Raw genomic sequence first — 115343 nt, 5'->3', positions numbered from 1 at the left:
GTACTAAAGGTATCTCTGAAGCGATTGCGGCTTCTGAAGGTTTCTCTGTTGCAGGTGGTGGTGACACGCTGGCAGCTATCGACCAGTTCGGTATCAAAGCTGACGTTTCTTACATCTCTACCGGTGGCGGCGCATTCCTTGAGTTCGTTGAAGGTAAAGTACTACCTGCAGTAGAAATGCTGGAAACTCGCGCGAAAGCGTAATGATTAACGGGGGTTACTGCCCCCGTTTTTTATGCATCTTTGATAATTTTGTAATCATTTGAATGTATATCTAAACGCAAAAAATAATGTGTTTAGAATCACGTTTGGGTACAATGCGCAGCACTGTTCGCAAACGTTTGCCGAATTGAAACAAGTCGGTAGGAAACATCGGCTTGGATAGGATTTCACTCAAGACAACAGAGTAAATAGGACTATTGTTATGTCTAAAGTTTTTGATTTCGTAAAACCTGGCGTTATCTCTGGTGACGACGTTCAGAAAGTGTTTGAAATTGCTAAAGAGCACAAGTTTGCTCTTCCAGCGGTAAACGTAGTAAACACTGACTCTATCAACTCAGTACTGGAAGCTGCTGCAAAAGTTAAAGCACCGGTTGTTGTTCAGTTCTCTAACGGCGGCGCTGCGTTCTTCGCAGGTAAAGGCCTGAAGCTGGAAGGTCAGGAATCACAAATCAAAGGCGCAGTAGCGGGTGCTAAATACGTTCATGCTATTGCTGAATCTTACGGTGTGCCAGTTATCCTGCACACTGACCACGCAGCTAAGAAATTGCTGCCATGGATTGACGGTCTGCTGGCTGCAGGTGAAGAGCACTTCGCGGCAACTGGTAAGCCACTGTTCTCTTCTCACATGATTGACCTGTCAGAAGAATCTCTGGAAGAAAACATCGAAATCTGTGCGGAGTACCTGGCTCGCATGGAAAAGATGAACATGACTCTGGAAATCGAACTGGGTTGTACTGGTGGTGAAGAAGACGGCGTAGACAACTCTCACATGGACGCGTCTGAGCTGTACACTTCTCCAGAAGACGTTGCATACGCATACGAGAAACTGAACGCTATCAGCCACCGTTTCACTATCGCTGCGTCTTTCGGTAACGTACACGGCGTTTACAAGCCAGGTAACGTTGTTCTGACTCCAACCATCCTGCGCGATTCTCAAGCATACTGTGCAGAGAAATTCGGTATTGCACCTAACGCGCTGAACTTCGTATTCCATGGTGGTTCTGGTTCTTCTCAAGCAGAAATCGAAGAGTCTATCTCTTACGGCGTTATCAAAATGAACATCGACACTGATACTCAGTGGGCGACTTGGGATGGTATCCGTCAGTACGAAGCGAAAAACCACGATTACCTGCAAGGTCAAATCGGTAACCCAACTGGCGAAGACGCACCTAACAAGAAATACTACGACCCACGCGTATGGCTGCGTGCTGGTCAAGAAGGTATGGTTGCGCGTCTTGAGCAAGCGTTCAAAGATCTTAACGCGATCGACGTACTGTAATTTAAGTTTTATTTAAAAAATTTAATTACAAATCGTAATGAAACCCGCTAAATTTAGCGGGTTTTTTTATGGCTGTTATTCAACCCGATTGATATTGGCCATCTTCCCTAGCCACCTCAAGAGATAGAAAGCCGAAGATTGGCTTTTAACGTATTGAGGTGGTTTGGTTTTTTTATGCCAATCACAGTAGGTAGGTGATCAGAAATAGCGCAGGAAAAATGCTCGAGAACAAGGCGGAAAATTTCGATAAGTATTTATTCTACAATCAAATTTTTCAACGCAGTTATCGAGTGTTTTAACAAGCTAGGATGAGCAGATATTTACTACGATTGGTATTAGCCTTTGTGAGAGATACAAATGACTGAGCAAAACGCTGTCGAGTCTGTTGAACAAACAGCAACTGAAGCGATGAACTGGCTGGTTTCCAACCAGGAGTTGATGATCCAATACGCAATGAACGTAGTGACTGCACTGCTTATCCTGTTCGTCGGTAACTGGGTCGTGAAGAAAGTGGCAGGTTCTGTCGCTACAGTATTGAAAAAGCGCGAGCTTGACCAAACGGTTGTCGATTTTATCGAGAACATGGTTCGCTATGTGATGTTCGCGATTGTGCTGATTGCAGCATTGGGTCGTGTAGGTGTTGAAACCGCCTCTATTGTAGCGGTAATTGGTGCGGCGGGTCTGGCCATCGGCCTGGCACTGCAAGGTTCATTGTCAAACTTTGCTGCCGGGGTGCTGATCGTGACTTTCCGTCCGTTCAAATCTGGTGACTATGTAGAAGTGGGTGGTGTAGCTGGCTCTGTTGCGTCTATCCAGATCTTCTCTACAGTACTGACGACCCCAGACAACAAAATGGTAGTGGTTCCTAACGGCACTGTTATTTCTAGCCCAATCACCAACTACTCACGCCATGCGACCCGTCGTATCGATTTCATTATTGGTGTGTCTTACAAGGCTGATCTGCAGAAGACTAAAGAAGTACTGACCCGCATCGTGAAAGCGGACGAGCGCGTACTGCAAGATCCTGAACCAACTATCGGTGTTCATGCGCTGATGGACTCTTCAGTTAACTTCGTTGTGCGCCCGTGGGTAAAAACAGAAGATTACTGGTCAACCTACTTTGACCTGATGCAGGCCATCAAAGAAGGTCTGGACGCAGAAGGTATTGAAATTCCATTTCCGCAAATGGATGTTCATTACCACGCAGCAATGGCAAAAGCCGCTGCTCCAGAAGAAGAGAAGCAAGTGGCTTAAGCGCCTGGCGGCTCAAACTTAATGCTGAAACCCCGTCTGACGACGGGTTTTTTATGCATATGGTCTCATTAATACACCAAAAAAACAGTGTTTTCGTTTTAAATTTGAGACACTTTCTGTTGCTGCTTAAACTGTAAACTCTGCTCTGATTTTATCCGAGCAGTTTCGTCAGGAATTTGTTGTACCGTCCTGTGGAACCCTAGGAAAAAGCTAAACACGGCATAAGAATACCAAGGAAAACGCAATGGAAAATGCTACTAACGAAGCGATGAGCTGGTTCAATGGCAACCAGGATCTACTGCTTCAATACGGTGTGAACATCATCTCCGCTCTCCTCATCCTCATTATCGGTAATTGGGTTGTCAAAGCCATTGCCAATGGTGTTGCCAAAGTTATGCGCAAGAAAGAACTCGACGATACGGTTGTCGGTTTTGTGCATACTTTTGTCCGTTACCTGCTGTTTGTTATCGTACTTATCGCAGCCTTGGGTCGCCTTGGCGTGCAAACCGCTTCTGTGGTTGCGGTTATCGGTGCAGCCGGTCTGGCAGTTGGTCTAGCACTGCAAGGTTCACTTTCTAACTTCGCCGCTGGTGTACTGATTGTTGCATTCCGCCCATTCAAGTCCGGCGATTATGTAGAAGTCGCTAGCGTTTCCGGCTCTGTAGATTCCATCCAGATTTTTTCTACCGTTCTGAAAACACCGGACAACAAAATGGTTGTCGTACCAAACGGCGCAATCATTTCTAGCCCCATCACTAACTATTCTAAACATGACACTCGTCGTATCGATCTCGTTATAGGTGTGTCATACAGTGCTAATTTGCAAAAAACCAAGCAGGTGTTGGCAGATGTACTGGCGAGAGAAACCCGTTTGTTGACCACCCCCGAACCAACAATCGGAGTGGTTGAACTGGCAGACTCTTCTGTGAACCTGGTGGTTCGTCCTTGGGTTCGTACAGCAGATTACTGGGCAGTTTACTTTGACCTCTTACAAGCGATAAAAGAAGCGCTGGATGCAGAAGGCATCGAAATTCCATTCCCACAAATGGATGTGCACCTGAACAAAGTCGATGGCTAGCGCCTGACAAATCCTTCAGAAAAACGCCAATGGCTGAAAGGTCGTTGGCGTTTTTTTGTTATAAGGTTGTTTTGGGGACTAAGGCAATCCATCAGCGTTGCATTGAGCAAGGCTTGATCGAGTTAAAACTATTGCTTTTAGTGTGGTGATTTTTCTTGCGAAGTGTTCAAGGCTTTCCTAATTTGCGTATCTAACACCATGTGCTATCCCTATTTGTTGATCAACAAATATACGTATTGAGAAGGAATCTGATTTATGAGCAATATCCCATCTGAGCTGAAATTCACGACTTCCCACGAGTGGGTGAGACCAGAAGGTGACGATGTGTATACCGTAGGTATTTCCGACCATGCACAGGCTTTGCTGGGTGATATGGTGTTTGTTGATTTACCCGATGTGGGTGATACAGTCGATGCAGGTGACGATTGTGCAGTAGCAGAATCCGTGAAAGCTGCGTCAGATATCTACACACCGTTGACTGGCGAAATTGTTGCTGTTAACGAAGATTTGGAAGGTTCGCCAGAGTTGGTTAACAGCGATCCTTACGGTGATGGCTGGTTGTTCCAAATCCGTATCAGTGATTCTGCGGAAATTGACGAGCTGTTGGATGCCGAAGCATATCAGGACTCTATCGAGGAAGATGAATAACCCTCCCTTGCTCTGAAGATAAGAAAACACCGCGATAAACGCGGTGTTTTTCAAGCGAAGTGCTAGATCAAACGATCTTTAGCCATCAGTACATTTCTTTCAGTTTACGGATATCTGTATTGATCTCCTTCACTGTCCGAAAGTGTTCAAAGTCTCCATCTGACTGCGCCTGCACCATTCCTTGATGAAAGTCGAAATCACCCCGCCCATCGATGTGAATACGTCCACTGAATAGCCGGTAAACGTGTTTTGCAATGAGAGTCGGGATATAACGATTAAACATCCGCATTCGCAATTCCTTTTTTGTTTTTATTCCTGCCAACTTCCTAAACCGAGAAGAGCCGTTGAATGAAAAGACAGTCACGTTTCACTCGGTTTTGGCGGGCGGAATTATAGCGATACGCGTATGACTGCTGTGTGACAGATATGACACTTAACCGAAAATTAAGGGATGCAATCGCGTGACTTTGGGGTAGGTCACAGTATGGAAATTGAGGCAGCAAGCCTATCTATCTGGCAAGTAAATCTCGCACCTGATTACATACGGTTTTATCAATGGTTTGGCGTATCCAGAGGTTTTTAGTGCTGCTGGCGTTCTTTTTGTGCCAGATTTGACGGATAACGAAATTGCTCACATCGATAGGTGTTGCGCTGATGGCTAGTTTGTCGTTGAACATGTCGAGTTTCGCCATCAACTCGGCCACGGTGCAGATAAGATTGCGCCCGGAAAGGAGATGGCGAATGGTGAGAAAGCGTTGTGAGCCCATCACTACCTGACGATCTCGACCAAGAGATTTAAGGGTGTTGTCCACGGGGCTGTTTAACTGGACGACTACACCAAGGCGTGGGGCGTCTTGGTGTAGTCGTCCAATGAAAGAGGGGCACTCAGCCCAGTGGAATGTGGGTCAAACAAACAGACATGTCGCTCGGTATAGAGATTTTCCATCAATAACACCGGATCTTCGGTTTGTACTGCACCCAATACCACATCAACCTGATCGTTTTTCAATGCCTCGCGGTAATTAACCCGATCAACTGGATGGCAACTTAGCTGACAGTGCGGCGCTTGCTCTCGAAAAACATCAAACAGTGCAGGGGCAAAAACCAATTCAGCATAGTCGGTTAAACCGATGCGAATGGGCCCTGAATATTGCTTTGGTTCGAAAGATACGGGTGTCAGGACATCGGTGGCAATCGTGTCAAGAAGTGGGGTGATGACGGGCTCTAGCTCGAAGGCACGTGCCGTCTGTTGCATTTCATTGCCTTGACGGTGGAAAAGCGGATCATCAAGCAGCGTGCGCAGCCGAGAGAGATTATGACTCATTGCTGATTGGCCAATTGATAGCTTCTCGGCGGCGCGGGTGACACTGCGGGTTTCCATCAGTGCAGCAAAAGCGACCAGAAAGTTGAGATCGACGCTGCGCCAGTTAACTGGCTTCATAGTCCGTCTCAGTGTCACGGCTTATATCAGCGATGGTAGGCCCACAAAAATCGACCAGATCCTGAAAACGAAGTTCTACACCTGCCATCGGTGAACCGCTGCTGATGTTGATGTGCTCAAAGTCAGCAAGGCTTGGGTCGAAGAATATTGGCAGCATGCCAAATACAGATATTGGGGTCACCATGCCAGGTGAGTAACCGGTAATACTTTGTACATGCTTGCTGTCGACCATGGTCATGCGTCGACACCCGAGAAGGTCTCTAACTTTCTTAGGATCGACAGACGCTGTACCTGGTACACACGCCAAGGCCATCTGTCCGCCCATATCACGCAGCAACATGGATTTGACTAATTGATCTGGCTCAACACCGCGCTGCTTGGCCGCATCGAGTATAGTCGTTGCTTCACTCGCATGAGGCAGCAAACGGTGCGAGATGCCTGCATCGCGCAAAATTGAAAGGATAGGAGTATCAATCGAGGACATAATTAGGCCTCGTCTTCCAGGCTGTAAGGCAGGTCTACTTTCTGCCAAAGTACGTCGGTATCTGCAAGACGGAACTGGCTGTCGTCATCGAGATTATTTGGCAGCACGACCAGTGCCAGGGCCTGACCATCTTCAAAACGATAACCAGAAATCACCGTACCACCGGTACGCCAGTTTTCACCCACACTGCGGTCAAATTTATCACCGGCTTTCGGTGTCTCTTCTGCTTCACCTTCAAGCAGGTAAGCAGCGCGTTTATTGATGCCACGGTATTTTGCGCGAGCCACGGTCTCCTGACCGGTATAGCAGCCTTTCTTGAAGCTGATAGCGTCCAGCGCCTGCAGGTTAATGGATTGTGGGATGAACTCGCTGATGTTGGCTTTTTCAATTGAAGGGATCGCCGAGCGAAGTTCCAGTAACGTCCACAATGAACTGTCACTTAGTGTTGCTCGTTCACCCAGAGCTGCAATTAGCGCGTCAGCTTCTTCTGCATTCACAGCAAGCAACCAGTGGTTGTTATCGATACGAACGGCTGTGCCTGTTTGGGTTGCGCGAACATCACCTCCACCGGTGAAGCGCGATGCGACTGCGCTGTCAGCTTTCTCACCAGCTACACCAATCAACACTTGCTCAGACATCGAAAACTCGGCCTTGGAGAATACAGCATACTTTTTAATTTCTGTCAGTTGCTTTTCTGCCACAGAAGCAGGCTGTACATAGGCAATGCCGTCGTTATGGTGGAACAGGCGAATAGCAGACCAAACTTTGCCTTTAGCATCACAGTGGGCGGCAAGGGTTGAGCGGGTTTTCTCAAGCGATACCAAATCGCAGGTCAGTTGGCCTTGTAGATAAGGGATGGTGTCCTGACCGACAGCAGTGATCAAAGAAAGGTTATCCAACGCAATAACTGACAGGGCTGGCAACGCGCTGTCTGAAGAAAGAGGAAGGCGGTTGAAAGCGTGTGTCTGGTACCAGTTTGTCATGGTGCTTCTCGCTTAAAAATAATTGGGATTATGGTAATCCGAGTCGAGGACAAAGTCAGCAATATGCCTTTGATATGGGGTCAGATCACAGGGTTACAAGATTCAATCCGTGAGTCATAGCAAGGCTATCTGCGCACTGATAATATCTGGGCCAGTTATTTTTGACCTATTTTTCGAGGTACTCATGCTGGGTGCAGAAGACAAAGCGCGTATCAAATGGGCATGCCGTCGCGGCATGTTGGAGCTTGATGTCATTATCATGCCATTTTTTGAAGAGTGTTTTGATACGTTAACAGAAGAAGAAAAACATCACTTTGTTGCTTTGCTGGAATGTGATGACCCGGATCTGTTTACTTGGTTGATGGGACATGGCCGCAGCGATAAACCCGAGCTGGTGGCGATAACAAACAAAATTGTTGAGCACAACCGTAGCAAACTCCGTTAATGCAGATATCCAGCCCTCTCGCTTGCTGAAAGTGAGTGTTGGCGGTATCTATGTGCTGGCAGCGATGATTCTATTTGCTGCCAGTGCCTTGCCTCTTGAAGCTAAAGTGCTGCTGCTTTGCTTTATTATCCGCGAATCACACAGACAGTCTTCCTTTTTCACTCATTTCAACGGAAAGCTTTTCCTAAATATTGACGGTGTGTGTCGTTTTAATGGGGATACATTCCATGTTGAACGAGTCAGTTTTTTCAGTCGTCACCTTATCGTTCTGGATTTATCCTCACCCTTCGAACAGCGACGATTAGTACTGGCTTTTGATGCTTTTCAGGAGGAAACATTTCGTCATATCAGCCGTGTATGCTTAGCGTTGAAAGCGTGACCTAAATCTCTCCTCTCTGTTTTTAGCGTACGCCATTCCTAAACGATTCATTGAAAATGCCGATAAGGATCGAAATAGGCATTGACTTTGCCGCCAGCGCAAGAAGTAAAGATGGAAGAGGTGACATGAAAATAAGAACAAAACTGTACGGTCTGACGGCATTCTCGGCATTGTCGTTAATATTATTTGCATTCATTGGTTGGCAAGCTTCAGAGCGAATGGTCGACTTGAAAACCAAACTATCTCTGGTCGCAGAGCTTGAAGTGAGATTGCTCAACCTGCGCCGTAATGAAAAAGATTTCTTGGCGCGGCTCGACACCAAATACGTGGATAGATTCTCGGGTAACGTCGCCAAGTTTGAACGAGATCTGAATACCTTGTCTCAGGATGCAAAGCGTCTGGACATTTCTCTGCCTCAAATCACTGCCGTGTCGCAGGCCATAAAGATATATCACAGTGGCTTTATTTCATTATCGAAAGGTTACGAGAAGTTGGGGTTGAACCGCTCCTCTGGTATTCATGGTGAGTTAGGCAGTACCAATGAAAAACTTTTGAAAGACAATCCTTCCATTAATGATATTGCGTATCTCGTGACATTGAGCCGCCTGTTGATGGCGGATGTCACTGAAGCACGCTTTGATGAGTTTAGCCGTGTGTGGCAGAGTGTAAAAAACGAAACCGGTTTGGCTTCGCTGGATGCCCAGAAAGCATTGGTCGAGCGATATATGCGAGTCAGCCGTGAAGTGGGTCTTAACCATAAATCAGGTCTTTTGGGTAATATCCGTGGTCAGACCCACCAGGTCGAAGCAGATTTCGACGATATGCGACTGCAACTAGCCAGTGAGCTGAAGACAGCTGAGGGGACGCTGACGATCTCCTCGTTGGTTGTGCTGTTTGTGATTTCTGCTCTATTGATTACGGCGAGTATTCTACTCAATCGATATATTCAGCGTCGTTTAAAAACGCTGACTGAAACCATGGAAAAAGTGGCAGAGCAACGTGATCTGACTCTTCGCGCAGAGGCACAGGGCAAGGATGAGATAGCTCTGGTTGCTTCCGACTTCAACTTGGTGTTGGAACACTGCCAGTCATTGATTGCTGGGGTAAAAATCTCCATTACCACCCTCAACTCGACGGCTTCGGATGTGCAGTTACGCAGCAACGAAGCGGAAGTTTCATTTGAAAAGCAGCAATCAGAGGCTGAACTGGCAGCGACCGCCGTTAACGAGATGGAAGCGACCATTCGTGAGATTGCAAGCAACACTGAAACGGCTGCAGCAAATGCCAACCAAAGCCTGATCCGGGCGCAGAAAGGCCATCAAACTGTTCAGGCAACCCGTGATGCCATCATAACGCTGTCAGACGGCTTGGGTATTGCCAACAGCGATATACATAGTCTGGTGTCGCTGTCTCAGCAGATTGGCACTGTGGTTGATGTGATCAAAGACATTTCAGAGCAAACTAACCTTCTCGCATTGAATGCGGCGATTGAAGCTGCGCGTGCCGGTGAGCAGGGTCGTGGTTTCGCGGTGGTCGCGGATGAAGTGCGTTCACTTGCGACTCGTACTAACAAATCTACTGACGAAATCGCGACCATGATTGCCTCACTACAGGAGCAAACCAACAGTGTGGTTGAGCGTATCAACACCTGTCAGCGAGATAGCCAGCAGTCAGTAAGCTATGTTGAGGAGGCTTCCATTGAGCTTGATAACATCATCGTTGATATGCAGCAAATCATGGATATGAGCACCCAGATAGCCGCTGCTGTTGAAGAGCAGAGCATGGTGGCAAAAGAGGTGAATATGAATGTTCACTCGATTCAGCAGATCACTTCTTCGAACACATCGTCTACTAGCGAGAATGCACAAGCTGCAGCCCGTGTGGCTGAGCAGAGTCGCGAACTTGAGGCTGCTATCTCCGCCTTCCGTTCTTGAGCACTCTAATGCACTAAAAACCAAAAAAAGCCCTGTTTAGAGGGCTTTTACTTCTTTTCTAAAGTAATTATCAACACGGAAAATCTGGTACCAGAATAGTTGGGCCTGAATCTTCCGCTTTGTCCAGGTAATCAATAGTGTAGTGAAGACCGCGGCTTTCTTTACGCGCCATCGCACAGCGTACCATCAGCTCAGCAACCTGAAGCAGGTTACGCAACTCCAGAAGGTTGTTTGAAACGCGGAAGTTGCTGTAGTACTCGTTCGTTTCCTGCTTCAGTAATTCAATACGACGAAGCGCACGTTCAAGCCGTTTGGTGGAACGCACAATCCCAACGTAGTCCCACATAAATAGGCGCAGCTCGTGCCAGTTATGCTGGATAACGACTTCTTCGTCTGAGCAACACACCTGACTGTCATCCCAGTATGGCAGCGTTGGTGGAATTTCTGCTGTGGCCGCATTCTCTCCAATGTGCATGGCGGCAGCCCAAGCGTAAACCACACATTCGAGCAAAGAGTTTGATGCCATGCGGTTAGCACCATGGAGGCCTGTGTAGCTGACTTCACCAATGGCATACAAACCTTCCAGATCTGTCTGGCCATTCTGGTTCACCATGACGCCACCACAGGTGTAGTGCGCGGCAGGAACGATGGGAATGGGTTCTTTGGTCAGGTCAAAGCCAAAGGTTTTCAGTTTTTCGTCAATGGTCGGGAAATGCTTGGTAATGAACTCTGGATCTTTGTGGCTGATGTCGAGATACATGCAGTCAGCACCAAGGCGCTTCATCTCATAATCAATCGCGCGGGCAACCACATCACGGGGAGCAAGCTCAGCGCGATCATCAAAGTCCGGCATAAAACGGGAGCCATCAGGGCGGCGTAGGTAGGCTCCTTCACCACGAAGGGCTTCGGTCAGCAAAAAGTTGCGCGCTTCAGGGTGGAAAAGGCATGTCGGGTGAAACTGGTTAAATTCAAGGTTGGCGACTCGACAACCTGCACGCCATGCCATTGCAATGCCATCACCGGAAGAAACATCCGGGTTTGAGGTATATTGATAAACCTTGGATGCACCGCCAGTTGCCAGTACCACAAACTTAGCGCGCACGGTTTCGACGGCTTCACGGTCACGGTTCCAGATATAGGCACCCAAGACGCGGTTAGCACCACTGATCCCAATTTTCTTGCGGGTGATAAGATCCAGCGCGTTATGGCGCTCCATCACCTTGATGTTGGGGTGCCGCATCACATTCTCTTGCAGCGAGTTTTGCACCGCTGCGCCCGTTGCATCAGCGGCATGCAGAATGCGTCTGTGACTGTGGCCACCTTCACGGGTGAGGTGGAATTTGGGCTCATCGTCGTCGCTGTCTTCTTCACGGTCGAACGGAACACCACCATCAATCAGCCACTGAACACACTCTTTGGCGTTCTCAGCGATAAAGCTCACCACGTCCTGCTCACAAATACCGTCACCGGCAATGAGCGTATCTTCAACGTGGGATTCGACGGAGTCACTTTCGTCAAAGACTGCAGCAATACCGCCTTGTGCGTAGTAGGTCGCCCCTTCGCTACGTGGTCCTTTGCTCAGTACTATCACTTTCTGGGTTGGGGCTAAATGGAGTGCCAGAGATAAACCGGCAGCACCGCTGCCAATTACCAGCACATCACACACGTGTTCTTGGTTGCTCATTGATTACGTATTCCTTTCTCCTAAGCGGCGGCCTGAGCCGATTGCCGGAAACAACGAGTTCGAGTCATTTCAGTGAGTTTACACTAATGTGGCAACACGTAGAACGTTGCCAGTTGCTTCATTATGCGACAGAGTGGGGATGGCGGAATGAGACTTGGTTATGGTGTGACCAAACATTCTGATAGACTTTACGATTCGGATCTAATCGTTTGACGAGATGGGTCGGACTAGGGAACTTTCTTTTAATGTTTCACTCATAAACTTTGCTCACTCAACAAAAATCGTGCGGCAGAAAAATACGCCGGGCACCATAGTGGCAAAGAGCGAGAAGAAATACCGGTAGCTGACAGAGTTCTGACCTTGACGGTGGACTCTGCCACAGAGAAAGCAGACTACTGGTATCAATAATAAGGAGAAGGCGCTCGAATGAGCGAGCAGTTAACCGATCAAGCCTTAATTGAGCGCGTTCAGAATGGTGATAAGCAGGCGTTTAACCTGCTGGTCGTAAAATATCAAAACAAGGTATGCAATCTGATCTCTCGTTATGTCAGCAACAGCGGTGATGTGCCTGATGTTGCGCAGGAGGCCTTTATCAAAGCGTATCGCGCCTTGCCGGGATTTCGTGGTGAGAGTGCGTTTTATACCTGGCTTTACCGTATTGCGGTAAACACAGCGAAGAATTATCTGGTTGCCCAGGGCAGACGCCCACCATCAAGCGATATTGACGCGGAAGAAGCGGAAAATTATGAAAATGGTGGCGCATTGAAAGAAATTTCGAACCCTGAGAACCTTATGTTGTCAGAACAGTTGAAGCAGGTCGTTTTCAGCACGATTGAGTCTTTACCGGACGATCTGAAAACGGCGATCACCCTGCGTGAAATTGATGGCTTAAGCTATGAAGAGATTGCAGAAGTGATGGGCTGCCCGGTTGGGACGGTACGTTCGCGTATTTTCCGTGCCAGGGAAGCGGTAGACAAACGTGTTCGTCCTCTGATGAACCACTAACAGTGTTACCTGTTGATAACGGTGAAATAAATGGCTGAAAAAGAAAACCTTTCCGCATTATTTGATGGTGATGAGATTGATCAGGCGCTGATTGATGCGCTGGAAAACGATCAATCGGCTCAGCAAACATGGAAAAGCTTTGCTGTCACCCGTGATGTAATGCGTGGAGAAACGCCTAATCCGAGTTGGGACATCGCATCAAATGTTGCGATGGCACTGGAGGCTGAGCCTGCGCATGGAGCGCATTCTGCACCCAATGTTGTTCCGATTCAGGAAGCACAACCTACGCCAGCAGCTGCCAAAAAAGGCATGCCATCTTGGTTGCAGCAACTCACCCAGGTGGGTATGGCTGCCGCGGTGTCACTGGCTGTCATTGTTGGCGTTCAACAATACAATGGTGGTGAGCAGTTGGATCCGGTTCTTGCTGCATCACAGCCCCCAGTTTTACAGACCATTCCTTTGGCTGGCTCAGCTGAGCCTGTGAGCCTTAGCCGTGAAACCTTGCAGGGTAATCCGACCGAAGCACAACTGATGGAGCAGCGTCGCCGTGTCAACGCCATGTTCCAAGACTATGAGTTGCAGCTTCGCCTCAATGCTGATGAAATGATTGCACAAGACGAGAAGCTAACACCAGAAGTGAGTAACTAGATTGATGAAACAACTCCTGATCGGTGCTTTTGCACTGGTCAGTCTGGTCGCGAATGCCTCGGCGGAAGAAAATCCCGCCGAGGCATTGTTGCATCAGATGGGCCAGGCAACCGAACAATTGGACTATGAACTTTCCTATATTTTGGTCCGCAAAAACAGTATTGAGCCCCTGCGTTATCGCCACGCTTTAGTCGATGGTGAGTCATTTGGTCACATTGCTTATCTGGCTGGTCCCCCACGTGAAGCCATTCGTCGTGGTGACGAAGTGAGTTACTTCGAACCTGGTATTGACCCGTTTACTATTGCGAGTAACCAGATGGTGGCGCCCTTGCCCGCGATCATGCATTCCGATATTGACCACCTGTCGACCATGTACGATTTCGTGCCGTTGGGAAGAGCCCGTGAAGCAGGTTTGGCATGTGATGTTGTTCGTGTGTCTCCCAAAGACGGCGCGCGTTATTCCTACGTACTTTGGATTGACCAAAACTCCAAGTTGCTGACCCGTGCAGACCTATTGGATCGCGACGGTGATCCCATTGAGCAATACCGTGCTATGTCGCTGGTGGTCTCCCCGCAGATTGGTAATGTGATGAAGCAGATGTCAGGTATTGAACTGCCACCAGTGGTTCAGGTGCCAAAACAACGCGACTCTGGCCTTAGCTGGCAAGTCACTTCTTTGCCTGATGGCTTTTCGCCGATTTATAGCAATCGTCACCGTTTGATGATCACTGAACGTCCGGTAGAAAGCCAGATGTTCAGTGATGGCCTGTTTAGTTTCTCTGTTTATATGTCAGAAGCAGATGATCTTTCCGTGCGTGAGCAGTTGGTGAGAAAAGGCCGTCGCACATTACACAGTCATGTATCCGGCAATGCAGAAATCACCGTGGTGGGAGATATTCCACCAGCGACCGCGAAAAAAGTGGCTGAGTCTGTCCGTATGGCAGCGCCACAAAGACATGAAGGAACGTCAACGCCATGATCACGGCGTTGGCGGAAGTCACTGGCAGTGGCGAGGGTTACCTGACTGTCCGCTGCCAGCAGAAAACCAGTTGTGGCAGTTGTGCTTCCAAGAGCAATTGCGGTACAGGCATTGTGAGTAATGCGCTGCCGGGCAAAGTATTGGATATCCGTGTACCGTCAGAAAAACTAGTCAATGTGGGAACCTTGGTTGAAATCGGCTTAGAGGAGCAGACGGTACTGCGATCGGCGTTGGTGGTTTATATTCTGCCTTTGCTATTCGCGATTACGGGCGCTGTTTTCGGGCAGTTTCTCGCAGATTTGATAGCAGCAGGAGAGGGCGTGATTATTCTGTCTTCGGTGCTTGCGGGTGGACTGGGATTCCTTGTAGCACGCCATTTTTCGCGGAAGCTGCAGCAGGATACAGGCGCAACACCTAAACTGTTGCGCATCCTTGGCAATACCGTAGACTCGGCGGCGGTGATAAATGCCGCAACAGAAGATAGCGACTAGCCATTAATTTCGGTAGAATCCCGCCACTTGATCGTAAGATCCTCTTATTTTAACTAACGAGTTAGTCACACCATTTATGAAGCACATTCGTAACTTTTCGATTATTGCCCACATTGACCACGGTAAGTCGACCTTATCAGACCGTCTTATTCAGGTTTGTGGCGGTCTAACTGACCGTGAAATGGCAGCACAGGTTCTGGATTCCATGGATCTGGAACGCGAACGTGGTATCACCATCAAAGCACAGAGTGTGACGCTGAATTACACAGCGCAGGATGGGGAAACCTATCAGTTGAACTTCATCGACACCCCAGGACACGTTGACTTCTCTTACGAAGTTTCTCGTTCTCTGGCGGCGTGTGAGGGTGCTTTGCTGGTGGTCGACGCGGGTCAGGGCGTAGAAGCTCAGACTTTGGCGAATTGCTACACCGCGATTGAAATGGATCTGGAAGTGGTTCCAATCCTGAATAAAATTGACCTGCCAGCCGCCGATCCTGACCGCGTAGCAGAAGAGATCGAAGACATTGTTGGTATCGATGCAACCGAAGCGACCCGCTGTTCGGCGAAAACGGGTCTGGGTGTAGATCTGGTTCTGGAAGATATCGTTAAGAATGTTCCGGCACCTGAAGGTGACCCAGAAGCGCCACTGCAAGCGCTGATCATCGACTCATGGTTCGATAACTATCTGGGCGTTGTGTCGCTGGTTCGTATTAAGAATGGCGAGTTGAAGAAAGGTGACAAGATCAAAGTCATGAGCACCGGTCAGGTGTGGGGCGTTGATCGCATCGGCATCTTCACACCAAAACAAACTGACACCCAAGGTCTGCGTACCGGCGAGGTGGGCTGGGTTGTTTGTGGTATTAAAGACATTCTGGGCGCGCCAGTGGGTGATACCCTGACCCACGCAAAACACGGTGCAGAAACACCGCTACCAGGCTTTAAGAAAGTGAAGCCTCAAGTTTATGCGGGTCTGTTCCCTGTTTCGTCTGACGACTACGAAAACTTCCGTGATGCACTGGGCAAACTGAGCCTGAACGATGCGTCACTGTTCTACGAGCCAGAAAACTCAGCAGCACTGGGCTTTGGTTTTCGCTGTGGTTTCCTTGGCATGCTGCACATGGAAATCATCCAGGAGCGTCTGGAGCGTGAATACAATCTGGATCTGATCACCACGGCACCAACCGTAGTGTACGAGGTGAAGAAGACCAACGGTGACACCCTGTATGTTGATAGCCCTGCGAAATTGCCAGCGGTTAACGATATCGAAGTGATGGGTGAGCCAATTGCACGCTGTAACATCCTGGTGCCTTCAGAGTACCTGGGTAACGTTATCACCTTGTGCGTCGAGAAGCGTGGCGTTCAAGTTGACATGGTTTACCACGGTAACCAAGTCGCCCTCACTTACGATATTCCAATGGCAGAAGTGGTTCTGGACTTCTTCGACCGTCTGAAATCGACGTCTCGCGGTTATGCTTCTCTGGATTACAACTTCCAGCGCTATGAAGCATCGAACATGGTACGTGTTGACGTATTGCTGAATGGCGACAACGTGGATGCATTGGCTATCATCACTCACAAAGATCAGGCGCAATCCCGTGGCCGTGATCTGGTTGAGAAGATGAAAGAATTCATCCCTCGTCAGCAGTTCGACATCGCGATTCAGGCAGCAATCGGTAACCACATCATTGCGCGCTCGACCGTGAAACAGCTTCGTAAAAACGTCACCGCGAAGTGTTACGGTGGTGACGTAAGCCGTAAGAAGAAACTGCTGCAGAAGCAAAAAGAAGGTAAGAAACGTATGAAGCAGATCGGTAACGTCGAACTGCCTCAAGAAGCGTTCCTGGCGATTCTGCACGTAGGCAAAGATAAGTAATAAAAAGGGATTAAAGGTTTAGGGGAACACGATGGCTAATACTTTCTCGCTGATTCTGGTGCTTGTCACCCTGTTTACTGGGATTATCTGGGCACTGGATAAGTTCAAATGGGCGCCGCGACGCCAGCAAAAAGCGGCTGAAGCGCTCAATGTGGACGGTGGTGAGTTAAGTGAAGAGCAGGTTGCACAAGTTGCACCTCAGCCAAGCTGGGTAGAAACCTCAGCTTCCGTGTTCCCTGTCATTGGCCTTGTTCTGGTGCTTCGCTCGTTTATCTACGAACCGTTCCAGATCCCATCTGGTTCTATGATGCCGACACTGTTGGTAGGCGACTTTATCCTGGTGGAGAAGTTTGCTTACGGTCTAAAAGACCCGGTATTCCGCCACCAATTGGTGGAAACCGGGAAACCAGAGCGCGGTGATGTCGTAGTGTTCAAATACCCGCCGCAGCCAAGCATCGACTTTATCAAGCGCGTGATTGGTATGCCGGGTGATACAGTTCGTTACAGCGAAGACAAACGTCTGTGCATCCAGAAAAAAGGTGAGTCGACCTGTGAATTGGTGCCCGTGGACGATGTTCACAAGAGTGAATTCGTTCAGCGCGGCGCGAACCTGATTCAGGCGCAGGAAGAGTTAGGGGTTGAGCCACATCAGATTCTGGTGAATCCATACATGCCAAACCAAACCGGTCAATATTATCCAACGCCAGGTCTGGGAGAGTGGGTAGTGCAGGAAGGTCAGTACTTCGTGATGGGCGACAACCGCGACAACAGTAAAGACAGCCGCTTCTGGGGCTTTGTACCCGAAGCTAATCTGGTAGGTAAAGCAGTCGGTATCTGGATCAGTTTTGAATTTGATGAACAAGGCGATAGCTTCCTACCGTCTTGGGTACCTGTCGGGGTGCGTTTCAATCGCATCGGCGGCATTGATTAACTTGGAACGACATGACAACACCTATAAATAAATTACAGCGTCGCATCGGCTATGAATTTAGTGATGCGGCGCTTCTCAGTCTCGCCCTGACACACCGAAGCGCCAGTGGAAATCACAATGAGCGTTTGGAGTTTCTGGGCGATTCTATTTTGAGTTTCGTTGTTGCTGACGACCTCTACCATCGTTTCCCGAACGTTGATGAAGGTGATATGAGCCGCATGCGTGCAACCTTGGTTCGTGGTAACACGTTGGCTGAATTGGGCCGCGAGTTCGAGCTGGGTGATGTATTGCAATTGGGACCGGGTGAGCTGAAAAGTGGCGGTTTCCGCCGCGACTCTATCCTGGCAGACGCCGTTGAGGCGATCATCGGCGCTATCTACCTCGACACCGATCTGGAAACGGTACGTGGAATTGTATTGAGCTGGTACAAACAACGTCTGGAAACTATCCAGCCAGGCGCGAACCAGAAAGATCCGAAAACACGTTTGCAGGAATTCCTGCAAGGGCGTCGTAAGCCGCTGCCTGCCTATAATGTGACTAAGGTACAAGGCGAAGCGCATAACCAGCAATTTACGGTGGAATGTGAAGTAGCAGGTCTGGATCGACCTGTCGTAGGTAAAGGCAGCAGTCGTCGCAAGGCTGAGCAAGCGGCTGCAGAACTGGCATTGCAAAAGCTGGACTCATGACAGACACGCACGAAACGCACCACTGTGGCTTTATTGCCATCGTAGGCCGCCCAAATGTGGGCAAATCGACACTTCTCAATCGTCTGGTTGGGCAGAAGCTGTCTATTACCTCGCGTAAACCGCAAACCACGCGCCACCGTATCATGGGGGTTGATACCCGTGATGGTTATCAGGCGGTATATGTGGATACACCGGGACTGCACATTGAAGAAAAACGCACCATCAACCGTTTGATGAACCGTGCGGCTTCAAGCTCCCTGACTGACGTTGAGCTGGTGCTGTTTCTGGTCGACGGCACGCAGTGGACGCAAGATGATGAGATGGTACTGAACAAGCTCAAGAAAGCTGAGCTGCCAACCGTACTGCTGATCAACAAAGTCGATAACGTGAAGGAAAAGGGCGAGTTGTTCCCGCACCTTCAGGAAGTCAGCGAAAAAATGGACTTCATCGACGTGGTTCCTGTTTCAGCGAAACACGGCACCAACATTGATGTGGTCGAGAAACTGGTTCGTAACCACCTGCCGGAAGGCGAGTGGTACTTCCCGGAAGAGTACGTCACAGACCGTTCTCAGCGCTTTATGGCGTCTGAAATCATCCGCGAAAAGTTGATGCGTTTCACTGGCGATGAACTGCCATACTCAGTCACCGTTGAAATCGAGCGTTTTGATTACAACCCAGACGCGGATGGCTTTGAAATCAATGGCCTGATCCTGGTTGAGCGTAACGGCCAGAAGCGTATGGTGATCGGCAAGGGTGGCGACAAAATCAAAACCATTGGCCGTGAAGCCCGTCTCGATATGGAAGATCTTTTCGAGCGCAAGGTCTACCTTGAGCTTTGGGTAAAAGTGAAATCCGGTTGGGCTGATGACGAGCGCGCACTGCGCAGCCTCGGTTACATCGACGACCTTTAACAGCGTTATTGGCTGAGACATTCAGGAGCAATATGGAAGGCTTGCAGCGCTGCTTTGTTCTGCACTCACGACCCTACAGTGAGACCAGCCTGATTCTGGATGTTTTCAGCGAAAATCACGGGCGCGTCAGTTTGATGGCAAAAGGCGCCCGTGGTAAACGCTCTCCCTTAAAAGGGGCGCTACAGCCTTTTACTCCTCTCTTGATGAAATGGTCCGGCCGCGGCGAAATGCATACCTTGCGTCATGCTGAGGCCATGGGGCTTGCGATCCCGCTTTCAGGCAATGCACTGTTTTCAGGCTTTTATCTCAATGAGATCTTAAGCCGGGTTGTGGAGCCTGAAACCTCGTACCATCAACTCTTCTTTGATTACGTCAATGCGCTGACTGACCTTGCTCAGCACAGTAATCCTGAGCCAGCGTTACGACGCTTCGAACTCGCCTTGTTGGACTCGCTGGGATACGGGGTCGATTTCCTGCATTGCGCGGGTAGCGGTGAGCCGGTCGATGCATCGATGACGTATATCTTCCGGGAGCAGCAAGGTTTTGTCGCCTCGCTGATGAAAAGCAATAATCTCACTTTTACGGGCAGCGACTTAGAAGCGCTGGCAACAAGACAATTCTCAACGGCAGAACAGCTAAAAGCGGCGAAGCGCTTTACACGCTTAGCCCTCAAGCCTTATCTTGGCTCCAAACCGCTCAAAAGCCGTGAGCTTTTTATGTTAAGAACAAGGAAATTAACGCAATGAATACCATTTATCTGGGCGTCAATATTGACCACGTCGCGACCGTTCGTAATGCGCGTGGCACCCAATACCCTGATCCTGTCCACGCTGCAGATATTGCAGAACGTGCGGGCGCGGATGGTATTACCGTTCACTTGCGTGAAGACCGTCGCCACATTAAAGACCGCGACGTTCATATTCTGAAAGACACCATCCAGACCCGCATGAACCTGGAAATGGCAGTGACTGATGAGATGGTCAATATCGCGTTGGAAGTGAAACCGGCTTACGTGTGCCTGGTCCCTGAAAAACGCGAAGAACTGACTACCGAAGGCGGTTTAGACGTGGCTGGCCAGCTTGATAAAGTGAAAGCTGCAACGGAAACGCTGACTGCAGCGGGCATTAAAGTGTCGCTATTCATTGATGCAGACCGTGCACAAATCGACGCTGCAAAAGCCTGTGGTGCTCCTTTTATTGAGCTGCACACGGGCCATTATGCAGAAGCGACGACCGAAGAAGACATGCAGGCAGAGCTGAAGAAAATCGCAGCGGGAGCAAGCTATGCAGACGATCTGGGTATCAAGGTGAACGCTGGTCACGGCCTGACGTACCACAACGTGAAGCCTATTGCCGCAATTCCAGAGATTTACGAGCTGAACATCGGTCATGCGATTGTGGGCCGCGCAGTCTTTGAAGGCCTGCCAAAAGCAGTTGCAGACATGAAAGCTCTTATGCTGGAAGCGCGCCGCTAATGGCTGTGGTTGGCCTTGGCACTGACATCGCAGAAATTGAGCGCCTTGAGAAAATCATCGAGCGCACCGGAGATGCGTTTGCTAAACGTGTGCTGACAGAAAACGAGTTGGAAACCTATGCCAACTCCAACTTCCCAGCCCGCTTTCTTGCCAAGCGCTTCGCAGTGAAAGAAGCGGCTTCAAAAGCGCTGGGGACGGGCATCGCTTGTGGTGTGACCTTCCATGACTTTGAGGTCACTAACGATGAGCTTGGAAAGCCTGTGGTGGATTTCTCCGGTGTAGCGCGAAAGCTTGCCGATGAGCGTGGGGTGAAGAATATTTTCCTCACCATCGCTGATGAGAAACGCTATGCCGTGGCGACGGTGCTGTTAGAGACCAACTAGCTTCTTTCTCCAATGTCAGCCACACAAACAAAAACGCCCGCAGATGCGGGCGTTTTGCTATCGGCTGGCAATCATCAGTGACGCTTAAAAATAATCGATGTATTGATACCACCAAAAGCAAAGTTATTGCTCATGATGTATTCACAGTCGATGTGGCGTCCTTCACCGCGGATGTAGTCCAGTTCACCACAAGCGGGGTCGATATTGTCCAGATTGAGGGTGGGACTGAACCAGCCGCTGTACATCATCTCAAGGCTCAGCCATGCTTCAATGGCACCACAAGCACCAAGCGTGTGGCCAAAATAGCTTTTCAGTGAGCTGATAGGCGTCTGGTTGCCAAAGATATTCGCGGTGGCGTTGCTCTCTGCAATATCCCCTTTTTCCGTGGCTGTACCGTGCGCGGAAACATAGCCGATTTTTTCCGGTGCCAGATTGGCATCACGCAGCGCCATCTCCATACAAATCTGCATGGTTTCCTTGGTAGGCTGGGTGACGTGTGCAGCATCGCAATTGCTGGCAAAGCCAACAATCTCGGCAATGATGTTTGCGCCACGGTTAACAGCATGCTCGTATTCTTCCAGCACCAGTGTGCCTGCGCCTTCACCAATCACCAGACCATCTCGCTCTGTGTCATACGGGCGCGGTGTTTTTTCCGGTTCGTTGTTTTTCAGGCTGGTGGCAAACAGGGTGTCGAAAACGGCAGATTCAGTAGGGCAAAGCTCTTCCGCACCGCCAGCCACCATCACGGTCTGGTAGCCGTGCTTAATGGCTTCATAGGCGTAACCAATCGCCTGACTGCCAGAAGTACACGCGCTGCTGGTCGGGATAACTCGGCCTTTCAGGCCAAAGAACAAACCCACATTCACTGCGGTCGTATGCGGCATCATTTGCACGTAGGTTGTCGCGGTAATGGCGCGGGTGCTCTTGTCGTTCAACATTACACCAAACGCACCAATCGCAGGTGTACTGCCTGTGGAGGAGCCATAGGCAATACCCGTCTGTCCGTTGGTCAGCACCTCATTGCCAATCAGGCCACTTTGCTCGAGGGCATTTTCTGTTGCCACTGTGGAGAGCTGGGATACGCGCCCCATGCCACGCACTTTCTTACGTGGATAGTGTTTTGGCACACTGAACCCTTCTACTGGCGCTGCCAGTTTGGTGTTCAGGCCATTATATTGCTCGTAGTCAGGCATGTAGCGAACGGCATTTTGCATCGCCGCAAGCTTTGGCTGAACACTTTGCCAGTCATTACCGAATGCAGTAACACCGGACATGCCAGTGATAACAACTCTGCGATTCATATCAGTCCTCCATTGACTGAGATTACCTGTCGGGTGACGTAGCTGGCGGAATCTGACATCAGATAGCTGACCAGACCTGCCACTTCTTCCGGTTTGCCCATTCGGCGCAGTGGCACCTGAGGAAGGGCATGTTCTTTCACGTGTTCGTCCACCATGCCGGTGTCGATAAGGCCTGGTGCCACGCAGTTGACGGTGATCTTGCGCTTTGCAAGTTCCAGAGCTAATGCTTTGGTAGCACCAATAATACCCGCTTTGGCGGCACTGTAATTGGTTTGTCCGCGGTTACCCATCAGACCGGAAACCGATGCCATGGTCACGATGCGTCCGCCGCGGCGACACTGAATCATTGGCATCACGCAAGGGTGCAGCACGTTGTAGAAACCATCAAGGTTGGTATGGACCACGCCATCCCATTCACCTTCTGTCATGGCTGGAAAGGCGGTGTCTGCTGTCACACCTGCATTGTTCACAACGCCATAGTATCCGCCATGGGTTGCCATATCCGCCTCAAGTTCAAGACGACATTGTTCGCGGTTGGCAATGTCAAAAGAGATCAGGCGACCAGAACCACCTTGCTCTGTGATGTCTGCCAGCGTCGCTTCAGCGCCCGCTTTGTCGCGACCATAGTGGATCACAATATTGAAACCGTCTTTGGCAAGTTGAATGGCGATAGCGCGGCCAATGCCTTTGCTTGCGCCAGTAACCAATACATCACGATTCATTGGACGTTCCTTTTAACATTTGCTGTAACTTTTCTTCCGAAGGCACATAGGCATTAAGCTGGGCCGATGCGATTTCCTCACCTTCATGTTCAATGGTGCAGGCAAATACGGCCATACCATTGCTTTCCATCACATGCTGAGCGTGAACATCTAAAAGCGTACCGACGGGAAAGCTGTGGGTATCGCATTTATAGCGGCGGCTGCCTAGCAAAAATCCGATAGGTGGCGATTTATTTTCTTTGCTCGCCTGATAACCCGACCAGGCGGCAACAGACTGGGCCATTAGCTCAATGCCCACCCAGCCCGGAATACCGTTGATGTTTTTATCGAAAAACAAACTGCTCTCGTTTGATGTGAGTTGACAATGCACATGCAAATCACCGATATCAATCAGCGTATCGAGAAGGATCATGGGTGCCTCGTGAGGCAGTAGCTCGTGAAGTTGTGGTTGCGAACTCATAGTTTTCCAAAAATTAACGATACGTTGTTTCCGCCAAAGGCAAACGAGTTGGTCAAAATAGCGTGTTTTTCCAGTCTGTCGCCTGCTGTTACCAAGCGAATTGGTGCGATCTCTGGGTCGCGACCTGCTTGTGTATCAGGGATGGGTAACGTGAGATCGTGGCGAAGAATTTGCCAGCAAATGGCAGCTTCTATGGCACTGGCAGCGCCCAATGTGTGGCCTGTCAGGGGTTTGGTCGAGCTAACCGGAACATTATTACCCAATACACGGCTGATGGCTTTGGACTCCATTGCATCGTTGAGAGGCGTGGCGGTGCCGTGTGCATTGACGTAACCAATATTGTCTGGCGACAGTCCGGCATCTGCCAACGCTTTGACCATGGCCTCTTCTGCGCCGCGGCCTTCCGGCTCTGGAGCGGAGATATGGTGGGCATCAGAACTATCACCTGCGCCAAGCAGGGCAATCGGTTCGGCTTCTTCCGGGCGTTCGAGAGAAAGTAGCATAAACGCGGCGGCTTCACCGATATTGATGCCATCGCGCCCTTCGCCAAACGGGCGGCACAGGCCGGAGGAGACAGATTCCAAACCATGAAAACCATTCAGGGTTAAACGACAGAGGGTGTCTGCGCCACCTACAATCACGGCGTCAGCCATACCTGATTGCAGCAGTCTCTTAGCAGAAAGGAATACTTTTCCGCTCGATGAGCAGGCGGTGGACACCACATAGCTTGGACCCGAGAGGCCAAAGTAGTCACTGATAAAGTCGGAGAGATTACTCAGCTCTTGCTGGTAGTAGTGGTAATTCTCTGGCAGCTCACCAGTCTGCATTTGCTTGCTAAGGGCAATTTCACCGTTGGAAATGCCTGAGGTGCTGGAGCCAACAATAACGGCGACGCGATCTTCACCGTATTTATCAATAGCGTTTTTAACGGCGTCCTGAATTTGCAGCAGGGCAGATAGGGCCAGACGGTTGTTTCGTGTCTGTTGATGTTGAAATTGCGCGGTGATCTCAGGAAGGCCTTCCAATACGCGTCCAACGATCACTTCTTTGCCATCATTGAGGGCGAAGCGTTCAGCTTCGATGCCGTCACTCTTGCCGCTTTGCAGACTTCGATGGATATCTTCAGAGCGCACACCCAGGGCGGAGTGCGAGCCGCAAGCATGGATATAAACCGGAGTTGGTTGTGTGGTTATGTCGGTCATTGCGTTCTGTTAGTCCGTTATTCTAGGGTTTGAATCTGGATTTGGTAGTGCTGACGCACTTGCTCAAACTGGATATCGGCAGGAATTCCTCCTGCAACCTTAGGCTCATCATACTGTATTTTCGCCACAGTTTCGCCGTTCTCATCGAGCAGGATCCGGCTTGTAGCATTATCAACCAGTTGCCATCCGATCGTTGAAAGATGTGGTTGCCACGAAGTGGCCGGCCATAAGGTCAACATCAGGTTCATGAGCACCTGTTTTCCATCAGGCAACACGGCACCCAGACCTTTGAGGTTGTCGGTTTCCAGAATCTGTCCATTGTAATTGAGCGTCAGTAATCGGGTTCCCCAACTGGAGAACCCCACTAAAACGACGTCTGATTCGTTGATCTCAAGATGGACAGGAAGCACCTGAGTACTGTCACTCCACTTCGCGGTAATAAGCTGATTAACACTGATTGTGCCTTCAAACTCTGAAGGGGCCGGTAAGCTGACAAATTTATCGGGTGCAATTTCAACTTGATTGCTATCAGGCACTGTCGCGCAAGCAGAAAGCAGCAGAGAAAAAGCCAAACAGAGTACAACACGAATCATTGGGGAAGCTCCTTTTCTGGCTGTTGAATGGCCAATGGCGAGAGCAGCCAAGCGACAACAATACCTACCAATACAGTAATACCGAAACTGTGAATCGCTTCGGTTTGGCTGAGAGACAGCAAGCCGAAAGAGAGTATGGTTGTCAGGGCGGCAAGGGTATTGGCGACCAAGGCGCGATAACTGTCGTTGTGCTCGGCGAAAAACAGGGTGTAGTCGATACCAATTCCCAGCACGAGAAACAGTGCCAGCAGGTTGAATAAATTCATAGGAACTGGGCTTATAGCGCCTGCGGTCAATGCTACTCCGGCTGCGAGCAAGGGCGGGGTAAGAATGCGAACCGCACAGCGAGGGCCGAACCGCACGCAGAGCACGGCCAAAATCGCCAGGCAGGCGATGCCCATCAACATGGAAATACGCAGTCGGTACTGGCCAAACAAGCTGGAAACTTCTTCAGCTTTGTTCAGCACACTCACCTCAGGAAAAGGTGCTATCGCTTGTTTGATGGCATTCATGTCAGTTGCGTTTTGCAGCATCACAATGGCGGCATATTGCCCTTCAGCGGGCTGCAGCCACAGCGATGAGAACAGCTCACTGCTAGGAGCTTTAAGCATCTTCGCGGGGGTCAGAATATCAATGTCGCTCGGGAGTTGTGGCGGCGTCGCCAAGCCAATTTGCGCAGCGAGGTTTTCACCTTCTGACTGATAAAGAGATTGAACAAGAGCAAAGTTCTCTCGCTGCACCGATGCTGGTGGCACCAAATCGGCGGGGTTTTGATAACCGGAAAGGGCGTTTTCACGTCGAAGTTTTTCAAGTGCCGGCGCGAGAGCGTAAGCATTCTCCAGCACTTGCTGCTCGCTGCTTCCTTTGACCAGCAGCATCGGCTGGGAACTGCTGAGACCAGTCACTGACTTGATGACCGATTCCTGTTCCTGCAAGGCCGGTGGCAGAGATTGCAGTTGGCGGATGTTGTCATCGTAGTCTGCGTTAAAAAAGCCAATCAGAGCGATCAGTAAGGCAGCAACTGGCATTGCCACTCGCACCAGCGGCCGTTGCCATAACCTCAGGTAGCCCTTGCTTGAATTTGCGAGAGGCAGTGTTTGATATCTGGCTGGACGTTTTGCCAACAGCGGATACCAAAAAATCACACTCAGGTAAGCGCCAATCAGGCCTGCGGCTGAAAACAGTGCAAGTTGCTGCAACCCCGGGAAAGGGGCAACTAACATACTGAGATAAGCAATCAGCGTGGAAATCAGGCCAAAGGTGATGGGAACGAAAACGCGTTTTAATCCCTCTTCTGAATGCCAAGAAGCGCCGGACGCCAAGCGGTCTGTCAGGTAGTGGAAGGCATAATCTATCGACACGCCAATCAGGCTTGCGCCAATGACAAGGCTGAACAGGTGAATTTGTCCAAACACCAGAAGACATACGGAAAAAGCCGTCACGACGCCAGTACCAATCGACAGTAAGGTCAGGCTGACAGGTAAAAGGCTACGGTAGACCCAAAGCACTAAAAGCAAGATGCCGAGCAGTGAGCCAACGCCAATGGTGCTGATTTCAGACTTGGCACTGTCAGTCCCAAAGGCCGCATAGAACACCACGCCGGTATGAAAGATTTGAGCATCAAACTGCGCGGTAGTGGCTTTCTCTAATTGGGCGAGCTCTGCGAGCTGTTGTTGGGTTTGCATGGCATAAGCTGAGCCGGAAAGCGTGCCGCGGAGCAGAACATAAAATGTGCCTCCCTGCTCTGTGGTCAGATAACCCTCTGTGATGGAAAAACGCTGGTTTTGCTTGTTCATCGTTTGCAGGTAATCACGGAACAGCAAAAAGGGGTCACCAGAAAGTTCAGCGCCAGTCACCCCTGAAAAAGGGTTGTAAACCTGTTGGATGACCTTGGCGGTCTGGGAGGCAGGCGAGTGCTTGAGCATCTCGCGTTGTTCCTGTGTCAGCAGTTGGTATCGGTAAGGCGCATAGGTGCTGACCCAGGCTGATTGCTCTTCATCAGATAATTTGCCATTTATTTTGCTGAAAAGTGGCAGCGCTTGAAGTTCTGCTTCAAAAGCGCGGGCGGCTTTTAGGGTCTGTTGTTGAGTGTCGGCGGAGACAAGGAACAGTAACTGATCTTCCATGCTGCCAGCCACCTCATCAAAGGCTTTTTGAGCCAGAGGATCTTGCTGGTTTTCAGGGAGCAGGTTAAGGATGTTGGTGTCGAGCATCGCTGCGCCGCTTGGGTGGCGCAGTATTGCAGTGGCTGCGAGAAGAGACAGGGCAATCAGCCATAGTATGGCTTTAGTCGTTGAACGCACGGCGCTCCTCGTCAGTCAGCGCTGATGCATGTTGGATATTGCTGAAAGTCACTGTGGTTTTGTCACCACGGAGCTCCTCCATCGTCAGGGCGTCAATGTTGTGACTGCCTGATAAAGTAATTTGACTGAAGACCTTTGTCAGTGGCGCCTCGGTTGGGGTCAGAACAAGTGTCCACGCTTCAGGGCTGCCATCCAGCTCATAGCTAAATTGTTGGGTCAGCACATCTGCGTCAGCATGAAACAGACCAAGGAAAAGGTCGCTGAAGTAAAACGCCATCGGGTTATCTTTGGCATGGATGACCTGTTCTGCTTGACCCGGCATTTTCTGGCGAAGTGTTTGATCGGACAGAATCAGGGTGACGGGAAACGGCGTAGTCTGAAGCCAAAGCAGACCCTGTTTGTCACTCAAGACAAAATTGCCGTTTGATACCAAAGGCTTGCTCAACATCGCAATCTCTTTGGTTTGCTCGAAGTCACCGCTGATCACGGCCGATTTTTCCAGCGTGTTTTGCAGATCAGAAAGTCCGAACGCCCAAGTCAGGGGGCTCGATATCATCAGGCTGACGGTCAAAAGCGCAGTGACAAGCTTACGCAGCATTGAAGTATGCTTCCAGTCGGTCTGTCAGGGCTTTAGGTGAGACAAAACACATCTCCTGTTCTGCAGCAGACACTGCCACTTGAGTGGTATGCCCTTTGGTCAGGCGTTTGCCACTTTCTACGTCGTAAATGACGTAGTCAGTGCGGAGACGGTTTTCGTACTCGGTCAATGTCGCGGTGACACGGATTTCCTGATTGAACTGGATAGGTTTTACATAGCGCACAGCAGTGTCGATGATCGGCCACATGTAGCCCGAGGCACTCATGGCAAGGTAGCCGTAATCAATCTTTTCCATCATCACGCGGCGGGCTTCTTCAAAGTAGCGGAAGTAATTGCCGTGATAGATAACGCCCATCGGGTCGGCATCCTGAAAGGATGTCATGAGAACCACTTCGGCGTTAAGTGTGCGCTCAGTCATTAGTAAAGCTCCCAAGCCTGCCGCTGAATGTTATCAACGAAACGGCGAAGATCTTGCTCAAGTGGACGGTCTTCAATCACCATCTCAAACTCATCCAAGACGTGTTTTGTCATGGTGCGAAGCGCCGGACTGAAATGATTCAAATCCAGTTCGCCATGCTTACGGCGAATTTCCAGTGCTTGCGTGGCTGCCAACAGGCTGGCTGCGGTAACCTGTTCAGTCAGCTGCAACACCCGCAAACAATCACGGGATGCGATGGTACCCATACTGACCTTGTCCTGATTATGACATTCGGTCGAGCGTGAAAAGACACTCGCAGGCATGGTGTGTTTCAATGCTTCTGCCGTCCAAGCAGAGATACCGATTTGTACTGCTTTGAAGCCGTGGTTAATGGGCTTGCGAGCGCCTTCAGCACCTGTGAGGTTAAACGGCAGGCCGTTGTTGAACTTATAGTCCATCAGCTGTGCCATCTGGCGGTCAAGCAGGTCAGCAATGTTGGCAATCGCCGTTTTCAGCGAGTCCATCACCATAGCAATATGGCCGCCGTAGAAGTGACCGCCATGCAACACGCGCTCGTTGTCACCATCGATGATTGGGTTGTCGTTGGCGCTGTTGAGTTCGTTTTCGATCATCTGGCGAGCCCAAGGCAGGGTGTCCTGCAGCACGCCAATTACGTGAGGCGCGCAGCGCAGCGAGTAGCGATCTTGCAGTCGGTCGCTGTTGCGAGGTGGTTTGTCGGCCTGCAAATCGTCACGCAGCCATTTGGCAATTTGCTGCTGACCAGGGTGAGGTTTGACGGCAAACAAGGCTTCATCAAAATGGAAGTCGTTGCCATGCATCGCCAGCGAGACCATGGCGGTAATTCGGGTAGAAAGTTGCGCCAGATATTCTGCACGTTTGTAAGCGAGACAGGCCAGTGCTGTCATCACGGATGTGCCGTTCATCAGTGCCAAACCTTCTTTGGGTTTTAGCGTGATAGGTTCGATACCTAGCTCGGCAAAGACTTCTGCGGTTGGCCGAAGTTCGCCTTTGTAAATCACTTCACGCTCACCAATAAGGGCGGCAGCAACATAGGACAATGGCGTCAAATCACCGCTGGCACCGACGGAGCCTTCCTGCGGAATGCGCGGGGAGATGTCGTGATTGATTAGGGTGACCAACTGACTCAGCAGCTCCATGGTCACGCCGGATACGCCCTGTGTCAGTGAGTTGAGGCGGGTTGCCAAAACCGCACGGCTTTGCACGTGATCGAGGTTTTCGCCCAAACCACATCCATGGAAACGGGTCAGGTGCAGCGGCAGTTCATTAACGAGTGCTGGCGGGATGGCTACGGTACAAGAGTCGCCATAGCCTGTAGTCACGCCATAAATCACGCCTTCTTCTTTCAGCAGGCGTTCAAGGAATCTTGAGCCGCGGTCAATTCGCGCTGTAAATTCCTCGGAAGGGTTCAATTCGGCGCGGTTGCCATTGGCAATCGCGACAACAGATTCAATGGTGAGGGGCGCTTCCCCGAAAATGATGGTGTTATCCGTGTGACTTGTCATTGTTGCTGCTCGTTAGCTGCCAGAATTTAAAAAAGTTATACCACTGCAAAGGGGCTTTTAGGGTGTAGTGTTCTAGGCGTTTTGCGTATTGATCGACTATTTTTTTTAGCGCTTCTTCACGCATTCCGCGGGGCAGTCGAATTGGGTCGTAAAACGGTTCAAAGAGCACATTGAAGTGCGGTGTTTGGCTTTGCTCATCACGAAGGCCAAATAACAGAAGAACAGGGGCTTTCAGCACCGAAGCCAGCACGAAAGGCCCTTGCGGAAAAGGTGCCGGTTCGCCGAGAAAATCTGCCATGACCACGCGCCCTTCGCGGGTCACAGACGTCCTGTCGCCGACAATGACCACCCATTCGCCATCATCAATTTTTTGCTGAAGCAAGATGGCAGTTTCAGGGCCAAGGTTCGATACCGAAATCAGGTTAACCGAAGCATCAGCGTTCACTTCATCCATCACCGAATTGAAATGCTCTGCATGCTCGGTGAACACTAGGGCATTTATTTTTACATTAGCGTGGCGGCGGCTGAGAGCGCGACAAAGCTCGATATTTCCAAGGTGGGAGCCTATTAACACAGCGCCGCGTTTTTCCTCCATCAGATGGCGAAAGTGTTCGCCACCAGTAATGGTGAGGTTAGAAACGTCAAAGTTTCCTTTCCATGCTGCCAGTTTATCCAGCATGGTTTCGCCGAAAGAGAGAAGGTGATGGTAGCTGCTTAATGGTTTGTTACCGGTATAGCTGGCGACTCTTTGCAGGTAATCCTCGGAAGCTTCCCGTGCGGCTTTTCCTGTTAACCAGTAGTAATACATCACAGGTTTCAGCATCAGGCTGAAGGTTTTTCTACCCAACAGACTGTAAGTGGCCAGAAGCAGCTTGATGCCCAGGATGGTGCCGCGCTCTTTTCTGGTGGACCAGTGTTGGCTGTTTGTCCGTTTCATTGCCAGTAATCTGGGGATTTTGGGCAACATGGAAAAGAACAGCAGGCTGTGCATTTTGCTGATGCGAACATTGTCTTTAAACGCATCAAAGTGCGACAAACCGTCTTCGGGATAAATCACCTTGGTGTCGATATGCCGAATATCGCAGCCATCCCAGTAGAGGCGCACCATGATTTCGATATCAAAGTCCATTCGTTTGCCAGGTGAAGACGCTTCAATCACTTTGAGTGTCTGGGCAAGCGGGTAGGCTCTGAATCCACACATGGAATCTTTGATGGTGGTTGACAGCGTTTCAAGCGTCACCCAGAAGTGGGTGATATAACGTCCGTACAAACGGGACTTGGGTACGGTTTCATCGTAGATAGGCTTACCGGAAATCAGGGATGCTGGGTGTGTCCGAGATTCTTCGATTAACGCAGGTACCGCGGTGAGATCATGTTGTCCGTCAGCATCAATTTGAAGTGCATGGGTGAAGCCCAGTATTTGCGCCTGCTTCAAGCCTGCCATTACTGCGCCGCCTTTGCCCTGGTTTTCCTCAAGGCGATGAAGTGCCATATCATCCTGCTGTGAGAGCGTATCCAGCACCGTTTTGGTGGGCTCATCACTGCCGTCATCCACAATAACAATTGGCAGCTCAAATGCTTTTAGCGCATCGACCACAGCACCAATGGCGGCACCGTGGTTGTAGCAGGGGATGAGAAAGCAAGGTGAGTAGTGGCTCATTTCGCCTCGCTGAACAAAACGCGGCCGGAGGAGTGGGCTCTGTCGTTGGATTGGTAGCTGAAGTAGAGCTTTCGTTTCTCCGGATCCCACGTCAGCGTCAGGGTTACGATGGCTTCCGGCAGGATAGGGTCCTGAAACTTAATCACTTCCATGCCACCAAACTGACCAGTAAGCGGCAGATACTCTTTGGCGTAGCGCATGGCTAAATCGATCTGGGTGACGCCGGGCAGAATCGGAAACGTTGGGAAGTGGCCTTTAAAATCTTCCAGGCCGCTATCAACCCTCAGAGTGAGGATCACCCTGTTGGTTTCTGTTTCTGCGTTGAGTAATGTGGGTTTGCGTTGCATGTTTTTCCTGTAAGCGTTTGGGATGCGCTTGTTATTGGGTCCGGTTAAACAAGGTTTCAATGGCCTGTTGTTGGCGTTTGCCTTGGCTGTTTTGGGGAATGGCATCGACAAAGCGCCATTGGCGCGGGATTGCAATCGGTTCTAGCCACTCTCTGAGGCTTTTTCTAAGCATCAGTTTAAATTTTCCAGCCCCAATTTTAGCCAGCATCTTTTCACCTTCTGCAGACAATACTACTGCTGCGGCAATGATTTGTCTTTCATCCTGCTGGTGCAGAAGGCTGGCAGCATCCGTTATCCAGTCGCTTTGGCAAAGTCGCTGTTCAATTTCAGGCAGGGATACCCGCTTTTCTTCAATTTTTACTACCCGATCAGCACGCCCCTTCAGCAGGAAGGTGTGGTTGTCATAAAGCTCGCACAAATCTGCAGTCTGATACCAATGGTCAGGATCGATGTATGGGGACAGCAGTTGCAAGCAGCCCACATCATCCAATCGAGCGCGGATGCCACTGAACAGTTTCCAGGATGTGGTCTCAGTGGATTGCTGTCGAAAGCCAATTCCACCAGTTTCGGTGCTGCCATACACTTCGATGGGTAAGGCGCCGAGGCACCCAAGGCTACTTTGTGCCGCAGAGATGGGAAGAGGTCCACCGGAAGAAAATATCGCGCGATATTGGCCGGATGCCGGTTCACTCATGCGCTTCAAGAGCGCAGGACTGCTGATCAGTGCCGTGTTCTCTTCTGCTTTGGCGACGACTTGTTCAGGGTAAACCAAATCGTGGCACTGGAACGGACGTCCAGCTGAAAGCGGCCATAGCAGGCGAAACAACAAACCATAAATATGCTGGTGCGATACGGTACTTTGAATGAGGGTGCCTTCTAGCTCTGCTCCCCATTGTGTTTCAAGTTGGTTGAGCTCTTCCTGGATTTGGAACAGCGACTTTTCAATGGCTTTCGGCTCGCCACTTGAGCCTGACGTGTAGAGCGTGAGAGTCAGACTATCAAAGACTGCAAGTTTTAAATCAGATGTACTTTGCCTGTCTGATAGAGGCAGTGATACTGAGGCAATGCCGACAGGAGCTGCTACACGGCAGTCGTGCAATATGGCGTCAAAATGGATTGAAAGCTCAGTCAAAGCGCCCGTCTGTAAGTTCCCCGGCAGAATCAGAGATTTTCCTGCATGGGCACAGGCAAAAAAAGCGGTGGCAAAGAGGTAGCTATCTTCAAAGGCCAGTGCCCATTTTTGAGCTGGTGAAGTTTTCAAGACTGAGGCGAGCAGCGTCACATCATCAGTAAATGTTCCCCAGTTTTTTGTACCACCGTCACCCAGCGCGACGGACAAGTCCGTGTCGCGTTCAGACAGACAGAGAGATGATAAGGGCGTAAAACGATTCACGAAGATCGCACCTTGTTCCTGATAATAAATTCGATGCCAAAGAGAGCGCCGGCAGCGAGATAACTGAGTAAGCCGTTATATAGCGTCCAAATCTCCAGCGACATCAGGCAGGTCCACCAGGCGATTGCGCCGTTCACCAGAAAAAACAGACACCAGACTTTGGTGACGTTACGGGTGTATTTCACGCCAGAAGCCGGCAAATCAGGCTCCTGAAGACGGGCAACCTGTTCGATGATGCTCATCGGCTGAAGGAGGCTGGTGGCGAAAACGACAAACATGGTGGTGTTGACTGCGACAGGGTAATACAGAAACCAGTCGTGTTGCTTGAAGACGTAGCTGAGCGTAACCAGCAGAAATCCAATGATTCCAGTTGTTGTCGCGACATGTTTCAGCGGGCTGTTTCCCAGCACCTTGCTGGAAGTCATCCGAAGCAAGAACAGCACGCCAAGCAACAACGTAACAGGGCCAACTCCTCCGTGCGAAATCCCAGCGTAAACCGCCAAGGGATAAGCGAGCAGGAGAAGGCCTGCCAGTGCGCTGAACTTTCGCATTTTAAGCGGCTAGCAAGTCTGCAACGGCATCTACAACGTCTTGTACAGAGCGTACAGACTTAAACTCTTCCGGTTTAATTTTCTTGCCGGTGGTATTTTGCAGATGAACAACCAGATCCACAGCATCAATACTGTCGAGATCAAGCTCTTCATATAGTTTCGCTTCAGGAATAATGTCGGAAGGATCCAGCTCAAATAATTCCACCAGAGCGTCACGAACCTGTTCGAATATTTCCGCTTTATTTACTTCTGTCATTTTCTATTACGCTTTGTTAGCCGAGATAAACTGCGCTAGATTTGCCACTGAAGCAAAGTGCTCGCGAGTATTACTATCATCGGCGTCAATGACGACGTTGTAAGCTTTCTTAATGGCCAGTCCAAGCTCAAGTGCGTCAATGGAATCTAAACCTAACCCTTCCCCAAAAAGTGGTGCATCGGTATCAATATCTTCAACCGTGAGATCTTCGAGATTAAGTGCCTCAATGATCAATTGCTTAATATCATTTTGTAATTTGTCCACTGTAGCCTTCTATGTTTGTTTGCTGTTCAATTTTATTATTGTGTGGGAAAAGTTCCCTATTGAGTCGTCTATTCAGGCGACGGGCTGCCGTCGCCTCTGCAATATCTGAATCGGTAAACTCACTCGCCGCTATCTTACCCTTCACCTCAACATGAAAAAAGGGGCGAACGTCCGGAACTTGATACCACTTTTTCTCCTTAGTGAGAAAGCTTGGTGTAACAGTAATATGCACCAGCCGTATATCCGTTTGGGTGCGAACGGCAATTTGCGATGCACCACGTTGTAACGAGGATTCAACGCCTGGTGTAGTTCGGGTACCTTCCGGGAAAATGAGCAAGACATTGCCTTCACCTAAACGTTGGGCGCAGCGCTCAAGCAAGTCATCTGGACTGTTATTTGGGATGTATCCCGCCGCTTTGACGGTGCCTTTCATAAACGGGTTATGCCAGATTGAGGATTTGACCAGACAATCGCATTGAGGGAGCTGGGAGGTGATCAGCACGTAGTCGATCAAACTTGGATGGTTGGCGAGGATAATACAGTTACTGTCTTTGCGAAGAATGTCACCACCGGTGATTTTGTAGTTAATTGCACCCGTGTATTTCATGGTTAAACAAAAGATGGTGAAGGTCTTCTGAATGATACCTTGGACGCGAAGTTCTCTCTCTTTGGTGTCTCTGGCGCTGAACGTCATCATAGGGAAAATGATAAAGGTCAGAAACAGGCCACCAAGACCAAACAGGCTAAAACAAAATCCAGTTGCTGCTATCCGCCACCCTTTGCTGATTAGTCCGAACATTCGAAATCTCCTATCTGCCAGGACCATAATTGGCGACCGCTTTGTAGGGAAAATTGAGTGTTCAGGCGCAGCCACTGACAATAAAAATCCAGTGCCTGCGGAAGAGCGGGGTTATCAAAGTCAGATTGAGTTGCAGACCGTTTAACTTTTATCTTATCGCCAGCCTCTAACACCAACCCTAAAGCATAAGGCGCTGTAGTGTGGGCATCAAACTTGGCATATATTTCCGGTAATGGGGCATCGAAATCAACGACCAGTACTTTTTTATCTGGGTGTTGGCTGAGGAAAATGAAGGCTTCTAATAAGGCATAATGAAACCCGTCCTTACCACCAGCCAAAGAGGTCGCTGGGATAGGCTTTTTCGTTGCGATGGTAAACAAGCCTGCGGCCGTGTTATGCACAGACTGTGAAAACGCAGTCGGAGAAGCGGATTCCCCTGACAGTATATCCAGAAGGAGCTGAATGGTTCTTTGCAGCTCGCCATGACGGCTGGAGAAAACGGCGTAAGCAATTTCTTCCTGGTCAGTCAATTCTGCGGCAACCTGCACCACCAACTTGCTTAGCGGACTCATGCGGCGTCGCATCATAGCGGGTATGGCGTTGGCAGAAGGTGTAGCTGCATCATCTGGCCACTGGCATTGGTTTTTCTGCCAAACTGTCCAGTTATCAGTATTTTCTAATCCTGGTGACAAAGCATAAAGTCTCTGGATATTAAATTGAATACTGCTCATCGGTGGTGCTATAACGTCCTTGATTATGTGGCTGATCAAGGTATTGATTGCTTGATCAGTGTTAAATACTTCACTTGGCGGGAAGTCAGAAGACGATCATATCGTAATGGCTACATCACGCAACCAAGGAATTAAAAACGAATAGGGAGTCAGTCGTGAAATTTAAAAAATATCTAGTTTTGTTGGCAATGGGTTTTGCTTTGGTGGGTTGTAATCGTGTTCAGCCGATTAAAGAAGTGGTAAATGCTCCAGTTGCTTTTAATATTCCTTCGGCATCTGTCAAACAGGCAATTCTTGAATCAGGTATTGATCGTGGTTGGATCATGACTGAAACCATCCCAGGTCTCATTCGTGGTGAACTATTTGTACGTTCGCATCGCGCTATTGTTGATATTTCTTATAGCGACAAGAGCTACTCCATTAACTATGTTGACTCCGAGAATTTAATGGAAAGTGACGGCAAAATTCACCGTAACTACAACCGCTGGATCAATAATCTTGATGTTGATATCCGTAAGAAACTAGCGATATTGGCAGCAGCTTCCCAGTGAGAAACTTTAAGCAGTAAGGTTATTAAGTGAATTCATTTCAAGCGGATCCTTATAACGCTTTGAATGCAAAAACTGAGGCGCAAAAGTTAGCTTTTGCGCCTATTGTTTTTCATGCAGCGCGAACATTGCGGGATCTCGGTGTTTTAACAGCATTGGACGATGCTGGTTCCCAAGGTTTGGATGCGGCAGCGATTGCAGGAAAAACAGGTGTATCAGAGTATGGCGTGAAGGTGCTGCTTGATATGGCCGTCAGTGCGCATATCGTGACATGGCACTCGCCAAACTATGTGCTGGCGAATGTCGGACACTTTCTGCTTTACGATGGAATGACCCGGGCAAACATGGATTTTACGGCGGACGTTTGTTACGCCGCTATAGCACATCTGACGGAGTCAATTGAGACGGGCAGCCCTGCTGGGCTTAAAGAGTTGGGGCAGTGGAGCTCTATCTATGAAGGCCTTTCGACTTTGCCAGAAAAAGCCAAAGAAAGCTGGTTCCAGTTTGATCACTTCTATTCTGATCGTTCCTTTCCGTTGCTTTTAGAGAAAGTCTTTGCTTCCAAGCCGAAAAAGCTATTCGATATCGGTGGCAATATCGGTAAATGGGCTACACAATGCTGCAATTATGACGCAGATGTGGAAGTCACCATTATCGATCTGCCCCAGCAAATTGAAATGGCGCTGGAACAGGCCAAAGTGAATGGTCTGGAAGGACGAATTAAAGGCCATCCACTCAACGCGTTGGATAACTCTCTTTCCCTGCCAGAAGGCGCTGACGTTTGGTGGATGAGTCAGTTCCTTGATTGTTTTTCCCCGATGGAAATCTTGAGTATTTTGCGCCGCGTCCGCAGGGCAATGTCGCCTGATGCAACGGTTTATATTCTGGAGCTTTTCTGGGATGCACAGAAATATGAAGCCGCTTCATACAGCTTGAATGCCACCTCGCTGTACTTTACGTGTTTGGCGAACGGAAATAGTCGCTTCTATCGTTGTGAAGAATTTTTGCAAATTGTTGAAGAGGCAGGATTTGATGTTGCTGAGCGTAGTGACAATATCGGCTTGGGGCATACCCTGTTAACATTGAAAGCCTGTCCTTAACGGCGAATGTCGTTATCGTTTTGAAAAGTTGAAAGGAGTCCATTTCTTGGAGTTGGAAACCACTCAGGTTGCAATTATCGGTGCAGGTCCTTCCGGGGCGATTGCCGCGGCGCTGCTGAATCAGAAAGGCATTGATGTACTGGTGCTTGAGAAAGCAATATTCCCACGATTTTCGATTGGCGAAAGTCTGCTGCCTGCGTGTATGGAGTCCATTCGCGCCGCTGGCATGCTGGACGCGGTCAATAATGCGGGGTTTCAGTTTAAGAATGGTGCCGCATTTAACCGCGAAGGCTGCTATATCAGTTTCGATTTTACAGATAAGTTTTCGCCGGGCATGGGAACAACCTTTCAGGTTCAGCGTGCTGCTTTCGACAAAGTACTCGCTGATGATGCAGAAAGGCAGGGCGTGACAATACGTTATCAGCACGAGATTGAAGCGGTGGATGTGAACGCTGACAAACCCTTGCTTTTTGTAAAAAACGAGCAAGGTGAACCTTATCAGCTTCAGGCCGATTTTATTCTTGATGCCAGCGGCTTCGGTCGTGTATTGCCAAGGTTACTTGAATTGGAAAGCCCATCTTGTTTGCCGCCGCGTCAGGCAATCTTTACCCATATCGTCGACAAGATTGATGATGCTGCATACGACAGGGACAAAATTCTGATCTCTGTGCATCCAGAGAACCATGATGTCTGGTACTGGCTGATCCCTTTCAGCAACGGTACCTGCTCATTCGGTATTGTCGGTGAGCCTGATTTCTTCGCCCGTTACCCCGGCGATCACATTGCGGCCATCAAGCAACTGGCAAATGAAGAGCCTTGGCTGGAGAAACTGCTGGCGAATGCGGAATATCCCAATCAGCCGGGCATGATTGGTGGGTATTCTGCGAATGTCAGCACGCTGGCTACCGACAAGTTTGCGCTGCTCGGTAATGCGGGTGAGTTTCTTGACCCGGTATTTTCTTCCGGTGTGACCATTGCGATGAAATCAGCCGAACTTGCCGTCAATTCTCTGAGTCGCCAACTATCCGGTGAAAAAGTGGATTGGCTGAACGAGTACGAGAAGCCACTTTTGCGCGGTGTCGATACTTTCCGCTGCTACGTAGAAGGTTGGTATAAGGGCACATTGCAGGATGTGATTTTCTATCCAAACCCAGACCCGAAAATCAAAGGCATGGTGTGTTCAATTCTGGCGGGTTATGCGTGGGATACAGACAACCCTTATGTGGATGAGCCAGTGAGAAGACTCGATACCTTAGCGAAAATCTGTGCCGAAACATAAGGCACTTGATAAATGGGTCAATAAGTACAGAAAAGGCGGCTCGTACCGTCTTTTTCGTCTCTGTCAGACAGTCGCATCGAGATAATGGGGAGACTGCTCCCTGATATTCTGAATCTCATCCAAGAGCTCAAATAACTCTGGTTCGATATCTTCGACTTTCGCACCTTTCTTAAGTTGGGTTTCCAATTCATGGCAAAGATTTTTGAGCCTTGGCACACCGCTATAGGCGCAGCTACCGTGTAGCTTATGGATGACAGCACTTAAATCCACTTTGCTGTTTTTTAGTGCTAGGTGTACTTTCTCTTCGACTTCATCAAAAGAGCGAACCAGCATCTGCAGCATATCTCTTGCTAAATCCTTTTTGCCTGCGGCTTGCTTCATTGCCAATGACCAGTCAATGCTGAGCTCTTCTCCCAGCTTGTTTGGTGTGATAAGTGGCGAGTTTGGCTGGGTCTCGCCACTATGAGGATGGGTCCAGTGGTGCAGCACTTGCTCGAGAATATGCTCCTCAATCGGTTTAGTCAGATAGTCATCCATCCCTTCATTAAGCAAGCGCTCACGCTCGCCCGTCATGGCATGGGCAGTCACGGCAACGACTGGCGTATTCTGGTTCAGCGGCGTTTTTCGGATTTCCTGACAAGCCGTTACACCGTCCATTTCCGGCATTTGGATATCCATCAGGATAAGGTCGAAATGTTGCTTCTGTGCGCAGTCGAGAGCGGCTTTACCATCTGAAGCGGTAAACACATTAGTCACGCGCTCTTTTAAAAGCGCAGTAATCAGTTTGAGGTTGGCCGGGTTGTCATCCACCGCCATGACCGTTAGCGGCGCTTTATCGGTATGAACTTCAACCGCTGGTGGCAGCAAAGTAAGGGATTGCTGCTCACCCTGCAATTGTTCAATAAGTTTTCTCACCGACAATGGCTTAGCTAGGCAGGCTGCCACACCGGAGGCCAGCAGCGCTTCTGACAGAGCAAGTTCTGTGGTTGGCAGACAGAAAATAACTCTGTCGCTGAACGCCTTTGCGCGTTTTGCCAGTGCTATTAACTCGTCGCTTTCAGGCACGTCGATGGCATCAACACAAATCAGCGCGGAGGAAACCCGCTCAGTGGTTTCCGGCAACTGGGCATAATCGCTCAATGTAATGTCGAAATGTTCCAAACGTTCCCTAATAAGTAGGCGGCTTTCTCGGTCAGGCTCAATCACCATCATAGTCTGACCTTGCAGTGCTTCAGTATCGATAGGATGAACCAGTGGCAGGTCTGTTTTAATTAGCGACATGGTGAACCAGAACGTTGAGCCTTGATGGAGGCGGCTGGAGAAGCCAATATCGCCGCCCATCTGCTGCACCAGTTTCTGGGTGATCACCAAGCCTAGGCCCGTACCGCCATATCGACGGCTGATACTGGCATCTGCCTGACGAAATGCCTGGAATAGTTGTGACTGCTGGCGCTCAGAAATACCGATACCGGTATCTCGGATAATAAACTGAAGCTCCAGACGTTCATCGCGTTGTTGTTTGAGTTCTACGCTGACGCTGATGTGTCCACGCTCGGTAAACTTGGTAGCATTACCAATCAGATTTGTGAGCACTTGCTGGATGCGTAGAGGGTCACCAATCACACCTGCCGGAATGCGGGGGTCAATACGAAGGTTGAGCTCAAGGCCTTTCTCATGTGCCATTGGGGCAAGCAGGCGCATGACTTCTTCCAGCGAGTCTTCAAAATCAAACGGAATATTTTCCAGAAGCAGTTTGCCTGCTTCCAGTTTAGAGAAATCCAGAATGTCGTTGATGATGGTCAGCAGGTTGTTGGCTGATTTTTCGATCGTCTGCAGATAATCCTGTTGGCTGCTGGAAAGCTGGGTTTTCAGCATCTGTCGGGTAAAGCCAATCACGCCATTCAACGGTGTTCTGAGCTCGTGCGACATGTTAGCAAGGAACTCAGATTTCACTCTCGCAGCTTCCTGTGCATTTTTCTTGGCGATGTCGAGTTCAACGTTCTGTATTTCGAGCTGTTCTAAGGTCTCACGCAAATCTGAGGTCGCCTGGTCGATACTTTGTTGCATCTCAAGGTGATATTCCGACAGCGAAATGGCCATCGCGTTGATACCATTTTTCAGGGTATCTAACTCCCCCAATAATTTGCCCTCAATCCGAACATCGAGATGCCCACGACGGATTCTGTCGATCATGCTTATCATCTGGTTGATGGGCATTTCGACATCTTGCAAAAGCCGATAGGCGAAGAAGCAAGAAAGGATCAGACCAAGAATCAACACTACACCGGCATAGATGAACTCCTGATATTGCTTGAGTTTCACTGTAGAAAGATCCATCTCCATGGTGATGTAGCCGATTGGCTGCTCTTGTACCAGTGGGTTGTTAAAACTGGCAATCGCACGGATTGGTGCACGGAGTAAGAGTGCATCTTTGAGGTGGATGACTTCCAGACGCTCAGGCAAGGGTTGCCCACGAGGTACTGCCAATAAATCAAGATTGCGATGATAATTAGAGGTCACAAATAGATCATTTTGGCTGGAAAATACCGCAATACTTCGGATGTATTCGCTGTGCTGGCGGTGCGTGTATCCAATCAGGCGCCGCACATTTTCCCGGCTTTCATTGGCAAGGCCAATTTCACTGGCAATGGCCAAGGGCTCGATAATCGCCTGTCCAGCTACCGCAAGCTGTTGCTCCAGCTCCTGATAGCGGTTTTTAATGAAATAGGCGCTCAGTAATATGCCGATGATTAGCGTCGGGGCAAGGGTTAGGGTGATTACTCTGGCGCGAAGTCCGTATTTGGTCATGCTGTCTATTCTGTGGGAGAATTGCCGTCATTTTTCAGACATACCGTGAATTATAACCTCACGCAGTAAGTCTACACCAAAGCTGATGGCGAGAATTCAGCAGGTTATCACAACTGTCTGACCGCCAATATTCGAATCTATGCGCAGACTGCCACTGCGGTTTGCTGCGAAAGCTGGAACATAAGTCATGGCGCGTTTTTTTAAGCCACAGAAGAAAAAGACCCTTGATACCAAACACAAGGCAATGACTATCGCTCGTCTCGACCACCAAGGGGATGGTGTGGCGTTTGATGGCAAAAAGCCGGTGTTTGTTGCTGGCGCATTGCCTGGCGAGGAAGTGCTGCTGCAACTGACAGAAGATAAGCGTCAATTTGCCCGTGCCCGTCTTATCAAAGTCACTAAGCCAAGCACTGAGCGCATCAAGCCATTTTGCCAGCATTACGGTACTTGCGGTGGCTGTAACCTCCAGCACCTGGGTCATCAAGCCCAAATTGATGCCAAGCAGGAAACGCTGTCCCAGTTGATGAAGAAATTTGCGTCAGCGGAGCTTGAGCAAGATGCACCGGTGATGTCTAAAGAAAAGGGTTACCGCCGCCGCGCACGTCTGAGTGTCAAAGTGAGCAAAAGTGGCGGACTTGAAATGGGATTCCGTCAACGCAGCGCCAATGACATTGTGATCGTCACAGACTGTCCGGTGCTTGATGCGAAGTTGAATGCGCTATTGCCGGATGTTTATACCTTGCTGGATGGTCTTCGTGGCCGTCGTATCATTGGTCATATTGAACTGGTGGCCTCCAATCAAGGTCGAGTGCTTCTGGTTCGAGCCATTAAGCCGTTGCACGACGATGATCAGGCAACGCTGAAAGGCTTTGCAGAACAACACGGCTTGATTTACTACCTTCAACAAGCCGATGAGGCAGTACAGCGTGTCCTCGGTGAGCAGCCCAATTACACACTTGGCGAGCTGACGCTGGCCTTTGAGCCGCAGGACTTTATTCAGGTCAATGCGGATATCAATGAAAAGATGATTGCGCAGGCGCTGGATTGGCTGTCATTAACAGAAGACGATGCGGTGCTCGATCTTTTCTGTGGCCTGGGCAACTTCAGTTTACCGCTGGCTGCGAAGGTAAAAACCGTCGTCGGTATCGAAGGTGTGGAAGAGATGGTGCAGCGCGCATCAGACAATGCGATGCGTAATCAGCAAGGCAATGCGAGTTTCTATCATGCGAATCTGGAACTGGATGCAGCTGAAACTGTCTGGGGACGTGAAAGCTACAACAAAATTTTGCTCGATCCAGCACGTGCTGGTGCTTTAGGGGTTATGCCTTATGTGGCACAATCTAGAGCTGAGCGGGTAGTGTATGTTTCCTGCAACCCGGCGACCTTGGCACGTGACAGTCAGGTGCTTTTGGAAAGCGGGTATCAATTGGTTAGGTTGGGCATGTTGGACATGTTCCCACATACAGGGCACTTGGAGTCGATGGCGCTGTTTGTCAAAGATTGAGTCGCCCACCGGGCAAGCATGATGGTTGCCCGTTTAAGGATAAGAAAAACAGGATAGTGAAATGGTCGCAATTCGTGGCGCGCACCTAAACGACAATAAAGAATTTGTGCTTGAACGCTGGGTGGAAGGTCTTGCCCAGGAGGCTGCCGTATCTCAGGCTTTAACCAAAGCCTATCACCATTGCCAGACGCTGGGCGATGAGCAAAAGCTCGCGCAGCCTCTCTGGTGTGGTCGGGAGATGATTGAAATCCTTGTCACCTTGAGTATGGACAAGGAGACTTTGTTGGCCGCGTTGCTGTTCCCCATGGTGGAATATGACGTGCTCAGCAATGAATTGCTCAAAGAGCATTACGGAAACAATATCGCCAAGCTGGTGGAAGGGGTTCAGGAAATGGCGGCGATTCGCCATCTGAACGCCAACAATGAAGAAGCGACGGCTGCGCAGGTGGATAATGTGCGCCGTATGTTGCTCTCCATGGTGGATGACTTCCGTTGTGTGGTCATCAAACTGGCAGAGCGTATTACCTACCTGCGTGAAGTGAAAAACGAGTCAGATGAAGTGCGTCAGGCTGTTGCGAAAGAGTGTGCAAACATCTACGCACCGCTTGCTAACCGCTTAGGTATCGGTCAGCTCAAGTGGGAAATTGAAGATTACGCGTTCCGCTACCAGCACTCGCTGACCTACAAACAAATTGCCAAACAGCTGGCAGAACGCCGAATTGACCGTGAGCAGTACATCGACACCTTTGTGTCTGATCTGCAAAGCGCAATGGAAAACTCCAACATCAACGCGCAGGTCTATGGCCGCCCGAAACACATCTACAGCATCTGGCGTAAGATGCAGAAAAAAGGCTTGGAATTTGATGAGCTGTTTGATGTGCGTGCTGTGCGCATCATCGCTGATCAGCTTCAGGACTGTTATGCCGCGCTGGGTGCCGTTCACACCAAGTACCGCCATCTGCCGAAAGAGTTCGATGACTACGTGGCGAACCCTAAACCAAATGGTTACCAATCGATTCACACTGTCGTATTGGGACCTGAAGGCAAAACGGTAGAAATCCAAATCCGTACCAAGCAGATGCACGATGATGCTGAGCTTGGCGTTGCGGCGCACTGGAAATACAAAGAAGGGTCTTCCGCTGGCCGGAGCGGTTACGATGAGAAGATTACCTGGCTGCGTAAACTTCTGGCTTGGCAAGAAGAGATGTCCGATTCCGGCGAAATGCTGGATGAACTTCGTAGCCAGGTATTTGATGATCGCGTCTACGCCTTTACACCGAAAGGTGATGTGGTTGACCTGCCCATCGGCGCGACACCTTTGGATTTTGCTTACCACATCCACTCTGAAGTGGGTCACCGTTGTATTGGGGCCAAAGTGGAAGGGCGTATCGTGCCGTTTACCTATCACCTTAACATGGGCGATCAGGTCGAAATCATTACCCAGAAAGAGCCTAACCCTTCCCGTGATTGGCTGAACCCAAGCCTTGGCTTTGTGACGTCAGGCCGTGCACGCGCCAAGATTAATGCTTGGTTCCGTAAACAAGCACGAGAGAAGAACGTCGAGGCAGGTAAAGAAATTCTCGATGCTGAACTCGCGAAGATTGGTGCCGCGAGCAAAGATGCCACTCTCGCCATGAAGCGATTCAATGTTAACAGCCTTGATGAAGTTTACGCGGGCGTTGGTAGCGGTGATTTGCGCATCAACCAGGTGGTGAATTACATCAACTCTGTGGTCAACAAACTGACCAAAGAACAGGAAGATGAGCAGCTTCGCGCCAAGCTGGAGCAGGCTGAAACGCAGGCCACAACCAAACGACCACGCCGAGATGCCGTTGTTGTTGAAGGTGTGGACAACCTGATGACCCACCTTGCGCGATGTTGTCAGCCAATTCCGGGTGACGAAATCGAAGGCTACGTAACGCAAGGTCGCGGTATTTCAGTGCACCGCGCAGACTGTGAGCAATTAGCTGAACTTCGCCATCATGCACCGGAGCGCCTTATCGAGACGGTGTGGGGCGGCGGTTATATCGGCAACTATCAAATCACAGTGCGCGTTTCTGCATCCGAGCGAAGTGGTTTGATTAAAGATCTCACCAATGTCTTGCTGAATGAAAAAGCGAAGGTTTCTGGCATGCAAAGCCGGGTCGACTATAAGCAGCAAATGTCCATCATGGACTTTGATTTAGAGCTAAGTGATCTTGAAGTGCTGAGTCGGGTGATCTCCCGCTTGGAGCAAGTCAAAGACGTGCATGAAGCCAAACGGCTTCGCTAACAATATTCAATTTCTATAAAAGGGAAAGCGCTGCTTTCCCTTTTCTTTTGGGCAGGTAACAGATGAAAAAAATGTCGCGAATGCAAGAATTGCTGGAAATTATGGCTACCCTCAGGGACCCGCAAAACGGCTGTGATTGGGACAAGAAGCAAACCTTCGATTCCATAATTCCTTACACCATCGAAGAAACTTTTGAAGCAGTGGATGCGATTGAACGCCAGGAATGGGCAGATGTTCGCGATGAACTGGGCGATCTGCTGTTTCAGATTGTGTTCTATAGTCAACTCGGAAAAGAGCAGGGCCTGTTTGAATTTGAAGACATTGCCGGTGCCATGTGCGACAAGCTGTTGCGTCGCCATCCTCATGTTTTTGGTGAAAAGGATGCCGATGGTAACCCGCTGGAGAAAGCGGACTGGGAAGGTATAAAAGCGCAGGAACGTGCCGCCAAAGCCAAACCAGATGCAGAGCTCAGTATTTTGGATGATGTACCAACCTCACTTCCAGCATTGGGCCGTGCAGCGAAACTGCAAAAGCGTTGCGCGCGTTTCGGCTTTGATTGGGACTCGGTAGGCCCTGTTGCCGAAAAAGTGCAGGAAGAGCTTGATGAGGTGATGGAAGAAGCCTTGATGGTAGATGTCGACCAAGAACGTGTCGATGAAGAAGTCGGCGATTTACTTTTTGCCGCGGTCAATCTTGCCCGCCACCTTGGCACTAATCCGGAAATGGCGCTTCGAAAAGCGAATATGAAATTCGAAAGTCGCTTTCGTAAAATTGAAATGAAATTACGCGATAATGGTAAAAAATTGCAGGAAAGTGAGCCAGATGAGCTCGAAAATCTCTGGCAAGAAGTAAAGCGTGACGAGGGCAACAAATTGACGTAAGTCACTCAATTGATTTGCGACAAAAAAAAACGGCATTCTGTGTGATAGTTTTCACGTTGTGGGAAGTTTCTGGCTCTGGTAATATGTCGTCCCGTCCAGATTTCCAATAATTTCCCCTAAATCCAACTCTCAGGTTTAGCATGACAACGAATTACATTTTTGTTACGGGCGGGGTGGTTTCCTCCCTAGGTAAGGGTATTGCAGCAGCGTCATTGGCGGCAATTCTAGAAGCACGTGGTCTTAAAGTGACCATGATGAAGCTTGACCCTTACATCAACGTGGACCCGGGCACCATGAGCCCAACCCAGCACGGTGAAGTATTCGTTACGGAAGACGGTGCCGAGACTGACCTGGATTTGGGTCACTATGAGCGTTTCATCCGTACCAAGATGACCAAACGCAACAACTTTACGTCGGGCCGTGTATACGCCGACGTACTGCGCAAAGAGCGCCGCGGCGACTACTTGGGTGCGACCATTCAGGTTATTCCACACATCACCAACTCTATTAAAGAACGCGTGCTTGCTGGTGGCGAAGGCCACGACGTTGCTATCGTTGAAGTCGGTGGCACCGTAGGTGATATCGAATCACTGCCGTTCCTTGAAGCTATCCGTCAATTGGCGGTAGAACTGGGTCGCGAGCGTGCGATGTTCATGCACCTGACGCTGGTTCCTTATCTGGCCGCAGCCGGTGAAGTGAAAACCAAACCAACCCAACACTCAGTCAAAGAACTGCTGTCTATCGGTATTCAGCCAGACATCCTGGTTTGCCGTAGTGATCGTGTGATTCCTGCGAACGAGCGCTCTAAGATTGCGCTGTTCTGTAACGTTCAGGAAAAAGCAGTGATTTCGATGAAGGACGTAGATTCCATCTACAAGATCCCTTCACTGATCCGTTCTCAAGGTCTTGATGACCTGATTTGTACTCGTTTCGGCATCACAGCGCCAGACGCTGATCTGTCTGAATGGGAACAAGTTATTTTTGAAGAAGCGAACCCAACCGGTGAAGTGACTATCGGTATGGTTGGCAAATACATCGAACTCCCAGACGCATACAAGTCTGTAAACGAAGCACTGAAACACGGTGGCCTGAAAAACCGTCTGACGGTGAACATCAAGTATGTTGACTCTCAAGACGTAGAAACAAAAGGCGACGAAGCACTGCAAGGTCTGGACGCGATTCTTGTTCCGGGTGGCTTCGGTGACCGTGGTGTGGAAGGCAAGATTCTGGCAGCAAAATACGCTCGCGAAAACAAAGTGCCATACCTTGGCATCTGTCTGGGCATGCAGGTTGCGCTGATTGAATACGCGCGCAACGTTGCAGGCATGGAAGGCGCTAACTCTACCGAATTCGACAAGGGCAGTAAGTTCCCTGTTGTTGGCCTGATCACCGAGTGGGTGGATGGCGAAGGTAAAGTTGAAGAGCGTACTGAAAAATCAGATTTGGGCGGCACCATGCGTCTTGGTGCGCAGCTGTGTCACCTAAAAGAAGGTACTAAAGCACGTGATCTGTACGGCAACGCGACGATTCACGAGCGTCACCGTCACCGTTATGAAGTGAACAACGTGCTGCGTCCGCAGATTGAAGAAGCGGGTCTGGTTGTATCTGGCCTGTCTGCGGATAAAAAGCTGGTTGAAATCATCGAAAACCCTGCGCACCCATGGTTTGTGGCGTGCCAGTTCCACCCTGAATTTACCTCTACTCCACGCGATGGCCACCCTCTGTTTGAAGGCTTCGTGGCAGCGGCAGGTAAAAATCAGCGTGGTGAGCTGTAACTGAAAAAAGGAAGCGGTCGCGAAGGTTGTGCGGCCGCTTTTCGCATTCTTAAGCTATTGACATACGAGAGGAAACACAATGTCTAAGATCGTTAAAGTTCTGGGCCGTGAAATCATTGACTCACGCGGTAACCCAACTGTAGAAGCAGAAGTTCACCTGGAAGGTGGTTTCGTAGGTATGGCAGCTGCTCCATCTGGCGCATCTACCGGTTCTCGCGAAGCACTGGAACTGCGTGACGGCGACAAAGCACGTTTCCTGGGTAAAGGCGTTCTGAAAGCAGTTGATGCAGTAAACGGCGCAATTGCTAACGCTCTTGAAGGTAAAGACGCGAAAAACCAAGCAGAAATCGACCAGATCATGATCGATCTGGACGGTACTGAGAACAAATCTAAGTTCGGTGCAAACGCAATCCTGGCTGTTTCTCTGGCGAACGCAAAAGCAGCAGCTGCTGCGAAAGGCATGCCACTGTACGAGCACATTGCTGAGCTGAACGGCACTGCTGGCGTATTCTCTATGCCTCTGCCAATGATGAACATCATCAACGGTGGTGAGCACGCAGACAACAACGTTGATATCCAAGAGTTCATGATTCAGCCAGTTGGCGCTGCAACTCTGAAAGAAGCAGTTCGCATGGGCGCGGAAGTATTCCACAACCTGGCGAAAGTACTGAAGTCTAAAGGCTACAACACTGCAGTTGGTGACGAAGGTGGTTTCGCGCCTAACCTGAAATCTAACGCAGAAGCACTGGAAGTTATCGCAGAAGCAGTTGCAGCAGCTGGCTACGAGCTGGGCAAAGACATCACTCTGGCGATGGACTGTGCAGCATCTGAGTTCTTCGACAAAGAAGCTGGCATCTACAACATGAAAGGCGAAGGCAAAACCTTCACTTCAGAAGAGTTCAACCACTACCTGGCTGGCCTGGTAGATCAGTTCCCAATCGTTTCTATCGAAGACGGTCTGGACGAGTCTGATTGGGATGGCTTCAAGCACCAAACAGAACTGCTGGGCGGCAAAATCCAGCTGGTTGGTGACGACCTGTTCGTAACTAACACTAAGATCCTGGCTCAAGGTATCGAGAAAGGCGTAGCTAACTCTATCCTGATCAAGTTCAACCAGATCGGTTCTCTGACTGAAACTCTGGCTGCAATCAAGATGGCTAAAGACGCAGGCTACACTGCTGTTATCTCTCACCGTTCAGGTGAAACTGAAGACGCAACTATCGCTGACCTGGCGGTAGGTACTGCGGCTGGCCAAATCAAGACTGGTTCTATGAGCCGTTCTGACCGTGTTGCTAAGTACAACCAACTGATTCGTATCGAAGAAGCACTGGCTGGCAAAGCACCTTACAACGGTCTGAAAGAAGTTAAAGGCCAAGCGTAATCGCCTATCCTTAACGGATTTAGATTGAAGACGGCGCCGAAAGGCGCCGTTTTTTTATGAGGTTAGGACAGAAGGTCCTAGGAGAAGAGCAGGGCCTTGTGCCTAGGAAGAGCAGGATCGGGGAAATGAAAATGCTCAGTGCCGTTTTGTCGTTTCACAATGGTATGAATTCTATTTCAAGGACCTAGGACCTAGGGGCTGTTGATCTTTGGTGGTTAAATTTTGAGCAGCACGCTAAGGGGTTATAATCTCTTTCGCCAAAAACAAACAACAACCCCAAAGCATGCCAAGAACAATCTTAACTGACTCAAGATGGGAACTGCTACTGAAAGCAATGAAAAGTACAGGGCGCATCTATGATAAGTCTGAGCACAGAATGACCTTTGAAGGAATACTTTATCGTATGAGGACCGGTATTCCTTGGCGAGATTTACCGTCCGAGTTTGGGGAATGGAGCACCGTCTACAGGCGCTTCAATCTTTGGTCAAAGAAAGGGATATTAAATCATCTTTTCAGTCAGTTATCGCAGATGGCTGACTTTGAATGGGTCTTTCTTGATGGCTCAATAGTCAGAGCGCATCAGCACAGTACCGGAGCGGCGAGCAGCGCGACCGAGCAAATCGGTAAGAGTCGAGGCGGTAATACAACCAAGATTCATCTGGCTGTAGACAGTGGAGGTTTACCCATCTGCTTTGACTTATCCGAAGGGCAACGAAATGACATTGTTCATGCGGAAAGCCTTGTTGAACAGCTTGAAGAAATAAACACCGTCATCTGCGATAAAGGTTATGACAGTAAAGCTTTTCGAGACTTTGTGCGACGCAAAGGAGGGAAAACTGTCATCGCCAAGCGTAATTGCGGGCAAGACATCAGCAAAGATACGATGGATTGGTGCTTATATAAGTATCGGCATTTAGTCGAGAATGCCTTTGCCAGAATCAAGCATTATCGTGCTATTTCAAGTAGATATGACAAATTAGAAAGGAATTATGCCAGCATGGTATCGCTGGCATTCATGCTTATGTGGTTACCAATGTATTGCTGATTAAAAAATGAACACCAAAGATCAACAGCCCCTAGGACCTTGAATAAACCTACTTCTTCGCCAGTTTTGGCAAATCACCTGTCAGCCCAAGCGCCCGCTTAATAAACTGGGTTTTGATACCCGGGAGTGTGGCGGCTGCCATCAGGCCAATACCACGAATGAGTTTCTTCGCCGGGTTTTCACCCGCAAACAAATCGCGGAACCCTTGCATTGCCGCAATCATTTGCGCAGCTTCAGCTTTACGCCAGCGTTCGAAAGCACGGAGGTTGGTTTTTTCACCAATGTCTTTGCCTTCGTCACTTAAGCGGATCAGCTCTTGTGCCAGCGTCGCGGCATCCAAGAGGCCCAGGTTTACGCCTTGACCTGCCAGCGGATGAATGGTGTGCGCGGCATCGCCAATTAGGGCAACGCGCTCGACCACGAAATCTCTCGCGTAGCGCATTTTCAGTGGAAAGGCCGCACGTTCACCTTCAACCGAGCAAAGGCCAAGACGAAGATCGAAAGCAGCGCTTAGTGCTTTGTTGAACTCACCTTCAGGCATGGAGCAACGTGCATCGGCATTTTCCGGTGATTGCGACCAAACGATCGAACTTAGGTTCGGATCAGACAGTGGCAGGAAAGCCAGCGGACCATCCGGGGTGAAAATCTGGCGTGCGACACCATCATGTGGCTCTTCGGTCCGGATATTGGCGACCAGTGCACTATGTCCATAATCCCAATGGGTTAATGGGATCGATAGCTGGTTGCGTACCCAGGAGTTCGCGCCGTCAGCGCCGACCACGAGTTTCGCGGTAATGGCGCTGCCCGATTCGAGGGTTAGCCAGGCTTCTGTCTCACCAAACATCATGTTGGCGCAGCGGTCTGGGCAGAATAGGGTGACGTTCTGTTGCTGCTTTACGCGCTCAAACAGTGCCAGCTGAATAACGCGGTTTTCAACGATATAACCGAGGTTGGGTTGACCCAAGTCCATCGCATCAAAATCAATCGCGGCGAAGCTGTCTTGTTCCCATACCGACATTTTTTGATATGGACTTGAGCGTCGGGATTGAATGCCTTCCCACGCGCCGACGTTTTTCAGAATACGCTCACTGGCGCGGCTCAACGCAGACACACGAAGGTCGGGCAAGGGAGCGAGTTCTGGCTCCGGCATTTTGCCTTCGATGATCGCGATGCGAAGATCGCTGTCTGCCAGTGCAGCAGCGAGTGTCAGGCCAACCATGCCACCGCCGATAATGGCGATGTCTACATTTGTCATTTTCATTATCGTTCTACCAAGCCCATTGCACGTTGCAGCAATGGTGCTTTCAATTCGCTAAAGACCGACATCGCTGCCAGCCCCAGGTTTCGTCCCAGAATCAGTGGTGCTGTGGTGTTGGAGAAGCCGTGAACCAAACCTGATGTCATGGCAACTGTCGTATCGCGGTCTGGTTCGCGTCGTGCGAGGTATGATTGAAGCACAGGTATTTGACCACAATCTTTGCCATCAACGTGCGCTTTGGCGATTTCTTCAGCCAGCGATACCACATCGCGAAGGCCAAGGTTAAAGCCTTGTCCGGCAATGGGGTGAAGCGTTTGTGCCGCATTCCCGACTGCGGCAAAGCGGTGACTGATAAGACGGGTTGCCTGACGCAGAATCAACGGATAGCTGCCACGCTGACCAACATGCAGTAGTCTTCCCAAGCGCCATCCGAAAGCCTGTTGCAGTGCTTGTGCGAACTCGTCGTCAGACATCGACAGCATAGCCGGCGCTTCGTGAGGTTTGACGCACCATACCAGCGAGCTTCTGCCTTCAGACATAGGCAATAAGGCGACAGGGCCGGTCTCGGTAAAACGTTCGAAGGCACGGCCTTGATGCGCAAGTTCTGTGGTGACATTCGCTATCAGCGCAATCTGTTCAAAGTCATGCTCATGGCGTTCAATCCCCACCAAATCGCAGCAAGATGATAGCGCGCCGTCTGCGGCAACAACCAGCTTGGCTGTCAGCGCTTTTCCATGATTGAGCGTCAAAGTGACGCTGTCGACTTCACGTTTGATATCAGTGACAAAAGCCGGGCAAAACAAGGTGATGTTTTTGGCTTTACCCAATGCTTGGTGAAAAATGCGCCCAGCGTCGGCAAGCTCAATCACATTGCCGAGGTAATCCAGACCTTCTTCATGGGCATTCATCTCGGTCAGGCCAAAGTGGCCGCGGTCGGAGACATGGATTTTGCTGATTGGGGTGGCAAATGGCGATAAGGTTTTCCACACGCCGATGTTATCGAGCAACTGGCAACTGCCATAGGAAAGGGCAATGCTTCGGGCATCATAACCTGGGTGGCTGTTGTCCGGAATGGCGGCTTCCACGACCGCTACGGACAAGCCTGCCTGTGTTAGTTGCTCAATGGCCAATGCCAAAGTGGCACCTGCCATTGCGCCACCGGCAATGACGACATCAAAATTTTGTGTTGATGGCTCAGCATCCATTCTGCGTCAGTCTCCGACAGTGATCTGTTAGTGGAGGGTTGGTTTTTCTTCAGTCTGTGGCTTGATGCCAAGCTCGGCATGAAGCGTCATTGCGCAGACGCGGACGTGCTCGATGACTTGTTCGAAAAGCAATGCCTGCTCTTCCATATCGTCGTCCTCATCAATGCCAAGCTGTGCAATTTCCGTCAGGTCTGCCAGTACCTCTTTCGAGTCATCAGACAGTTTGCCTGCAGTGATACCGACTAAACCAATACCTGCGATAAAAGCACTTACCCACTCAGACAGCGCATCACCGCGATCAAGCAAGGATTCATTTTCATCCGGCAACAGCACTTCGAAATCCATCTGACCACCAGTGAGTTGCTGGCTCGCCAGACTAACGCTGGTTGCCGCCAGTGTTTTCGACTCATGTGGCCAGCCTGCACCATCATTGGTGTAGTCATAAAGCATCGGCATCCAGTTACCCAGCTCAGGGTCTAGTCCACCGCACAACATTCCCGCCAGAAGGCCATGCATTTCTGCTGGCGTTACGGCCAGAGAGTCAGCACGAAGCGTGGAAACCATGTTGCTGTATTCAGGTAAAGTTACTTGGGTCACGGGGTCACCTTGGGTACCGAAATTGTCTTGTCCGTATACTACCAGTTAGTCCTAAGTCACTGAACCTCTCTTCACGATAGAAGAAAGCAAAAGCGAGAATCAGGTTCACGATAGCTCTGATTTTCATCACATTGACGACTTTTCGTCTGCTTAGTCCGTCGAGAGACAATACACGATAGGATAGACTTGAAGTTTAATCTGCCATTTTCTATAGTTTGCGCCCGTGACGTCAGGGTGCGACACCGCGCTTTGAAGGGAGCTCAGAAAAGAATATGACTACGCAAGCTGTTGAAATTCAGATCCTTGGCAAAATAATGCGTGTTAACTGTCCGGCAGGTCAGGAACAAGCGCTGAAAGAAGCGGCAGACGACTTTGATCAACGGTTGCACGAATTGTCTGAGCGCACTAAAGTAACGAATACAGAGCAACTGCTCACTATCGCGGCCCTGAATATCTGCTACGAATTGCGTGCAGAAAGACAGCAAAACACCGACGATAAGAATGATATGGAACAGCGCATTGTGCTGTTGCAGCAAACGATTGAAGAGGCGTTGTTAAAATACAGCGCGTCGAAGGAAGCGTAAGCCTTCCGAACCAGTTTGACCCTGGAGTGTGCGTCAGCGGATCCGCGTCCCTGAGCCGATAAGCACATCTAAGGGTGGGATGTTACATGCTTTTGAGCAGGCTCGGCTTGTACCGAGAAGCCTACGGTATGTTCTTCTCATCCGCCTTGAACCGCAGGGTTCAAGGGCAAAAGATCCCAACGGCACTCCGGGGCCAATCCCCATTAGCTTTGCGGCAAGGACAGCCGATGCAAGCGAACACTTCTTCTCTTCGCAATGAACTGCGAAAAGCGACCCGAGCCAAAAGGCAATCCCTGACCGATGACGAGCAGCGTCATGCGGCGACAAACCTTTCTTCCCATTTTCAGCAAGCTGACAGCATCCTCAACGCTCAGCGAATTGCGCTTTATTTGTCAGTAGATGGTGAGCTGGATACCCAGCCTCTGATTGAGCATTGCTGGCGAGAGGGGAAAGATGTTTATTTGCCGGTGATTCATCCTTTCAGCAAAGGGCATTTGCTGTTCCTGCACTATCATCCTAAGTCCACCTTGGTACCAAACCGCTACGGTATTCTAGAGCCGAAGCTTAGCGTGCTTGATGTATTGCCTGCACAGCAACTTGATGCGATTTGTACACCGCTTGTGGCGTTCGATAAAAGCGGGCAGCGCCTGGGTATGGGCGGCGGGTATTACGATCGCACACTGGCACCTTGGTATGAATCAGGACGGGGAGCAAAACCCGTTGGTATCGCTCATGATTGCCAGCAGGTTGATGACCTTCCTGTTGAAGCGTGGGATGTGCCTTTACCAGAGATTTTGACGCCATCTAGGCATTGGAAGTGGGCGATCTAACCTGATCTGTATCGATCCCGAATAACGGGATCTGCGTTTATAAAAATCTGCCCGCTCCAAAATCAGATCTGTATAATCGGCGTCGCGAATTACCCCTATTTACCCAGGAGATCCTCATGACTCAGGATGAAATGAAAAAAGCGGCTGGTTGGGCTGCGTTGGAATACGTGACCAAAGGCAGCATCGTTGGTGTTGGCACTGGATCCACCGTTAATCACTTCATCGATGCCCTCGAAACCATGAAAGAGCAAATCAAAGGTGCAGTGTCGAGTTCAGTTGCATCTACCGAGCGTCTGGAGAAGATTGGCATTCCGGTCTTTGATGCAAACGAAGTGGCGAGTCTGGACATTTATGTTGATGGTGCGGATGAGATAAATCCAAACAACGAAATGATCAAAGGCGGTGGTGCTGCACTGACGCGAGAAAAAATCGTGGCGGCGATCTCCGAGAAATTTATCTGTATCATCGACGACAGCAAGAAAGTGGATGTGATGGGTCAATTCCCTCTGCCAGTGGAAGTGATCCCAATGGCGCGTTCTTACGTGGCGCGTGAACTGGTTAAACTGGGCGGCGATCCTTGCTACCGCGAAGGTTGTATCACCGATAATGGCAACGTGATTCTGGACGTGCACAACCTGCAAATCACCAATGCCAAAGAACTGGAAGACAAGATCAACGCGATTGCGGGCGTAGTGACTGTTGGCCTGTTTGCAAACCGTGGCGCAGATGTAGTGCTGGAAGGTACTGCAAACGGTGTAGTAAAAAGCTAAAAACAGTTAAGCGTTAATGGGTTAACACTTCAGTTTTTTTGAAGCAAAAGCCAAACGTTTGCGTATAAGTAACTCAATAAGTTAGCGGTGCCTTCATGGCGCCGTTTTTTTTCGCACTTATTACGTAATATTCTTACCCATGCAAATAAATTTTTGTTACCTTAGTCACTAATTGTACAAGGCCGACATAATCCTATCAAAAAGCGGCCTTTGACGTCTGGAAGACGGAAACCGAATTTAACGACAGGTTTTTTTTTAAGGATGAGAACTGCAATGGCTAAAGTGTCGCTTGAAAAAGACAAAATAAAGATCCTTCTCCTTGAAGGTGTTCACCCAACTGCACTGGAAGTTCTTCAGGGTGCAGGGTACAGCAATATTGAATATCACAAAGGCTCTCTAGCCGGTGAAGAGCTTGAAGCGGCAATTGCTGACGCGCATTTCGTGGGCATTCGTTCCCGCACCCAACTGACTGAGAAAGTGTTTGCGAAAGCGCAAAAACTGGTAGCAGTGGGTTGTTTCTGTATTGGCACCAACCAGGTTGACCTGACTGCGGCAGCGAAGCGCGGTATCCCAGTATTTAACGCACCTTTCTCAAACACCCGTAGTGTTGCCGAACTGGTTCTTGGCGAGATTCTTCTTCTGCTTCGTGGCATTCCAGCGAAGAACGCTATGGCTCACCGCGGTGAGTGGATGAAGTCAGCGGACCGTTCGTTCGAAGCACGTGGCAAAAACCTGGGTATCATTGGTTACGGTCACATCGGTACCCAACTGGGTATTCTGGCGGAAAACCTGGGTATGCGTGTTTTCTTCTACGACATTGAAAACAAGCTTTCACTGGGTAATGCGACGCAAGTGGCGTCAATGTCAGAGCTTCTGAACAAGAGTGACGTGATCACCCTTCACGTGCCGGAAACCGACTCAACCCAAGACATGATGGGTAGCGAAGAGTTTGCGCGCATGAAGCCGGGCGCGATCTTCATCAACGCCGCGCGCGGTACAGTGGTTGATATCGATGCGCTGTGTGGCGCATTGGAAAGCGGTCACATTGGCGGTGCGGCAGTAGACGTATTCCCAACAGAGCCGAAAACCAACAGCGACCCATTTACTTCTCCGCTGCAAGCGTTTGATAACGTGATCCTGACACCACACATCGGTGGTTCAACTCAGGAAGCACAGGAAAATATCGGCATCGAAGTGGCTGGTAAGATGGTGAAGTACTCAGACAATGGTTCAACCCTGTCTTCTGTGAACTTCCCAGAAGTATCGTTGCCTGAGCACACTGGCACGTCGCGCCTGCTGCACATTCACCAGAACAAGCCAGGTATCCTGACCAAAATCAATACCATCTTCGCAGAAGAAAGTATCAACATTGCTGGTCAGTACCTGCAAACCAATTCCGAGTACGGTTACGTTGTGATCGACGTCGAAACCGAGCACTCTGAAAAAGCATTGGAGAAACTCAAAGCGATCGAAGGTACCCTTCGCGCTCGTATACTCCATTGATTGACGATTTGTTCCCCCTAACAAATGTCTATCCCAGAAAGGAAAATGGCCGCAATAGCGGCCATTTTTCTATTTATGGTTTGCTAACGACAGGCATTTATTCCCCTAACGCATAAACCACTTCCACCTGATCACGGATAGTGATTTCTGCGTCATCGTAGCTTGATGCAACACTGGACGCCTCTGCCATTCGCATCATGGTTGGGCGAACCGGCGTCGATGTCATGTAGCGGATTTCCCAAACGCCTGCGAGTGTTTCACCAAAGCCTTTTGCCAATGACTCTGCTTTAGCTTTTGCATCGGCAATGGCTGCCATGCGCGCTTTTTCTTTGAGCTCAGCTTCTTTACTCGAAGAAAAGCTGATGCCATTCACGCGATTGAGGCCATCGGCCAATGCGCCATCCAGCACACGGTTAAGCCGGGACAGATCACTCACGGTCACCGTCACGTTTCGTGTGGCGCGGTAGCCGTTCAATTTTGGCTCGCTGTTTTTCGGATAACTGTACTGAGGCTGAAGGTTAAGATTGGCGCTTTCGATATCTTTACGCGCAATCCCCATTTTCTCCAATCGTTCCAAAAGCGTAGCCACCGCATCATCAGATGCCTTTTTGGCAGCTTGGGCAGACGTGCGGGTAAGTGAGACGGCAACGTCCACGGTGGCGGTGTCCGGCTGGGCGACAACTTCACCAACTCCCATGGTTTCCAGATGCGGGAAATCCGGTGTAGCGGCTGAAACAAACGGTGAAGACAGCGCAATGGCTGCACCAACTAACGAAGCAATAAGGTGTTTTTTCATGGTCTGGGTTCCATGTTGTTTTTTGAAGTTATATGGCTATGACTCCGGCAAGGCGGAAATAATTCACACTGTGCGGGATATTTTTCCTTCGCCGAAAGTCTTTCGCGCATAATTTAAGCAGGCTGATGACATCTCCGCCAATACGCCACTTTCCGTCGCGAAATGGTGCCAGTATAGGTGGCGGATCACACCATCGCCTGGACAAAGATCGATAAGCTCACCGGATGTCAGTTCTGGCTCAATTTGCAGACGGGGTATCAGGCAATACGCCACACCTAGTTTGGCCATTTTGACGAAAGCCTCAGACGAGCGAACCATATGGCTACGCCAGCCGGGAGTGGGCAGTTGAAAACGTTCAGACACAAACTGAGTGTGCATATCATCGAAACGGTCAAACACCACAGCAGGAGCGCGACTCACCGCTTCTGCGTTCAAGCCATCTGGAAAGTAGGTGGCTTTGAAGGCTGGGGTGCAAACGCAAAGGTACTCCATCACCCCCAAAGATTCCGCCACACAGCCTTTCAGTGGTGTGGCTTCATTGCTAACCGCAACAACGGCTTCGCCTGATCGAAGGCGATTCAGCGTGCGGCTCTCATCATCGACGATCAGGTTGATTTCGAGTGTCTGCGCTTTCATTAACGGGGAAAGAGCTGGCAGCAGCCAGGTCGCCAGGCTGTCTGCATTGGTGGCGATAGGTACAGTAATAGGACCTGCCAGCCCTTCGGGTGTCAGCTCTGGCAGCATTTCCTTTTCAAGCAGTTGAACACGTCGGTGAAGGCCAAGCAGCTTTTTACCAATGGCGGTGGGTTGCGGAGGCGTTTCGCGAATCAATACGGGCTGTGCAACCAAAGTTTCCAGCTGTTTGATTCGCTGGGAAACGGCCGATTGGGTGATGAAAAGCGCTTCTGCTGCTTTATCAAAGCCGCCGTTGGCGATGACTGCATCCAGTGCATCCAGCCAGCGGTAATCTAATCCCTTCATCTACGTCTCATCAGTTTTGCTTATCTGTGATTAAAATTATTAGTTTTACTTACGTTTGTCACCCCTCTAATTTGTGCCTCAGCAATATTGAGGGATGTGGAGACAAAGTGATGAGTAGCAGTGTTTTATTACAAGGGTTTGGTTTAGGGCTCAGTATGATCATTCCGATTGGTGCGCAGAATGCGTTTGTCCTCAATCAAGGGATCCGCCGTCATCATCATGTTGCGACGGCGACACTTTGCTTTCTCTGCGACTTTGCTTTGATTGCCCTCGGCGTTTTTGGCGGTGGTGCAATGCTTTCCAGTAATGAAACCTTGCTGAGTGTCGTGACACTGGGAGGTATTGCCTTTCTGCTGACCTACGCTTACCAATCGCTTAAACGTGCTTGGATTGGCGAAGAGGAAAGTGCCGAGTCGGAGGGAGAAAATACGGGTAAAGGACTCATGGCGGTATTGATTGGCGCTGCGGCAGTGACTTTGCTAAACCCTCACGTGTATTTAGACACCGTTGTGGTACTAGGCTCAATTGGTGGTCAGTTTGAACCTGCACAGCGAACCGCCTTTGCAGTCGGCACTATGCTGGCATCTATGGTCTGGTTTTATGGTATTGCATTGGGCGCTGCGAAAATGTCGCCAGTGCTTTCCAAGCCTAATGTGCGGAAAACCATTGATATTCTGGTTGCTGGCATGATGGTTTATGTAGCATTTCTTTTGATGCAAAAATGGATGATGGGCCTGGAGGGATAAATGGCGCAGACGTTGGATGAAATTCTGCAAAAGAATATCAGTTTGATGACGCAGTGTGGTGTGAGCTATCAAGAGTGGCAACATGAACCCATCCTCGATTTTGCCACTGATGACATCGTCGGCAAGCGTCTGGGTTGGACAGCAACACCCACTAAAAGCTTACTCCTCAACTTTAAGAAGGGCGGTCATGCGCTTTTGCTGACGCATCGTGATGCGAGATTGGATGGTAAGAAAATCAAAGCGCTGGTGGGGCAAAGACCTTCCATTGCCTCAGACGAAGAGATGATAGAAAGTCTTGGCTGTGTACCCGGGGCGGTTTGCCCGTTTGGTATGCCAGACCATATCCCCTTGATAGTCGATAGCGCGTTGTTTGAATTTGAATCTTTGATGTACACACCGGGTCCACCGGAATATACCTTTGCGTTTGCAGCGAGAGACCTCTCTACCTTGCTGGGGGCGCTTCCCAATCCGGTTTATCACCTCAACGCCTGACCATTCTCCTGTCACTTATTTACGAAAAGCCCGCAATTCGCCGTTCTGTCGCTGGCATTGCTGGTGTGACAGGGGCGAATGTGGGATTATTACGGCTATTCTTTATGTAAGTGCCCACTGAGCCTAGACTTTGTGGGTTATGTTCTGTGTTTGGCGATGAATGCCAGACGGGTTTTGTTGAGTGTGGGGAGGAAAATTCAATGCGAATGCTGACAGTCTTGCTGTTCGTATTGTTTGGATGGCTCCAGTATCACCTTTGGTGGGGCAAGAACGGGGTAGACGATTACCTTGCAGTGACCGCCGTTGCTGATTCTGTTGCTCAAGCCAACGATAAACTCCACCAACGTAACCAGCAAATGTACGCAGAAATAGCAGATCTCAAACGTGGGCAAGAAGCGATTGAAGAACGCGCCCGCAACGAACTGGGCATGATCAAGCCGGGAGAAACTTTCTTCCGGGTTGTCAGCGATTAGCCCTCTCGCCTTTTTAAGTAGAGAAACATGAATACCCCGGCCAGTGAAGAAACCTTAAGCTTGCCGCAATCTGTCGCGCCTGAAGTGGTCGCGATTGTCCCTGCGGCAGGAGTAGGAAAGCGTATGCGCGCGGACCTGCCGAAACAATACCTCACCATCGAAGATAAAACGCTGCTTGAACACACGGTGCATTACCTGCTGGAGCACCCAAGCATCAATAAAGTCGTGATTGCGATTGGTGAAGAGGATGGATATTTCCATTCAACATCCCTTGGCAGTGATAAGCGTGTTGTGGTGACAACTGGTGGCAAAGAGCGCGCAGACTCCGTCTTGGCTGGCCTTCGCACAACTGATGCGGAATGGGTGATGGTACATGATGCTGCCCGGCCTTGTGTCAGACATCAGGACATCGATGCACTGATTGCTGAGGCGATTAGTCACACCCATGGCGCTATTCTAGCCTGTCCGGTGCGAGACACCATGAAGCGCGGCACGGGCGACAACAAGATTGAAACCACAGTGTGCCGTGAGCAACTCTGGCATGCCTTAACGCCACAAATGTTTAAGCGTGAGCAGTTACTGAATGCATTAGAAACCGCATTGGATAAATCGTTGGCAGTGACTGATGAAGCCTCCGCGATTGAGCTTGCCGGTGGCGCACCTAAGCTGGTTTCTGGACATGCAGACAACATCAAGGTGACGCAGCCCGAAGATCTCGCGCTCGCCACCTTTTTCCTGGCCCAACGCAATAGCGGCCAGTGATAAGTGAGGAAGAAACATGATTCGTATTGGACACGGTTTTGACGTACACAAGTTTGGCGGTGAAGGCCCAGTGATCATTGGCGGTGTGAAAGTACCTTATGAGCAAGGACTGGTCGCGCACTCCGATGGTGATGTGGCGCTGCACGCAGTGTGTGATGCTCTGCTTGGCGCAATTGCGGCTGGCGATATTGGCCGTCACTTCCCTGATACCGACGCTGAGTGGGAAGGGGCTGACAGCCGTTTTCTCCTACGCGATGTTTACGCCAAAGTGAAAGCAAAAGGCTATGTGATTGGTAACCTGGATGTCACCATCATGGCGCAAGCGCCGAAAATGGCACCGCATATTGATGCTATGTGTTCGGCGATTGCCCAGGATCTGGAAACGGATGTCAGCAACGTGAATGTGAAAGCGACAACCACCGAACGACTGGGGTTCACCGGCCGCAAAGAAGGCATCGCCTGTGAGGCTGTGGTGATCATCCGTAAGGATTCCAATGACTGATGTAATGAACGCACTGGCTTACTTGCATGGTCAGCCAGCAGCAACTGGCCGCCTAAAGGCCAAGGCCGAAGATTTCTTCGTTAGCGAAACTCTTGATTTCACGCCTGCCGGACACGGTGAGCATTTTCTGGTACGTATCCGCAAGATTGGCGAGAACACTAAATACGTTGCCAATGAGCTGGCTAAAGCGTGTGGTGTTAAATCCCGTGATGTGAGCTGGGCTGGTCTGAAAGATCGCCACGCAGTGACGGAACAATGGTTCAGTGTGCACTTGCCAGGGCAGCCAGATCCGGATTTAAGCGAGTTTGTCGCTACACATGAAGGTGTTGATGCCATTTTGGACACTGCCCGTCACGACAAAAAACTGCGCCCGGGTGATCTGATTGGTAACCGCTTCAAGTTAGTGATCACAGAATTTGACGGTGATGACGCAATTGAAGCACGCCTTGCCGACATTCGCGACCAAGGTGTACCAAACTACTTTGGCAGCCAGCGATTTGGTCGTAATGGCAACAACGTGACGTCAGCGCGCGATTGGGGTCAGGATAAATTCCGCGTACGTGATAAGAGCAAACGCAGCTTCTACCTGTCTGCAGCTCGATCATTCCTGTTCAACCAAGTGTTGTCTGCGCGGATCGAAAAGCAACTTTGCCATACGCCAATGTTGGGCGACTTACTGATCGACGACAAAGAGCAGGTCCAACTGGTGGAAGACGTCGCCTCTGCGGAAGCACAGTTGCAAAACCACGAATGGCAAATCTCCGGCCCAATGACCGGTGACAATGCACTGCCTACTCAAGGTGAGGCGCAGCAGTTTGAACAGGATATCGTAGATACTGAACCACATCTTCTGGCGGTGATTCGCAGTAACCGCATGCGTCATGAGCGTCGCCCATTGCTGCTCTATCCTCAACAGATGAGCTGGCAACGTAAAGGTGACACATTAACGATTGAGTTCTCTCTTCCTGCAGGATGTTTTGCGACAGCGGTGATGCGAGAAGTCATGGTAGACAAATCAGAGGGAGAATCAGATGCACATTTTGATCAGTAATGATGATGGCGTGTTTGCTGCCGGCATCAATGTACTGGCGGAAGTGTTGTCTGAGATTGCTACAGTGACCGTTGTAGCCCCGGATAGAAACCGCTCCGGCGCTTCTAACTCCCTGACGCTGGAAAACCCGCTTCGCCTGCGCGAAGTGGGTGACAGCCGTTATGCTGTGCAGGGCACACCAACCGACAGTGTTCATGTCGCGTTGAATGCATTGGTGAAAGATAAAGTGGATTTTGTCATTACGGGGATCAATCACGGCGCTAATCTCGGTGATGATGTATTGTATTCAGGCACAGTTGCTGCAGCAACTGAAGGCTTTTTCATGGGTGTGCCTGCGATAGCTGTCTCCCTTTGTGGTACCACATATTTTCATACTGCCGCTCAGGTGGTAAAAAAAGTGGTACTCAACGACAAAGATAAGCCACTGCCGCGTAACCGATTGTTAAACATCAATGTTCCTGATGTTCCAATAGAGGATATTAAGGGGTGGCAGGTGACAAGGTTGGGTGCGCGTCACCGTGCAGAAGACATGATTGAGGATAGAGATCCTCGTGGTCATGCTATTTATTGGATTGGTCCTCCGGGAGCAAAACAAGATGCCGGGCCAGGTACTGACTTCTATGCCGTTGAAAATAATTGTGTCTCTTTGACACCACTTCAGGTCGATCTGACAGCGCATGATACGATCGACACTCTGAATCTTTGGGTTACAAACGCAACGAAATAATAAAGGGTGGCATTAGTGAATTACTCGCATTCACTTATTCAACTACTTCGCCAACAGGGTATATCAGATCAATGTGTGCTTGAGGCAATCGGACGCTTGCCCAGACATCTTTTCGTTTCAGAGGCAATGGCTCATCAAGCCTATGACAACAATGCGTTGCCGATTGGCCATGGGCAGACTATTTCTCAGCCCTATATCGTTGCGAAAATGACGGAGCTTCTCGGTCTTAAACATGACAGTCGTGTTCTGGAAGTGGGAACCGGTTCGGGGTTTCAGACGTGCGTGCTAGCGCAACTGGTTGAGCATGTTTATTCCGTGGAGCGAATTAAGCAGCTCCAAATGGTCGCAAAGCGCCGTTTTAAACAGTTTGAGCTGTATAACATATCTACAAAACATGGAGATGGATGGCAAGGCTGGAGAAGTAAAGGTCCTTTTGATGCCATTATTGTGACAGCCGCAGCGGCGAGTATGCCAAAGATATTGATGGAACAGCTTGGTGATGGCGGATCTATGATTGTGCCTGTCGGCGAGAACGATCAAACGCTATATCATGTCACGCGTCATGGTGACGAATTTGAATCAAAAGCCATTGAAGCGGTTCGATTTGTTCCTCTTGTGGCTGGTGATTTAGCATAGGTAACTTTGGGTGGTAATGGTTTCAATTCAGTTGAAAATTTTATTATTTCTCTCTGTGTTGGGATTATTGTCTGCTTGCTCAGTGACCAGCCCAGCCCCCGTCTCTAGTGTAGGTCCTGATTACGGGGAGATTGAACGAGGCAGTTACCGAGGTAGCTATTATGAGGTGAAGAAGGGCGATACCTTGTACTATATCGCGTACATCACGGACCGTGACGTTAACGATATTATTTCCGCTAATAACCTCGATGCTCCGTATACTATCTTCCCTGGCCAGAAGCTGAATCTGTGGCGCGAAAAGTACGTGCCACCATCTTACGGAAAGAAAGATACCGGTGCGGGCGCGGCAGTCGTTGTCGCAGCGACATCCGGAGTTGCAACAGCACCCGCTGTCGTTGCAACGAAACCGCCTGTTTCAGGATCATCTGCTAAGCCCAAGCAAGATAATCCAAAAACCGCTTCGCAAAATAAGTCGGCTTCTTCTTCTCAAAATAAGAAAAATGTTGAACAGCAAAAAGTGAAGGAATACAATCAGCGTGTAACAAAAAATAAACCAACTGTTGATAAATCCGCTAACAAGCCGTCAGGTAAGCCCGAAACCATTAGGTGGCAATGGCCTTCTAACGGGCGAGTCATCTCCGGATTCTCTAGCACGGAGCTGGGAAACAAAGGGATAGATATTGCGGGCAAACGCGGTCAAAGCATCGATGCTTCTGCAGATGGAAAAGTGGTTTATGCGGGCAACGCGCTTAGAGGGTACGGCAATTTAATCATTATTAAACATAACGATGATTATCTTAGTGCCTACGCGCACAATGACCGCATCTTTGTTTCGGAACGTCAGAATGTCAAAAAGGGGCAAAAAATAGCCTCAATGGGCAGCTCTGGTACAAACAGTGTACGGTTGCACTTCGAGATTCGCTATAAAGGAAAGTCGGTGAACCCGTTAAGGTATTTGCCGAAACGGTAATCCGAGGCAGATCTTGCTGTACTGTCTAGCTGCTACGCCAAATTGGGAGGCGCTATGAGTCAGAATAATACTGCAAAGAAAGTTGACGACTTAATGGTTGAAGACGTTGACATGGAACAACTCGAAATCGAGTCTGAAGACGAAGTAGCTGAAGAGGTAGAAGAGTCCGTATCGTTTGCGGCGTCCTCGAAAGCTCTCGATGCAACGCAACTCTATCTAAGCGAAATAGGTTACTCTCCTCTGCTGACTGCGGAAGAAGAAGTACTTTATGCACGTCGTGCGCTTCGTGGCGACGAAGCTGCTCGCAAACGTATGATCGAAAGTAACCTCCGCTTGGTGGTTAAGATTTCCCGCCGTTACTCTAATCGTGGTCTTGCTCTTCTTGATTTGGTTGAAGAAGGTAACCTCGGTTTGATCCGTGCGGTTGAGAAGTTCGATCCTGAACGCGGTTTCCGCTTCTCTACTTACGCAACGTGGTGGATTCGTCAAACCATCGAGCGTGCCATCATGAACCAGACGCGTACTATCCGTCTGCCTATTCATGTGGTTAAAGAGCTTAACGTCTATCTGCGCACTGCCCGTGAACTGGCGCAAAAGCTGGATCATGAGCCAACAGCAGAAGACATCGCTCTGCAACTCGACAAACCAGTTGAAGATGTCAACCGCATGCTTCGCCTGAATGAGCGCATCAGTTCGGTAGATAATCCGATTGGTGGTGATTCAGAGAAAGCATTGCTGGACATCATTCCTGACGAGAAAGAAGGCGGTCCAGAGAACACCACGCAAGACGATGACATGAAAAAGTCTATCGTTCACTGGCTTCAGGAATTGAACCCTAAGCAGCGTGAAGTGCTGGCACGTCGTTTCGGCTTGCTGGGTCATGAAGCGTCAACGTTGGAAGATGTGGGTCGTGAAATTGGCCTCACACGTGAACGTGTTCGCCAAATCCAAGTTGAAGGCTTGCGTCGCTTACGTGACATGCTGACGCATCAGGGACTGAACATCGAGTCTCTGTTCAACACTGAGCACTGATAGCACCTTTTTATCAACACTTTGTGTGCTCAATAAAAAAGCCCCTTTTGGGGCTTTTCTGTTTTTACCGTCTGACGCTTCGATAAGTCAAAGCAGCGCTTTCAGTCGGTACAAGGCATCAAGTGCTTGTCTTGGCGTCAGGTTATCCGGATCGACATCAGCCAGCGCTTTTTCCACTTCACTAAGCTCTGGCAGCAGTGAAAGCTGGGCGGCGGCACTGCTGGTTGGTGTCGCTTGCTCACCTGTCACTACTTCGTGTCCGCTGGCTTCCAGCTGGCGAAGCTTGGTTTTCGCTCGTTGGATCACGGTTTTGGGTACACCTGCTAACCCTGCAACGGCAAGACCGTATGATTTACTCGCCGCGCCTTCTTGAACCGCGTGCATAAAGGCGATTTCATCGCCATGCTCTACGGCATCCAAATGCACGTTCACTAGCCCCGGCACCTGCCCGGACAATTCCGTCAGCTCAAAGTAATGGGTTGCAAACAGCGTCATCGCCTTGAGCTTTTCTGCCAGCCACTCTGCACTTGCCCATGCCAGTGAAAGACCATCATAGGTACTGGTACCGCGGCCAATCTCATCCATCAATACCAGGCTGTTTTCTGTGGCGTTATGAAGAATGTTTGCTGTCTCTGTCATTTCGACCATAAAGGTTGAGCGGCCAGAGGCCAGATCATCGGATGCACCGATACGCGTAAAGATACGGTCGACAGGACCCAGGGTGACGGATTCTGCCGGCACATAAGAGCCAATATGTGCCATCAGAGTGATCAGCGCAGTTTGACGCATGTAGGTCGATTTACCACCCATATTAGGACCCGTGATGATCAACATACGGCGGTCTGGATTGAGTGAGGTTGGGTTTGCGATAAAAGGTGCGTCCATCACTTGCTCAACCACAGGGTGGCGACCGCCAGCGATATCAATGCCACGTTGTTCAGTCAGCGTCGGGCGGCAGTAATTCAGTGACTCAGCACGTTCAGCCAGGTTAGCCAGTACATCGAGGGTGGAAAGCGCTTCAGCGGCGCGTTGCAGCTTCTCAAGATGTGGTAGCAGTTGGTCGAACAGCTCTTCCCAGAGCTTCTTCTCAAGTGCCAGTGCTTTTGACTTGGAATTGAGTACCTTGTCTTCGTGCTCTTTGAGCTCTGGGATAATGTAACGTTCAGCGTTTTTCAATGTTTGACGGCGCACGTAGTAAGGCGGCACCAGGTGACTTTGACCACGGCTGACCTGAATGTAGAAACCATGGACCTGATTGAATCCGACTTTCAACGTATCAATGTCGTGACGGTCGCGCTCACGTGCTTCCAGCTCCTCAAGATAGCGTGTGGCGCCATCAGCCAGATCGCGCCATTCATCAAGCTCAGCGTTATAGCCAGGGGCAATGACACCACCATCACGGATAACTACCGGTGGCGCTTCTACAATGGCGCGCTCTAGTAGCTCAGCAAGTTCCGGCATTGGGGCGCTGGCCTGTTTCAGCGGTGCAATCGCTTCATCCTGCACCTCATCAAGCAAGCTTTCGATTTCCGGCAATTGCTGCAATGCGCCGCGGAGTCTTGCCATATCACGAGGGCGTGCAGAGCGAATCGCCAGTCGCCCCAGAATACGTTCCATATCGCCAACTGGGCGAAGTGAGTTTGCCAGATCGACGTAGAGCCCTGTGTCTTTTAGAACCGTGATGGCATCCAGACGACGGTTCACAATCTTAAAATCACGCATCGGCTGATGAAGCCAGCGCTTCAGAAGGCGACTGCCCATCGGCGTAGTGGTTCTGTCGAGGACCGAGGCAACAGTGTTCTCCAACCCACCCGACAGATTTTGGGTCAGTTCCAGGTTGCGGCGTGTGGCGGCATCCAGAATCACGGATTGGTCTTTGTTTTCTTTCACCAAAGCGCGAATGTGGGGAAGGGCGGTGCGTTGCGTGTCTTTGACGTACTGCATCAAACAACCTGCAGCAGCAAGACCAAGTGAGCATTCTTCAACACCAAAACCGACCAAATCCCGGGTGCCGAATTGCTGGTTTAGCTGTTGTTTTGCTGTCTCTAAATCAAACTCCCAGATAGGGCGTCGGCGGCTGCCTTTGCACATGTCGGTCAGCGATGGAAATGCAAAATCTTCCGGATACAAAAGTTCGGCCGGGCGCGTGCGCTGCAATTCTGCCTGCATTTCTTCTTCTGTTGCGGGTTCACTCAGTAGGAAACGGCCAGAAGTGATATCCAGCGTGGCGTAACCAAAACGTTCACCTTGAGCGAAAATCGCCGCAATCAGGTTATCGACGCGCTCGCTTAACAGCGCCTCATCGGAAACGGTACCTGGTGTCACAATACGGACAACTTGACGCTCAACAGGTCCCTTGCTGGTGGCTGGATCGCCGATTTGTTCACAAATCGCAACCGATTCTCCGAGCTGAACCAGACGGGCGAGGTATCCTTCTACAGAATGGTACGGAACGCCTGCCATCGGAATCGGTTCACCGGCTGAGGCACCGCGTTTGGTCAGAGAGATATCAAGCAACTGGGATGCGCGTTTAGCATCGTCATAAAACAGCTCGTAGAAATCACCCATTCGGTAGAAAAGAAGTTCTTCGGGATGCTGCGCTTTGATTTTCAGAAATTGCTGCATCATCGGCGTGTGATTTGCTGTCGCTTGTACTGTCACTATCTGGCCTGCAAAATTACAAAGATAAGAGAAGGCAACAGGATACGTGAATCGCGATGAATGGGTAAAGTATCGATCTCGCGATGATGTAAAAACAAGGCCGTAAGAGGACATCATGGAGCAACTCGTTAAGCTGGCAACACAAATAGGCGAAAGACTGAAAGCGTCGAACCAAACGGTGACAACGGCAGAATCCTGCACAGGCGGCGGTATCTCCTATGTACTGACCGAGGTGGCAGGGAGCTCTGCGTGGTTTGAGCGTGCCTTTGTGACCTATAGCAATGACGCTAAGCGTGAATTGGTCGGTGTGGCAACAGATACGCTGGTGGATCACGGTGCTGTCAGTGAAGAGGTCGTAGCGGAAATGGCGGCAGGCGCGCTGAAAGAAGCGAATGCTGATTTTGCTCTTGCGGTTAGTGGTATTGCTGGTCCCACTGGTGGCAGCGAAGAAAAGCCTGTGGGCATGGTGTGTTTTGGCTGGGCAACCAGCAAAGGCACAGTCACAGAAACCTGTTTGTTCGATGGTGATAGGCATGAAATTCGCCGCAATACCATTGCGCATAGTCTGTGTCGCTTACTCTCTTATTTGGACAGCGAAAAACCGGAGCAGTGACACGAAAAGCGAAGAAAAATTTTATACAGGGCTAGACACTGTATAAATGGACAGTATACTTAGCATCAATTAAATAGTTATCTGAGCGATTATTGCTTCCGTTGGAGAATCAAATGGACGACAACAAACAGAAGGCGTTAGCCGCAGCCCTGGGACAGATCGAAAAACAATTCGGTAAAGGTTCGATCATGCGTCTGGGTGATGACCGCACGATGGATATTGAGACCGTTTCTACCGGCTCTCTGTCTCTGGATATCGCGCTGGGTGCAGGCGGTCTGCCATACGGCCGTATTGTTGAAATCTATGGTCCTGAGTCTTCAGGTAAAACCACTCTGACACTGCAAGTTATCGCTGAAGCACAAAAGCAAGGCAAAACCTGTGCGTTTATCGATGCGGAGCACGCACTTGACCCTGTATATGCACGCAAACTGCACGTCGACATCGACAACCTGCTGGTGTCCCAGCCAGACACTGGTGAGCAGGCGCTGGAAATTGCTGACGCACTGACGCGTTCAGGTGCAGTTGACGTTATCATCATTGACTCCGTGGCGGCACTGACGCCGAAAGCGGAAATTGAAGGTGAGATGGGTGACTCTCATATGGGTCTGCAGGCACGTATGCTTTCTCAGGCGATGCGTAAACTGACGGCGAACATCAAAAACAGCAACACCCTGATGATTTTCATCAACCAAATCCGTATGAAGATTGGTGTGATGTTCGGTAACCCAGAAACCACTACTGGTGGTAATGCACTGAAATTCTATGCTTCTGTTCGTCTTGATATCCGTCGTATCGGCTCTATCAAAGAAGGCGATGAAGTCGTGGGTAACGATACCCGCGTTAAAGTCGTGAAAAACAAGATTGCAGCACCGTTTAAACAAGCTGAATTCCAAATCATGTACGGCGAAGGCATCAACCTATACGGTGAGCTGATTGATCTGGGCGTGAAACACAAGCTGGTTGAGAAAGCTGGTGCATGGTACAGCTACAACGGCGATAAGATCGGTCAGGGTAAAGCAAACGCATGTCGATTCCTGAAAGAGAATCCAGAAATCGCGAAAGAATTGGATAAGACTCTGCGTGACATGCTGCTACAAACCGGCCAGCCGCAAGCAGAGAACAACGACGCTGAACTGCCTGAAGAGGAAGCGTTCTGAGTTTAACTGTAAAAGAATTGGCGGTGGGCATCCTGTCCCGCCGCGACCATTCTGAACTGGAGCTGCGTCAGAAACTGGCGCAGCGACAGTGCCCTCCTGAAGAAATCGATGACGCAATAGAACACTGCCTTTTCCACCATTGGCTGGATGATAAACGTTTTGCTGAAATGCTGCTTCTCCATGGGGCCTCGAAAGGTCATGGTTGGCAACGTATCTGCTTTGACGCTAAACGAAAGGGCATCAGCACGTCATTGCTGGAAACTGCGCAAGAAAATCAACAACATGATTGGTTCGAGTTGGCAAAAGATCTGGCCAAACGCCGTTTCGGTAATTACGACGGCACCTTACCGACGGTAGATTTCAAGCAACGCGCCAAATGGACCCGTTACCTGCAAAGTCGCGGTTTCAGCTTCGACCAAATCAGCTACGCCCTCTCGAAAGACGACTAAAACCCAGCGATTGCAGGCATAGTCTGCGATCTATCTTGTTTATGCCTCTTTTCGCAATTGGCCAGGTTGTTTACAATGACCGCCAATTGACTCTGATCACGTCGCCTGTTACGCGACGCAGTGATTACTACAACTCCAATTTTCAGGATTAGCCAATGTACATGAGCACCGACGAGATCCGCCGCGCGTTTCTCGAATTCTTTGAAAGCAAAGGGCACACTATCGTGCCTAGCTCATCGCTCGTGCCTGCCAACGACCCAACGCTGTTGTTCACAAACGCAGGTATGAACCAGTTTAAAGATTGCTTCCTAGGCCTAGAAAAACGTGCCTATACCCGAGCGACAACAGCGCAACGCTGTGTACGTGCCGGTGGTAAGCATAATGACCTGGAAAACGTAGGCTTCACTGCCCGTCACCACACTTTCTTCGAAATGCTGGGTAACTTCAGCTTCGGTGATTACTTCAAAGAAGATGCCATCGCCTTTGCGTGGGAATTCTTGACTGAAGTACTGCAACTGCCAAAAGACCGCCTGATGGTGACGGTTTACGAAACAGACGACGAAGCATTCGCGCTGTGGAACGAGAAGATCGGTATTCCAGCTGACCGTATCGTTCGTATTGGCGACAAGAAAGGCGGTAAGCCATACGAGTCAGATAACTTCTGGCAGATGGGTGACACAGGCCCTTGTGGTCCATGTACTGAAATCTTCTACGATCACGGTGATCACATTTGGGGTGGTCCTCCAGGTTCTCCAGAAGAGGACGGCGACCGCTTCATTGAAATTTGGAACAACGTATTCATGCAGTACAACCGTCATGCCGATGGCACGATGGAACCTCTGCCAAAGCCTTCTGTTGATACAGGTATGGGTATCGAACGTATTGCTGCGATCATGCAGGGTGTTCACTCAAACTATGAAATCGACATCTTCCAAACCCTGATCAAATCAGCAGCGGAAGTGATTGGCTACGAAGACCTGTCCAACCAGTCTCTACGTGTTGTGGCTGACCACATTCGTTCATGTGCATTCCTGATTGTTGATGGCGTCATGCCTTCTAACGAAGGTCGTGGCTACGTTCTGCGTCGTATTATTCGTCGCGCAGTTCGTCACGGTAACAAGCTGGGCGCAACAGGCTCTTACTTCTACAAGCTCGTAGGTCCTCTGGCTGAGATCATGGGTACCGCTGGTGAAGAACTGAAGAACCAGCAAGCAATGGTTGAGAAAGTGCTGAAGATTGAAGAAGAAAACTTCGGTCGCACACTGGATCGCGGCATGGCAATTCTGAATGACGCATTGGAAGCGCTGGATGGCAAAGTGCTGGACGGCGAAACTGTCTTCAAACTTTACGATACCTCCGGCTTCCCAGCTGACCTGACTAACGACATGGCACGTGAGCGTGGCTTCACCATCGATGAAGAAGGCTTTGAGTCAGCGATGGAAGAGCAGCGTCAACGCGCACGTGAAGCAGGCCAATTTGGTACTGACTACAACTCTGTGATTAAAGTTGAAGGTAACTCTGAGTTCACTGGTTACGGTGCGACCGAAGGCAAAGGCCTTATCACGGATATCTTTGTTGATGGTATGGCGTCTGAGACGCTGGCAACGGCAGACGAAGCTGTGATTATCATGGACCAAACGCCGTTCTATGCAGAATCAGGCGGCCAGTGCGGTGATGCAGGCTTCCTGATGACTGAAGCAGGCAAGTTCGAAGTTATCGACACGCAGAAATATGGCGCGGCTATTGGTCTTCGCGGTAAGTTGGTTGATGGCATGCTGAGCGTTGGCGACAACGTGGAAGCAAAAGTGAATGCAGAGCGTCGTCAGGCGATTGCGCTGAACCACTCAGCAACCCACTTGCTGCACGAGGCGCTGCGCATCGTATTGGGAGAGCACGTCCAACAGAAAGGTTCTTTGGTCCGTGCTGAAGGTCTGCGTTTTGACTTCTCTCACCTTGAAGCGGTGAAACCAGAAGAACTACGTACCGTTGAGAAATTGGTAAACGAACAAATTCGCCGTAACCACGACGTGTCTACTGAAATCATGGACATCGAATCGGCAAAAGCGAAAGGTGCAATGGCACTGTTCGGCGAGAAGTACGACGACAATGTTCGCGTACTGACCATGGGTGATTTCTCTATCGAACTTTGTGGCGGTACCCACGCTAATCGTACCGGTGATATCGGTATGCTCAAGATCGTTTCTGAAGGCGGTATCGCAGCAGGCGTGCGTCGTATCGAAGCGGTAACGGGTCAAGGAGCAGAAGATGCGTTCTATAGCCAGCAGCAAGAGTTTGCAAAGAAGGTGTCTGAATCTCAGAGCCGTGCGAAATCTCTGGAAAAAGAAATCCAGCTGCTGAAAGAAAAACTGGCGGCCCAGGAAAGTGCTAGCCTGATCAACAACGTACAGGATATTAACGGTGTCAAAGTACTGATCAGCAAGCTGGACGGCGCAGATAACAAAGCATTGCGTACCATGGTTGATGATTTGAAAAACCAAATGGGTAGTGGTGTGGTGTTCCTGGGTAATGTGTCTGACGACAAAGTGGGCCTGATTGCCGGTGTGACCAAAGATCTGACTGGCAAAGTGAAAGCGGGTGAACTGGTCAACATGGTTGCTCAGCAAGTCGGCGGAAAAGGCGGTGGTCGTCCTGATATGGCGCAGGCAGGTGGCTCTGATACAGCTGCACTGCCAGCGGCTTTGGAAACCGTTGCACCTTGGTTGACTGAGCGTCTATAAGCTTTGTATAAAGCAGCTAATTTAATGTAAAGAAGGGCTTCCTGTGGAAGCCTTTTTTCTTTCAATGAGTAAGATAAGTTTATTCTTTGCACTTTTTTTTTAACTCTGTATAGTGCATCGCCTTAATGCGGGTGTGGCTATGTTTTATTCGCCGCATCTGCCTGATTTTTGCCCGGTCGGATGAACTTTTCCGTCCTAGCAGTATCTGACAAGGTGATCTTCTGGGAACAGGGGTCACAATGTCTGGATTCGGTATGCGAAATCTCACTGGTTAACTGGAGTTAGCTAGAGAAATAAGCCATATTGAAAAGCCTGACGGGCACAGGATATCTGTAGTGGCCCGCAACGGATGCTCGCAAGGAAGGAAAGTAGTTGAAAGTCCATCTCGGAGCTTATGCTGCCGTGTAATTTACCTCGTGCAGTTAGAAGACCAAACAGACTCAACGAATAAGAAAGTTGTAAATACTCAAGGAGTAGAAGAATGCTGATTTTGACTCGTCGCGTAGGTGAAACGCTGATGATTGGTGATGAAGTGACTGTTACCGTGCTGGGTGTAAAAGGTAACCAGGTACGTATCGGTGTGAACGCGCCTAAAGAAGTGTCTGTTCACCGTGAAGAAATTTACATGCGTATACAAGCAGAGAAGGGCAACCCAGCGCCAACTGGCGGTAACTTCTAAGCACCGCGTATTTGAGTTTTCAGAAAGGCCGAACATAGACTCGGCCTTTTCTTTACCTAAACGCATTTAAACTGACCATCCAATGCCCCAGAATGACTGCCAGACTGTGGTTTTTTAAGGTGGTCAGGTTGTTCATTTAAAACACAATTGGTGGCGATTTTGCCTCGCTAAAGCGGCAAATGGCGGAGAAGTGTGCAAACACAACGAGATTGCTGATTTTTCCCGATAAAGTGTTTGACATATTCTTGGCTCAAAGTAATATGTGCCTCCGCAAGACGGTGAGGTGGCCGAGAGGCTGAAGGCGCTCCCCTGCTAAGGGAGTATACGGTTTGTAGCCGTATCGAGGGTTCGAATCCCTCCTTCACCGCCATTCTTGCAGTGCGCGACCGTAGCTCAGCTGGATAGAGTACCTGGCTACGAACCAGGCGGTCGGAGGTTCGAATCCTCCCGGTCGCGCCATTATTTTCGTTTTTTGGTCGTTTCCAGAAAACAAACCCGGATTGTTGTGCGCTCGTAGCTCAGCTGGATAGAGTACCTGGCTACGAACCAGGCGGTCGGAGGTTCGAATCCTCCCGAGCGCGCCATGATTTGTGCGGTGAGGTGGCCGAGAGGCTGAAGGCGCTCCCCTGCTAAGGGAGTATACGGTTTGTAGCCGTATCGAGGGTTCGAATCCCTCCTTCACCGCCATTTGTAAATTAGTTGCGCGTCCGTAGCTCAGCTGGATAGAGTACCTGGCTACGAACCAGGCGGTCGGAGGTTCGAATCCTCCCGGACGCGCCATCCTAATTTATCTCCCCCAAGGCAATTGCCTTTCCAAGGACGAAGCTCCGTTTCCGACGAAGCGCTGGCATCCGGATGATGCATGAAGTGTTTACTGCGCGCTCGTAGCTCAGCTGGATAGAGTACCTGGCTACGAACCAGGCGGTCGGAGGTTCGAATCCTCCCGGTCGCGCCATTTTACACTGCATTTATATTCTAAATTTCCGACTAATCTCTCATAGTCTCAAAAAGCTGACTTTTAGCTACAATCGCCCTTTTTACACTTTTATAGCCTTTTCAATGTCCTGCGCATATCAGCTAAGAAATACCCGCTTAATCCGCTGAAAAAACGGGTTTTTACCTGACGATTTTTCTGCAACAAAATGCATCAGATTTTGCATGTTACCCGTTAACAATGTAGTAACAATTGCGCGTATTTATTGCGTCAGAGGCCGAAAATGAAGCAAATGATAGGTATTACAGGATTGTCATTATTGCGTTTTGTTAGTATTTTGACCGACAACTTAACTGAGTGAGTAAATTCTCAACAAAATGTAAATCGTGTTTGTTGAGAAAAAGTCGTGCCGAATTTCCGGTGAACGGAATTCGGTAACCTGCAAGGAAGCAAACATATGGATTTGGGTAGTACTCTCCAGCACGCTGCCACGCTCATGCTAACAGGCATGGTGGTAGTTTTTATCTTTCTTACCATCTTGGTCGGTCTGGTCAAGTTGATGTCCCGCTTGGTCCCCGAAGAGCTGCCGCCTCAGGCAACCACCACGACCACTCCATCAAATAACAATAATGGTCAAGTGTCAGGGGAAACTATTGCTGCGATTTCTGCGGCAGTACATAAATACCGTAATCGCCAGCGTTAGCTGATGCGAAACATACAATTACAAGGAGTTTTGTCGTATGTCTAAGCCACTCGCTATTACAGACGTTGTCTTACGTGATGCGCACCAATCGCTGTTCGCGACCCGTATGCGTCTTGATGATATGTTACCGATTGCATCTGCGTTAGATGATGTCGGTTACTGGTCATTGGAAACCTGGGGCGGCGCAACGTTTGACGCCTGTATCCGTTTCTTGGGTGAAGACCCATGGGTTCGTTTGCGTGAGCTGAAAAAAGCGATGCCAAAAACCCCGATGCAAATGCTATTACGTGGCCAGAACCTTCTTGGTTACCGCCATTATGCAGATGACGTGGTAGAGAAATTCGTAGAGCGTGCCCACGCTAACGGTATGGACGTATTCCGTATCTTTGATGCGATGAACGATGTACGTAACTTTGAGAAAGCGGTGAAATCTGCCGTGAACGTTGGTGCACACGCCCAAGGTACCCTTTCTTACACTACCAGCCCTTACCACACTCTGGATACCTGGACTGATTTGGCGAAGCGTCTTGAGGATTTGGGCTGTCATTCTCTGTGTATTAAAGACATGTCTGGCCTGCTCAAGCCTTATGAGGCAGAAGAGCTGATTAAGCGCATCAAAGCTTCTTGTGATATCCCTCTTGCGCTGCACTGTCACGCTACGACTGGTCTTTCTACTGCTACTGCCGTTAAAGCGGTGGAAGCGGGCCTTGATGTGCTGGACACGGCCATTTCTTCGATGAGCCAAACCTACGGCCATACCCCAACCGAAACCGTTGTAGCTATGCTGGAAGGCACCGAGCGTGACACTGGGCTGCAACTCGAGAAAATTGAGCCAATTGCGGCTTACTTCCGCGAAGTACGTAAGAAGTACGCCAAGTTTGAAGGTCAGCTGAAAGGCGTTGATTCCCGAATCCTGATTGCTCAGGTTCCGGGTGGCATGCTGACTAACATGGAAGGCCAGCTTAAAGAGCAGGGCGCAGCCGATCGTTTGGATGAAGTACTGGAAGAGATCCCTCGCGTTCGTGAAGACTTGGGTTATATCCCACTGGTGACACCAACGTCTCAAATCGTTGGTACTCAGGCGGTCATCAACGTACTGACGGGTGAACGCTATAAGAGCATCACCAAAGAAACAGCTGGCGTGCTGAAAGGCGAATACGGCGCAGCACCTGCAGAAGTAAACAAAGAACTTCAGGCGCGTGTTCTTGATGGTGGTGAAGCCATCACTTGTCGTCCTGCTGATCTCATTGAACCAGAGCTTCACATTCTGACTGATGAGCTGATTGCTAAGTCGAAAGAGGAAGGTATCTTACTGGCAGAAGCACAGGTTGATGACGTTCTGACTTACTCTCTGTTCCCGCAGGTTGGTCTGAAATTCCTGAAAAACCGTGGCAATCCGGATGCCTTTGAGCCAGTGCCAGGTACTGAGCCTGAAGTCGCAGCGGCTCCAGCAGCACCTGCTTCTGCGGGTGGCACTGAAGCTTACAGTGTTCAGGTCAACGGTCAGGTTTACGATGTGCTCGTTGGTCCACAAGGCGAGCTGACATCTGTCACGCCTTCTGGTGCAGCGCCAACTGCAGCTCCTGCCCCAACAGCAGGTGCATCTGAAGCGGTTGCCGCTCCTCTGGCGGGTAACATTTTCAAAGTGGTTGCCAAACAAGGTCATCAGGTTCAGGAAGGCGATGTATTGCTTATCCTTGAAGCGATGAAGATGGAAACCGAAGTTCGCGCGACCCGGGCCGGTATCGTGCAAGATGTGATGGTGAAAGAAGGTGATTCTGTTACCGTTGGTTCACCGCTACTGAGCCTGGCGTAAGAGGAAAATCATGGAAGGTTTGTTAATCCTCTGGAGTGAAACCGGTTTGGCCAATTTTGAATTTGGCCAACTGGTGATGATAACTGTCGGTTGTATTCTTTTGTTTCTTGCCATTCGCAAGGGCTTTGAGCCCTTACTGCTGCTACCAATCGGTTTTGGTGCGGTATTGGCGAACATCCCGAATGCTGGTTTTACCGAGCCAGGCGGAGTGCTTTACTACGTCTACTATGTTGGCATCGAGTCCGGTATCTTCCCGCTGCTGATCTTCATGGGCGTGGGCGCGATGACAGACTTTGGTGCATTGATTGCTAACCCTCGTACCCTTTGGCTGGGCGCGGCTGCGCAGTTTGGTATCTTTGCCACCTTGTTTGGTGCCATCTTGCTGAACCTGATTCCTGGCATGGACTTCTCGCTGGCAGATGCGGCATCTATCGCCATTATCGGTGGTGCTGATGGCCCGACAGCCATCTTCCTTGCCAGTCGCTTGTCTCCAGACTTGCTGGGTGCGATTGCGGTTGCGGCATACAGCTACATGGCGCTGGTTCCAATCATCCAGCCGCCAATCATGAAGCTACTGACCAACGAAGAAGAGCGTAAGATCGAGATGCAGCAACTGCGTCACGTGTCGAAGACAGAGAAAATCATCTTCCCATTGGCGGTACTGATGATGGCGATTCTGTTCTTGCCTTCTGCGACACCGCTGGTTGGTATGTTCTGTCTGGGTAATCTGATGCGTGAATGTGGCGTGGTTGACCGCCTGTCAAACACGGCACAAAACGAGCTGATCAACATCGTGACCATCTTCCTGGGTCTGGCTGTGGGTTCTAAGCTTCAGGCAGAATCGTTCCTGAAGTTTGAAACGCTGGGTATTCTGGTTCTGGGTGCGGTCGCGTTCAGTATTGGTACTGCGGCTGGCGTATTGATGGCTAAGCTTTTGAACAAATACAGCAAAGACAACATCAACCCACTGATTGGTGCGGCAGGTGTTTCGGCTGTACCTATGGCGGCACGTGTGGTTAACAAGGTGGGTCTTGATTCCAACCCGCATAACTTTCTGTTGATGCACGCAATGGGGCCAAACGTCGCAGGCGTATTGGGCTCAGCGGTTGCAGCAGGTGTTCTGCTGGCACTGGTTGGCTAACCCTTTAAAATACGTTCACAAAATAATAAGGCGGAAGGCATTGAGTCTTCCGCCTTTTTTATTAACACTGGAAAAAACGCTGGTGCAGAAAAAGGACGAAACCATGCCACAGAACCTCCAACTTGCCATCACTGCTTTCGGTGAACCAGATACCCTCAAGCTGCAACAAACCGATATCCCAACACCATCTGAAGGTCAGGTACTGGTGAAAGTCGCGTTCGCTGGCGTTAACCCCATCGATGCTAAAACCCGTGGGGGTCTCGGCTGGGGTGCAGAGAAAATCAAAGACAGCTTGCCGTGGACGCCTGGCTTTGATGCAGCAGGTGTGGTCGTGCATGATAGCGGACAGTTTAAGGCTGGTGATCGCGTCGTGGGCCGTATTGTCGAAGGTGGGGGCTATGGCCAGTATCTTTGCGCCCCTTGTAATGCGCTTTCTTTTGTGCCGGAGGAGGTATCTCTGGAGCAAGCCTCAACGCTTCCCGTTGCAGGTCTGACAGCATTGCAGGCGCTTGAGTTGTTCAATACGACCAAAGACGACAAAGTACTGATCTTGGCAGGCGCAGGTGGCGTTGGCCATATTGCCATCCAGTTGGCGAAAGCCAAGGGCGCAGATGTCTTTGCCAGTTGCTCAGGCAAAAATGCAGAGTTTGTTTCTTCGTTGGGGGCTATCGCTCTGGATTATGGCAAAGCACCACTTGAACAGCAGGTTCAGGACATTGATGTTCTGATTGACCTGATGGGTGGTGATGTTGGCGAAGCGGCACTGGCTTCGGTGAAAACTGGTGGTCGTGTGGTCACTGTGCCAACTATCACGGCTCCGCGCATTATCGAAGCGGCAGAGAAACGTGGTGTCATTGCTCAGGGTATGCTGGTACAGCCGAATGTGACCCAACTTGATGCGCTGCTGAATGCGGTTTCGGACAAATCGCTTACTATCGAAATCAGTAAAATTTATCCGCTTGAAGACGGCGTTCAGGCGCATGTCGAAATTCAAAGCGGCAGAACCCGTGGAAAAATTCTTTTGGAGATCCCGCAATAATGAGTCGCTATGACAAATACGAAGCGCTGATTTTCGACCTCGATGGCACGCTGCTCGATTCCATGCCTGCGCACTTTGCTGCCTGGCAGCAAACGGCCTCTGACTTTGGGTTTGAGGTTGATGAAAGTTGGTATCACTCCCGTGGTGGCAGTCCGACGATTTTGACGGCTCAAACTTTGGTGAAAGAGTTGGGGCTGGCGATTGAGCCCCAAACATTGGCTGATCACAAAACGCAGTCTTTCAAATACCTGATGGAAGATCATCTTGAGCAACTGCCGTTTGTTGAAGTGGCCAAATACTATGCAGGCAAAAAGCCGATGGCAGTGGGAACAGGAACCTTGACTGACATCGCAGCGAGAATGCTGGAGAAATCAGGGCTTCTCCATTTGTTTGATTATGTAGTGGGGGCGGATCAGGTCTCCGCCCACAAACCTGCGCCGGATACCTTTTTGCACTGTGCGCAACTGATGAAAGTGTCACCGGAAAGGTGTCTGGTGTTTGAAGACGCGATATTTGGCATTGACGCTGCGGCCGCAGCAGGGATGGATGTCATAGATGTACGGGTGACAGACGTTGGATTGGATTAGTGGTGACTCTGCGCTGTGGGTCTTGTTTTCGACCGGTTTTCTCAGCGCAACCTTGCTTCCCGGTGGTTCAGAAGCCAACCTGATTTACCTTCTTAAACAGAGCGATTACGGTATCGCCATACTGGTCATGGTGGCGACTTTGGGTAATACCCTTGGTGGCATGACCAACTATTGGATAGGCCGTTTTATTCCCGCGCGAACCCTTAACCAAAAACACGGTCAAAGAGCCATTAGCTGGCTGCAACGTTATGGTTACTGGACCTTGCTGCTAAGCTGGCTTCCCATCATTGGTGACCCCCTTTGTCTTGCTGCCGGATGGCTGAGACTCAAACAACGTTGGTGCTGGATCTTGATAGCGATCGGCAAAGCGCTGCGTTATCTCATTCTGGCTCTGGTCACCCGAGGCCTTCTTTTTTAACGATCATAGAAAGGATAGTTAGTGCGTTATTTTATCCTCACTGCCGCTGTATTAGGGCTGTCGGGGTGTGGTGTGTATCAGGCCACTTCCCAGCCTTCGCTGCCTGAAGGCATCACGTTTATCGAACAAGAGAAAGCTGGCGAGAACACCCCGTCGATTCCGTATCAAAAATACCAGCTGAACAACGGCCTGACAGTGGTCTTGCATCCGGATGACTCTGATCCTCTGGTGCATGTGGACGTGACATATCATGTCGGCTCCGCGCGTGAAGAACCGGGTAAATCTGGTTTTGCGCATTTCTTCGAGCACATGATGTTCCAGGGTTCGAAGCATGTCGGTGATCAGCAGCATTTCAAGTTTGTCACTGAATCTGGTGGTAGCGTCAATGGCACCACTAACCGTGACCGCACCAACTACTATCAAACTGTGCCCGCCAATGAGCTGGAAAAAATGCTGTGGCTGGAATCGGACAGAATGGGTTTTCTGTTAGAGGCGGTCTCCCAGCGTAAGTTTGAAATCCAGCGTGACACGGTGAAAAACGAACGGGCACAAAACTTTGAAAACCGCCCATATGGCTTGGTCCATGAAACCCTGGCCTCGGCGCTTTATCCGCCAACTCACCCTTACAGCTGGCCGACGATTGGCTATGTGGAAGATTTGAACGGCGTTGATGTTGACGATTTGAAAGCCTTCTTCTTGCGTTGGTATGGACCGAACAATGCCACGCTAACCATTGGTGGTGATATCGACGTTGAGCAGACACTGAAGTGGGTGAACAAATACTTTGGTGATATTCAACGTGGACCGGAAGTGAAAACGGCGGACAAATGGCCTGTGACTATTGACGCTGACCGTTTTGTGACGCTTGAAGACAATATTCAGCAGCCAATGCTGGTGATGAGCTGGCCAACCGAATACCCGGGTGCGGATTCCCGCGTGGCGATCGATATGTTGGGCTCGGTGCTAGGACAAGGGCGAAACAGCCTGCTGTATCAAGATTTGGTGAAACCGGGGAAAGCGCTCAGTGCCAGTGCCTATCAGGATTGTGCCGAGCTTTCCTGTAATTTCCAGCTCTACGTGTTAGGTAACCGTGGTCAGGATCTTAGCGAGCTTCGCGGTGATGTCATGAAGGTGCTGGATTCACTGAAAGTGCGCGGCATTAAAGAAGACGATCTGGAACAGGTGAAAGGCAGCGCGGAAGCAGGTGCCGTTTTTGGCCTGCAAAGTGTGCAGGGTAAGGTTTCCCAGCTTGCGTCGAATGAAACCTTCTATGGTGACCCAGACAGGCTGGCAAGCTGGCTTGATGAGCTGAATGGCGTGACCACCCAAGACGTGGAAAATGCCTTTAACCGCTTTGTGTGGCAACAGCCTTCGGTGAATGTGTCTGTGGTGCCTAGAGGTCAAAAACGCTTGCAAGCGGCAGAGCAAAACTACACCGCAACTAGGGCGACATCATCCGGTGCGTCAGAAAAGCAGGTGATGCGTTACACCCCGGAAACGTTTGATCGCAGCGTACCACCGAGTCCTAACGGTTCAGTATCGGTGAAAGTGCCTGAGCTTTATCACGCCAAGCTGGGCAATGGGATTGAGATCTCTGGCGCTGAATCAAACGAAACGCCGACAGTGACTGTGCATCTGGTGCTTCCTGCCGGAAGTTTGATGGAGCCAAAGGGCAAAAATGGATTGGCGTCTCTGACGGCAGATTTGATATCTGAAGGCACGACCCATCGAAGCAGTGAAGATATTGCTGCTGAGTTAGATCGCCTTGGCTCAAGCATCAGTATCAGCGCGTCATCACGTGGCACCACAATCAGTGTTTCCTCATTGACCAAAAACCTGCGTGAAACTCTGACGCTTGCAGGGGACATGCTGTTTAATCCGCGCTTCGATAAAGCAGATTTCGATCGCTTAAAGAAGCAGGCACTGGAAGGTATTCATTTTAGTCACCAAACGCCGCAATGGCAGGCTGGGCAGGCCAGACGTGAAGTGCTCTACAGTGACCCCTGGCACGCTTTGCCGTCAGAAGGTACCAAGGAAACCTTGAATGACCTGACGCTTGATGATGTGAAACAGTTCTATGCAGATAATTACACGCCCAACAACGCTCGCCTGATTGCGGTCGGAGACATTGATAAGCAAACCTTGCTATCAAAGATCAATGGGTTGAGCCGTTGGAAAGGCCAGAAGGCCACTGCGCCAGCACCGGCAGAACGCAAGCAATATGCCGAGCCGCAAATCTGGCTGGTGGATAAACCCAGTGCGCCGCAAAGCGTGGTGCAAATGGTGCGTCATGCCATGCCTTATGACGCGACTGGTGAGATGTTCAAAACCCAACTGGCAAACTTCAACCTGGCTGGAAATTTCAACTCGCGACTTAACCTGAATCTTCGTGAGGACAAAGGCTACACTTATGGAGCCGGCGGCTATGTAGTGGGCAATCAGGACACAGGCCGTGTCGTATTTCAGGCGCAAGTGCGCGCAGACAGTACGGTGGATACCGTCCGTGAAATGCAAAATGAACTCAACGAGATGGCGGTGAGTGGCATCACTGACGATGAGTTGAAGTTCCTGCGACTCGCCGTAGGCCAAAAAGATGCGTTGAGTTATGAAACGCCTGGCGATAAAGCCGGTCTTATTGCCAACATGATGCGCCACCAGTTGCCGTCAGATTACAAAGCGCAGCAGAAAGCGATTATTGAGACGGTTTCAAAAGAAACCCTCAATGCACTAGCGGCAAAATGGTTCGAACCTGACGCGTATCAGGTGATTATTGTGGGAGATGCGGCGACACTTGAACCTGCACTTTCCACACTGGGACTGCCCGTAAAGCGTTTAGTGGTTGAGAATTAACCCCTAAACCTCGGCAGGGAAGCCAAGAGTAAATACAGTGAGATGGCTTTTGCCACCAAGAGTGATTATGCTTAGCCATCTTACTGCTTTATGACAATAAACGAGTGCAGCCTTGACTAGTTTCTCCCAAAGGTTGGAAGCGTTCTCCGCAAATCCGGAAGCGCTTAAAGGCATAGGCCGAGGTGTTGAACGCGAAGCATTGCGCATCACACCCCAAGGCACGCTGTCCTCCGACGCCCATCCAAAAGCGTTAGGCTCTGCCCTGACTCATCAATGGATTACCACTGACTTCGCCGAGCAATTGCTGGAATTCATCACGCCGGTGACCTATTCCGTGCCTGAAATGATCTCTCAACTGCAGGACATTCATCGATTCACCTATCGCACACTGGGCGAAGAATCTTTGTGGCCAATGTCGATGCCTTGTTATGTCGCGAACGAAGACGACATCACCTTGGCACAGTACGGTTCGTCAAACGTAGGTCGAATGAAGACCCTGTACCGTCAGGGGTTGAAGTACCGCTATGGCAGCGTGATGCAAATTATCTCCGGCGTGCATTTCAATTTCTCGTTCCCAAGCAGTTTCTGGCAGCAGTTGTTTGGCGATCAGACACCGTACGCAAGACAGGAATCCGTCTCAGAAGCGTATTTTGGTTTGATCCGAAACTACTACCGCTTTGGTTGGATGATCCCTTATCTGTTTGGTGCTTCACCAGCGCTATGTGGATCTTTCATCAACAAAACTGAGTCGAAACTGGATTTTAAAGAGGTGGGAAATGGCACCTGTTATCTGCCATACGCAACCTCACTTCGTCTGAGCGATTTGGGCTACACCAATAATGCACAAAGCAGCCTGAAGATTGGTTTTGATAGTCTAGAGCAATACCTGCAAGGTGTTCGCGCGGCAATTGGTACGCCGTCTGCTGACTTTGCCAAGATTGGCGTGAAAGACGAAAACGGTTATCGCCAGCTCAACAGCAACGTCCTTCAGATTGAAAACGAACTGTACGCACCGATTCGTCCAAAGCGAGTGGCGAAAAGTGGTGAAAAACCGTCTGAAGCGTTGGAACGCGGCGGTGTTGAATACATCGAAGTTCGCTCGCTGGATGTGAACCCGTTCAGCCCTGTCGGCATTGATGACTATCAGGTTTACTTTCTTGACTTGTTCATCACTTGGTGTGCGCTGTCTGAGTCAGCACCAATGACAGATTGTGAGCTGCAATGCTGGCGCGAGAACTGGAACAAAGTGGTGTTGGAAGGACGTAAACCGGGTCTGGCGCTGCAAATTGGCTGCGATGGCGAACAACTGACGCAAGCCGAGTGGGGACGCCGTGTCTTTGCTGATCTGGCTGAGCTGGCAATTGTGATGGATAAAGCTTACGGCGGCGATAAGTACCAGTCTGTTTGCAACGAGCTGTCAGGCTGGTTCGACAACCCGGATAAAACCCTATCAGCGAAACTGCTGAAAGATGTACTCGATAATGAAAGCATCGGTAAAGTGGGTCTTGGTATTGCTAAAGACAATCAGGCCTTGTTTGCCCAAGGTGACTACGAAACTTTCTCTAAGCAACAGTTTGAAGCAGAAAGCGAAGCCAGCCTGAAACGTCAGCAAGATGTGGAGCAAGGCGACGGTATCAGTTTTGAGCAGTATCTGGCCGAGTATTTTGGTGATAGTGTATCACTCTGATGTGATACTGCTTTAGCAATAAACAGGCTGGTATTCCCAGCCTGTTTTTTTTATACCCAAACAACCTGAAGATGCTCGCATTCAGAGGTCATCAATGCGTTCAATTCGAGGCGAATTTTACGAGGAATAGTCATTCTATTTCCGTGGAATTTAACGAAGAAGTGGGCGCATTGAGGCCCTCCCTTCGGGCGAGTTGACTGACGCCGTGCTCTTTGTTGTTCCTTTTTGATGGAGGTGACTACACCTACAAAGGAACGCCGCGATCACAACGCCAGTCAATCTCGCTGAATCCTGCATCTTCAGGTCGTTTGGGTATATGTACCAACAACGCGATAGATAGAAAAACGCGATAGACAGAAAGGACACCCATGCGCATTTCTCCCAAATGGCTGCTTGTTCTCAGCGCACTGGTATTGAGTGGCTGTGCGGCTCCTCCGCCTAAAAATCCCGATAATATTTGCAGCATTTTCCGCCAGTATGATGATTGGTACGAAGATGCGGTCGACATGGAAGATGAATGGGGAACGCCAATCCATATCGCAATGGCGTTTGTGAAACAGGAAAGTTCCTACGTTCATGATGCGTTACCTCCCCGAGACTATGTGCTCTGGGTGATCCCGTGGGGACGTGTCAGCAGTGCATACGGGTATGCACAGGCTCAGGATCCGGCTTGGTCTGATTACCAGAAAGCCACTCGAAATGGCGGATCCCGTACTGATTTTGGTGATGCGATGCAGTTTATCGGTTGGTACACCAGTGAGACTCAAAAGCAACTCGGTATTTCCAAGTGGGACGCTTACAACCAGTATCTGGCTTATCACGAGGGACGAGGCGGCTTTAAGCGCGGTACCTATAAGTCCAAGCCTAAAGTGATGCAGGTAGCGAGAAAAGTTGAGCGCCAGGCTCAGACATACGGCGGCCAGTTGAGAAGTTGTCGCGAAGAGCTTGAAGACAGTAGAAGCTGGTGGCCATTCTAGCTGGTTTCACAGAAAGGCCTGTTTCAGTTAACCAAAAGCGCCGGACCAGGCGCTTTTTCGCGTTTAGCTGGTCTATAGTCACCCAAATTTATAAATCGTAGAACCTCTATTCAGGTTGTCCAAAACCCACTTCGAATTGGCGTTGCCTGCTCGAATCGATATTCGTAATCAGGCGCTTTGAGTTTAACTTCGTGTTTAAACGCGTGAGTTTGACTAAGTGAATTTTCCATAGAAAGACTCAAATACCCATCTTTATGCTGCATAGATTAACGTCGTCGCTGACCATCACCAGACGGACTATCATTGACTGATAAGGCAGAGTGTCGGGCATATCAGAGTTGCTTGATGATACTCAACACACAGGAATCAGGATTATAGCCATTTGGGGTTTTGTCACGTGCCAATGAAATTTCGTGATCTATCCGATCTAACATGTAAATGATTAATTTAATTTTAACAAATTCGTGATGTTTATCGTATAAATACTTTTAATTGGCGCGTTTTTGTTCTATTTTTTCACAAGAATTTCACATGGAAGGTTCCAAAAGCATTTTTGTGGGTGATGAATAAATTATCTCGATGTCGTGCTTTTTGGATGTGGTGGCTATGAAAGCTAAAGATGGAAAGGGTTTTCCTCAAAAACGTGTCACGATGATTGATGTGGCTAAAGCTGCTGGTGTCTCAAAATCTACAGTTTCATTGGTACTCAATGGCAGTGAGTCAGTCAGTGATGAGAAAAAAAAGCGGGTCAATGAGGCCTGCAGAACCCTAGGCTACGTCTATAACGGCGGGGCTGCTAGCCTGCGTGGCGGGCGTTCTAAAATTGTAGCCATCCTCTCTAACAATCTTACAAGTCCCTATTTCAGCCAAATAATTAAAGGGCTGGAGCCTTACCTTGATGAGCTGGGTTTTATCCCTGTGATTATGGACGTGAACGAAAGTCTGGAACGTCAGAATCAATTTGTTCATGCGCTTCGCGGTCACAATGTGGCTGGCATTATTATCACGCCGGCCCCCGGAACAGACAATCGTTGGATCGATGACATTGTTGCCACTGGTCTTCCTATCATCTCAATTATGCGTGAAGTCGAGAACTCACTGTCACCAGCGGTGATGGCAGAAAACCGCTTAGGTACCTATCTGGCGACGCGCTCTTTAATAGAGTTAGGGCACAAACACATCGCTTTTGTCGGTGGCTTGGAAGCATTTTTTGATCTGAAACTTCGCAGACAAGGCTTCATGGACGCCATGAGTGAGGCAGGCCTAGATGTGCCAGTCGATTACATCCAACAAAGTCCAAGTAGCCGAACTGGCGGGCACAACGCAACTGCTCAGCTATTGTCATTGGCCCCAGAAGTGACGGCCATTGTTTGCTTCACCGACGTCGTGGCTTACGGCGTTTATACCGCTTTACGAGAAGCCGGAAAACAACCGGGTGAAGATATCTCTGTAATTGGATTTGATGATTTGGAAGATTCTCGTTTGATACACCCCAGCCTCTCGACAGTGAGGGTTAAGGGAGAAGATATTGCGCGGGAAGCATGTTACTTGCTGCAACGCTTACTGGCTCAACAACAGACACCTAATAAAATATTAGTCGGTGTTGAGTTGGTTCAGCGACTATCTACGCAGGCACCCAAAAGCTTGTTTTAACAAGCTTTGTGTAGGTAATAGCCGCAAGTTGTTTGGGTACACGGACCTAACGGTCATGTCACGAAACAAACGAGGTAAACATGAAAAATCAACTGGTAATGTCAATGCTATCAGCTGCTGTCGCATTAGGAACGGCGACCTCAACACAGGCTGAAGATGTAGAAGTGCTGCACTGGTGGACGTCGGGCGGTGAAGCCGCAGCGCTGAATGTGCTTAAGGATGATCTGGCGAGCCAGGGCGTCGGCTGGCAGGACATGCCAGTTGCCGGTGGCGGCGGTGGTAACGCAATGACGGTTCTGCGAGCTCGCGTCACCTCGGGTAATCCTCCTACGGCGGTACAAATGCTGGGTTTTGATATTCAGGATTGGGCTGCGGAAGACGTTGTTGCCAACCTGAATGGGGTGGCTGCAGCAGAAGGCTGGAACACTGTTGTTCCTAATGCGCTGCAAAACTTCGCCAAATACGACGGCAAGTGGGTATCTGCACCGGTCAACGTTCACTCGACCAACTGGATTTGGGCCAACAAAAAATTACTGGATAAAGTGGGCGCAAAACAGCCGACCAACTGGGACGAGCTGATTGATACGCTGGATAAGCTGAAAGCCGCTGGCTATATCCCATTGGCTCATGGTGGTCAGGCTTGGCAGGATGCGACCATCTTTGATGGTGTCGTACTGACGACGGGCGGTATCGATTTCTACCGTAAAGCGATGGTAGATTTAGATCCGAAAGCACTGGGTTCAGACACTATGGTCAAAGTCTTTGACCGTATGTCACAGCTACGTGGCTATGTGGATAAGAACTTCCCGGGTCGCGACTGGAACCTGGCATCAGCTATGGTGATTGAAGACAAAGCAGGCATGCAAATCATGGGTGACTGGGCGAAAGGTGAATTCCTGAAAGCCGGTAAGAAGCCAAATGAAGATTTCCTCTGCTTCCGTATGCCAGGCACGCAAGGCATGGTGACCTTCAACTCCGACCAATTTGTGATGTTCGATGTGGGCGACTCGGATGCGCAGAAAGCGATGGCAAAAGCCATTATGTCTCCGGAATTCCAGTCTGCATTTAACGTGGTGAAAGGGTCAGTGCCTGCACGTACTGATGTGTCCAATGAAGCGTTTGATGCGTGTGGTAAAAAAGGAATGGCGGATCTGGCAGAAGCCAACAAAAACAACACGCTTGTCGGTAGTATGGCCCATGGCCATGCAGCGCCAGCAGCAGTGAAAAACGCGGTCTATGACGTGGTGACTAATCACTTCAATGGCGGAATGGACTCCAAGCAAGCGACGAAAGCACTGGTTGCTGCTGTTCAGGATGCTCAATAATCCAATGGAAAAGGGGAAGGGCTAACCACCTTCCCCTTTTTATTCTGCGGATAGTCGTTTCTCGTTGTTTGAAGGATCAACCATGGCTTCACAAGGAAAATACAGTTCACGCCAGTTCTGGCAGCAACTGTTGCCTAAAATTGTTATTGCTCCCTCGTTCGCGCTGATCCTCTTTTTTGTTTATGGCTTTATCGCCTGGACAACCTATATCTCGTTCAGCCGTTCGCGGATGCTGCCGAACTATAACCTCGATGGGGTTCGGCCTTATGAAAAACTCTGGAACAGTCTTAACTGGCAGGTGGCGCTCGAAAACCTCGCCATCTTCGGCATTCTCTACATTGTGATTTGCTGTGCTTTGGGACTGTTGCTGGCGATTTTACTCGATCAGAAAATTCGCATTGAAGGCGGATTACGTCCTATTTTTCTCTACCCTATGGCACTGAGTTTTATCGTGACAGGTACTGCCTGGAAGTGGTTCCTAAACCCAGGTCTTGGGCTGGAAAAAACCATGCATGAACTGGGGTGGGAGAGTTTCAGCTTTGATTGGCTGATTAACCCGGACATGGCGATATACACCGTTGTCATCGCAGGTGTTTGGCAAACCTCGGGCTTCGTGATGGCTATGTTCCTCGCAGGGCTTCGTGGTATCGACAGTGAAATGCTAAAAGCCGCTCAGCTTGATGGGGCATCGTCTTTCCAAATGTATCGCCGCATTATTATTCCTCAGCTCCGCCCAGTATTCTTGAGCGCCTTTATTGTACTCGCGCACATGGCGATCAAGAGCTATGACCTGGTTATCGCGCTGACTGGCGGTGGCCCAGGAAATGCCACCGCATTGCCTGCCACCTTTATGTACTCGTACACATTCTCACGAAACCAGATGGCTGTAGGTTCAGCGAGTGCCATCATCATGCTGATGACCATTGCAGCGATCATCATCCCTTATCTCTACAGCGAGTTGAAGGAGCCGAAGCATGGACAGCATTGATAACAAATCACCGTTTCAAGGCGCTAAATTCTGGCGTGTGCTGATTTACACCACGCTTATTGTTTTTGCCTGTATGTACCTGCTTCCCTTGTTTGTAATGATGGTGACATCCTTTAAAGAGCTGGATGAAATCCGTCAAGGGAACATGCTGGCGCTACCGGAGGTGTGGACAGTTGAACCCTGGAAAGCTGCGTGGGGAACTGCGTGTATTGGCCTTACCTGCGAAGGGATCAGTGGTTACTTCGGCAACTCTATTGCTATCACTGTGCCGGGTGTTCTGCTCTCAACCATTCTGGGTGCGCTAAATGGCTATGTACTGACTAAATGGCGTTTTCCCGGTCACAAATGGGTGTTCGGATTGATGCTGTTTGGCTGTTTCATTCCCTTCCAGGTGGTGTTGGTTCCAATGAGTCAGGTACTGGGCACCTTGGGGATAGCGAATACTACACCAGGACTGGTGATGGTGCATGTGATCTATGGTTTGGGTTTCACCACGCTGTTTTTCCGCAATTATTACGAAGCGTTTCCTAGTGAGTTGATACGTGCCGCTATGATTGATGGTGCAGGCTTCTTCCGAATGTTCTTCCGTATTCTGCTGCCAAGCTCTGGCCCAATCATTGTGGTAACCATCATCTGGCAGTTCACCAATATTTGGAACGACTTTCTGTTCGGAGCATCATTTGCATCTGGCGATACTGCGCCGATCACTGTAGCGCTAAACAACCTGGTGAACTCTTCCACGGGTGTAAAGGAATACAACGTGCACATGGCTGGCGCCATGATTGCCGCGCTGCCCACCCTTTTGGTTTATGTCCTGGCCGGTCGCTATTTCGTACGCGGTTTGATGGCTGGCTCAGTAAAAGGATAATGTGAATGGCTTCTTTGACGCTGAATAATGTAAAAAAACGTTTTGGTCATGTTGAGGTATTGAAGGGCATCGACATTGCTATCGATGATGGTGATTTTCTGGTGCTGGTGGGTCCGTCAGGCTGTGGTAAGTCGACTTTGCTTAACATGATTGCAGGTCTCGACAGCATCAGTGATGGGGATGTATCCATTGGTGATGTGGTGATTAACGACCTGCATCCGGCGGACCGTGATATCGCGATGGTATTCCAGTCTTACGCTTTGTACCCGAATATGACCGTCGGTCAGAACATCTCGTTTGGACTTGAAATGCGTAACGTTCCAAAACCGGAGCGTGACCGCAAGATAAATGAAGTCTCTTCCATGCTGCAGATTGAACACCTGCTTAGCCGTAAACCGGGTCAGCTTTCTGGTGGCCAACGCCAACGTGTGGCGATGGGAAGAGCGTTAGTACGTGACCCGAAAATCTTCCTGTTTGACGAACCTTTATCGAACCTGGATGCAAAGCTTCGAGTAGATATGCGTACCGAAATCAAACGTCTTCACCAGCGTTTGAATGCAACGATTGTATATGTGACACACGACCAGATTGAAGCGATGACACTCGCAACCAAGATTGCGGTCATGAAAGATGGCGAGCTGCAGCAACTCGGATCTCCGGCAGAAGTCTACGACAACCCGGCCAATACCTTTGTGGCAACCTTTATGGGAAGCCCTTCGATGAATCTGGTCGAGGCCAAGGTGTTGGAAGCGGATACCAACCGCACCGTGTTGGAACTGGAAGGGTTCGATGGTGTGAATCAATCGATCGCGTTTGATGTTGGGTTTGCAGACTTAGCTGCTTATGTCGGGAAGACCGTGAGTCTTGGCGTGAGACCGGAAGACATTACCGAACAAGCCGATGGCGAAGGTACCTTACACTGCAAAGTCGATGTGACAGAACCAACGGGCGCAGACACTTATGTCATCACCTCATTGGGCGGTAAGGAAGTGGTGGCGCGTATGCCAGCCAATATTACGCTGAGTGCAGGGGACATGGCGCACCTTGGCTTTAATCCTGAAAAGCTGGTGTTGTTTGATACCGCTACTGGTAAGCGAATTCGTTAAGGCCTTATAACGCGAATAAAAAACGCTCCCGAGGGAGCGTTTTTTATTGAGCTTTTTTTCAGGTTCCGACGTTTAGACCAGATACCGTCTGAGCGACGTTTTCTGCCCCGGAACGTATTTCTTCCATCACAGAAGAGGCTTCAGAAATCTGCTGGGTTCCTTTTTCTGCTGCTTCAGACACGCTGGACATCTTACGGGTGGCATCAGATGTCAGGTCGCGGTTCTTCTTCACCACATCGGTAATTTCAGCGGTCGATTGACTGGTTCTGGCTGCTAGCTGTCGAACTTCATCTGCAACCACAGCGAAGCCACGCCCTTGATCACCGGCTCGCGCTGCCTCAATCGCCGCATTTAGTGCCAGTAGATTGGTTTGGTCAGCGATGTCGCTGATGGTGGATAGGATGGCTTCAATGCTCTTCGATTGCTCATTGAGTTGGGTAATGGCGTTAGAGGTTTCCAGCACCTGATCGGAAATAGACTGTGATGTCGCAACCGTTGACTCCAGGACACCTGCACCCCGGGTGGCAATCTCAGCTGTTTTCACTGAGGTCGAGTAAGCGATACCCGCAGCATCGCGAATAGCATGCTCTTGTATCACTTTCTCGGTAATGTTGCTGGCGAACTTCACAACACGGATAACATTGCCTTTGTCATCAAAGACAGGGTTATAAGTCGCTCGGAGCCAGAGGACATTACCCATGGAGTCTTTTCGCTCGAACTGACCCCCTTTGAAATCACCATTAGCAAGATCGGCCCAGAAATTAGGGTTATCCTGATAGAATTGATCGGGACAGAACATACGATGGTGTTTGCCCTGAATCTGTTCGAGTGAGTAGCCTACAGCACCGAGAAAGTTAGCATTGGCCTTGATAATAGTGCCGTCAGGGTGAAACTCAATCACTGCCATAGACTTGTTTAGTGCGTCAAAAACCGCTGCCTGATCATCTAGCTTGATCTTTTCTTTGGTAATGTCTGCAGCGATTTTCATCACCTCAACCACGGCACCGTTTTCTTTAATGGGGAAGTAAGTGGCTTCAAGCCATAGCCTCTCTCCTTTTGAATTTAGCCGAGGAACTGTCCCACTGATGACTTCACCACCACGCAGTCTCTCCCAGAATTTCTGATATTCAATGCTTTGACCGTACTCAGGGTCGCATAACTCTCTGTGATGCTTTCCTGTCAATTGCTCAAGCGTAAAACCTACAGCACCGAGGAATATGTTGTTTGCGTGTTTGACGACACCTTCAGGTGTGAAGTGAATTGTCGCAACACTGTTGTTGATGGCATCCAAAATGGCTTGGTTGTGTGAAGCACTTAATTCCAGTTCTTCCAGTTGTTTTTTCAGTTTCCCGTTAAACATGATTGCTTTCCTTCCTCAGCAAGCACAAACAAATGATTCAAAGAAAGTCGGTGCACAAAACCGATAGAGCACCTCTTTAAAACTAGCTGATAACTTGGTCGTTTGTATTAAAAGTGAGATTAATTGGAGCGGAGGTAGATAGAAGGATTGAACTGGGTGAGATATTAAAAAAACAGCCAGCAATTTACTGGCTGTTTTTTTAGTAACAATATAAACCTACGTAAGTTATGTCTTGGCGCTTTTAGGTACAGGTAAGATCTTAACCTGCTTAATCATATTCTCAGCGACTTCAACAATTTCCATCTGATGGCCTTCCACCTCAATACTGAGCTGGCTACTTGGGATATCTTCCAAGTGCTCAAGAATGAGGCCGTTGAGAGTGCGAGGCCCATCAGTCGGCAAATCCCAGTTCAGGCTTTTGTTGAGGTCGCGGATATTCGCGGTGCCATCAATCATGAAACTGCCGTCTGGTAAAGCGGTAATTTCCTCTGCCAGACTTGGTGACAGTGAAGTAGTGAACTCGCCGACTATCTCTTCCAGAATATCTTCCAGAGTGACCAGGCCGATGATGTCGCCGTATTCGTCGACAATCATACCGATGCGTTGCTTGTTGCGCTGGAATTTCAGCATTTGAACGTTCAACGGTGTGCCTTCCGGAATGTAGTAGACCTCATCCGCGGCGCGTAACAGGTTTTCTTTGTTGAACTCGTTTTCTACCATCATCCGGTAGGCTTCACGTACACGAAGCATGCCAACGACTTCATCAATATTGTCGCGATAGAGCACCATACGGCCATGCGGCGCATGGGTGAGCTGTCGCATGATGGCTTTCCAGTCATCATTGACATTGATGCCGGTGATTTCGTTGCGCGGCACCATGATGTCATCCACGGTGATTTCTTCGAGCTCAAGAATTGATAGCAGCATATTCTGGTGACGGCGAGGGATGAGCCCGCCCGCCTCGTTTACCACGGTACGAAGCTCTTCTGAGCTTAAATGATCTTTACCGTCATGAGTGGTGGTGAGTCCCATCAGTCGTAGGAAGCCATTGGTAATGCCATTGACCACCCAAACCAGCGGATAAAGCGCTTTCATCAAAACATTGAGTAAAAGGCTACTGGTGTAGGAAACGCGTTCTGGATAGAGCGCTGCGAGGGTTTTGGGTGTCACCTCTGCAAACACGAGGATAACAAGGGTGAGGCCGCCGGTTGCAATCGCGACGCCGAGATCGCCAAACAGGCGCATGCCCAGAATGGTTGCGATGGCAGAAGCGAGAATGTTAACCAGATTATTTCCGATGAGGATCAGGCCAATCAGCCTGTCTGGGCGCTCAAGCAGCTTTTCTACACGCTTGGCACCTTTATGCCCTTGCTTGGATAGGTGTCGAAGCCGGTATCGATTTAATGCCATCATGCCGGTTTCGGAGCCGGAAAAATACGCAGAAATAAAGATGAGCAATACCAAAACGGTCGCTAGCGTTCCCGTCGATATGTCGTCCAAATTGCAAGTTCCTTCTTGTTTGGTTCAACCCTAATTAAGGGCAAGAATTTGCGTCCATGTCAAACATTGCTGCGCAAACTTTATACACAAACGCCCCGTTAGGGTAAAGAAAGCCTATAAAAAGGAGCGTCTGAATTGAGAGACCGTTAACCTGCGATAATCACTTCGCGGACAAAACGGCTGCCAAAATAGGCGAGAGTTAGGAGGAATGCTCCCACGATGCTGATCCAGATAACACGGCGTCCACGCCATCCTGATTGATAATGTCCCCACAGCAGCACGCCGTAGACAACCCATGCCATTGCGGACAGCACAGCTTTGTGTGCTTTGCCCTGAGCAATCATGTCCTGCACAAACACAAGACCGGTCAGCAGCGTCAACGTCAGTAACACTTCACCAATCAGAATGATGTTGAAAAGCTGTCGTTCTACAGCCATGAGTGGAGGCAGATTGGGATTCATCACCAGCTTTTTCTTGTGTTTCAACTGATGGTCGAGCCATGCCAGTTGAATGGCATATAAAGTGGCAATCATCAGTGTGGAGTAAGAGAAAAGGGCGAGGGAAATGTGCACCAGAACTTCTGGGTGTGCTTCTAGGTGGGTGATAAACGCACCGGGAAGCAATGTGGCTGCGGTCAGGTTAATCGCAGAGAAACTATAAACCACAGGCAGTAGCACCCAAATCCGCATCCTGAACATGAGCCCAGTGGTAATCGCGGCAATGATAAAGCTGATGAGGGACGCGACATTGAGAATGCTGAGGTTTTGCCCACCGCCTGACAGGATGAGATCAGAAAGCAGGTAAGCATGCAGCACCAAGGCACCACACGCGCTCAGAAACACCGAACGAGCCGGGATCTGATTCGGGCCGGATAGGCCGGGAATAATTTGCAAAAGCGCCGCAAAATAAAGCAAAGCGGCGGTGAGTGCTAAAAAGATATCCATGTGTCTTTCAACAACATCGCGTCAAAAAGGAAGGGAACAGTATACCTTGCGCAACTGAGAGTCGCTATCAACACGGACCGATCTTTGAGATTACCCGCGACAAATTTTAGGAAAAGTGCCTGCAAGCCACTTTAAAACTATCGTTAAAGGCAGCATGTAAGCATCAGCAATAATGAGATATAATCGCGCCAATTTTGTGTTTATCGCCACCTGACAGGATTTCGGGTCACGTGGTGCCATCGCGTAGATAAGCGAGTAGGACATGTTTGAAAACCTAACGGATCGTCTATCCCGTACGCTGAAAAACATCAGCGGTCGCGGTCGACTGACAGAAGACAATATTAAAGACACGCTGCGTGAAGTACGCATGGCACTGCTGGAAGCGGATGTTGCATTGCCAGTGGTTCGCGACTTCGTGAAGAAAGTAAAAGAAAGCGCAGTTGGACTGGAAGTGTCGAAAAGTCTGACCCCAGGTCAGGAATTCATCAAGATTGTTCAATCTGAACTTGAAGCAGTGATGGGTGAATCCAACTCTGAGTTGGATTTGGCAGCGCAGCCACCGGCTGTGGTACTGATGGCGGGCCTGCAAGGTGCAGGTAAAACTACCAGTGTCGGTAAGCTGGGTAAAATGCTCAAAGAGCGCCACAAGAAGAAAGTGCTGGTGGTCTCTGCTGACGTTTATCGCCCTGCGGCGATCAAACAGCTGGAAACACTGGCAGGCGATGTGGGCATTGATTTCTTCCCATCAACGCCGGACCAAAAGCCAGTTGATATTGCCAGTGAAGCATTGGCGCACGGCAAACTGAAATTCTATGACGTAGTTATCGTCGATACTGCAGGTCGTCTGCACGTCGACGAAGAGATGATGGACGAGATTAAAGACGTCCACGCGGCAATCAATCCTGTTGAAACTCTGTTTGTGGTCGATGCCATGACAGGTCAGGATGCGGCGAATACAGCTAAAGCCTTCAACGATGCGCTGCCGCTAACCGGTGTGGTACTGACAAAAGTAGACGGTGATGCACGTGGTGGTGCGGCGCTGTCTGTTCGTCATATCACGGGTAAACCAATCAAGTTCCTGGGTGTAGGTGAGAAGACTGACGCACTGGAACCTTTCCACCCTGACCGTGTTGCCAGCCGTATCCTTGGTATGGGTGATGTGCTGTCACTGATTGAAGATCTCGAGCGCAATGTCGACAAAGACAAAGCCGAGCAACTGGCGAAGAAGTTTAAAGAGAAGAAAGGTTTCGACCTTCAGGACTTCCGCGACCAGCTTCAACAGATGAAGAACATGGGCGGTATGATGGGGATGCTCGACAAACTGCCGGGCATGTCAAACCTGTCTGATGATGTGAAAAACCAAGTGGACGATAAAATTTTCGTTCAGATGGAAGCCATCATCAACTCCATGACGCCGAAAGAGCGTGCACGTCCAGACTTGATTAAAGGCTCACGTAAAAAACGTATCGCCGCTGGTTCAGGTACTCAGGTACAGGACGTTAACCGTCTACTCAAGCAGTTTACCCAGATGCAGAAGATGATGAAGAAGATGCAGAAGGGCGGCATGAAGAACATGATGCGCAATATGAAAGGCATGATGGGCGGCATGGGTGGTGGCGGTGGTATGTTCCCACGCTAAACCGCTATAAAACCTATTCTCCGGTCAGATGAAAGACGCTGGCTGGGATTCGATAGAGCGACGGAATCGCTAAGTGATTGAAGTCCAGTTACTGTTGATGCTTTTTTAGCTAAAGCAGTTGCATTCGATCACAGAAAGCGTAAAATTCCGGAGCTTTATTTTGGCACGAGGCCCCGTATTAGCACGGGGCCAATTTAATTTAGTAATGCAAAGAGGACGATATGGTAACCATTCGTTTGGCACGTCACGGCGCTAAAAAGCGTCCATTCTATCAAATCGTTGTTGCAGACAGCCGCCAAGCTCGCGACGGTCGCTTCATCGAGAAAGTAGGTTTCTTCAACCCAGTTGCACAGGGTCAAGAAGAGAAGCTGCGTCTGGACCTGGACCGCGTTAACCACTGGGTTGGCGAAGGTGCAGCTGTTTCTGACCGCGTAGCTAAGCTGATCAAAGACGCTGCTAAAGCTGCGTAATTGATTAGTGTCAGGGTTGAAAGAAAAAGAAATGAGTGAGCAAGAAAAGGTTGTAGTAGGCAAGCTAGGTGCTTCTTATGGCATCCGTGGCTGGCTCAAAGTTTTTTCTTACACTGAAAACGCTGAAAACATCTTTAGCTACACACCTTGGTTTATCAAAGTGCGTGGCGAATGGCAGGAATTCAGTCTTGAAGACTGGAAACGCCATGGTCAGGGTTATGTAGGCAAGTTGAAAGGTCTGGATCAGCGTGAAGACGCTCAGGCACTGACAAATGCTGAAATCGCTATCAATGCAGAAGTATTGCCTTCGCTGTCAGATGAAGAATTCTACTGGCGCGAACTGTACGGAATGGAAGTGGTGACAACCAAAGGGTACAACCTGGGTAAAGTCACGGATATTCTGGAAACTGGCTCTAACGATGTATTGGTCATTCAAGCGAACCCGAAAGATGCTTTTGGCCAGAAGGAACGTTTAATACCGTTCCTCGATGAGCAAGTCATCAAGTTGATTGATCGCTCTGCTCAACGGATCGAAGTTGACTGGGATCCTGGATTTTAATTCCCCCAGTAACATTTAAAGCAATGGGAGTGGAAAAATGTGGGTTGGTATAATCAGCCTTTTTCCAGAAATGTTCCGTGCTGTTACTGAATTTGGGGTAACTGGCCAGGCGGTTAAAAAAGGCCTGCTCGAGGTAGAAACGTGGAATCCCCGCGATTTTACCCACGACAAACACCGGACGGTTGATGACCGCCCATATGGTGGAGGCCCAGGCATGTTGATGATGGTTCAGCCTTTGCGCGATGCCATTCACACTGCCAAGAAAGCCGCTGATGGCAAGGCGAAAGTGATTTACCTTTCACCTCAAGGCCGAAAGCTTGACCAAGCAGGTGTTGAGGAGCTGGCGCAGAACGAGAAGTTGATTCTTATCTGTGGACGCTACGAAGGGGTAGATGAGCGCATTATACAAACCGAAGTCGATGAAGAATGGTCTATCGGGGATTTTGTGCTCAGTGGCGGTGAGTTGCCAGCCATGACGTTGGTTGATGCGGTTGCCCGGTTTGTACCGGGTGTCCTCGGAGACTTTGCGTCAGCGGAAGAAGATTCTTTTGCAAATGGTTTGCTGGATTGCCCTCACTACACACGTCCTGAAGTGTTGGACGGATTGGAAGTACCTTTGGTACTGAAATCCGGAAATCATAAGGATATTCGCCGCTGGCGATTGAAAGAATCGCTGGGCCGTACCTGGCTCAGAAGACCAGAGCTCCTGGAAAACCTAGCTCTGACTGACGAACAGGAATCACTGCTTGCTGAGTTCATTAACGAACACAGACAAGTACCTAAAGATATTTAGTATCAGTTTATTCTAGGGTATAGAAAATGAGTAACATCATCAAAGCGCTCGAAGATGAGCAACTTAAACAAGACGTTCCTGCGTTCAACGTAGGTGACACTGTTGTCGTTCAAGTTAAAGTTAAAGAAGGACAGCGTGAGCGTCTGCAGGCTTACGAAGGCGTTGTAATCGCTAAGCGTAACCGTGGTCTACATTCAGCATTTACCGTTCGTAAGATCTCTAGCGGTGAAGGCGTTGAGCGTGTATTCCAAACTCACTCACCAGTTGTTGACAGCATTACTGTTAAGCGCCGCGGTGCAGTACGTCGTGCCAAACTGTACTACCTGCGTGAGCGTTCTGGTAAGGCAGCTCGTATTAAAGAGCGTCTGGCTAAGAAATAATCGCTCCGGCGTTTATACCCGAAAGGGAAAGAAAGCCCGCCTGTTTAGGCGGGCTTTTTCTTTTTCTACAGTTCAATCATCTTTCAAAAAGCAAAAACATAGCTATCAGAATACTCGCAAGATGAATGAAGGTGGAATACTTACAACCGGTTTGGATTAAGAAAGCTGGTTCCTATTTGAATGTCACCGTTTTCGTCAAACCAGAGAGTATCTTCGCTGATGTACCTATCACCGCCTCCCTCAACATACTCACCTTTAGATTTCCCATGATAAATAATAGACAGTCCACCATTATTGTTTTCTACGACTGCAACATGACCTGGGCCTGATAAACCCTGCTGGCGGAAGGCACTCAATATAGGATTTTTCGCTGATTTGGTAAAATCGCCCATGGGCGAGTTAGATGTCGCATAACCCGTAGAATAATTCACTGAAGCGAAAAAGCCGCCGGAATACAGCATGTAATATGTCCCATTGCGTTTGACTATGAAGGCTCCTTCGGTAATCGGCATGTATTTAAACATGGCTTCAGGTGATCCTGTGAAAATATTCTCCCATCCCTGATTGGCTCTAATAACAATCTTTTCTTCACCTATGAAGCGTGTTGGAGAAAGAGGGTCCATTTTTCTGACAGCTATGGGCCCTTGTCCGAGGAAACCTGCGGGAGCCTTAGTCCAATAAAAATAGATCTGGCCGTCATCATCCTGAAATATGTGAGCATCGATACCGTCAGTTAAAATACCTTTGTCGTCAAAAGGGCCATATGGCGTTTTTGATGTGGCGATGCCAATTTTGATGTCTGTATAGCTGTTAGATTGGGTGTAATACATGTAAAAGGTGTCCGTCGCTTCATGGTAGAAAACATCCGGAGCCCAGAGTTCATTTACTCCTTTGGAAAAAGCAACGTTATGCTTGGTCCAATTGCGTAGATCGCTTGACGAGTATACATATAGACGAGCGGGTGAACCTCGACCGTTGGAGGTGGGGTACATGTAATAGACGCCGTTATGCTTAATGACATGTGGATCGGCTAGGTTGCTCTCAGAAATTACGGGATTATGGCTATTGGAGTCAAATTTAACCGTTGTTGTCGCAAAACACCCTGTGAGAATTAATTGAATAAGCATGACTACGAGTATATGTTTTTTCATCACAACATCCTATCTCTTATACAAATGGATTAGCAGGTATTGCTCCCTTGTACTCCATTGGCAGCGGAGCGGGTTTTCTTTCGCTTCCTGCTTTCTATGGTATTTCCTTCACAGTCCTATTGGATAAGTCTTAGATTTGTATTCCAACTGTTAAAACACGCATATCGCTGTGTTTTTTGTATGCAAGGAGATTTAGATCTTTCCTGTTGAGTGTTTCAACCACATAGAAAACAACCTCACGCCGATAATTTTCGCGTTTTGTCTACCTTATTGAATGTCTCGGACCGTTGGACATAATCGATTGTGTGATTTTCACTTGTTTTTTAAAATAAGTCGTTAATTTAGGAGAGTAACGCATGCGATACGACTGGATTTTATTTGATGCTGACGAGACCCTTTTTTCATTCGACGCTTTCGCGGGCCTTAAAGCGATGTTCAAAACCTTAGGCGTTAACTTTACCGAACAGGATTTTGCAGAGTATCAGACCGTCAACAAGCCGCTTTGGGTGAAATACCAAAACGGTGAAATCTCAGCGAAGCAGCTTCAAGAAGACCGTTTTCTTGTGTGGGCTGAACGCTTGGATATCTCACCGGCTGAGCTTAACTGTCGCTTTCTCGATGCCATGGCGGATGTTTGTGAACCTTTGGAAGGTGTGCGTGAAACCCTGCCTTTGCTGGCGCAACATGCCAAACTCGGTATCATCACTAATGGCTTTGTGCAGCTTCAACAAATCCGCCTCGAGAAAACAGGGCTTCAGGAATTCTTCGACTTGGTGGTTGTTTCAGAGCAAGTTGGCTTTGCTAAGCCTGATGTCGCTATCTTTGATCATGCCTTCAATAAGATGGGCAACCCTGATAAAGCGCGTGTGCTGATGATTGGCGATAATGCAGATTCCGATATTCTTGGTGGCATCAATGCGGGTATCGACACTGGCTGGCTGAATGTTGATGGAAAAGTGAAACCAGAAGGTATTGAGCCAACCTTTACTGCTGCTTCTTGGGCAGATATTCGCGCTCTATTGTTGGATTAATCCTTTGGTTGTCTGGGTATATCCGTGCAGCTTGAGTCCTGGGCTGCACTTCTTCATTCCTCTCCAAAAGAAATTTGCGCTGCGTTCCATAAGCTAACCATTTCATACTGGGTTGCAAACTTAGCACATCACAGTCAACCAAATCGCGCTTCACTCTCAACATGCTGAACGCTGGTGTTCGGCGGCGTCTCGCCAAAATAATAATGAGAGGAAAAAACAATGGAACCAACAGACACGCTACAAAAACAGTTGGTTGGAGCGCTATCGAGAAATTGGTGGGTGTTGTTATTGCGTGGTATTGCGTCCATCATTTTCGGCTTCATGCTCTGGACCTTGCCGACGGAAGAGTCGGTTGAAACGCTTATTCTGGTATTCGGTATTTTTGCGTTTGTGGACGGTGCACTTCAGGTGTGGACAGCCATTATGGAGCGCAAAGAAAGGGATAACTGGGTGGTACTAATGCTCTGGGGTGTTGTCGGGATCGCGGCCGGGATTATGACGTTTACTGTGCCGGGACTCACTGCGGTTGCCTTGCTTTTCTACATCGCCATTTGGGCGATAGCGAAAGGCGTTCTGGAGATCATCGCCGCGATCAGGCTTAGGAAAGAAATCACTGGTGAATGGCTACTCATTCTCGGAGGTATTATTTCCATTCTGTTCGGTGGCTTTTTGATGTCTAATCCCGCTGCGGGTGCGATGGCACTCATTTGGGTGATTGCGATGTACGCGTTTATTTTTGGTGTCTTGTTTGTGGCACTTTCCTTTAAGCTCAAGGGATTAAAAGAAAATGCATGACGCCAATTCTGCACCTTTCCACTGAATCGGTATATAGTGACACTTTCCAAATCAATCTTAAGGAACACAGGATGTTTAAAAAATCCTTGGTGTCACTGGTTGCGTTGATGATCGTTGGCTGCGCATCCGTTGGAGATGCAGAGTCTTTGGTAAAGAAAGGCGATTGGCAGGCAGTCGGTGAGCAGGACGGTCTTAGAGGTATCCCTTCCCGTTCAATGTCTGATCTGAATGAACTGGCACAGCGTGCCGGTGGACAGAATGTCGATGTGAGCGATTACGAGTCTGGCTATGCGGAAGGTGTTGATCGCTATTGCAGCCTAGACAATGCCTATGACATTGGTTTGTCGGGCATGCAGTATTTGGGTGTGTGTGCCAACAGACCTGATGGTCTTCGCTTTCAGATGCAATGGCAGAGAGGTTTTGAGGACTTCCAATCAGCTGACCAGACTTTCTGATTGACCCAGGGGCTGTTGACCTTTGGCGGTTGAATTTTGTTCTAGTTCTAAGCGTTTATGCGCGGCGAGGTGTGTGCCGTCTAGTCATTCTAAGCAAAGTACGGGATGCGCAGTCGAACCCTTCGGGCAGCGTTTGTGGGGAATTTCTGCTGCGTTATCGGCTTCTCGTGTAGGCTAGCTACACATCGAAGCCTCTGCCTTGCATAAAACTCCCACAAACTGCTGCAAAAATCATCACCAAAGGTCAACAGCCCCTATCAAAATAGCAACTCCAAGCAAAAAGGCCTTTTCGAAAGGCCTTTTTCTGTTTTGTACGTTATGGTTTACAAAAGCATTTCCAATATGCTGATTGGTGAAGTCAGTGATATAGCCTTTAAGTTGACCTTTACACCGCTATGTAAATATAAATTTACGATGTTATTTTATCTTTACGATCTATTGCATTCATCTCTCAGATTGTTATTGTATGGGCAGTTGCGTGATAAATACCCATTCAATGCGCAAAATAGATTCAGAAAGGAAAAATGTCATGGAAAGAGATCTGCTCACTAACGTACACATTCAGGACGAAACGGTTCTGATTACCCCTGACCAACTGCGCAGCAAGCTACCTGTAAAGGAAGAGACGCTGGCCTTTATTTCAAAAGCGCGTCAGGAAATTGCAGATATCATCCATAAGAAAGATCACCGCCTTTTGGTAGTGTGTGGTCCTTGCTCGATTCACGATACTGATGCGGCGATTGAATACGCGAGAAACCTCAAGGCGCTTTCAGAAACCCTGAACGATCAGATTTACATCGTGATGCGAGTTTACTTTGAAAAACCACGCACCACGGTTGGCTGGAAGGGACTCATCAACGATCCAAATTTGGATGGCTCTTTCGATGTAGAGGCAGGTCTTCACAAAGCCCGTGAACTGCTTATCACACTGGCTGACATGGGTCTGCCACTGGCAACAGAAGCCTTGGACCCAATCAGCCCGCAATACATTGGCGATCTGTTCAGTTGGGCGGCGATTGGCGCGCGTACGACTGAGTCTCAAACTCACCGCGAAATGGCGAGTGGCCTTTCCATGCCAATTGGCTTCAAAAACGGTACTGATGGCAGCTTGGCAACGGCCATTAATGCAATGAAGGCGGCTGCATCTGGTCACCGTTTCATGGGAATTAACAAAGAAGGTCAGGTTGCGCTGCTGACAACTCAGGGCAACCCGGATGGTCATGTGATTCTGCGTGGTGGCAAGCAGACCAATTATGACTCAGTTTCGGTGACAGAATGCGAAAATGAGATGAAAGGGGCAGGGCTTGAGCCTTCACTGATGGTAGACTGCAGCCACGCCAACTCACGAAAAGATTTCCGTCGTCAGCCACTTGTTGCTGAAGATGTGTTCCACCAAATCCGTGAAGGAAACCAATCCATCATTGGTTTGATGATTGAGAGCAACATCAACGAAGGCAATCAGTCTGCGGACTTGCCGCGTGAAGAGATGGCTTACGGGGTGTCTATTACCGACGCATGCATCAACTGGCAGGATACTGAAAACCTGCTGCGCCGTGCCCATGATGAACTGACACCTTTCCTGGAACAGCGTTTACAAGGACATTAAGCCACATGGTTGCAGAGTTGACCCAACTTCGGGATCAAATTGACGAAGTCGACAAACAAATGGTCGAGTTGCTGGCACGCCGACTGGAATTGGTCGCGGAAGTTGGCGAGGTGAAGAGCAAACACGGTTTGCCGATTTATGCGCCGGATCGTGAAGCTGCTATGTTGGCATCACGTCGTGAAGAAGCGGCTTCTCGCGGGATTCCGCCGGATCTGATTGAAGATATTCTTCGTCGCACCATGCGCGAATCTTACGCCAGTGAAAACGATTCTGGATTTAAATGCCTGAACCCAGATCTGCGTTCTATCGTGGTGGTGGGTGGTCATGGCCAGTTAGGTAAAGTGTTCTGCAAGCTTTTCCGACTGTCTGGCTATGACGTTAAGGTATTGGGCTCGAAAGATTGGGACAAGGCTGAAGAAATACTCTCTGATGCAGGCATGGTGGTTGTCACCGTGCCTATCAATAAAACTGACAGTGTTATTCGTTCATTAGGCACGTTGCCCGATGATTGCCTCTTGGTGGATCTGACTTCCATTAAGAGTGAACCTCTGCAGGCCATGTTGGAATCACACAAAGGCCCTGTGGTGGGTCTGCACCCTATGTTTGGTCCGGATATTTCGAGTCTGGCTAAACAGGTGATTGTGTACTGCGACGGGCGAAATCCGGAAGCGTACCAATGGCTGCTTGAGCAATTCCGCATCTGGGGTGCGAGTTTGCACCGTATCAGCGCGATTGAGCATGATCAGGGGATGACGCTGATCCAGGCGCTACGCCACTTCACTTCTTTCGTGTATGGTCTGCATCTGGCAGAAGAGAATCCGAATCTGGAGCAGCTTACAGCGCTTAGCTCGCCAATATACCGCCTTGAACTGGCGATGGTGGGCCGATTGTTTGCTCAGGACGCCCAGCTTTACGGGGATATCATTATGTCCTCGACGCAAAACATCGACATGATTAAGCGTTTCCATGCGCGTTTTGGCGAGGCGATTAACCTGCTCGATAAGCAAGACAAAGTAGGCTTTGTTCAGGCGTTCAGCCAGGTGGAAAACTGGTTCGGCGACTTTGCTCCGCGCTTTATGAAAGAAAGTCAGAACCTGCTTCGTCAGGCGAATGACACCACGCACCGCGGTTAATACCAATCGTAGTAAATATCTGCTCATCCTAGCTTGTTAAAATGCTCGATAACTGCGTTGAAAAATTTGATTGTAGAATAACTACTTATCGAAATTTTTCGCCTTGTTCTCGAGCATTTTTCCTACGCTATTTCTGATCATCTACCTACTGTGATTGGTATAAGCTGCACGAGATAAAACAAAAGGAGCCAGTTGGCTCCTTTTCTGTTTCTAGGGTCAACAGACTCTAGCATTCAGTATCGTTAAACGTCGATTTCTGTTGGAGCAACGTTCTCAATCGGGTAAGAGCCCAGAACTTTAATGTAGCGGGTGATCTTGGTGAGCTCTTCCAATGCTTCTTTCATCACATCCGTACGCATATTGCCTTCTACATCCACATAGAACATCTCTTCCCATGGGTTGCCAAGCACAGGACGTGACTCCAGTTTGGTCATGTTGATGCCGTGATTGCGCAGCACCAGCAGACACTCGACTAGGGAGCCGGCAGATTGTCCGGTAGACATGATAAAGGTGGTTTTGGCTGGGATCAGCGCAGTGACTTCTACAGGCTTACGTGCGACGACGATAAAGCGGGTGTGGTTTTCCTGCTGATTGGCGATGCCGAACTTCAGCGGTTTCAGACCATAAAGTTCACCGCTTGCCGCATTACCAATCGCAGCCACATTTGGTTGGGCCATGGCTGCGACTTCTTTCATCGCCTCCGCGGTGCTTGAGCAATACTCTTGCTTAATACCACTGCCCAGAGATCGCACGAACTCACTGCATTGTTGATGCGGCTGTGGATGCGAATAAAGCACCTCAATTTGGTCAATCTGCGTGTCTACTGCAGTCAGAAGACAATGTTCAATCGGCTGGGTGATCTCTCCGACGATAGACAAGCGGGTGTGCTGAAGTTGGTCGTAAACATCATTAATCGAACCTGAGCTGGTGTTTTCAATCGGCAGTACGCCGTAATCGGCATTGCCGGTTTCCACCATTTCCAGCACTTCTTTAAAGCTTGAGCACTGGATCTCCGCGAGCTTGGTATGTTTACGTGCAAAAAAGTTGCGGGTCGCCAGATTGGAGTAGGAGCCTTTGCCACCGAGGAAAGAAACGCGGGCAAGCGGTTGTTCATTGTCTGGGTTGGCAAGGCGTTGCAGGAATGCCTGTTGGTAGAGCACAGAGTCTTCAATAATGGTGTGGAAAATTTTGGTGACGTACTGTGGATCCAACTCGTGGGATTTCCCATTGGCAACCAGCTTCTCAAGCAGAGCCTGCTCACGTTCAACATCACGGACGGGCTTTTGGGTTTGGATTTTGCTTTTAGCGACTTCAAGACTCAGCTTACGTCGTTCTGCCAGCAGTGACAGCAGCTCTTGATCGATACGGCTGACATTCACCCGTATTTCATCAAGTGACAATGTTGGTTTACTCATTCCTTGTTCCTACTCATTATTCAGCGCCCAAAACAAAAAAGCCTCCCTTTCTGAGGGAGGCCTTCGGGAATCTGTCGTTATCGATGCTCGCCCTTACGCCCCACCTCTTCAGAAGCGGAAAAAGAAGCGAAAGAAAAACGAAGTGGTTTGCGACATCGATACTTTATCTTGTTGGTTCAATTATTGTTCAACCATATTGGGACGGCGTTGTCATGTCAAGACGAATCAGCCCCGCATTGGCGGGGCTGACTGGTTTAATCCTCTGGATAGATTAGATAGCTTCAGATTCTTCTTCCGGTACTTCCACACCTGCATGGCTTGCGCGGCGTGCTTCGCCTTTGTGGGCTTGTTTGTTTAGCTGTTTCTCCAGTTTCTGGCCCACTTCATTGATGGCGGCATACATATCTTCATGCTCAGCGGAGGCAATCAATTTTGCACCTGGCATAGACACGCCAGCTTCTACTTTGAATTTGTTACCTGGTTCTTCACTGATGACAGCATGAGGGTTAATGAGAGCGACTTGCCATTTCTCTAGCTTTTCAAAACGAGACGTAATGCGATCGCGAATGGCAGGAGTGATGTCGATGTTTTTACCAGTAATTTCTACTCTCATAGATGTTTCCTCTTTTGCTTGCCCTTTGCTGGGCTCACTTTCAGATTACGTTTCTGGAGAGGAAATAATGTGATATAGATCACTTTTGTGTCGCGAAATTTTATTGGTCAGGGGATTTGTGATCCTGTGTTTAACTTCGGTTTAAAAAGTCCGGAAAGTGCTTGAATCGGGCAAAAGAAGTGGTGCAAGATGAAGAGGTTAAGGTCGCTAACGAACACTGAACGTTAGGGACTTTGTTCGTGCTAAAGAAGGCTTTGGCGAAGAATGCAGCAGTTCACTATTTCTCCCGGACAAACAATCTCACACCCAAATAAACAAAAAGCAGCCATCAGGCTGCTTTTTTCTTTTCTGTTTGAAGGCGGCGCTATTAGGCATCCACACCATTCAGTTTCATTAACTCGCGGGTTCGCTGAGCAGGCTCTTCCAGTTTCAGCTCTTCATAGGCTTTAAGCATCAACGGAAGAGATTTCTTCGCCGCATCAGTGTCTGGGAAATCACGCTGGATTTGCTGACAACGGTTGATCACAGCAACCCAAGCTTCACGGCGAACATAGAAATCGGCGGTGGCCAGTTCGTAATCTGCCAGACGGTTTTTCAGGGCGACAAGGCGTTTTGCTGCATCAGCGGCGTAATCACTGTCCGGGTATCGATCCAGCAGACGGCGGAAGTCCACAAACGCACGGCGCACAGGCTCGGGGTCGCGATCTTCACGATCCATATTCAGCATGTCGTGGATGAAGCTTCTGTCCTGCGCCATGTTGGTCAGGCCGCGCATGTAGAGTACCCAATCCATCTCAGGGTGACCCGGGTTCATACGCATGAAACGGTCAATGGTGGCCTCACCCAAGGCCAGATCGTCGTTTTTGTAGTAAGCGTAAATCAGATCTAGTTGAACCTGCTCAGAGTAGGCACCAAACGGGTAGCGTGAGTCCAGGGCTTCAAGCTTTTGGATTGCGGTGTTCCAACTGCCTTCATTAAGGGAAACCTGCGCTTCCTGATACAGCTCAGAAGGCGGAATATCAGGGACAACTTCTTCCGTGCTTGAACATCCAGCCAGCAGGGAAATAGCAAGTAAAGAGGATAAAGTAAGGCGTTTCATTACTACAGTTGCTTCCTTGAAAGAATATTTTCAGCCTTTGCCATTACGGAGACAGCCGCAAAAAGCTACAATGGCGCGATTGTGGGCTATTCTACCCATCGACCAGATATAATACCAACTGGTAAACGTGACTGAGCCCGAGGGCTTACATCAATACCACTTGGTATTAGTCTCATTGAGAATCAAAAAGTTCGTTATGGCACAGCAGTTAGAGTTAAACAGCACAGTAAATGAGAATCAACTGGGTCAGCGTCTGGATCAGGCATTGGCAGAGTTGTTTCCGGATTATTCCCGATCACGCATCAAAGAATGGATTCTGGCCGACAAAGTAAGCGTCGATGGTGAGATCGTCAACAAACCACGTTTGAAAATGATGGGTGGTGAAGCCATCGTCGTTCAGGCAGAAATCGAAGATGAACAGCGTTGGGAAGCGCAGGACATTCCACTGAACATCGTTTATGAAGATGACGATATTATCGTTATTAATAAACCGCGTGATTTAGTGGTACACCCTGGTGCCGGTTGCCCTGACGGTACCGTATTGAACGGGCTACTTTTCCATTACCCGGATATCGCTGAAGTACCGCGTGCGGGTATCGTGCACCGTCTGGATAAAGACACCACCGGCTTGATGGTGGTAGCGAAAAATATCCCGACCCAAACACGTTTGGTTCGCGCACTGCAAAAGCGTAAGAAGTTCACCCGTGAGTACGAAGCGATTGCACTGGGTAACATGACAGGCGGTGGCATGATTGAAAAGCCAATCGGCCGTCACTCTACCAAGCGCACACACATGGCTGTTCAGGAGCTCGGTAAACCAGCGATTACGCATTACCGTGTGGTTGAACACTTCCGCGCGCACACTCGTCTGCGTCTTCGTCTGGAAACCGGCCGTACGCACCAGATCCGTGTTCACATGGCATATCTGAACCACCCTCTGGTAGGTGACCAGCTTTATGGTGGTCGTCCACGTCCGCCACGCAATGCGGGTGATGAGCTGATCCAGACATTGCGTCAGTTTGACCGTCAGGCACTTCATGCTGTCATGCTGCGTATTGAACACCCTACCACTAAAGAAATGATGGAATGGCACGCACCAATCCCAGATGACATGGTGAAACTGACTGAAGTACTGCGTGCAGACACCTTAGAGCACGGAGACGAGGACTACTGATCATGGATTGGATCACGCCAGACTGGCCCGCGCCTTCAAGGATTAAAGCTGTGAGCACCACCCGCCAAGGTGGTGTCAGCCCTGTTCCTTTTGATAGCCTGAACTTAGGTGATCACGTGGGCGATGACAGTGATTTCGTGGTGAAAAACCGCCAAACACTGGCAGAAGTGATGTCGATGCCGACATCTCCAGCCTGGTTGAATCAAGTTCATGGTACAGAAGTCGTGACTTTGCCTTTGGCCGTTGATGAGGTGCCGGATGCCGATGCCGCCTTTACGGGAGCTCAAGGGCAGGTGTGTGTGGTGATGACTGCCGATTGTCTTCCTGTGCTTTTCTGTAATGAAGAGGGGACACAGGTGGGGGCGGCACATGCTGGCTGGCGCGGTTTGGCCAACGGTGTGTTAGAACAAACGCTCAGTAAGTTTGATGAGCCAAGTAAAGTGATGGCATGGCTTGGCCCTGCCATCGGCTCTGACGCTTTTGAAGTGGGTAGCGAAGTGCGCGAGCAGTTTATGGCGCACGATGTAGCCGCCGAAAAAGCGTTTAAGCCACACAACGATCGTTGGTTGGCAGATATCTACCTCTTGGCAAGGCAGCGACTTCAAGCCGCAGGTGTGACCCAGATTTATGGCGGAGAACACTGCACAGTCTCTGCTCCGGAAACCTTCTTCTCCTACCGTAGAGAAAATCGTACAGGCCGTCAGGCCAGCTGTATCTGGATCGGTACAGAACGCGATTAACCAAATCGACAAAAATTTCGCCACTCAACTTGAAATCAGCCGCCGCCGCTCCCATTTTTTCGTTAAGCAGCATCAAAGCTATTATCGAAATTATTAAAGGGGGGAGGCTATGCGCCTTGACCGATTTACCAGCAAATTCCAGTTAGCCATCTCTGACGCTCAGTCACTGGCTTTAGGGCGCGATCATCAGTATATCGAGCCCGTGCACTTGATGGTGTCTCTCCTCAATCAGGACAGCAGCACCATCCGTCCTCTGATGACGCTCCTGAATGTGGATCTGACTCAACTACGCTCCAGTCTGAGTGAGCTGCTCGACAAGCTACCGAAAGTGACCGGCACTGGCGGCGATGTCCAGCTCTCGCACAGCATGGGTATGCTTTTCAATATGTGTGACAAGCTGTCCCAGAAGCGTAAAGACAAATACATCTCCTCAGAGCTTTTTATTCTGGCTGCCGTTGAAGACAAAGGTGCTTTGGGTGAATTACTCAGAAGTCTTGGCCTGACAACCAAGAAAGTGGAAGACGCGATTGATAAAGTGCGTGGTGGTCAGGCTATCAATGATCCTAACGCGGAAGAAGCGCGTCAGGCGTTGGAAAAGTTCACCATTGACCTGACTGAAAAAGCCGAGCAGGGCAAGCTCGACCCGGTGATTGGCCGTGACGAAGAAATTCGCCGCACCGTGCAAGTGCTACAACGCCGTACCAAGAACAACCCAGTAATCATTGGTGAACCAGGCGTGGGTAAAACCGCCATTGTTGAAGGTCTGGCGCAGCGTATTGTGAACGGTGAGGTACCTGAAGGGCTGCGTAATAAACGTGTGCTCTCTCTCGATATGGGCTCGCTGGTTGCCGGTGCGAAATATCGTGGTGAATTCGAAGAACGCCTGAAGTCAGTTCTCAATGAACTGGCGAAAGAAGAAGGTAACGTCATTCTCTTTATCGACGAAATCCACACTATGGTGGGTGCAGGTAAAGCAGAAGGAGCGATGGATGCGGGCAACATGCTTAAGCCTGCATTGGCGCGTGGCGAACTTCATTGCGTTGGTGCCACCACATTAGATGAATACCGTCAGTATGTGGAAAAAGATGCGGCACTTGAGCGTCGTTTCCAAAAAGTGCTGGTGGATGAACCAACGGTTGAAGACACCGTCGCTATTTTGCGTGGCCTTAAAGAGCGTTACGAGCTTCACCATGCGGTGGAAATTACTGACCCCGCGATCGTTGCTGCTGCGAGTCTCTCTCATCGCTATATCTCGGACAGACAGCTGCCGGATAAAGCCATCGATTTGATTGATGAAGCGGCGTCGAGCATTCGTATGCAAATAGACTCCAAGCCGGAGCAGCTTGATCGATTAGAGCGTCGTTTAATCCAACTCAAGATTGAGCAACAGGCATTAGCTAAAGAAAACGACGAAGCAAGTAAGAAGCGTCTTGAATCCCTGCAAAGTGAAATTGACGAGAAAGAGCGTGACTATGCTGAGCTGGAAGAAGTGTGGAATGCAGAGAAAGCAGCGCTTTCCGGCACGCAACACATCAAGAGTGCGTTAGAGCAGGCACGCACAGATTTAGACATCGCACGTCGTGCAGGTGACCTTAACCGCATGTCTGAACTGCAGTATGGCCGCATTCCAGAACTGGAAAAGCAACTTGATCTGGCAAGTCAGGCGGAAATGCAGGAAATGACTCTGCTCAAAAACCGAGTGACCGACGCTGAGATTGCAGAAGTGCTATCCCGTCAAACCGGTATTCCTGTCGCCAAGATGCTGGAAGGCGAGAAAGAAAAGCTACTTCAGATGGAAGATGAGCTTCATGGCCGGGTGATTGGTCAATCAGAGGCTGTCACCTCGGTGGCAAACGCTATTCGTCGCAGCCGTGCAGGCCTTGCTGATCCGAATCGCCCGATTGGCTCGTTTCTGTTCCTTGGTCCAACAGGTGTGGGTAAAACAGAACTGTGTAAATCACTGGCAGAGTTTCTCTTTGACAGCAGCGACGCCATGGTGCGTATCGACATGTCAGAGTTTATGGAGAAACATTCAGTAGCTAGGCTGGTGGGTGCACCTCCTGGCTATGTGGGATATGAAGAAGGCGGTTATCTGACAGAAGCAGTTCGCCGTCGTCCTTATTCTGTCATTCTATTGGATGAAGTAGAGAAGGCGCACCCAGATGTCTTCAACCTTCTTCTACAGGTATTAGATGATGGCCGTCTGACGGATGGTCAGGGGCGTACCGTTGATTTTCGCAATGCTGTGGTGATCATGACCTCCAATCTGGGTTCTGATCGAATTCAGGAACATTTTGGTGAACTTGATTACAACGGCATCAAAGCCATGGTGATGGATGTGGTGGGCAAACATTTCCGCCCAGAGTTCATTAACCGAGTTGATGAGTCTGTGGTCTTCCACCCATTGGGTCAGGAGCACATCAAGTCTATCGCCGGTATCCAGCTTGCGCATTTGGCAAAACGTATGGCTGAGCGTGACCTGAAGTTGGAAGTCACTGACGAAGCGCTAACGCTTATCGCGGATGCGGGATTTGATCCGGTATATGGGGCTCGCCCACTTAAGCGCGCCATTCAGCAAAGTGTCGAGAACCCATTGGCACAATCTATTCTTCGCGGAGAAGTGAAACCAGGCTTACCTGTGAAACTGATAGTCGAAGACGAACAAATAAAAGCTGTGCAATAAAGACAAGCTTAAAGAGTAAGAACATAAAGAGGCCCAATAGGCCTCTTTTCTTTTATCTATATCCAGGTGCTTCCCTCGATTTTAAAAGTTACCCACAGCTTTTTGTGGGCTTGATGTGGGTAAAATGTGTGGAAATAAGCCTTTCGCGCAAAAGATACTCAAACGATGACTTTTCTACAAAAAAGTTTAAAAAAGCCCTTGCCAGAATTCGAGACCTCCCTATAATGCGCCCCATCGACACGGCAAGCAGCTCCCAACAAGGAAGCGCCGACCAAGTCGAAACGCGAAAACTTCCTCACCAAGGCATTGAAAAATGCGGTGAAGAGGTGAGTCAACAAGGTGTTTTGAGGGTTGCGAAAGCAACGCTGAAAAATCTCAAAATTTCTTCTTGACTTCATCGCCCGGCAGCGTAAAATTCGCAGCCCTGACGGTGAGAAGCAACGCTTCTTCAAGTCAACGTTCTTTAACAATTTGACCTATGCAATCTGTGTGGGCACTCGTAGTTGATAGACAAAAGATTTATCGATGTTTACTGAGTGACCAAACGAAAACT

General features: G+C 49.6%; 110 protein-coding genes, 6 tRNA genes, 1 other RNA gene and 1 pseudogene (1 of these 118 running past the window's edge). 82 read left to right on the top strand and 36 right to left on the bottom strand.

Going from position 1 to position 115343, the window contains the following annotated elements:
• The 5 genes from GMA8713_RS03645 to gcvH all read left to right on the top strand — a co-directional run.
• Positions 1-203, top strand: the 3' portion of a protein-coding gene (locus tag GMA8713_RS03645; RefSeq protein WP_062705795.1) for a phosphoglycerate kinase. It extends 961 nt beyond the left edge of the window; the window shows 203 of its 1164 coding nt (coding positions 962-1164); its start codon lies beyond the left edge, outside the window; it ends in the stop codon at positions 201-203.
• Positions 204-423: 220 nt separating this feature from the next.
• Positions 424-1500, top strand: a complete 1077-nt coding sequence (gene fbaA, locus GMA8713_RS03640; RefSeq protein ID WP_002537501.1) for a class II fructose-bisphosphate aldolase — start codon at positions 424-426, stop codon at positions 1498-1500.
• Positions 1501-1857: 357 nt separating this feature from the next.
• The gene (gene mscS / locus GMA8713_RS03635; protein WP_062705792.1) at positions 1858-2754 is read left to right on the top strand and encodes a small-conductance mechanosensitive channel MscS; all 897 of its coding nucleotides are present in this window, start codon (positions 1858-1860) and stop codon (positions 2752-2754) included.
• Positions 2755-2998: 244 nt separating this feature from the next.
• Positions 2999-3832, top strand: coding sequence for a small-conductance mechanosensitive channel MscS (gene mscS, locus GMA8713_RS03630; protein WP_062705789.1), 834 nt, complete (start codon positions 2999-3001; stop codon positions 3830-3832).
• Between the two features lie 255 nt (positions 3833-4087).
• Positions 4088-4480 carry a glycine cleavage system protein GcvH gene (gene gcvH, locus GMA8713_RS03625; protein ID WP_062705787.1) on the top strand — a complete coding sequence of 131 codons (393 nt, stop codon included), beginning with the start codon at positions 4088-4090 and terminating at the stop codon, positions 4478-4480.
• 85 nt (positions 4481-4565) lie between these two features.
• On the opposite strand, the gene GMA8713_RS03620 is transcribed toward gcvH, so the two are convergent.
• The 4 genes and pseudogenes from GMA8713_RS03620 to ygfZ form a co-directional block, all read right to left on the bottom strand.
• The gene (locus tag GMA8713_RS03620; protein ID WP_062705785.1) at positions 4566-4769 is read right to left on the bottom strand and encodes a DUF1107 family protein; all 204 of its coding nucleotides are present in this window, start codon (positions 4767-4769) and stop codon (positions 4566-4568) included.
• A gap of 220 nt (positions 4770-4989) precedes the next feature.
• Positions 4990-5921, bottom strand: a pseudogene (locus tag GMA8713_RS03615) (LysR family transcriptional regulator).
• Positions 5908-6405 (bottom strand): aminoacyl-tRNA deacylase, encoded by a 498-nt coding sequence (locus GMA8713_RS03610; RefSeq protein WP_062705783.1) that lies wholly within the window; start codon positions 6403-6405, stop codon positions 5908-5910. The pseudogene GMA8713_RS03615 and the gene GMA8713_RS03610 overlap by 14 nt, the downstream one beginning before the upstream one ends.
• A 2-nt stretch (positions 6406-6407) precedes the next feature.
• Positions 6408-7388 (bottom strand): tRNA-modifying protein YgfZ, encoded by a 981-nt coding sequence (ygfZ, locus tag GMA8713_RS03605; RefSeq protein ID WP_062705781.1) that lies wholly within the window; start codon positions 7386-7388, stop codon positions 6408-6410.
• A 184-nt stretch (positions 7389-7572) separates the two neighbouring features.
• Here ygfZ and GMA8713_RS03600 point away from each other — a divergent pair, with 184 nt between their 5' ends.
• The 3 genes from GMA8713_RS03600 (at position 7573) to GMA8713_RS03590 (ending at position 10146) form a co-directional block, all read left to right on the top strand.
• Positions 7573-7833, top strand: coding sequence for an FAD assembly factor SdhE (locus tag GMA8713_RS03600; protein ID WP_062705778.1), 261 nt, complete (start codon positions 7573-7575; stop codon positions 7831-7833).
• Positions 7805-8212 (top strand): protein YgfX, encoded by a 408-nt coding sequence (locus GMA8713_RS03595; protein ID WP_232314340.1) that lies wholly within the window; start codon positions 7805-7807, stop codon positions 8210-8212. Before GMA8713_RS03600 ends, GMA8713_RS03595 begins: the two co-directional genes overlap by 29 nt.
• Before the next feature lie 125 nt (positions 8213-8337).
• On the top strand, positions 8338-10146 hold the full coding sequence (locus GMA8713_RS03590) for a methyl-accepting chemotaxis protein (RefSeq protein WP_062705777.1): 1809 nt from the start codon (positions 8338-8340) through the stop codon (positions 10144-10146).
• A 70-nt stretch (positions 10147-10216) separates the two neighbouring features.
• Here GMA8713_RS03590 and nadB read toward each other — a convergent pair whose 3' ends face one another.
• Positions 10217-11830 carry an L-aspartate oxidase gene (nadB, locus tag GMA8713_RS03585; RefSeq protein WP_062705775.1) on the bottom strand — a complete coding sequence of 538 codons (1614 nt, stop codon included), beginning with the start codon at positions 11828-11830 and terminating at the stop codon, positions 10217-10219.
• Positions 11831-12256: 426 nt separating this feature from the next.
• On the opposite strand from nadB, the gene rpoE reads away from it, so the two are divergent.
• The 11 genes from rpoE to acpS all read left to right on the top strand — a co-directional run bounded on the left by rpoE (position 12257) and on the right by acpS (position 21211).
• On the top strand, positions 12257-12835 hold the full coding sequence (gene rpoE / locus GMA8713_RS03580) for an RNA polymerase sigma factor RpoE (RefSeq protein ID WP_062705773.1): 579 nt from the start codon (positions 12257-12259) through the stop codon (positions 12833-12835).
• A 30-nt stretch (positions 12836-12865) separates the two neighbouring features.
• Positions 12866-13483: an RseA family anti-sigma factor gene (locus tag GMA8713_RS03575; protein ID WP_062705771.1), complete on the top strand. Its 618-nt coding sequence runs from the start codon at positions 12866-12868 to the stop codon at positions 13481-13483.
• A 4-nt stretch (positions 13484-13487) separates the two neighbouring features.
• On the top strand, positions 13488-14462 hold the full coding sequence (rseB, locus tag GMA8713_RS03570; protein ID WP_062705768.1) for a sigma-E factor regulatory protein RseB: 975 nt from the start codon (positions 13488-13490) through the stop codon (positions 14460-14462).
• Entirely contained in the window at positions 14459-14953 is a 495-nt protein-coding gene (locus tag GMA8713_RS03565; RefSeq protein WP_062705766.1) for a SoxR reducing system RseC family protein, read from the top strand. The genes rseB and GMA8713_RS03565 overlap by 4 nt, the downstream gene beginning before the upstream one ends.
• 76 nt (positions 14954-15029) lie before the next feature.
• Positions 15030-16826, top strand: coding sequence for a translation elongation factor 4 (gene lepA, locus GMA8713_RS03560; protein WP_062705764.1), 1797 nt, complete (start codon positions 15030-15032; stop codon positions 16824-16826).
• Positions 16827-16857: 31 nt separating this feature from the next.
• On the top strand, positions 16858-17757 hold the full coding sequence (gene lepB / locus GMA8713_RS03555) for a signal peptidase I (RefSeq protein ID WP_062705762.1): 900 nt from the start codon (positions 16858-16860) through the stop codon (positions 17755-17757).
• An 11-nt stretch (positions 17758-17768) separates the two neighbouring features.
• Entirely contained in the window at positions 17769-18443 is a 675-nt protein-coding gene (gene rnc / locus GMA8713_RS03550) for a ribonuclease III (protein WP_062705760.1), read from the top strand.
• Entirely contained in the window at positions 18440-19354 is a 915-nt protein-coding gene (era, locus tag GMA8713_RS03545; protein WP_062705759.1) for a GTPase Era, read from the top strand. The genes rnc and era overlap by 4 nt, the downstream gene beginning before the upstream one ends.
• A gap of 32 nt (positions 19355-19386) precedes the next feature.
• A complete protein-coding gene (gene recO / locus GMA8713_RS03540) occupies positions 19387-20100 on the top strand; it encodes a DNA repair protein RecO (protein WP_062705757.1) in 714 nt (237 codons plus the stop codon).
• Positions 20097-20828, top strand: coding sequence for a pyridoxine 5'-phosphate synthase (gene pdxJ / locus GMA8713_RS03535; RefSeq protein ID WP_062705755.1), 732 nt, complete (start codon positions 20097-20099; stop codon positions 20826-20828). The genes recO and pdxJ overlap by 4 nt, the downstream gene beginning before the upstream one ends.
• Positions 20828-21211, top strand: a complete 384-nt coding sequence (gene acpS / locus GMA8713_RS03530) for a holo-ACP synthase (protein WP_062705753.1) — start codon at positions 20828-20830, stop codon at positions 21209-21211. Before pdxJ ends, acpS begins: the two co-directional genes overlap by 1 nt.
• Positions 21212-21285: 74 nt before the next feature.
• On the opposite strand, the gene GMA8713_RS03525 is transcribed toward acpS, so the two are convergent.
• From GMA8713_RS03525 to GMA8713_RS03445, 17 genes are read right to left on the bottom strand one after another with little or no spacing between them, the layout of a single operon-like run.
• Positions 21286-22512, bottom strand: coding sequence for a beta-ketoacyl-ACP synthase (locus tag GMA8713_RS03525; protein ID WP_062705745.1), 1227 nt, complete (start codon positions 22510-22512; stop codon positions 21286-21288).
• Complete coding sequence (locus GMA8713_RS03520; RefSeq protein ID WP_062705743.1) at positions 22509-23234, bottom strand: 3-ketoacyl-ACP reductase FabG2; 726 nt, start codon at positions 23232-23234, stop codon at positions 22509-22511. The genes GMA8713_RS03525 and GMA8713_RS03520 overlap by 4 nt, the downstream gene beginning before the upstream one ends.
• Positions 23224-23694 (bottom strand): hotdog family protein, encoded by a 471-nt coding sequence (locus tag GMA8713_RS03515; protein WP_062705741.1) that lies wholly within the window; start codon positions 23692-23694, stop codon positions 23224-23226. Before GMA8713_RS03515 ends, GMA8713_RS03520 begins: the two co-directional genes overlap by 11 nt.
• Positions 23691-24896, bottom strand: a complete 1206-nt coding sequence (locus tag GMA8713_RS03510; RefSeq protein ID WP_062705739.1) for a beta-ketoacyl-[acyl-carrier-protein] synthase family protein — start codon at positions 24894-24896, stop codon at positions 23691-23693. The genes GMA8713_RS03515 and GMA8713_RS03510 overlap by 4 nt, the downstream gene beginning before the upstream one ends.
• Before the next feature lie 17 nt (positions 24897-24913).
• Positions 24914-25489, bottom strand: a complete 576-nt coding sequence (locus GMA8713_RS03505; RefSeq protein WP_062705737.1) for a DUF3261 domain-containing protein — start codon at positions 25487-25489, stop codon at positions 24914-24916.
• Complete coding sequence (locus tag GMA8713_RS03500) at positions 25486-27792, bottom strand: MMPL family transporter (RefSeq protein WP_062705735.1); 2307 nt, start codon at positions 27790-27792, stop codon at positions 25486-25488. Before GMA8713_RS03500 ends, GMA8713_RS03505 begins: the two co-directional genes overlap by 4 nt.
• Complete coding sequence (locus GMA8713_RS03495) at positions 27776-28390, bottom strand: outer membrane lipoprotein carrier protein LolA (protein WP_062705734.1); 615 nt, start codon at positions 28388-28390, stop codon at positions 27776-27778. Before GMA8713_RS03495 ends, GMA8713_RS03500 begins: the two co-directional genes overlap by 17 nt.
• Positions 28380-28808: an acyl-CoA thioesterase gene (locus GMA8713_RS03490; protein ID WP_062705733.1), complete on the bottom strand. Its 429-nt coding sequence runs from the start codon at positions 28806-28808 to the stop codon at positions 28380-28382. Before GMA8713_RS03490 ends, GMA8713_RS03495 begins: the two co-directional genes overlap by 11 nt.
• The gene (locus tag GMA8713_RS03485) at positions 28808-30352 is read right to left on the bottom strand and encodes an HAL/PAL/TAL family ammonia-lyase (RefSeq protein ID WP_062705732.1); all 1545 of its coding nucleotides are present in this window, start codon (positions 30350-30352) and stop codon (positions 28808-28810) included. Before GMA8713_RS03485 ends, GMA8713_RS03490 begins: the two co-directional genes overlap by 1 nt.
• Positions 30333-32012, bottom strand: a complete 1680-nt coding sequence (locus GMA8713_RS03480) for a glycosyltransferase family 2 protein (protein ID WP_062705731.1) — start codon at positions 32010-32012, stop codon at positions 30333-30335. The genes GMA8713_RS03485 and GMA8713_RS03480 overlap by 20 nt, the downstream gene beginning before the upstream one ends.
• Positions 32009-32359: an ApeI family dehydratase gene (locus GMA8713_RS03475; protein WP_062705730.1), complete on the bottom strand. Its 351-nt coding sequence runs from the start codon at positions 32357-32359 to the stop codon at positions 32009-32011. The genes GMA8713_RS03480 and GMA8713_RS03475 overlap by 4 nt, the downstream gene beginning before the upstream one ends.
• Before the next feature lie 31 nt (positions 32360-32390).
• Positions 32391-33752, bottom strand: coding sequence for an AMP-binding protein (locus GMA8713_RS03470; RefSeq protein ID WP_062705729.1), 1362 nt, complete (start codon positions 33750-33752; stop codon positions 32391-32393).
• Positions 33749-34303 carry a COG4648 family protein gene (locus GMA8713_RS03465; protein ID WP_062705727.1) on the bottom strand — a complete coding sequence of 185 codons (555 nt, stop codon included), beginning with the start codon at positions 34301-34303 and terminating at the stop codon, positions 33749-33751. The genes GMA8713_RS03470 and GMA8713_RS03465 overlap by 4 nt, the downstream gene beginning before the upstream one ends.
• A gap of 1 nt (position 34304) precedes the next feature.
• The gene (locus GMA8713_RS03460) at positions 34305-34559 is read right to left on the bottom strand and encodes an acyl carrier protein (protein ID WP_062705724.1); all 255 of its coding nucleotides are present in this window, start codon (positions 34557-34559) and stop codon (positions 34305-34307) included.
• A gap of 6 nt (positions 34560-34565) precedes the next feature.
• Positions 34566-34823: a phosphopantetheine-binding protein gene (locus tag GMA8713_RS03455; protein ID WP_062705722.1), complete on the bottom strand. Its 258-nt coding sequence runs from the start codon at positions 34821-34823 to the stop codon at positions 34566-34568.
• Positions 34804-35622: a lysophospholipid acyltransferase family protein gene (locus GMA8713_RS03450; RefSeq protein ID WP_062705720.1), complete on the bottom strand. Its 819-nt coding sequence runs from the start codon at positions 35620-35622 to the stop codon at positions 34804-34806. Before GMA8713_RS03450 ends, GMA8713_RS03455 begins: the two co-directional genes overlap by 20 nt.
• Positions 35610-36353, bottom strand: a complete 744-nt coding sequence (locus GMA8713_RS03445; protein ID WP_084387644.1) for a beta-ketoacyl synthase chain length factor — start codon at positions 36351-36353, stop codon at positions 35610-35612. The genes GMA8713_RS03450 and GMA8713_RS03445 overlap by 13 nt, the downstream gene beginning before the upstream one ends.
• 188 nt (positions 36354-36541) lie before the next feature.
• Between GMA8713_RS03445 and GMA8713_RS03440 the strand changes: the two genes are divergently transcribed.
• The 3 genes from GMA8713_RS03440 to GMA8713_RS03430 are packed head-to-tail and all read left to right on the top strand — an operon-like array spanning position 36542 to position 39280.
• The gene (locus GMA8713_RS03440) at positions 36542-36904 is read left to right on the top strand and encodes a hypothetical protein (protein ID WP_062705896.1); all 363 of its coding nucleotides are present in this window, start codon (positions 36542-36544) and stop codon (positions 36902-36904) included.
• Between the two features lie 26 nt (positions 36905-36930).
• The gene (locus tag GMA8713_RS03435) at positions 36931-38001 is read left to right on the top strand and encodes a methyltransferase (protein ID WP_062705716.1); all 1071 of its coding nucleotides are present in this window, start codon (positions 36931-36933) and stop codon (positions 37999-38001) included.
• A 46-nt stretch (positions 38002-38047) separates the two neighbouring features.
• The gene (locus GMA8713_RS03430) at positions 38048-39280 is read left to right on the top strand and encodes an NAD(P)/FAD-dependent oxidoreductase (protein WP_062705714.1); all 1233 of its coding nucleotides are present in this window, start codon (positions 38048-38050) and stop codon (positions 39278-39280) included.
• Positions 39281-39343: 63 nt separating this feature from the next.
• On the opposite strand, the gene barA is transcribed toward GMA8713_RS03430, so the two are convergent.
• The gene (barA, locus tag GMA8713_RS03425) at positions 39344-42088 is read right to left on the bottom strand and encodes a two-component sensor histidine kinase BarA (RefSeq protein WP_062705712.1); all 2745 of its coding nucleotides are present in this window, start codon (positions 42086-42088) and stop codon (positions 39344-39346) included.
• A gap of 187 nt (positions 42089-42275) precedes the next feature.
• Here barA and rlmD point away from each other — a divergent pair, with 187 nt between their 5' ends.
• The 6 genes from rlmD to GMA8713_RS03395 all read left to right on the top strand — a co-directional run bounded on the left by rlmD (position 42276) and on the right by GMA8713_RS03395 (position 50946).
• A complete protein-coding gene (rlmD, locus tag GMA8713_RS03420) occupies positions 42276-43592 on the top strand; it encodes a 23S rRNA (uracil(1939)-C(5))-methyltransferase RlmD (RefSeq protein WP_062705711.1) in 1317 nt (438 codons plus the stop codon).
• Between the two features lie 61 nt (positions 43593-43653).
• A complete protein-coding gene (gene relA / locus GMA8713_RS03415) occupies positions 43654-45864 on the top strand; it encodes a GTP diphosphokinase (RefSeq protein ID WP_062705709.1) in 2211 nt (736 codons plus the stop codon).
• Between the two features lie 62 nt (positions 45865-45926).
• On the top strand, positions 45927-46745 hold the full coding sequence (gene mazG, locus GMA8713_RS03410; RefSeq protein ID WP_062705707.1) for a nucleoside triphosphate pyrophosphohydrolase: 819 nt from the start codon (positions 45927-45929) through the stop codon (positions 46743-46745).
• Between the two features lie 140 nt (positions 46746-46885).
• Entirely contained in the window at positions 46886-48520 is a 1635-nt protein-coding gene (gene pyrG, locus GMA8713_RS03405; RefSeq protein WP_062705705.1) for a CTP synthase, read from the top strand.
• A gap of 79 nt (positions 48521-48599) precedes the next feature.
• On the top strand, positions 48600-49901 hold the full coding sequence (eno, locus tag GMA8713_RS03400) for a phosphopyruvate hydratase (RefSeq protein ID WP_002537562.1): 1302 nt from the start codon (positions 48600-48602) through the stop codon (positions 49899-49901).
• Between the two features lie 283 nt (positions 49902-50184).
• Positions 50185-50946, top strand: a complete 762-nt coding sequence (locus GMA8713_RS03395) for an IS5 family transposase (protein WP_062705703.1) — start codon at positions 50185-50187, stop codon at positions 50944-50946.
• A gap of 49 nt (positions 50947-50995) precedes the next feature.
• On the opposite strand, the gene GMA8713_RS03390 is transcribed toward GMA8713_RS03395, so the two are convergent.
• From GMA8713_RS03390 to GMA8713_RS03380, 3 genes are read right to left on the bottom strand one after another with little or no spacing between them, the layout of a single operon-like run.
• On the bottom strand, positions 50996-52207 hold the full coding sequence (locus GMA8713_RS03390; RefSeq protein WP_062705701.1) for an FAD-dependent 2-octaprenylphenol hydroxylase: 1212 nt from the start codon (positions 52205-52207) through the stop codon (positions 50996-50998).
• On the bottom strand, positions 52207-53409 hold the full coding sequence (gene ubiH, locus GMA8713_RS03385; RefSeq protein WP_062705699.1) for a 2-octaprenyl-6-methoxyphenyl hydroxylase: 1203 nt from the start codon (positions 53407-53409) through the stop codon (positions 52207-52209). The genes GMA8713_RS03390 and ubiH overlap by 1 nt, the downstream gene beginning before the upstream one ends.
• A 27-nt stretch (positions 53410-53436) precedes the next feature.
• Complete coding sequence (locus GMA8713_RS03380; RefSeq protein ID WP_062705697.1) at positions 53437-54006, bottom strand: YecA/YgfB family protein; 570 nt, start codon at positions 54004-54006, stop codon at positions 53437-53439.
• A gap of 272 nt (positions 54007-54278) precedes the next feature.
• Here GMA8713_RS03380 and zapA point away from each other — a divergent pair, with 272 nt between their 5' ends.
• From zapA to serA, 5 genes are all read left to right on the top strand, one after another.
• Positions 54279-54590, top strand: a complete 312-nt coding sequence (zapA, locus tag GMA8713_RS03375) for a cell division protein ZapA (protein WP_062705695.1) — start codon at positions 54279-54281, stop codon at positions 54588-54590.
• Positions 54591-54605: 15 nt separating this feature from the next.
• A non-coding RNA gene (gene ssrS / locus GMA8713_RS03370) (6S RNA) lies at positions 54606-54788 on the top strand.
• A 29-nt stretch (positions 54789-54817) separates the two neighbouring features.
• On the top strand, positions 54818-55420 hold the full coding sequence (locus GMA8713_RS03365; RefSeq protein WP_046303739.1) for a 5-formyltetrahydrofolate cyclo-ligase: 603 nt from the start codon (positions 54818-54820) through the stop codon (positions 55418-55420).
• Between the two features lie 116 nt (positions 55421-55536).
• Positions 55537-56190, top strand: a complete 654-nt coding sequence (gene rpiA, locus GMA8713_RS03360; protein ID WP_002537571.1) for a ribose-5-phosphate isomerase RpiA — start codon at positions 55537-55539, stop codon at positions 56188-56190.
• A gap of 273 nt (positions 56191-56463) precedes the next feature.
• Complete coding sequence (gene serA, locus GMA8713_RS03355) at positions 56464-57693, top strand: phosphoglycerate dehydrogenase (protein WP_002537572.1); 1230 nt, start codon at positions 56464-56466, stop codon at positions 57691-57693.
• A gap of 97 nt (positions 57694-57790) precedes the next feature.
• Here serA and GMA8713_RS03350 read toward each other — a convergent pair whose 3' ends face one another.
• Both GMA8713_RS03350 and GMA8713_RS03345 read right to left on the bottom strand, forming a co-directional pair.
• Entirely contained in the window at positions 57791-58489 is a 699-nt protein-coding gene (locus GMA8713_RS03350) for an oxidative stress defense protein (protein ID WP_046303737.1), read from the bottom strand.
• Positions 58490-58552: 63 nt separating this feature from the next.
• Positions 58553-59470, bottom strand: a complete 918-nt coding sequence (locus tag GMA8713_RS03345) for a LysR family transcriptional regulator ArgP (RefSeq protein ID WP_062705693.1) — start codon at positions 59468-59470, stop codon at positions 58553-58555.
• Between the two features lie 110 nt (positions 59471-59580).
• Between GMA8713_RS03345 and GMA8713_RS03340 the strand changes: the two genes are divergently transcribed.
• From GMA8713_RS03340 to rpoS, 10 genes are all read left to right on the top strand, one after another.
• On the top strand, positions 59581-60216 hold the full coding sequence (locus GMA8713_RS03340) for a LysE/ArgO family amino acid transporter (protein ID WP_062705691.1): 636 nt from the start codon (positions 59581-59583) through the stop codon (positions 60214-60216).
• Positions 60217-60708: a YbaK/EbsC family protein gene (locus GMA8713_RS03335; protein WP_062705689.1), complete on the top strand. Its 492-nt coding sequence runs from the start codon at positions 60217-60219 to the stop codon at positions 60706-60708. It begins immediately after the preceding gene.
• A gap of 200 nt (positions 60709-60908) precedes the next feature.
• Positions 60909-61181, top strand: coding sequence for a cell division protein FtsB (ftsB, locus tag GMA8713_RS03330; protein ID WP_002537577.1), 273 nt, complete (start codon positions 60909-60911; stop codon positions 61179-61181).
• A gap of 27 nt (positions 61182-61208) precedes the next feature.
• Positions 61209-61943 carry a 2-C-methyl-D-erythritol 4-phosphate cytidylyltransferase gene (gene ispD / locus GMA8713_RS03325; protein WP_062705687.1) on the top strand — a complete coding sequence of 245 codons (735 nt, stop codon included), beginning with the start codon at positions 61209-61211 and terminating at the stop codon, positions 61941-61943.
• Between the two features lie 16 nt (positions 61944-61959).
• A complete protein-coding gene (gene ispF, locus GMA8713_RS03320) occupies positions 61960-62445 on the top strand; it encodes a 2-C-methyl-D-erythritol 2,4-cyclodiphosphate synthase (RefSeq protein WP_062705685.1) in 486 nt (161 codons plus the stop codon).
• The gene (gene truD, locus GMA8713_RS03315; protein ID WP_062705682.1) at positions 62438-63496 is read left to right on the top strand and encodes a tRNA pseudouridine(13) synthase TruD; all 1059 of its coding nucleotides are present in this window, start codon (positions 62438-62440) and stop codon (positions 63494-63496) included. Before ispF ends, truD begins: the two co-directional genes overlap by 8 nt.
• Entirely contained in the window at positions 63477-64223 is a 747-nt protein-coding gene (gene surE, locus GMA8713_RS03310) for a 5'/3'-nucleotidase SurE (protein ID WP_062705680.1), read from the top strand. Before truD ends, surE begins: the two co-directional genes overlap by 20 nt.
• Before the next feature lie 15 nt (positions 64224-64238).
• Positions 64239-64859, top strand: coding sequence for a protein-L-isoaspartate(D-aspartate) O-methyltransferase (locus tag GMA8713_RS03305; protein ID WP_062705678.1), 621 nt, complete (start codon positions 64239-64241; stop codon positions 64857-64859).
• 10 nt (positions 64860-64869) lie between these two features.
• Positions 64870-65829, top strand: coding sequence for a murein hydrolase activator NlpD (gene nlpD, locus GMA8713_RS03300; RefSeq protein ID WP_157515461.1), 960 nt, complete (start codon positions 64870-64872; stop codon positions 65827-65829).
• A 54-nt stretch (positions 65830-65883) separates the two neighbouring features.
• Positions 65884-66861 (top strand): RNA polymerase sigma factor RpoS, encoded by a 978-nt coding sequence (gene rpoS / locus GMA8713_RS03295; protein ID WP_046303729.1) that lies wholly within the window; start codon positions 65884-65886, stop codon positions 66859-66861.
• An 87-nt stretch (positions 66862-66948) separates the two neighbouring features.
• Here rpoS and mutS read toward each other — a convergent pair whose 3' ends face one another.
• On the bottom strand, positions 66949-69489 hold the full coding sequence (mutS, locus tag GMA8713_RS03290) for a DNA mismatch repair protein MutS (protein WP_422615189.1): 2541 nt from the start codon (positions 69487-69489) through the stop codon (positions 66949-66951).
• 148 nt (positions 69490-69637) lie between these two features.
• Here mutS and pncC point away from each other — a divergent pair, with 148 nt between their 5' ends.
• The 25 genes from pncC (at position 69638) to GMA8713_RS03165 (ending at position 93250) form a co-directional block, all read left to right on the top strand.
• The gene (gene pncC / locus GMA8713_RS03285) at positions 69638-70135 is read left to right on the top strand and encodes a nicotinamide-nucleotide amidase (RefSeq protein WP_062705673.1); all 498 of its coding nucleotides are present in this window, start codon (positions 69638-69640) and stop codon (positions 70133-70135) included.
• A 113-nt stretch (positions 70136-70248) separates the two neighbouring features.
• Entirely contained in the window at positions 70249-71292 is a 1044-nt protein-coding gene (gene recA, locus GMA8713_RS03280; RefSeq protein ID WP_002537588.1) for a recombinase RecA, read from the top strand.
• Positions 71293-71315: 23 nt separating this feature from the next.
• Positions 71316-71741: a regulatory protein RecX gene (locus tag GMA8713_RS03275; RefSeq protein WP_062705671.1), complete on the top strand. Its 426-nt coding sequence runs from the start codon at positions 71316-71318 to the stop codon at positions 71739-71741.
• Between the two features lie 155 nt (positions 71742-71896).
• Positions 71897-74479, top strand: coding sequence for an alanine--tRNA ligase (gene alaS / locus GMA8713_RS03270; protein WP_062705670.1), 2583 nt, complete (start codon positions 71897-71899; stop codon positions 74477-74479).
• 481 nt (positions 74480-74960) lie between these two features.
• Positions 74961-75158 (top strand): carbon storage regulator CsrA, encoded by a 198-nt coding sequence (gene csrA, locus GMA8713_RS03265; RefSeq protein ID WP_002537591.1) that lies wholly within the window; start codon positions 74961-74963, stop codon positions 75156-75158.
• A gap of 277 nt (positions 75159-75435) precedes the next feature.
• Positions 75436-75528, top strand: a tRNA-Ser gene (locus tag GMA8713_RS03260).
• A gap of 12 nt (positions 75529-75540) precedes the next feature.
• Positions 75541-75617: transfer RNA gene (locus GMA8713_RS03255), tRNA-Arg, on the top strand.
• Positions 75618-75665: 48 nt separating this feature from the next.
• Positions 75666-75742, top strand: a tRNA-Arg gene (locus GMA8713_RS03250).
• Positions 75743-75752: 10 nt separating this feature from the next.
• Positions 75753-75845, top strand: a tRNA-Ser gene (locus GMA8713_RS03245).
• A gap of 16 nt (positions 75846-75861) precedes the next feature.
• Positions 75862-75938: transfer RNA gene (locus GMA8713_RS03240), tRNA-Arg, on the top strand.
• A 98-nt stretch (positions 75939-76036) separates the two neighbouring features.
• Positions 76037-76113: transfer RNA gene (locus GMA8713_RS03235), tRNA-Arg, on the top strand.
• A 436-nt stretch (positions 76114-76549) separates the two neighbouring features.
• Positions 76550-76795 carry an oxaloacetate decarboxylase subunit gamma gene (locus tag GMA8713_RS03230; RefSeq protein WP_062705668.1) on the top strand — a complete coding sequence of 82 codons (246 nt, stop codon included), beginning with the start codon at positions 76550-76552 and terminating at the stop codon, positions 76793-76795.
• A gap of 37 nt (positions 76796-76832) precedes the next feature.
• Entirely contained in the window at positions 76833-78611 is a 1779-nt protein-coding gene (gene oadA, locus GMA8713_RS03225) for a sodium-extruding oxaloacetate decarboxylase subunit alpha (RefSeq protein ID WP_062705666.1), read from the top strand.
• A gap of 10 nt (positions 78612-78621) precedes the next feature.
• Positions 78622-79752, top strand: coding sequence for a sodium ion-translocating decarboxylase subunit beta (locus GMA8713_RS03220; protein ID WP_062705665.1), 1131 nt, complete (start codon positions 78622-78624; stop codon positions 79750-79752).
• Between the two features lie 103 nt (positions 79753-79855).
• Entirely contained in the window at positions 79856-80791 is a 936-nt protein-coding gene (locus GMA8713_RS03215; RefSeq protein WP_062705894.1) for an NADP-dependent oxidoreductase, read from the top strand.
• Positions 80791-81378 (top strand): fructose-1-phosphate/6-phosphogluconate phosphatase, encoded by a 588-nt coding sequence (gene yqaB, locus GMA8713_RS03210; protein WP_062705664.1) that lies wholly within the window; start codon positions 80791-80793, stop codon positions 81376-81378. Before GMA8713_RS03215 ends, yqaB begins: the two co-directional genes overlap by 1 nt.
• Positions 81365-81796, top strand: coding sequence for a YqaA family protein (locus GMA8713_RS03205; protein ID WP_046303721.1), 432 nt, complete (start codon positions 81365-81367; stop codon positions 81794-81796). Before yqaB ends, GMA8713_RS03205 begins: the two co-directional genes overlap by 14 nt.
• A 21-nt stretch (positions 81797-81817) precedes the next feature.
• On the top strand, positions 81818-84646 hold the full coding sequence (locus tag GMA8713_RS03200) for a M16 family metallopeptidase (RefSeq protein ID WP_062705663.1): 2829 nt from the start codon (positions 81818-81820) through the stop codon (positions 84644-84646).
• A gap of 112 nt (positions 84647-84758) precedes the next feature.
• Positions 84759-86333 (top strand): glutamate--cysteine ligase, encoded by a 1575-nt coding sequence (gene gshA, locus GMA8713_RS03195; RefSeq protein WP_084387642.1) that lies wholly within the window; start codon positions 84759-84761, stop codon positions 86331-86333.
• A 368-nt stretch (positions 86334-86701) separates the two neighbouring features.
• Positions 86702-87310 carry a transglycosylase SLT domain-containing protein gene (locus GMA8713_RS03190; protein WP_062705660.1) on the top strand — a complete coding sequence of 203 codons (609 nt, stop codon included), beginning with the start codon at positions 86702-86704 and terminating at the stop codon, positions 87308-87310.
• A 606-nt stretch (positions 87311-87916) separates the two neighbouring features.
• On the top strand, positions 87917-88963 hold the full coding sequence (locus GMA8713_RS03185; protein WP_198159444.1) for a LacI family DNA-binding transcriptional regulator: 1047 nt from the start codon (positions 87917-87919) through the stop codon (positions 88961-88963).
• Between the two features lie 80 nt (positions 88964-89043).
• A complete protein-coding gene (locus tag GMA8713_RS03180; protein ID WP_062705658.1) occupies positions 89044-90288 on the top strand; it encodes an ABC transporter substrate-binding protein in 1245 nt (414 codons plus the stop codon).
• Between the two features lie 82 nt (positions 90289-90370).
• Entirely contained in the window at positions 90371-91276 is a 906-nt protein-coding gene (locus GMA8713_RS03175) for a carbohydrate ABC transporter permease (RefSeq protein WP_062705656.1), read from the top strand.
• Positions 91263-92144, top strand: a complete 882-nt coding sequence (locus GMA8713_RS03170; protein WP_062705654.1) for a carbohydrate ABC transporter permease — start codon at positions 91263-91265, stop codon at positions 92142-92144. Before GMA8713_RS03175 ends, GMA8713_RS03170 begins: the two co-directional genes overlap by 14 nt.
• A gap of 5 nt (positions 92145-92149) precedes the next feature.
• The gene (locus GMA8713_RS03165; protein ID WP_062705652.1) at positions 92150-93250 is read left to right on the top strand and encodes an ABC transporter ATP-binding protein; all 1101 of its coding nucleotides are present in this window, start codon (positions 92150-92152) and stop codon (positions 93248-93250) included.
• 58 nt (positions 93251-93308) lie between these two features.
• Here the strand turns inward: GMA8713_RS03165 and GMA8713_RS28405 are convergent, their stop codons facing one another.
• From GMA8713_RS28405 to GMA8713_RS03150, 3 genes are all read right to left on the bottom strand, one after another.
• Positions 93309-94610, bottom strand: a complete 1302-nt coding sequence (locus tag GMA8713_RS28405) for a methyl-accepting chemotaxis protein (protein ID WP_062705650.1) — start codon at positions 94608-94610, stop codon at positions 93309-93311.
• A gap of 225 nt (positions 94611-94835) precedes the next feature.
• A complete protein-coding gene (locus tag GMA8713_RS03155) occupies positions 94836-96110 on the bottom strand; it encodes an HlyC/CorC family transporter (RefSeq protein WP_062705649.1) in 1275 nt (424 codons plus the stop codon).
• A 146-nt stretch (positions 96111-96256) separates the two neighbouring features.
• Positions 96257-97054: a cytochrome C assembly family protein gene (locus tag GMA8713_RS03150; protein ID WP_062705647.1), complete on the bottom strand. Its 798-nt coding sequence runs from the start codon at positions 97052-97054 to the stop codon at positions 96257-96259.
• Between the two features lie 262 nt (positions 97055-97316).
• On the opposite strand from GMA8713_RS03150, the gene ffh reads away from it, so the two are divergent.
• The 5 genes from ffh to rplS all read left to right on the top strand — a co-directional run bounded on the left by ffh (position 97317) and on the right by rplS (position 100895).
• Positions 97317-98693: a signal recognition particle protein gene (ffh, locus tag GMA8713_RS03145; protein WP_002540066.1), complete on the top strand. Its 1377-nt coding sequence runs from the start codon at positions 97317-97319 to the stop codon at positions 98691-98693.
• Positions 98694-98914: 221 nt separating this feature from the next.
• Positions 98915-99163, top strand: coding sequence for a 30S ribosomal protein S16 (rpsP, locus tag GMA8713_RS03140; RefSeq protein ID WP_002540065.1), 249 nt, complete (start codon positions 98915-98917; stop codon positions 99161-99163).
• A gap of 31 nt (positions 99164-99194) precedes the next feature.
• Complete coding sequence (rimM, locus tag GMA8713_RS03135) at positions 99195-99722, top strand: ribosome maturation factor RimM (protein ID WP_062705645.1); 528 nt, start codon at positions 99195-99197, stop codon at positions 99720-99722.
• 37 nt (positions 99723-99759) lie between these two features.
• Entirely contained in the window at positions 99760-100515 is a 756-nt protein-coding gene (gene trmD / locus GMA8713_RS03130) for a tRNA (guanosine(37)-N1)-methyltransferase TrmD (RefSeq protein ID WP_062705643.1), read from the top strand.
• A gap of 26 nt (positions 100516-100541) precedes the next feature.
• The gene (rplS, locus tag GMA8713_RS03125) at positions 100542-100895 is read left to right on the top strand and encodes a 50S ribosomal protein L19 (RefSeq protein ID WP_002540060.1); all 354 of its coding nucleotides are present in this window, start codon (positions 100542-100544) and stop codon (positions 100893-100895) included.
• A gap of 140 nt (positions 100896-101035) precedes the next feature.
• Here rplS and GMA8713_RS03120 read toward each other — a convergent pair whose 3' ends face one another.
• Entirely contained in the window at positions 101036-102046 is a 1011-nt protein-coding gene (locus tag GMA8713_RS03120) for a glycoside hydrolase family 43 protein (protein WP_062705641.1), read from the bottom strand.
• A gap of 356 nt (positions 102047-102402) precedes the next feature.
• On the opposite strand from GMA8713_RS03120, the gene yjjG reads away from it, so the two are divergent.
• The 5 genes from yjjG (at position 102403) to tyrA (ending at position 107066) form a co-directional block, all read left to right on the top strand.
• Complete coding sequence (yjjG, locus tag GMA8713_RS03115; protein WP_062705639.1) at positions 102403-103077, top strand: pyrimidine 5'-nucleotidase; 675 nt, start codon at positions 102403-102405, stop codon at positions 103075-103077.
• A 219-nt stretch (positions 103078-103296) separates the two neighbouring features.
• Positions 103297-103872, top strand: coding sequence for an HdeD family acid-resistance protein (locus tag GMA8713_RS03110; protein WP_062705637.1), 576 nt, complete (start codon positions 103297-103299; stop codon positions 103870-103872).
• A gap of 71 nt (positions 103873-103943) precedes the next feature.
• Positions 103944-104327, top strand: a complete 384-nt coding sequence (locus GMA8713_RS03105; RefSeq protein WP_062705635.1) for a DUF2799 domain-containing protein — start codon at positions 103944-103946, stop codon at positions 104325-104327.
• A gap of 529 nt (positions 104328-104856) precedes the next feature.
• A complete protein-coding gene (locus GMA8713_RS03100) occupies positions 104857-105933 on the top strand; it encodes a 3-deoxy-7-phosphoheptulonate synthase (RefSeq protein ID WP_002540056.1) in 1077 nt (358 codons plus the stop codon).
• A 5-nt stretch (positions 105934-105938) separates the two neighbouring features.
• On the top strand, positions 105939-107066 hold the full coding sequence (tyrA, locus tag GMA8713_RS03095; protein WP_062705633.1) for a bifunctional chorismate mutase/prephenate dehydrogenase: 1128 nt from the start codon (positions 105939-105941) through the stop codon (positions 107064-107066).
• 242 nt (positions 107067-107308) lie between these two features.
• Here tyrA and pheA read toward each other — a convergent pair whose 3' ends face one another.
• From pheA to bamD, 3 genes are all read right to left on the bottom strand, one after another.
• On the bottom strand, positions 107309-108481 hold the full coding sequence (gene pheA, locus GMA8713_RS03090; protein WP_002540054.1) for a prephenate dehydratase: 1173 nt from the start codon (positions 108479-108481) through the stop codon (positions 107309-107311).
• A gap of 271 nt (positions 108482-108752) precedes the next feature.
• Positions 108753-109094, bottom strand: a complete 342-nt coding sequence (hpf, locus tag GMA8713_RS03080; protein WP_002540053.1) for a ribosome hibernation-promoting factor, HPF/YfiA family — start codon at positions 109092-109094, stop codon at positions 108753-108755.
• A 367-nt stretch (positions 109095-109461) separates the two neighbouring features.
• A complete protein-coding gene (gene bamD / locus GMA8713_RS03075) occupies positions 109462-110193 on the bottom strand; it encodes an outer membrane protein assembly factor BamD (RefSeq protein WP_002540052.1) in 732 nt (243 codons plus the stop codon).
• A 196-nt stretch (positions 110194-110389) separates the two neighbouring features.
• Between bamD and rluD the strand changes: the two genes are divergently transcribed.
• The 4 genes from rluD (at position 110390) to GMA8713_RS27220 (ending at position 115182) form a co-directional block, all read left to right on the top strand.
• Positions 110390-111367, top strand: coding sequence for a 23S rRNA pseudouridine(1911/1915/1917) synthase RluD (gene rluD / locus GMA8713_RS03070; RefSeq protein WP_002540051.1), 978 nt, complete (start codon positions 110390-110392; stop codon positions 111365-111367).
• A 2-nt stretch (positions 111368-111369) separates the two neighbouring features.
• The gene (yfiH, locus tag GMA8713_RS03065) at positions 111370-112107 is read left to right on the top strand and encodes a purine nucleoside phosphorylase YfiH (RefSeq protein WP_062705629.1); all 738 of its coding nucleotides are present in this window, start codon (positions 111370-111372) and stop codon (positions 112105-112107) included.
• 109 nt (positions 112108-112216) lie between these two features.
• Positions 112217-114790: an ATP-dependent chaperone ClpB gene (gene clpB / locus GMA8713_RS03060; RefSeq protein ID WP_002540049.1), complete on the top strand. Its 2574-nt coding sequence runs from the start codon at positions 112217-112219 to the stop codon at positions 114788-114790.
• A gap of 128 nt (positions 114791-114918) precedes the next feature.
• Positions 114919-115182 (top strand): hypothetical protein, encoded by a 264-nt coding sequence (locus GMA8713_RS27220; protein ID WP_157515459.1) that lies wholly within the window; start codon positions 114919-114921, stop codon positions 115180-115182.
• Positions 115183-115343 lie beyond the last annotated feature (161 nt).

It is taken from the genome of Grimontia marina, from assembly GCF_900060185.1.
Taxonomy (GTDB): Bacteria; Pseudomonadota; Gammaproteobacteria; order Enterobacterales; family Vibrionaceae; genus Enterovibrio; species Enterovibrio marinus.
The sequence above is the reverse complement of the archived record's forward strand: the minus strand, read 5'-3'. Positions and strand labels throughout refer to the sequence as shown.

Excerpts from the sequence above, each read along its gene's own strand:
- fbaA (WP_002537501.1), top strand. The coding sequence starts at position 424 with ATGTCTAAAGTTTTTGATTTCGTAAAACCTGGCGTTATCTCTGGTGAC.
- mscS (WP_062705792.1), top strand. The coding sequence starts at position 1,858 with ATGACTGAGCAAAACGCTGTCGAGTCTGTTGAACAAACAGCAACTGAA.
- mscS (WP_062705789.1), top strand. The coding sequence starts at position 2,999 with ATGGAAAATGCTACTAACGAAGCGATGAGCTGGTTCAATGGCAACCAG.
- gcvH (WP_062705787.1), top strand. The coding sequence starts at position 4,088 with ATGAGCAATATCCCATCTGAGCTGAAATTCACGACTTCCCACGAGTGG.
- GMA8713_RS03620 (WP_062705785.1), bottom strand. The coding sequence starts at position 4,769 with ATGCGGATGTTTAATCGTTATATCCCGACTCTCATTGCAAAACACGTT.
- GMA8713_RS03610 (WP_062705783.1), bottom strand. The coding sequence starts at position 6,405 with ATGTCCTCGATTGATACTCCTATCCTTTCAATTTTGCGCGATGCAGGC.
- ygfZ (WP_062705781.1), bottom strand. The coding sequence starts at position 7,388 with ATGACAAACTGGTACCAGACACACGCTTTCAACCGCCTTCCTCTTTCT.
- GMA8713_RS03600 (WP_062705778.1), top strand. The coding sequence starts at position 7,573 with ATGCTGGGTGCAGAAGACAAAGCGCGTATCAAATGGGCATGCCGTCGC.
- GMA8713_RS03590 (WP_062705777.1), top strand. The coding sequence starts at position 8,338 with ATGAAAATAAGAACAAAACTGTACGGTCTGACGGCATTCTCGGCATTG.
- nadB (WP_062705775.1), bottom strand. The coding sequence starts at position 11,830 with ATGAGCAACCAAGAACACGTGTGTGATGTGCTGGTAATTGGCAGCGGT.
- rpoE (WP_062705773.1), top strand. The coding sequence starts at position 12,257 with ATGAGCGAGCAGTTAACCGATCAAGCCTTAATTGAGCGCGTTCAGAAT.
- GMA8713_RS03575 (WP_062705771.1), top strand. The coding sequence starts at position 12,866 with ATGGCTGAAAAAGAAAACCTTTCCGCATTATTTGATGGTGATGAGATT.
- rseB (WP_062705768.1), top strand. The coding sequence starts at position 13,488 with ATGAAACAACTCCTGATCGGTGCTTTTGCACTGGTCAGTCTGGTCGCG.
- GMA8713_RS03565 (WP_062705766.1), top strand. The coding sequence starts at position 14,459 with ATGATCACGGCGTTGGCGGAAGTCACTGGCAGTGGCGAGGGTTACCTG.
- lepA (WP_062705764.1), top strand. The coding sequence starts at position 15,030 with ATGAAGCACATTCGTAACTTTTCGATTATTGCCCACATTGACCACGGT.
- lepB (WP_062705762.1), top strand. The coding sequence starts at position 16,858 with ATGGCTAATACTTTCTCGCTGATTCTGGTGCTTGTCACCCTGTTTACT.
- rnc (WP_062705760.1), top strand. The coding sequence starts at position 17,769 with ATGACAACACCTATAAATAAATTACAGCGTCGCATCGGCTATGAATTT.
- era (WP_062705759.1), top strand. The coding sequence starts at position 18,440 with ATGACAGACACGCACGAAACGCACCACTGTGGCTTTATTGCCATCGTA.
- recO (WP_062705757.1), top strand. The coding sequence starts at position 19,387 with ATGGAAGGCTTGCAGCGCTGCTTTGTTCTGCACTCACGACCCTACAGT.
- pdxJ (WP_062705755.1), top strand. The coding sequence starts at position 20,097 with ATGAATACCATTTATCTGGGCGTCAATATTGACCACGTCGCGACCGTT.
- acpS (WP_062705753.1), top strand. The coding sequence starts at position 20,828 with ATGGCTGTGGTTGGCCTTGGCACTGACATCGCAGAAATTGAGCGCCTT.
- GMA8713_RS03525 (WP_062705745.1), bottom strand. The coding sequence starts at position 22,512 with ATGAATCGCAGAGTTGTTATCACTGGCATGTCCGGTGTTACTGCATTC.
- GMA8713_RS03520 (WP_062705743.1), bottom strand. The coding sequence starts at position 23,234 with ATGAATCGTGATGTATTGGTTACTGGCGCAAGCAAAGGCATTGGCCGC.
- GMA8713_RS03515 (WP_062705741.1), bottom strand. The coding sequence starts at position 23,694 with ATGAGTTCGCAACCACAACTTCACGAGCTACTGCCTCACGAGGCACCC.
- GMA8713_RS03510 (WP_062705739.1), bottom strand. The coding sequence starts at position 24,896 with ATGACCGACATAACCACACAACCAACTCCGGTTTATATCCATGCTTGC.
- GMA8713_RS03505 (WP_062705737.1), bottom strand. The coding sequence starts at position 25,489 with ATGATTCGTGTTGTACTCTGTTTGGCTTTTTCTCTGCTGCTTTCTGCT.
- GMA8713_RS03495 (WP_062705734.1), bottom strand. The coding sequence starts at position 28,390 with ATGCTGCGTAAGCTTGTCACTGCGCTTTTGACCGTCAGCCTGATGATA.
- GMA8713_RS03490 (WP_062705733.1), bottom strand. The coding sequence starts at position 28,808 with ATGACTGAGCGCACACTTAACGCCGAAGTGGTTCTCATGACATCCTTT.
- GMA8713_RS03485 (WP_062705732.1), bottom strand. The coding sequence starts at position 30,352 with ATGACAAGTCACACGGATAACACCATCATTTTCGGGGAAGCGCCCCTC.
- GMA8713_RS03480 (WP_062705731.1), bottom strand. The coding sequence starts at position 32,012 with ATGAGCCACTACTCACCTTGCTTTCTCATCCCCTGCTACAACCACGGT.
- GMA8713_RS03475 (WP_062705730.1), bottom strand. The coding sequence starts at position 32,359 with ATGCAACGCAAACCCACATTACTCAACGCAGAAACAGAAACCAACAGG.
- GMA8713_RS03465 (WP_062705727.1), bottom strand. The coding sequence starts at position 34,303 with ATGCGAAAGTTCAGCGCACTGGCAGGCCTTCTCCTGCTCGCTTATCCC.
- GMA8713_RS03460 (WP_062705724.1), bottom strand. The coding sequence starts at position 34,559 with ATGACAGAAGTAAATAAAGCGGAAATATTCGAACAGGTTCGTGACGCT.
- GMA8713_RS03450 (WP_062705720.1), bottom strand. The coding sequence starts at position 35,622 with ATGTTCGGACTAATCAGCAAAGGGTGGCGGATAGCAGCAACTGGATTT.
- GMA8713_RS03445 (WP_084387644.1), bottom strand. The coding sequence starts at position 36,353 with ATGAGCAGTATTCAATTTAATATCCAGAGACTTTATGCTTTGTCACCA.
- GMA8713_RS03440 (WP_062705896.1), top strand. The coding sequence starts at position 36,542 with ATGGGTTTTGCTTTGGTGGGTTGTAATCGTGTTCAGCCGATTAAAGAA.
- barA (WP_062705712.1), bottom strand. The coding sequence starts at position 42,088 with ATGACCAAATACGGACTTCGCGCCAGAGTAATCACCCTAACCCTTGCC.
- rlmD (WP_062705711.1), top strand. The coding sequence starts at position 42,276 with ATGGCGCGTTTTTTTAAGCCACAGAAGAAAAAGACCCTTGATACCAAA.
- relA (WP_062705709.1), top strand. The coding sequence starts at position 43,654 with ATGGTCGCAATTCGTGGCGCGCACCTAAACGACAATAAAGAATTTGTG.
- mazG (WP_062705707.1), top strand. The coding sequence starts at position 45,927 with ATGAAAAAAATGTCGCGAATGCAAGAATTGCTGGAAATTATGGCTACC.
- pyrG (WP_062705705.1), top strand. The coding sequence starts at position 46,886 with ATGACAACGAATTACATTTTTGTTACGGGCGGGGTGGTTTCCTCCCTA.
- eno (WP_002537562.1), top strand. The coding sequence starts at position 48,600 with ATGTCTAAGATCGTTAAAGTTCTGGGCCGTGAAATCATTGACTCACGC.
- GMA8713_RS03395 (WP_062705703.1), top strand. The coding sequence starts at position 50,185 with ATGCCAAGAACAATCTTAACTGACTCAAGATGGGAACTGCTACTGAAA.
- GMA8713_RS03390 (WP_062705701.1), bottom strand. The coding sequence starts at position 52,207 with ATGAAAATGACAAATGTAGACATCGCCATTATCGGCGGTGGCATGGTT.
- ubiH (WP_062705699.1), bottom strand. The coding sequence starts at position 53,409 with ATGGATGCTGAGCCATCAACACAAAATTTTGATGTCGTCATTGCCGGT.
- zapA (WP_062705695.1), top strand. The coding sequence starts at position 54,279 with ATGACTACGCAAGCTGTTGAAATTCAGATCCTTGGCAAAATAATGCGT.
- GMA8713_RS03365 (WP_046303739.1), top strand. The coding sequence starts at position 54,818 with ATGCAAGCGAACACTTCTTCTCTTCGCAATGAACTGCGAAAAGCGACC.
- rpiA (WP_002537571.1), top strand. The coding sequence starts at position 55,537 with ATGACTCAGGATGAAATGAAAAAAGCGGCTGGTTGGGCTGCGTTGGAA.
- serA (WP_002537572.1), top strand. The coding sequence starts at position 56,464 with ATGGCTAAAGTGTCGCTTGAAAAAGACAAAATAAAGATCCTTCTCCTT.
- GMA8713_RS03350 (WP_046303737.1), bottom strand. The coding sequence starts at position 58,489 with ATGAAAAAACACCTTATTGCTTCGTTAGTTGGTGCAGCCATTGCGCTG.
- GMA8713_RS03345 (WP_062705693.1), bottom strand. The coding sequence starts at position 59,470 with ATGAAGGGATTAGATTACCGCTGGCTGGATGCACTGGATGCAGTCATC.
- GMA8713_RS03340 (WP_062705691.1), top strand. The coding sequence starts at position 59,581 with ATGAGTAGCAGTGTTTTATTACAAGGGTTTGGTTTAGGGCTCAGTATG.
- GMA8713_RS03335 (WP_062705689.1), top strand. The coding sequence starts at position 60,217 with ATGGCGCAGACGTTGGATGAAATTCTGCAAAAGAATATCAGTTTGATG.
- ftsB (WP_002537577.1), top strand. The coding sequence starts at position 60,909 with ATGCGAATGCTGACAGTCTTGCTGTTCGTATTGTTTGGATGGCTCCAG.
- ispD (WP_062705687.1), top strand. The coding sequence starts at position 61,209 with ATGAATACCCCGGCCAGTGAAGAAACCTTAAGCTTGCCGCAATCTGTC.
- ispF (WP_062705685.1), top strand. The coding sequence starts at position 61,960 with ATGATTCGTATTGGACACGGTTTTGACGTACACAAGTTTGGCGGTGAA.
- truD (WP_062705682.1), top strand. The coding sequence starts at position 62,438 with ATGACTGATGTAATGAACGCACTGGCTTACTTGCATGGTCAGCCAGCA.
- surE (WP_062705680.1), top strand. The coding sequence starts at position 63,477 with ATGCACATTTTGATCAGTAATGATGATGGCGTGTTTGCTGCCGGCATC.
- rpoS (WP_046303729.1), top strand. The coding sequence starts at position 65,884 with ATGAGTCAGAATAATACTGCAAAGAAAGTTGACGACTTAATGGTTGAA.
- mutS (WP_422615189.1), bottom strand. The coding sequence starts at position 69,489 with ATGATGCAGCAATTTCTGAAAATCAAAGCGCAGCATCCCGAAGAACTT.
- pncC (WP_062705673.1), top strand. The coding sequence starts at position 69,638 with ATGGAGCAACTCGTTAAGCTGGCAACACAAATAGGCGAAAGACTGAAA.
- recA (WP_002537588.1), top strand. The coding sequence starts at position 70,249 with ATGGACGACAACAAACAGAAGGCGTTAGCCGCAGCCCTGGGACAGATC.
- alaS (WP_062705670.1), top strand. The coding sequence starts at position 71,897 with ATGTACATGAGCACCGACGAGATCCGCCGCGCGTTTCTCGAATTCTTT.
- csrA (WP_002537591.1), top strand. The coding sequence starts at position 74,961 with ATGCTGATTTTGACTCGTCGCGTAGGTGAAACGCTGATGATTGGTGAT.
- GMA8713_RS03230 (WP_062705668.1), top strand. The coding sequence starts at position 76,550 with ATGGATTTGGGTAGTACTCTCCAGCACGCTGCCACGCTCATGCTAACA.
- oadA (WP_062705666.1), top strand. The coding sequence starts at position 76,833 with ATGTCTAAGCCACTCGCTATTACAGACGTTGTCTTACGTGATGCGCAC.
- GMA8713_RS03220 (WP_062705665.1), top strand. The coding sequence starts at position 78,622 with ATGGAAGGTTTGTTAATCCTCTGGAGTGAAACCGGTTTGGCCAATTTT.
- GMA8713_RS03215 (WP_062705894.1), top strand. The coding sequence starts at position 79,856 with ATGCCACAGAACCTCCAACTTGCCATCACTGCTTTCGGTGAACCAGAT.
- yqaB (WP_062705664.1), top strand. The coding sequence starts at position 80,791 with ATGAGTCGCTATGACAAATACGAAGCGCTGATTTTCGACCTCGATGGC.
- GMA8713_RS03190 (WP_062705660.1), top strand. The coding sequence starts at position 86,702 with ATGCGCATTTCTCCCAAATGGCTGCTTGTTCTCAGCGCACTGGTATTG.
- GMA8713_RS03185 (WP_198159444.1), top strand. The coding sequence starts at position 87,917 with ATGAAAGCTAAAGATGGAAAGGGTTTTCCTCAAAAACGTGTCACGATG.
- GMA8713_RS03180 (WP_062705658.1), top strand. The coding sequence starts at position 89,044 with ATGAAAAATCAACTGGTAATGTCAATGCTATCAGCTGCTGTCGCATTA.
- GMA8713_RS03175 (WP_062705656.1), top strand. The coding sequence starts at position 90,371 with ATGGCTTCACAAGGAAAATACAGTTCACGCCAGTTCTGGCAGCAACTG.
- GMA8713_RS03170 (WP_062705654.1), top strand. The coding sequence starts at position 91,263 with ATGGACAGCATTGATAACAAATCACCGTTTCAAGGCGCTAAATTCTGG.
- GMA8713_RS03165 (WP_062705652.1), top strand. The coding sequence starts at position 92,150 with ATGGCTTCTTTGACGCTGAATAATGTAAAAAAACGTTTTGGTCATGTT.
- GMA8713_RS28405 (WP_062705650.1), bottom strand. The coding sequence starts at position 94,610 with ATGTTTAACGGGAAACTGAAAAAACAACTGGAAGAACTGGAATTAAGT.
- GMA8713_RS03150 (WP_062705647.1), bottom strand. The coding sequence starts at position 97,054 with ATGGATATCTTTTTAGCACTCACCGCCGCTTTGCTTTATTTTGCGGCG.
- ffh (WP_002540066.1), top strand. The coding sequence starts at position 97,317 with ATGTTTGAAAACCTAACGGATCGTCTATCCCGTACGCTGAAAAACATC.
- rpsP (WP_002540065.1), top strand. The coding sequence starts at position 98,915 with ATGGTAACCATTCGTTTGGCACGTCACGGCGCTAAAAAGCGTCCATTC.
- rimM (WP_062705645.1), top strand. The coding sequence starts at position 99,195 with ATGAGTGAGCAAGAAAAGGTTGTAGTAGGCAAGCTAGGTGCTTCTTAT.
- trmD (WP_062705643.1), top strand. The coding sequence starts at position 99,760 with ATGTGGGTTGGTATAATCAGCCTTTTTCCAGAAATGTTCCGTGCTGTT.
- rplS (WP_002540060.1), top strand. The coding sequence starts at position 100,542 with ATGAGTAACATCATCAAAGCGCTCGAAGATGAGCAACTTAAACAAGAC.
- GMA8713_RS03120 (WP_062705641.1), bottom strand. The coding sequence starts at position 102,046 with ATGAAAAAACATATACTCGTAGTCATGCTTATTCAATTAATTCTCACA.
- yjjG (WP_062705639.1), top strand. The coding sequence starts at position 102,403 with ATGCGATACGACTGGATTTTATTTGATGCTGACGAGACCCTTTTTTCA.
- GMA8713_RS03110 (WP_062705637.1), top strand. The coding sequence starts at position 103,297 with ATGGAACCAACAGACACGCTACAAAAACAGTTGGTTGGAGCGCTATCG.
- GMA8713_RS03105 (WP_062705635.1), top strand. The coding sequence starts at position 103,944 with ATGTTTAAAAAATCCTTGGTGTCACTGGTTGCGTTGATGATCGTTGGC.
- GMA8713_RS03100 (WP_002540056.1), top strand. The coding sequence starts at position 104,857 with ATGGAAAGAGATCTGCTCACTAACGTACACATTCAGGACGAAACGGTT.
- tyrA (WP_062705633.1), top strand. The coding sequence starts at position 105,939 with ATGGTTGCAGAGTTGACCCAACTTCGGGATCAAATTGACGAAGTCGAC.
- pheA (WP_002540054.1), bottom strand. The coding sequence starts at position 108,481 with ATGAGTAAACCAACATTGTCACTTGATGAAATACGGGTGAATGTCAGC.
- hpf (WP_002540053.1), bottom strand. The coding sequence starts at position 109,094 with ATGAGAGTAGAAATTACTGGTAAAAACATCGACATCACTCCTGCCATT.
- bamD (WP_002540052.1), bottom strand. The coding sequence starts at position 110,193 with ATGAAACGCCTTACTTTATCCTCTTTACTTGCTATTTCCCTGCTGGCT.
- rluD (WP_002540051.1), top strand. The coding sequence starts at position 110,390 with ATGGCACAGCAGTTAGAGTTAAACAGCACAGTAAATGAGAATCAACTG.
- yfiH (WP_062705629.1), top strand. The coding sequence starts at position 111,370 with ATGGATTGGATCACGCCAGACTGGCCCGCGCCTTCAAGGATTAAAGCT.
- clpB (WP_002540049.1), top strand. The coding sequence starts at position 112,217 with ATGCGCCTTGACCGATTTACCAGCAAATTCCAGTTAGCCATCTCTGAC.